Origin of the sequence: Nocardia sp. NPDC058114 (assembly GCF_042884695.1) — a bacterium.
In the GTDB taxonomy this organism is placed as follows: domain Bacteria; phylum Actinomycetota; class Actinomycetes; order Mycobacteriales; family Mycobacteriaceae; genus Nocardia.
The window spans coordinates 1-107,060 of sequence record NZ_JBHVTK010000015.1; the positions used below are offsets into that span (position 1 = coordinate 1).

Consider the following 107,060-nt stretch of genomic DNA (forward strand, 5'->3'; position numbering starts at 1 on the left):
GATCGGGTCGATGAGGCGTTGTCGACGAATCCGACGAAGATCGCGACGGGTTGCCCGTTCTGCCGGGTGATGCTCAACGATGGGGTGACCGCGCGTCAGGAGCAGGGTCAGGGCGAGGGTGTCGAGGTTGTCGATGTCTCGCAGTTGATGCTGGACTCGATCACCCGTATCGATTCCGCGGCACTGTCGGCGAACCTGGTCGTCGTCCAGGAGCCCGAAGACGAGCCGGGACCGTCGACCGTCCCGTAGGACCGGAATATTTCCGGTAACCGTACCGATATCTACGGTGTGGCAATGTAATTCATCATTTATGTCGAAGTGATGATGTTTTTCCGGTATCACCGCTGGTGGGTTCCACGGAATCGCCGTCGATGCGAAAATGTCCTCGGACCGAGATCCGGTCCGGCAGAGGATGTTCCGCCGGATCTGGCGGGCAGACTGGAGGGGCAGGATGCATTTCTCGTCTCGAACAACTTCGGGCGCACAACGACTCGGCGTGATCGCCGCTCTCGCGGCAGGTGCTGTCGGCCTCGCGGCCACCACCACCGCGCAGGCCGCACCATCAGCCGCGGCTCCGATCGTGCAGGGTGTCGACAGCGGCGTGGCGTTCACCGCGAGTCCGCTGGCCGATGGCTCCGGGCTCACGGTGTCCGCCCCGGACGGCACGTTCCGGGTCGTCGGCGGTGCGGTCACGCTCACGAACAGGGAGGGCAACGTGGTCGCGGCCGTGCCGACCCGCATCATCACCGGAGCAGGCGATTTCGACCTGGTCGCGGGGATCTCCGCCGACGGCAGGTCAGCGACGCTGACCCCCACCGCCGCACCGGCTGTCGTCACCGCCAACATGGCCGAATTCGTCGACGCGGCCGGTGACACCGAGGCCCGCAAGCAGCACAACGCGGGCATCGGCGCGCTCATCGGCGCCGGCATCGGCGCTGTGCTCGGCTTCTTCCTCGGCGGAGTCGGCGCGCTGGTGACCATCCCGATCGGTGCGGGCATCGGCGCCCTCATCGGCTACTCGACGCCGTAACGGGTCCCGAGTGGTGGCCGGCCTCGCGCGGTCACCACTCGGACCGTCGCCGGGTCGCCACCACAGGGTGGGCACCGGAGGACACACGAGTGTTCAACGAAACTGTCTGTGGGACAAGATAAGTTGAGCAGCGAAGCCGTAAGACCGCGCGGCGCTCAGGAGGCTCCGCTGTGTCCGACCCCGCACGCTATCCGACCGCTCATCAGGGCCGGACATTTCACCAACTCCCCGTGCGGCCGCAGCAGTCGTCGGGTGGGTGGATCGTGGCGGCGGTACTCGTGATCGTGGGCGGCCCCGGCATCACCCTAGCCGTCGGCCAAGACCTCGGCTCCGCCCTCGCAGGCCCGATCCTTCTCGGTATCGCCATTCTGATCGTCACCCTCATCCGCCGCAGCCGCGCCCAGCGACCACCGGCAAGCGGATTCAGGCCCGCGATGCCTCCATCGATCTAGACGATGCTCCCGCGCAGGGCAGATGCCTTCGCGGCAGTTCGCAGCCGGCCGCTCGTCCGATCAGCCGGCTCGGACTTCTCACCATCGCGGCTAAGGTCGGCAAGGTTGGCATAGCGGCCGAATCGAGGGAGCGATCATGAACGCGTCGAACGAGCGCACACCCAGTGGCTGGGAGGACATCGTCGCCGCGGATCCGGCGCATTCGAGCCGGTATGTGGAGCGGTTCCGGACGCTTGCCACGCAGGGGACCGACATCGTGGGTGAGGCGCGGTTGGTCGACGCGATGCTCGGACGTGGCAGCCGGGTGCTCGACGCGGGGTGCGGGCCGGGGCGGACCGGTGGATACCTGCACGATGTGGGGCACACGGTGGTGGGCGTCGATGTCGACCCGGTACTAATCGACGCGGCACGCGCGGACCATCCCGGTCCGACATGGCTGGTCGGCGACCTCGCCGAGCTGGACCTGCCCGTCGCCGACTTCGACGCCATCGTGTGCGCGGGCAATGTGATGACGTTCCTGGCCCCGTCCACCCGGTCGGCGGTGCTGGCGGGATTCGCCGGGCATCTCGCGCCGGGCGGGCGGGCGATCATCGGATTCGGTGCGGACCGCGGCTACGAGTTCGCCGAGTTCCTGACCGACGCCGGATCCGCCGGGCTCACCGTCGACCTGCTGCTGTCGACCTGGGATCTTCGGCCCTTCACCGACGACTCCGACTTCCTGGTCGCGGTGTTGTCCCGAGCACCCGGCCCTGGCACCTCGACACGGTCCGACGCATGATGGTCTCCGAGGAGCACTAGACCAGGAGGCGCAGGTGCCGGAAACGACGGTGGACGAGGTGCTGGCCGAACTGGCCGCCCTCGACAACCCGAAGATGCGCGCGGTGAACGAGAAGCACGGCGACGATCACGGCGTCAACCTCACCGAGCTGCGGGCGCTCGCCAAACGCCTGAAGACACAACCGGCGCTTGCCCGGCAACTCTGGGACACCGACGACACCGCGGCGAAACTCCTCGCCCTGCTGATCTGCCGACCGAAGATGTTCGAGCGTGACGAACTGGACGCCATGATCCGCCAGGCGCGCACACCCAAGGTCCACGACTGGCTCGTCAACTATGTCGTGAAGAAGAACCCGCACGCCGAGGAACTGCGTGTCGCCTGGTTCGACGACCCGGACCCCGTGGTCGCGAGCGCGGGCTGGGCACTGACCACCGAACGAGTCGCGAAGAAGCCCGACGGCCTCGACCTCACCGGTCTGCTCGACCTCGTCGAAGCGCAGCTGAAAACCGCACCCGATCGCCTGCAGTGGGCGATGAACCACTGCCTCGCCCAGATCGGTATCGACCACCCCGGCCATCGCGCCCGCGCCCTCGACATCGGCGAACGCCTCCAGGTCTTGAAGGACTACCCCACTCCCCCTGGCTGCACCTCCCCGTTCGCACCCACCTGGATCACCGAGATCGTGCGTCGGCAGAGCGCCTAGCGGTTCCGGTGCGGCGCGCTCACACCGCGGTGGCCGTGCTCGCGATCGTAGGTTGCCCGCGGGCGGCCGATGGCCGTTAGCGTGTCCGCATGGGTGTGGATGAGATCTGTGATCGGTTCGTCGAGGACTACGCGGCCGCTGATCCGGTCACGGCGACCATGTTCGGCATCGCGGGACACGACGATCGCCTGACCGACTATTCGCCTGCCGGGCACGATATTCGGAAGCGGATAGCGCGAAATGCGTTGCACGCCATGCTCGCCGCACAACCTACTGATGACGGCGAACGCGTAGCGAAAGCCGTGTTCACCGAGCGAGTGGGGCTCGACGTGGAGATCCACGACGCCGGGCTCCCCCTCGCCGCGCTGAATGTGATCGAAAGTCCGGTACAGCACATTCGGATGGTGTTCGACGTGATGGCCGCCGAGACTGCCGAGGACTGGGCGGTGATCGCCGAGCGTCTCGCGGGGGTGCCCGAGGCGCTGGCAGGTCTGCGGGCTTCGCTGCTGGTCGCGGCCGAGCGCGGGCAGGTCAGTGCGCTGCGCCAGATCATCAAGGTCGCCGAGCAGGCGGACACCTGGGCGGGTTCCGGCGCGAACACCGGGTTCTTCACCACTTTTGTCGCCGCCGCGGAAGGTGTCGAGGGTGCACCGCTGGCGCGGCTGCGACAGGGCGCGCACGCGGCCGAGCAGGCCTATGCCGCTCTCGCCGAGTTCCTGCGCGCCGACCTCATGGCGAGCGCGCCCGCCAAGGATGCCGTCGGCGAGCAGACCTACCGGCTCTGGTCACGCTATTTCACCGGCGCGAACCTCGACCTGCGGGAAGCCTACGACTGGGGCTGGGCGGAATTCGCCCGGCTCGAGGCCGAGATGATCGCCGTTGCCGCCCGGATCGCGCCGGGTGCCTCCCTCGCCGAGACCGCGACAGCGCTCGACGCAGACCCGAAATACCGGGTGCGCGGGCGGGCCGGACTCCGGGCGTGGCTACAGAAGATGTCCGACGAAGCCCTGACATCGTTGCGCGAGAAGCACTTCGAGATCCCCGACGAGCTCATGCGATTGGAATGCACCATCGCGCCGCCGGGCGGAGTCGTCGGTGCGTATTACATCGGCCCGACCGCCGATTTCAACCGACCCGGACGCATGACCTGGTCGGTGGAGCCGGACAAAGAGGATTTCACGACCTGGCGCGAGGTCAGCACGGTCTATCACGAGGGTGTGCCGGGCCATCATCTCCAGATCGCGACCGCGGTGTACGAGGCGGATTCGCTGAACACCTACCAGCGGTTGATGTCGTTCACTTCCGGGCACGGCGAGGGGTGGGCGCTCTATGCCGAACGCCTCATGCAGGAACTCGGCTACCTCGACGACGACGGCCACCTGTTCGGGATGCTCTCCCAGCAGCTGTTCCGCGCCGCCCGGGTGGTCGTGGACATCGGGATGCACCTCGAGTGGGAGATTCCGGCCGGCGCCGACTTCCACGAGGGCGAGCGGTGGACTCCCGATCTCGGCCTGGAGTTCCTGCTGACGCGGACCCTCGAAGACGAGACCACCGCTCGCGACGAGATCGACCGCTACCTGGGCTGGCCCGGACAGGCGCCCGCCTACAAGATCGGTGAACGCCTCTGGCTGGCGGCTCGCGAGGAAGCCCGGGCGCGCGCTGGAGCGTCGTTCGACATGCGGCGATTCCACACCCGCGCGTTGCGATTGGGCGGTATGGGACTGGACACGATGCGGGCACAACTCGCCGCCATGGAGTGAGCGGACTTCAGAACAGGCTGGTCTGCGCGGGTTCCGGCGTCGCCGTGATCGCGGAGTCGAGTTCGATGCGGCGACCGACCAGGCGGGTGTCGTTGACCAACACGAGTTCGCTCGCGCCCGCGGTGTCGCGGCAGGCGATGGTGTGGCCGTGCGCGGTGACCGCGTCGAGGACGTATTCGCCTGGCTCCCCGGCGATTTCGGTGGCGACCGGGAATCGGCCGTACGCCTGGATCGTGGCGTAGAAGTCCCGCCCACCCGACCAGGCGATGTCGGTGCGCGTGATATCGGCGGGCAGCGTGCCCGCGGCGTGCTCGGCCGCGTCGGCGACCGCGGATTCCAGCACCGCCCAGGGACGCAGCGGTTTCGTGAGGATGCGGGTCTTGGTGACCCCGGCGACCGCCTGCCCGATCCCGGCTCGCTCGGTCACCGTCCGTTCCAGATCTCGAACGTGCAGCCCGTCCGGGGAATCGGTGATGAACCGGGCGACCAGCGCACCCTGTTCGAAGAGACGGCGATTGCGCCGCGACGCCGAGGCCGTACCGACCTTGGTCATCCCGTCCCCGAAATACGCGATGTAGAGATGGTGCGGCTGCGACATATAAGCCCGGACCTGTTCGGGCAATGCCGTGAGCGGGCCCCGGTGGCTGTGCACCACCGACCACCCCTCGGTGACCCGGCACTGCTCGCACTGGCGCCCGGTCTCGACCCGTGCGCGACGAGGACACGCAACTTTCCCGCGACGTCCCGCACCGAACCCGTTGTAGCCCAAGCAGAATCGTCCCGAATCGGTGATCCGGAACGCCAGCCGCGTGCCGATTCCGGGCAGCAGCTCGGTGCTCCCGTCGTCGCCGAGCAGCTCGTAGAACCATCGACCCTGCTCGTCCCAGCGAGTGCCGCAGTACAGGGCGGTGGAGGTCATCGGTCGAACCTACACCGGCCGGTCGGTGCGGATCACAAGTCGGCAGCCGAAAGATATCTGAACCACCAGTAACCCCCGCACGATTTCCCACACCGCGAATCGGTCACCTACGTTGAGCGCACAGCAGGGGTGCGAAACCGGTAAGGGGAAAACAATGGACGATCTCGAGCTGCTACTCGACACGGCATTCACTGTGACACCGACCGTCCACATGGATTGCCTGACGCAACAGCTGATGGTCGCCGTCGAATCCTGTTCGCGCAACGGAATCCCCTTTCCCCGAATATGGGAAGAGGTCGAAGACGCACTCGACATGGTCCCGGCGGGCATCCCCTCCGAGTGGCGTTCAGAACTGAGGCTCTACCTCAGCGATCACGTGATTTCGGCATTCATGAATGTACCGTCCGACGCGAAACCGTTACCCGGCGTGTGAGCTTTTTCGGACCGGCGCCAACGCTCGATCACCGGCGTTGGACAGATTCCAACGCACCGCCGCGCGGCCTCGGCCGCTGTTAGCGTGCGGCGGTGCGTATCTGGCTGTTCCCGACGATCGTCCTGACCTTGCTCAGTGCGCTGATGGCCACGATGTATCTCGGCTACATCGTGGACCCCGAGAAGAATCTGCACGACTTCCCGATCGCGCTGGTCGACCAGGATGTGGGCGATACGCTCGGTTCACCGCCGCAGTGGCGCGATATCGGCAACGAGATCACCACAGCATTGCGCGACGGTGTCCCCGCGGACAAGATCGACCTGCGCGTACTGGGAATTGCCCAGGCCGAAAGACAGCTACGCAGCGGCGAACTCTACGGCGCGATCATCATCGCGGGCGACTTCACCAAACGACTCGGCAATCTCGGCATGGGAAGCGTGATTCCCGGCGAGATCGAACGTCCCACGATCACCGTGCGGACCAATCCACGCACCGGCGCGTTCGCCTCGGCGATCGTACAGCGATTCAGCGACCGGGCGTTGACCGAGGTGAACACGCGGATCGGTGAGCAACTACTCGATACCGTGACCGGGTCACTCGGTCCTGACTACGCACTGCCGGGTGCGACCGCAGTGACACTGCGCAACCCGGTCGAGGTGATCCACACCGAGTTCCATCCACTGCCCGACGGCAGCGGGGCTGGGCTCGGCGCGTTCTTCTACGCTCTCGTACTCCTGCTCGCGGGCACGCTCGGCGCGATGATCGTCCACACGATGGTCGACGGCGCACTGGGATTCGTGCCGACCGAGTACGGGCCGTGGTCACCGCACGTGCGACCCGCGCGGATCTCCCGATGGCGCACACTGCTGCTCAAATGGGGCGTGCTCATCGTCGCGGCGCACCTCGTGGCAGCGGTACTGCTCGTCGTCGCGCGCGTGCTGGAAATGCCGATCGCGCAGCCCCTTCCGCTGTTTCTCTACAGCGCGTTCGCGATGATCGCCGTCGGTGTCACCGGCCTGTCGGTGCTCGCCGCGCTCGGCTCGGCGGGGCTACTGGTGAACTTGATCGTGTTCGTCATTCTCGGGCTGCCGTCCTCGGCCGGTTCGGTGCCGATCGAGGCCACCCCTCGCTACTTCGGCGTGCTGGCCTCGTTCGAACCGCTGCATCAGGTGTACACGGCGGTCCGCGCGATCCTGTACTTCGACGCCGATCTGGGGTCCGGGCTCGCGAGGGGTTTCTGGATGACCGCGCTGGGCCTGGCGGTCGGACTGGTACTCGGCGCGGCGAGCACGTCGGTCTATGACCGCGTCGGCCTGCACCGCAACCGTGCAGCGAACGGTGACCCCACGCGCTTGTGAGTCCGCACAACCCCGGCTGTGAGGCCGTCGTGATCCCACCAGGCCATTCCATGGGACCGGCGACTACGACCTCCGATGTGGCTATGTTGCGATTCACACAAGTCCCACGACCAGCCCCATTCGCTGTCTGCCACACCGGAGTGCACTCGATGAATTCTCAAGCCATGGACCGGATACCCAATCCGCTCACCATCGCGGGCGGCCGGGCCGCGTCGAGTTTTCTGGGAAACGCCGACGAGCTGGTTTCGCAGCTGGTCTCCTATTTCGCCGAGAACGTGATGCCCTGCCAAGCACTGCCGAGCGAGGCGATGCGCGGTGACGTCACCGAGTTCACCCGCCGCTGCCTGGCGCTGGCGATGGAGATGCTGGACAAGCGCACCACGCCGTCCGAGCAGCAACTGGTGGCGCTGCGCGCGGCATCCGCCCAGCACGCGCGGGAAGGCGTGCCCGTCGGCACCTTGTTGCGCGCCTACGCGGAGGGGTTCCGGATCGGCTTCGAGCTCGTCGTCGGGCAGGTGACCGCAGCCGACCTCGCCGAGGTCGTCGCGGGTACCCGCCTGCTGCTGCGCACGCTCGAGGTCATCAACGCGACGGTGACGAGCGCCTATCTCGACGAACAGCGCCAGGTCGCCAAGGAACACCAGACCGGTGCGCAGACGATGGTGTCGGCGCTGCTGAGCGGCCACGGCGTCGGCGCGCTCACCCGGCAGACCGGGATCAGAGTCGCCGATTCCTATCAGGTGGTGGCGCTGATGATTCCGGAGCTGGCCGAGGAGCACGACCCGCGCGTGGACGCGCAGGTGGTGGCGCGCCGCAAACTGCGGCGGGTGCAAGCGGCGCTGGCCGATGCCTTCGCCTCACGATCACTGGCCCTGCTGAGCACCAACGGTGGCACCCTGCTGATCCCGAGCGATGAACCCGAGCTGGTGCGCATGACCGGCGATGTCCTCGCCACGATCAGCGCGACCTCGGGAGTCGAGCTCACCGCGACCCTGGTACCCGCCCCGACCGAGCAGATCCCGCAGGCCACCGAGGAGGCACACGAGCTGCTCGAGCTGGTGCGTGGCATCGCCAAACCCGCTGGACTGTACGAGCTCTCGGATGTGGCGATCGAATATCAGCTCACCCGCCCCGGTCCGGCGCGCGAGCATCTGGCCGGTGTCATCGCCCCACTCGCCACCCATCCCGAGCTGCTGGAAACGCTGCGGACCTATATGGCCACGGGCCTCAATCGCAAAGCCACCGGCCGGCGGCTGCATGTGCACCCCAACACCATCGACTACCGGCTGCGTCGAGTGAGCGGGCTGACCGACCTCGACCTGACCACCGCGGAGGGCATTCTGCGGGCCCGTATCGCACTGCTCGCCGACGATATGGTGCACACCCGGGGCGCCGCGTGATCTCGCGTGGCGCCCCGGACCTGGCTCACGCGATCAATGCCCGGGCCGCGGCGATGCCGGATCGGTAGCAGGCCTCCAACTGGGCGCCCAGCAGGTAGTCACCCGCAAGCTGGAGTCCCGCAACGGATTCGGTCTGTTCGCGCACCACTGTGCGGAAACCGGCGTGATCGGGGAGGTAGGCGCAATGCGCCGCGGCCCAGCTGCGCGTTTCGGTCCGCACCCGCTCGATCGCCGGGCCGCCGAGATGACCGCGCACCTTCGCCTCGGCGTCGTCGATCCACGTCGCCAAGAGCTGCGCATCCGGACTCGGCCGGGCATCGCGCCCGCTGAAGGTGTAGCGGACGATATCGAGATCGTTCACCCCGTAGACCCCCGCGGCACTGCACGGCCCCGAGTCGAACGCGATCGAGCGAACGGTGCTGCCGAAGAAGGGCCGCTCGTACTGCACCACCGCGACCGTGGACGGGTAGTAGGCCACCTCGCTCAATGCCTTGCTCAGCGCGGGAACCACGGGTTCCAGCAGGCCGGCCGCGGCGTGCGCCGGGGTTGCCAGGACAACACCGTCGTAGGCGGAAAAGGTAGTGGCACCACCGTTTTCCACGGTATCGAGCCCGATCACCCGGCCGTCGCGCACCACGAGGCGATCCACGCGGGTGCCGAGCCGGACCGGCACCTGTCCGGCGAACCAGTCCAGGACCGGCTGCATGCCGTCGACGAGCTGGTCGTAGCGATCCTGCACCATGCCGAGGCTCACCCCGAACGCGCCGAGGTACACCTCGTCCGGCTCGGCGGCGTTGAGCCGAACTGTCAACGGTCGCAACACAGTACGTCCGAACTCGGCGCCGAAATGCGCGCCGAGCGCGACGCTGTCGTTGGCGGTGCCCGCGCGCCCGAACCAGTCCGACCCCAGGTAGCGATTGCGTTCGTCGAATCGAACGCGCGCACCGTAGTAGAGCATGCGCGCCGCGTCGATCGGCGAACCCATCCGCAGCAGATGGCGAAGGAATCCGGCGATGCCGGGGTTGTCGAGTGTCACCAGTTCGCCGTTGATGATCTGCGAGCTGTTGATCCCGAAGGGCTCGTACGCCCGTCCCCCGGACGCGGCGACGAACCCACGCAGCTCGTGGTAACGGCGGCCGATGTTCTTGCCGCCCATCATGATCGGCCGACCGCCGAGGGAATCGAAGCCGCAGCGGCCGCCGAGCACCGCGTCCTGCTCGAGCAGTTCGACGGTGTGGCCTGCCCGGTGCAGCGCGAACGCGGCGCCGATGCCGGACAAGCCGCCGCCGATGACCGCGTACCGTTTCGCCGATGCTGTCGTCATGATCCGAGCTCCTGTCGTTGCGTGGACACGGGATAGTGCGCCAACTCGACGTGGGCGAGGGCGATGCGGTTGCCGTACTGGTGCAGCGCCACCTCGACCGTGATCTCGTCCAGGTCGAGATCGCCGACGGCGGCGGTGGTGCAGGTGATGGGGGCGTCCAGTTCGGCGAAGTCGGTGAACTGGGCTTCGAGGTCGATCACCGCGGCGACCGGTGAGCCGAGCAGTCCCGCCGAGGTCGCGGACAGCACCGCTGCCTGCCGGAACGCCTCGAGCAGCAACGGGCCGGGGACATGGTCGTATTGATGGTCGAAGAAGCTCGGATGGCCGCGGTCCACCACCACGACGAGGTCCTGCGCCGTGGTGCGGGCCAGCACGACATTGCGTGGGTCGCGCCTGCCGACGAGTTCGGGTGGCAATCGCCGCACCGAGTCGGGACCGACCGCGGCGAGGGTGGAGCGCTTGCCCTGCTGGAGTTCGCGGAACTCGTCGTAAGCGTCACGGGGAAAGGTGATTCCGCTGCCGCGCAGCGTCATGGCCAGCGCCCCGTGGACGGACAGCGTGGCGTCGAAGGATACGTCGTGGTAGTACCCGCGCCCGGTGCCCGCCGCGCCGGGACGCAGGCGCACCACCCCCTCGAGCGGGTCCCGTTCACTGTCGCGGAACAGGCTCAGGTCTTCCACCGCGAACGCCATCCGCTGCAGGCTGGCCGGCGCGTCGGCGGGCACACCGAGGTGTCGCTGACCGACGACGAGCAGTGCCTGGCGGACGGCCTCGACGGCGGAGAACGGATCGTGGTAGGCGACGAGCCGATCGAACCACAGCGAGTGCGCCCGCGGCACCTGCACGGCGGCGAGGTATTCCGAGCTGCCGACGACGGCGGTGTCGGCGACGTAGACCTCGGCGAGTCCGCGCCGGTGAGCCAGCGCGGCGGGCACCAATTGTTCGAACCCGAGGGTGCCGCGTACCGGCGACAGTCCCCCGCTCATGCGAGCACCGCCTCGTGGGTCGGCGCGTCGCTCCAGATCCTGGTGGCGAGTACGGCACCCAGTGCCCGTGGCGTCGGGTGGGTGAACAGATCCTCCAGCGAGAGCTGGGTGCCCGCGGCGGCATTGATCCTTCCGCGCAGTTCGAGAGCGGACAGCGAGGTGAGCCCGATCGCGAGAACGGTGGCGTCGAGGTCGATCTCGTCCGCGGTGAGGTCGATGAGGATCTCGCGGATCTGATCGACCACCAGGCCAACCGCGACATCGCGGCGCCGGTCCTCGGGAACGGTCAGCAGGTCCGAACGCGTGGACGCTGCCTCCCCTGCCGGTGCGTCGTGCCGACCGGCGATCCGGTCACCGGCGAGTTCGGCGCCGGCTACGCCGATCATGCTTTCGAGGACGGCGCTGTCGGTGTCGACCCAGTAGCGGCGATGCTGGAACGCATAGGTCGGCAGATCCACGGCTCTGGCGGTGTCGCCGGAACACAGTGCCGACCAACCGACTTCGGCACCGGCCACCCAGGCTCCCGCCATGGCTTTGATCGCCGAACCGGCTTCGTCGGTGCCGGGTCGCAGCACCGGAACGGCTGTGCTGCCGGTATCGGCGAGTGTCTCGTAGACCAGGCCGGACAGGGTGTCTCCCGCGCCGAGTTCGAGATAGGTGACGACGCCGGATTCGTGCAGCCGCAGCACACTCTCGTGGAAACGCACCGGCTCGCGGGCCTGACGTACCCAGTAGTCGATCGAAGTGAGCTGTCCCGGTGTGGATTCCGTGCCGGTCACGGTGGAGAGGAAAGGGATGCGCGGTTCCTGGAGGCGAACGGTCGCGACGACCGAGCGGAATTCGTCGACGATCGCATCCACGTGCGGCGAGTGGAAGCCCCGGTCTACGCCCAGCCTGGCTACTCGTCGGCCGCGTTCGCGCCAGTGCCGGGCGAGCTCACCCACCGCGGCGACATCGCCGGCGATCACGGTGGCGTTCGGCCCGTTGGCCGCGGCGACCGATACCTCGGCCTCGCGACCGGCGATGGAGGCCGCGACCTCGGCCATGGATGCCCGTACGGACACCATCGCTCCCGGGTCCATCCGCTGCATCAGCCGACCACGCGCGGCGACCACAGCCATGGCGTCGTCCAGGGACAGCACACCCGCGACGTGCGCGGCGCAGAGTTCACCGATCGAGTGACCGACAACGAAATCCGGTACCACTCCCCAGGATTCGAGCAGCCGGAACAGAGCCACCTGCAGGGCGAACACGGCGGGCTGGGTGTAGTCGGTTCGCACGAGCAACTCACCCGTCCCGAACATCTCGGTACGCAACGGATGCTCGAGATAGGCGTCGAAACCCACGCAGATCGTGTCGAGCGCCTCGGCGAACACCGGGTACGTGTCAGAGAGCCCGCGGCCGATGCCCGCGAGTTGCCCACCCTGGCCGGGGAACATCATCGCCAGTCTGCCGCCGGTGCCACGGCGTGACAGGACTGCCGAGGGGGCGGTGCGTTCCTCGGCGATGGCCGTGAGTCCGTCCAGGAACTCGCCGCGGGTGTTCGCCACGACGACGGCGCGATGGTCGAATCTCGTTCTCGTGGTTGCCAAGGAGTGCGCGATGTCGGCGAGATCGTCCGGGGAATTCGCGACTGCCGTGCGTAGGCGGGCCGCCTGGTCACACAGTGCGGCGGCGGTGCGTGCCGAGAGCAGCCACGGAGTCGGCGAGGGCGTGGGCCTCGCCTGCGCCGGGGCGACAGTCTGCGGGGAGGCGACCGTGGGCGACACAGCGTGGCGGGTGTCGGCCGAAATCACCGCGGGAGCTTCGGATTCCGGTGCTTGCTCGATGATCAGGTGGGCGTTGGTGCCGCTGATGCCGAAGGACGACACCGCGGCCCGGCGTGGGTGTTCGGTGGTCGGCCATGGCTGTGGCCGCAGCGCCAGCCGGATTCGATCTCCGGTCCAGTCGGCGTGCGAGGTCGGCGCGTCCACGTGCAGCGTGGGCGGAACCATGCCGTGCCGGATCGCCTGTACCGCTTTGATCAGTCCGGCCACGCCCGCGGCCGACTGCGTGTGTCCCATATTCGATTTCACCGATCCCAGCAGCAGTGGTGGCGCACCGTCGCGCTGCCCGTAGGTGGCCAGCAGGGCCTGCGCCTCCACCGGGTCACCGAGTACGGTGCCGGTGCCGTGGCCCTCCACCATGTCGATGTCGGACGCGCGCAGACCAGCGTTGGCCAGCGCGGACCCGATCACCCGCTGCTGTGCCGGTCCGCGCGGTGCGGTGAGCCCGTTGGAGGCGCCGTCACTGTTCACCGCCGAACCGCGCAGTACCGCGAGCACTCGGTGCCCGTGTCGCTGCGCTTCCGACAGACGTTCCAGGAGAACGACACCGACGCCCTCACCCCAGGCGGTGCCGTCCGCGCCCGCGGCATAAGACTTGCATCGACCGTTCGGCGCCAGCGCACGCTGACGCGAGAACAGCGCGAACGGCATCGGGGTGGACATCACCGTCACGCCGCCGGCGAGCGCCATGCCGCATTCGCGCAGCCGGAGCGACTGCATCGCCTGATGAATCGCGACCAGCGACGAAGAGCAGGCGGTGTCGACGGTGACCGCCGGTCCTTCCAGACCCAGCAGGTACGCGACCCGACCCGCCGCCATCGAGGCATGGTTGCCGGTGAAGTAGTACGTCTCCGCCCCATCCCAGGCCTGCGTGGCGCCGAATCCGTAACCCTGATCGCTGAATCCCACGAACACACCGGTATCGGTGCCGCGCAATGTCGTCGGGTCGACGCGGGCCTGTTCGATCGATTCCCAGGCGAGCTCGAGCAGCAGGCGCTGCTGCGGGTCCATCGCCTCGGCCTCGCGCGGGCTGATCCCGAAGAATCCGGCGTCGAACTCGCCCGCACCTTCGAGAAAACCGCCCTCTCGCACATAGGATTTGGCGAACTTGTCCGGGTCGGGATCGTAGAACCCGTCCACGTCCCAGCCGCGATCCGCCGGGAACTCCGAGATCAGGTCGCGCCCCTCGATCAGCGCCTCCCACAGGTGCTCGGGCGATTCGATCCCGCCGGGGAACCGGCACGACATCCCCACGATCGCGATCGGTTCCCGTGCGCGTGCCTGCTCGTCCTCGAGCTGCTGTCTGGTCTCCTGTAACTGCCGGGTGGCGCGTTTGAGATACGTGCGAAGTTCCGCTTCGGTGGCCATCGGCCTCTCGCTTTCTGTCTCGGCTCAGACCGAACGGACCTGGTCGATGAGATCGAACAGGGCGTCGTCGTCGGCACCGTCGATGTTGTCGACCAGATCGCGCGCCGAGTCGCCGCGCAGGGTGCGCACCAGGTCGTTGATCCGCAGCAGCAGTTCCTCGACTCGCTCCGGTGGCAGCTCGACACCGGCACATCCCGCCGCCACTGCGTCGAGCTGTCCGGCGATGCGGGCGCCCGGGTCGTCCACGGGCGCGATCTCGGTGCGCAGGTAGCTCGCCAGCGCGGTGGCGTTGGGGTAGTCGAAGACGATCGTCGTGCGCAGCTTCGCGCCGGTGGCCGCCTCGAGCCGGTTGCGGAATTCCACGGCGCCCAACGAGTCGAAACCCAGGTCGGTGAACGCGGTATCGGCGGGCACCGCCTCCGCCGACGCGTGACCGAGGACGGCCGCCGCGTGCGACCGGATGACGCCGAGGATGATCCGCTCCTGTTCGGCGGGCTCCTGACCGGTGAGGCTCGACAGCAGCTTCGCCGACTCGTCGGAGCCACCGCCGGCCGCCCGGCGCGGGCCGCGCAGCAGCGACCGCAGCATCGCGGGCATCTCGTCGACATCGCCGAGCGAGCCCAGTGCCGTGAGGTCGAGGCGTGCGGGTACGGCCAGTGCTCTGCCGGTCGACAGGGCGTTGTCGAACAGGGCCATCCCGTCGTCGTCGGTGAGCGGGACCAGCCCTTCGCGGCGCATTCGCCGCAGGTCGCGTTCGGTCAGGTGCCCCGTGATGCCGGTCCCGCGCTCCCACAGCCCCCACGCCATCGCGGTGGCGGTCAGGCCACGGTGTCTGCGGTGCTGGGCCAGCGCGTCGAGGAACCCGTTGGCCGCGGCGTAGTTCGCCTGGCCCGGGTTGCCGAGCAGGCCCGCGATCGAGGAGTACATCACGAACATCGCCAGCGGGTGCCCGCCGGTCACCTCGTGCAGGTGCCAGGCGGCATCGGCCTTGGGGCGCAACACTGTGGCGATGTGTTCGGGAGTGTGCTCGCTGAACAGCGCGTCCTCGACGACGCCCGCGGTGTGGACGACGCCGGTGAGCGGATGCGCGGCGGGGATCGCCGCCACCAGTGCGGTGAGAGCGTCGCGGTCGCCGACATCGCAGGCGGCGATGCCGACCTGGGCGCCGAGCGCGGTCAGCTCGGCGGCGAGTTCGCTCGCGCCGTCCGCGTCGGGTCCGCGACGACTGGTGAGCAGCAGGTGCCGAACTCCGTGTGTGGCCACCAGATGCCGGGCGGCCAGTGCGCCGAGGCCGCCGGTGCCGCCGGTCACCAGAACGGTGCCGTCGCGGTCGAGTGGGATCGGCACGGTCAGGACGTATTTGCCGATGTGGCGTGCCTGGCTCAGCTGACGGAATGCCTCGGGCGCACGCCGCACGTCCCACCGGGTCACCGGAAGTGGTTGCAGGTCACCGAATTCGAACAGCTTGCGCAGTTCGGTCAGGATCTCGTGCAGCCGGTCCGGGCCTGCCTCCATCAGGATGAAGTTCTGGTACCGGACGCCCGGGTGGGTTGCCGCGATCTCGTCGGCGTCACGCAGATCGGTCAGGCCCATCTCGATGAACCGACCGCCGCGCGGCAACAGGTCCAGCGACGCGTCGACCTTGTCGCCCGCGAGGGAGTCGAGCACGACATCGACACCGCGTCCGCCGGTCGCTTCGAGGAACTTCGCCTTGAACTCGGTGGTTCGCGTATTGCCGATCCGTTCGTCGTCGAAGCCGTTCGCGCGCAGCACATCCCACTTGCCGGGGCTGGCCGTGACGTAGAGGTCCAACCCGAGATGGCGGGCCAACTGGACCGCGGCCATGCCGACACCGCCGGTGGCGGCGTGGATCAGCAGCGACTCCCCCGACCGCACCCGCGCCAGGTCGACCAGCGAGTAATAGGCCGTCGCGAACACGATCGGTGCGGCCGCCGCCTCGTCGAACGACCAGCCTTCCGGAATCTTGATCACCGTGCGCCGGTCGGCCACCACCGTCGCGCTGACGCCGGTGAAGATGCCCATCACCCGATCGCCCAGCGCGAAGTCCACCACATCGGGAGCGACCTCGACGATCACCCCCGCACCCTCACCACCGATGGCGGTGTTCGGGATCGGGTACATCCCGAGCACGATCAGCACATCGCGGAAGTTGACACCCGCCGCCCGCACCGCGATCCGCACCTGTCCGGGTGCGAGCGGCTCGATCTCGGCCGGCGCCAGAATCATGTTGTCGCCGTTGAGGGTTCCGCGCCCGTGGTCGACCAATCGCCAGTCGTGCGCACCGAGCAGCTCAGCCGACCCGACCGTGTCCGCACCCGCGCGCACCAGGCGCGGCGCGTGCGTCTCCCCGTGCCGGATCGCCAGTTGCGGCTCGGTGGTGAGTGCGGCACAGCTGCGCACCGCCTCGCGGTAGTCGCTGCGATCATCGAGATCGAGCAGCGCGATGCGGCCGGGGTTCTCGTTCTGCGCGGACCGCAGCAGACCCCACACCGCCGCGCCGGCCAGGTCACCGACATCCTCGGCGCCGTGGATCGCCACCGCGCCGCTGGTCACGAAAACCACCAGCGCCTCGGCGAATTCGTCGTCGGTGAGCAATCGCTGCACCACCGTCTGCACGGCGATCACCTGCTCGCGCACGGCGGCGGGAACGGATGCGGTGACATCGCTGTGCACGCGCACGACAACGAGATCGCGATCAGCGCGTGCGCAGCGCTCTACAGCTACCCTGCCGTCCACAGAGTCCAGCTCGGACCATTCGCCCGGTCCCGCAGTGGGTTCGGGCGAGGGTACGGTCACCCAGTTCATCTCGTACAGTCCGCCGTCCGAGGACGCCGGGCGCTGACCCAGCGCTTCGAGGGAGATCTCGCGCAGCGCCAGTGATCGCGCACTGGCCACCGGCCTACCTGCCGAATCGGTGAGTTCGAGACCGATGCGGTCGGTGCCGACCGGTGTGAGGCGAACCCGCAGCGACGACGCGCCGACCGCATGCAGCGAGACGCCTTCCCAGGCGAACGGGAGCCGGATCTTGCCGGATTCGGTCGGGCCGACCGTGCCGGTCGCGATCATCGCGTGCAGTGCGGCGTCGAGCAGCGCGGGGTGCAGACCGAACTCGGCGGCCTCCCCGATGGCTGATTCGGGCAGTGCCACCTCGGCAAAGACCTCGTCGCCGTGGCGCCAGATCTGGCGCAGACCTCGAAAAACAGAGCCGTAGTCGTAACCGACCGCGGCCATCGCCTCGTACGGGTCGCCGACGGCCACCGCCACCGCACCCACCGGCGGCCAGGCACCCCCGGCCGGCACCGCGATCTCGTCCGACGGTTGCACGGTGCCGGTGGCGTGTCCGGTCCACGGCAGTTCCTCCACCGACGCTGTCTGTAGGCGCGAGTACACCCCGACTGTCCGATGCCCGGATTCCCCGGCCGGTCCGACCAGCACCTGTAGTTCCACCGCGCCGGTCTCGGGAATCACGAGCGGGGCTTCGAGCACGAGTTCGCCGACGGTCGGGCACTGAACGAATTGACCTGCATGCCAAGCGAGTTCGATGAACGCGGTACCGGGGAGCAGTACCGCGCCACCGATCCGGTGTCCGGCCAGCCACGGGTGCGAGTGCAGCGACAGTCGCCCGGTCAGCAGCAGTCCACCGTCCTGAGCGAGACCGATCTTCGCACCGAGCAGCGGATGGTCGTCGGCGTCGAGCCCGGCGCCACGCACATTGCTGCCCTCGCTCACCTCGAGCCAGTACCGATCGCGCTGGAAGGCATAGGTCGGCAGGTCTACCGGGCGGGCGTCGGCGCCTTCGAAGAGCGAGCCCGGATCCAGCGCTGCTCCGTGGGAATACAGAGTGGACAGTCCTGCGACGAACGCGAGGTCGCCCGCGAGGCCCGGCCGCTGCAACGCGACGGCGGCCATCGCCGCACCGTCGTCGACGATCTCGTGCACCATCGCCGTCAGCGCGGCCCCCGGCCCCAGCTCGGCAAAGCAGTTGACCCCGCCCTGTTCACGGGCCCACCGCACCGCGTCCAGGTAGCGAACCGGCTCGCGCAGGTGGCTCACCCAGTATTCCGGCGAGCACAACTGCGCGGCCTCGGCCACCTTGCCGGTGAGCGCCGAGATCACCGGCACGGTCGGCGGGCGATAGGTCAGACCCCGGCAGACTTCACCGAATTCGGCCAGCACCACGTCCATCTGGGGCGAATGGAACGCATGGCTCACCCGCAATCGGTGGGTACGCACGCCGTCGGCCGCCAACTGCTCGGCGATGGCCGTCACGGACGCGTGCGCACCCGAAACAACCACGGACGCGGGCCCGTTCACCGCGGCGATGCTCACGTCGTCGTATCGACGCACGAGTTCGGCGACGGTCTCGGAGTCCGCGGCGACCGCGACCATCGCCCCACCCGGCGGCGCGGACTGCATGAGCCGACCACGGGCGGCGACCAGGGTGCAGGCATCCGGCAGCGACCAGACCCCGGCCACATAGGCCGCCACGATCTCACCGATCGAGTGACCGAGCACGAATGCCGGTCGCAATCCCCAGGATTCGGCCAGCCGGTACATCGCCACCTCGGTAGCGAAGAGCGCGATCTGGGCGATCTCGGTTCGGTCGAGCGAGGTCGCGTTCGCCCGATCGTCGAAAATCATCTCGCGCAGCGGCGTTTCGCGATGCTGATCGAATTCCGCACAGATCTCGTCGAAAGCGGCGCGATAGACCGGGTAACCCTCGTACAGCTCGTGCCCCATCCCGGCGCGTTGCGCGCCCTGACCGGGGAACATCGCCGCAGTGACGGCCGCGATGGCGCTGCCACGCACCACATTCGGTGCGCCCTGCCCGTCCGCGAGTGCTCGCAGCCCGGCCGTCAGCTCCTGGGCATCGTGGCCGACGATCACGGCGCGATGCTCGAACCGGGCGCGGGTGTCGAGCAGCGCGACACCGATATCGACCGGGTCGGCGCCGTGTTCTGCCTCGACCCGACCGAGCAGCGCGCCTGCCTGCGCGGCCACCGCCGCGTCGGACCGCGCGGTGAGGACCCACGCAATCACCGGCGGTGCGACGATTGCGGCCGATCGCTCGATCTCCGGCGAGGACTCGCCCCGCTCGATGACGACGTGCGCATTGGTGCCGCTGATCCCGAACGACGACACCGCGGCGCGCGGCGTCCGCCCGGTCGCGGGCCATGCCCGCGCCTCGGTGACCAACCGGACCGAGCCCGACGACCAGTCCACATGCGGCGTCGGCTCGTCGACGTTCAGTGTCGGCGGCACCACCCCGTGCCGCATCGCCATCACCATTTTGATCAGCCCACCGACCCCGGCGGCGGCTTGCGTGTGCCCCATATTCGACTTGAGCGACCCGAGCAGCAGCGCCTCCCCGCCCTCGCGCTCAGCGCCGTAGGTCGCGAGCAAGGCTTCCGCTTCGATGGGGTCACCCAGGCGGGTACCGGTGCCGTGCGCCTCGACGACGTCCACCTCGGTCGTGCTCAACCCGGCATCGGCCAGCGCGGATCGGATCACCCGCTGCTGGGACCGCCCGTTCGGGGCGGTCAGACCGTTGGACGCGCCGTCGGAATTCACCGCGGTGCCACGCACCAGGCCCAGGATCTTGTGCCCGAGGCGCCTGGCCTCGGAGACGCGCTCGAGCAGCAGCATGCCGACGCCCTCGCCCCACGCGGTGCCGTCGGCGCCCGCGGCGAACGACTTGCATCGGCCGTCGGCCGCCAGCGCACGCTGGGTGGAGAACGCGACGAACGCGGCGGGCGTCGCCATCACGGTGACACCGCCGGCCAGCGCCATCGTCGACTCGCCGGAGCGCAACGATCGCACCGCCTGATGAATCGCGACCAGCGAGGACGAGCACGCCGTGTCCACAGTGACCGACGGACCTTCCAGCCCCAGCACATACGACACCCGGCCCGAGGCGATACTCGACGCCTGACCGGTCATCAGGAACTGTTCGATCGTCGCGCGCACCCGATCGTCGATATCGCGCGACGACGGGCCCTCGGTGTCGGGCATCAAGCCGACGAAGACCCCCGTGGCGCTACCGCGAACAGTCGTCGGGTCGATGCCCGCCCGCTCGAAGGCCTCCCAGGCCGTCTCGAGCACGAGTCGCTGCTGCGCATCCATAGCCTGCGCCTCACGCGGGCTGATCCCGAAGAAGTTCGCGTCGAATCCGGTAGCGCCGTCGAGGAATCCGCCCGTGCGCACATACGACTTGCCCGGCACACCCGGCTCGGGATCGAACAGGCCCTCCACATCCCAGCCGCGATCGGCCGGCCACTGCGACACCAGACTGCGCCCCTCGACCGCCGCCTGCCACAACTCCTCCGGCGAGGTGACCCCACCCGGATAACGGCACGCCATGCCGACGATGGCGATCGGCTCGGTCGCCCGCGCTTCCACATCATCGAGGCGCGCGCGGGTGGTCTGCAGTTCCCGGATCGCCTTCTTCATGTAAGTGCGTAGTTCGTCTTCGCGAGCCATAGGGCAAACATCTCCTGCATCAGAGGTATCGACAGGGAATCGAGCAGTGCGGCGGGATCGGGTATTCGCCCGGCAATCCACTCGACAACACTGACCGGCGCCACGCTACGACAGCGGGCAACCGAATTCCTCGCGCGCCGGGCCTCTTTGGGAAACGACCAACGGTCCTCGCGTCGTCCCTGACATTTTCCAAACGCATTGCCACCCGGTGACCACGATTCGTAAGGTCATGCGCCATGGCAAGGACTCCCGATCCGATACCGGATCAGCACGGCCGACGATTCGTGATCACCGGAGCCAACGGCGGCCTCGGTGAGGTGGTAACCCGCACGTTGGCAGCCCGTGGCGCCACGGTGATCATGGCGTGCCGTGATACCGAACGGGGTCGCGCCATCGCTGATCGGCTGGCCGGCGATATCTCCGTGGCAGCCCTGGATCTTGCCGATCTGTCCGACGTACGGCGCTTCGCGCAAGAGTGCGGCGAATTCGATGTGCTGATCAACAATGCCGGATTGATGAATGTGCCGTTCGCCCGTACCGCCGACGGATTCGAAACACAATTCGGCGTCAACCATCTCGGTCACTTCGCGTTGACCGGCCTGCTGCTGGATCGGATCCAGGACCGCGTCATCTCCTTGTCGAGCATTTCCCACGGGTGGACCAAGGCACTGCCGCTCGACGATCTGCGCTTCGAACACCGCCGATACAGTCGACACGCGGCCTATCCGGAATCGAAGCTGGCCACCCTGATATTCGGCCGCGAACTACAGCGCAGGCTCAGCGAATCCGGGTCGACGCTGCGTTCCTACGCCGTGCACCCCGGCGTCGCACCGACCGGCCTCGTCGCCAAGACGCAGACGCCACTCGACTACGTCGCCGAACCGTTCATCCGCCTGGTAGGCCAATCACGGACCGCGGCAGCACAATCGATGCTCTACGCCGCCACCGCACCGGATGCGGATCCCGATATCTATTGGGGCCCGACCAAGCTGTTCAACACCCGGGGACCGGTCAGCGCCTGCCCGTCGAGCGCGCTGTCGCAGGATCGGGCTCTCTGGCAGCAGTTGTGGACGGCATCCGAACGCGCCACCGGTGTTCGCTACCCCACGTCGGCGGTGATCCGTGAGAATTAGCCTGCGCACCCTGGCTTGCGCCGTCATGGTCGGGCTTCTCACCGCCGCCGGCCCACCGGCGGCCACCGGGGCACCGCCGGTGTATCCGGCTCCCGACCCCGACCCCTTCTACGCCGCGCCCGCCGACATCGCGAGCAAGGAACCCGGGGCTGTACTGGCGGTCCGGGTCCAGGAACCACTGCCCTACTTCCCCACCGCCACAGTCACTTTGGTGAAGTTCCGGTCCAACGACTCCCAGGGCAGGCCGATCGCCGCGACCACCACGATCCTCACCCCGAAAGACCATCGCCCCGGCGCGCCGTTGCTGTCCTACCAGCACATCATCAACGGCCTCGGTACCCAGTGCGCGGTCTCGCGGGCCCTCTACGCCTACGATCCGAATCTGCTCTATCGCGCTGTGCCGCTGCTGAACACGATGCTGCTGCGCGGCTGGAGCATCGCGCTGCCCGACCATCTCGGCCCCAACGCCGCCTACGGCGCGGCCAGACTCGGCGGACAGATCACCCTCGACGGCATCCGCGCCGCGACCAGGGTCGCGGAACTGGGTCTCGCCGACAGCCCGGCGGCCATGCTCGGGTACTCCGGCGGCGGCATGGCGACCGGCTGGGCGGCCGCGCTCGCACCGCAGTACGCGCCCGAACTACGCCTGGTCGGCGCCGCGCAGGGTGGGGTGCCGATGAACATCACCACGATGGCGCGCGCCCTCGGCTTCGCCCCTCATCCCATGTTCGGTCTCGCGATGGCCGCGGCACTCGGCCTCGAACGCGAGTACCCCGACCGCCTCCCGATCAGCGGGCAGCTCAACGACACCGGCTTGGCGGTACGCGATGCCATGGCCAACGGGTGCACGGTCGAACTCATCGCCGCCGGAGCCATGCACAGCGCCTCCGACCTCGCCTCGACCGTCTCACTGATCGACGACCCCCGGGCGTGGGAAGTGGGCGACGCCAACAGCCTGGAACTGTTCGAGCCCGTGCCGGCGATCCCGATCTTCGAGTGGCACACCCCCATCGACCCACTCATCCCCGTCGACGCGGTCGATCGCACGAACCAGCGCTACTGCGAGGCCGGGACACCGGTGCACTCGGAGCTCTATCCGAGCCCCGACCACCTGGCCACCGCGGTCATGGGTTTCCCGTCTGCCGTCGCGTGGCTCGACGCCCGCTTCCGCGGCGAGCCCGCGCCGAGCAACTGCTGACCTCCCGAGAGATAAGGATCCACCATGCGCCGGATTTTGACGGCCGCACTCACGGTGCTGTTCTACGGCCTCACCGTCGCCATCTTCGCTCCCGCGGCGACGCCGGAGCCGCGTTACCCCACCCCCAATCCCGATCCCTTCTTCACCGCACCGGCCGATATCGGCGACTTCGCGCCCGGTGATGTGGTGCGGCAACGGAAGTTCGACCTCGGCCCCTACCAGGGCACCGATATCTGGCACGTCGCCTTCCGCTCGACCAACTCCGCGGGTGACCCGATCATGGGCGTCACCACGGTCCTGATCCCCGCCGGTGTCACGAACCCGCCGCTGGTGTCCTACCAGGCGCTGATCAATTCCCTCGGCACCAAATGCAACCCTTCCACCTCGCTGATCAACGACGAGACCCCCGACGCGTTCGGCGCGGCTCTGCCGCTGGGCCGCGGTTGGGCGGTCGCCTTGCCGGACTACCTCGGGCCGAATGTCGCCTACGGCGCCGCCCGGCTCAGCGGCATGGTCACCCTCGACAGTGTGCGAGCGCTCCAGCGCGCGCCCGAACTCGGCCTCGGCCAGTCCCCCATCGCACTCGCCGGGTACTCCGGCGGCGGGCTGGCGACCGCGTGGGCGGCCGCGCTGCAACCGACCTACGCACCGGAATTGACGCTCGCGGGCGTCGCCGCCGGCGGCATCCCGGCCGACCTCGAACAGATGGCCCTCGGGATCGGCTTCGGGCACCATCCCGGTTTCGGCCTCGCCTGGGCGGCGGCGATGGGTCTGGAGCGCGAATACCCCCAGCGTCTGCCCATTTCCGACCAGCTCAACGGCGAGGGCCTGTGGTTCCGTGATTTCACCGCTGACGAATGCCGACGCTTCCTGCTGTTCCACGGTATAGCCCGCAGCGCCGAACAGCTGGCAGCGACCAAGTCCCTGATGGACAGCCCCGAGGCACGAGCGGTGTTGCGGGAGAACAGTTTGCGCTACGACCCCGAGGTGCCCGAGACGCCGATGTTGATCTGGCAGGGCGTCTTCGACGAACTGACACCCTTCGACGCCGTCGAGGCCGTAGCCACCCGCTACTGCGCGGCAGGCGCGCCGGTCACGTTCTCCCGCTATCAGATCGCCGAGCACATGACGACCGCGGTAGCGGGTCTGCCCGAGGCCTGGAACTTCATCGAAGCCAGGTTCCGCGGCGAACCCGCGCCGACCCGCTGCTGATCAGAGCGCGCCGAGCAGGTCTTCGAGGCGAATGGGGACGCGGCGAACGCGCACTCCGGTGGCGTGGTAGATCGCGTTGCCGACCGCGGCCGCCGAGCCGACGATGCCGATCTCGCCGATTCCCTTGCTGCCCATCGGGTTCAGATGCGGATCGTGTTCGTCGATCCAGCTGACGTCGATCTCGCCGATATCGGCGTTGACCGGGATGTGGTACCCGGCGAGATCGTGGTTGACCACGGCGCCGAGGCGCGGATCGAACTCGCTCTCTTCCCACAGCGCCATCGACAGACCCATGGTGACAGCGCCGATGAACTGGGAACGGGCCATCCGTGGATTGATGATGCGGCCCGCCCCGAAAACGCTGACCACGCGCGGAACCCGGATCTCGGCGGTGTCGGTGTGCACGCGGACCTCGACGAAGTGCGCGCCGAACGCATGGGTCGAAAAGTTCTCTCTCCCTGGATATTCGGGCGCCTCGACCGTGATCTCGGCGCCGTCGGCGGGTTCCGGCCCGAAGCGGTCACGGAACGCTCGCGCGGCGGCCACCACGGCCGAACCCCACGACGCCATCCCGGTCGAACCGCCCGCGACCGTGCCCTGGGGGAGGTCGGAATCGCCGATGCGCAGATCGATGCGATCCGTGTCGACCCCGAGGGCGTCGGCGGCGATCTGGCCGAGGGAGGTCCAGGTGCCGGTACCGATATCGACGGCGTCGATGGCGACTTCGTAGCGGTCGCCGGTGTGGCGCACGCGGGCGCTGTTGCCCCCGGCGGTGTCGGCCGGGTAGGTCGCCGCAGCGACCCCGGATCCGATCAGCCATCGGCCATCGCGGCGCGACTTCGGCGCCGGGTCACGCTCTGCCCAGCCGAAGCGCTGCGCCCCGGCACCCAGGCATTCGACCAGCCCACGGGTGGAGAACGGGCGCCCTGATTCCGGGTCGACCTGGGGTTCGTTGTGGATGCGCAAGGCGATCGGGTCCATACCGAGGGCAACCGCGAGTTCGTCCATCGCCGTCTCCGCGGCGAACATGCCCGGACAGTGCCCGGGCGCCCGCATCCATGACGAGACGGGAACATTCAGTGCCGCGAAACGATGCGAGGTCGATCGGCTGGCCGCCGAGTACATCACGCGGGTCGCCACGGCGGTCTGCTCGGCGAACTCCTTCACCGTGGAGACCTGCGCGATCGCGTCATGGGCGATGGCGGTCAAGGTGCCGTCGGGGTGCGCGCCGAGCCGGACCCGCTGGCGGGTCGGCGTCCGATAACCGGCGAGAGAGAACAGCTGTTGCCTGGTCAGCGGCAGTTTCACGGGTCGCCCGTCGCAGAGTTTCGCGGCCATCGCCGCGAGCACGATATTGGCGTGCGGCTCACCTTTGGATCCGAAGCCACCGCCGACGAAGGGCGCGATCACCCGCACCCGCTCGGGCGCCAGACCGAACAGGGCCGCGACCTCGGCGCGCACCACGTGCGGGCCCTGGGTGGAGTCGAACAGCGTCAAGGTGTCGTCGGTCCAGTGCGCGATGGTGGCATGCGGTTCCATCGGGTTGTTGTGGACCATCGCGGTCGTATAGGTGTGGTCGACGGTGACCGGGGCGATCGCCATGGCGGCGTCGACGTCACCGATCGTGGTGTCGGTGGGAAAGCCGCCGCTCACCTCCTGCGGGGTGTAGAGGTCGGCGTCGAGGGTGACGGCGGCGGGCTGCTCGTCATAGGTCACGCGCACCTGAGCGGCGGCTTCGCAGGCGACTTCCAGGCTCGTCGCGATGACGGCGCCGATCACTTGCCCACGGAACGCGACCTCGCCGTTTTGCAGGATGAACAGTTCGTTGTCGTCGTCGACGGCCAGCCGGGGAGCATTGTGGTGGGTGAGCACGGTGACGACGCCGTCCATCCGTGCGGCCACGGAAGTGTCCATCTCGCGAATGCGCCCGCGGACGATCGTCGACTGAATCACGAAGCCGTACAACGGATCCCGCTGCGGATGCTCCATCGCGTAGGGCGCGACACCGCGGAGTTTGGCCGGTCCGTCGACACGGGTGGGTGAGCTGCCGATCGCCGGTGGGTTCATCGCACCTCGCTCAGCTCGCGCAGGGTCGCGACCAGCACATTGCGCGCCAAAGGGATCTTGAAACCGTTCTGACGCTGTGCGCGCGCGTCGGCGAGTTCGGCATCGGCCGCGGCGGCGAAGTTCTCCTCGGTGGCGGCCCGGCCACGCAGTCGAGCCTCGGCGGCGAATGCCCGCCATGGTTTGGCAGCGACACCGCCGAACGCGATCCGCACATCTCGCACGAGGCCGTCGGCGATGTCGACGGCGGCGGCCACCGACACCAGGGCGAACGCGAACGACGCACGATCGCGGACCTTGCGGTAGGTGGAGGTGCTCGCCCACTCGAGCGCGGGCAGGTCGACGGCGGTGATCAGGTCACCGTGGTCGAGGATCGTGTCCCGGTCGGGTTCGTCGCCGGGCAGCCGGTAGAAGTCGGCCAGTGGGATCTCGCGCTCACCGACGGCGCCGAGCACCCGCACGACCGCACCCAGCCCGGCCATCGCCACCGCCATGTCGGAGGGATGGGTGGCGATGCACTGATCGGACGCGCCGAGGATGGCCTGGTCGCGATCGAACCCGCCGATCGCCGAGCATCCGCTGCCCGGTTCGCGCTTGTTGCACGGCACAGTCGAATCCTGGAAGTAGGGACATCTGGTGCGCTGCAACAGATTTCCGCCGGTGGTGGCGAGATTGCGCAGCTGGGCCGACGCGCCCGCCAACAGTGCCGCCGACAGCATCGGGTACCGCGCCCGGATGGCCGGATGCGCGGCGAGATCGGCATTGCGCACCGCCGACCCGATGCGGACACCGCCGTCGGGCAGCGGGGTCACCTGATCGAACGGCAGTCCGCTGACATCGACGAGCTTGCCCGGCGCGATGATCCCGAGTTTGAGGTGATCGACGAGATTGGTTCCCGCACCGAGGAATACGGCGTCGGGGTCGGCGACTACCGCCGCTACCGCTTGCCCCGCATCAGTGGCGCGTTCGTAGGCGAACTCCCTCATCGAGCGACCTCCTGAATCGCCGCGACGATGTTCGGATACGCCCCGCAGCGACACAGATTGCCGCTCATTCGTTCCCGGATCTCGTCGGCGCTCAGCACGATCTCGCCCGTGGGGTCCGCCGTCACGTGACTCGGGGCGCCCGCCCGCACCTCGTCGAGCATGCCGACCGCCGAACAGATCTGGCCCGGCGTGCAGTAGCCGCACTGGAAGCCGTCGTGTTCGAGGAATGCTCGCTGGACCGGATGCAGGTCGTCACCGTCGGCCAGTCCGTCGGCGGTGACGATTGTCGCCCCGTCGTGTGCGACGGCCAGCGCGAGGCACGACGTCGCCCTTCGGCCGTCCAGCAGGACAGTGCACGACCCGCATTGCCCGCGATCGCAGCCCTTCTTCGGGCTGGTGACGCCCAGCTGTTCACGCAGGGCATCCAACAGGGTGGTGCGGGTGTCGATGTCCACCACCCGCGTCCGCCCATCGACAGTCACCTTGATCCGAGCTCGCATCGAACGGCCTCTCGTCGTGGGACACCGACTCCGCACAGACCCTCCGGGCCCGCTACCAGCACGTACGCAACCACTGCGCGTACCTCGGCCACGCTACCAATCCGGCCGTGGGCCATCGTGGACCTCGACCACATCCGCCGTGGTTTCACCGGACATCACGACCGGCGGGATCACCGGGACGTGCGCGCTGTGAGTCAGCGGGCGAAGCGGGCGTTCACCCAGGCGAGGGCGTCGTCGTTGCTCGCGCCGAGGATGGCGCGGTGATCGACGCCGGGGTAGGTGCGGTATTCCACGGGTTGGCCGGTCAGCTGCTGCTGAGCGACCATGGCGTCGGTGCCGGCGGGCAGAACGACGGTGTCGGCCTTGCCCTGCAACACCAGCATCGGGGTGGTCAGGGCCAGCCCGCTGGGGTCGTTGCCGTCGAGAACTCGCACCAGCGCACTGGGATCGGCGTCGGCGGAGAACGTGTCACCCACGCCGAGCCCGCCCCAGGAATCCCGCTCACGCAGCTGTCCGATGCAACGGTCATCGGCCTGGCCCACCATCGAATCAGCTTCGGCGGTAAGAAATGCCGACGGATCGATGTCGGCGACGGTCTGGGCGCCACGGATGAACAACGGAATGAACGACACCGAGCCCGCCGGTGCGTCGATCTTCGCCGCGATGCCGGTTCGCTGGGCGAGGGCGAAAGCCTGCACGACCGGCCCCAGATGCGAGGCGGGTGCCATTGCCACCGCACCGAGCAAGCGCAGCTGCGGCGCCCACTGCTGCGAGCGCGCGTTGGCGAAGACGGCGGCCTGACCACCCTGCGAATGTCCCATCGCCACCCAGCGAGTCCCGATCTCGGGCGCGATCACCCGCGCCGCCAGCGCCATGTCCGCGACCGCACGCTGCTCGGCCTCCCCGATCAGATACCCGTGCGGGCCCGGCGTACCCAAACCCTGATAGTCGGTCTGCGCCACCGCGTATCCGGCGGCGATCCATCGTGCCAAGGTCGCGCGCGTCAACGAGGTGTAGTCGTGAGCGGGGAACCCCGTACCGGTGTCCCGCGACGGTGCGCACACATCGGCGGTGCCGGTGGTGCCGTGTGCCCAGGAGATCAGCGGCCAACCGCCGGGCGGCGGCGTTCCCTCGGGAACAGCGACCGTACCGGAGACGGCGACCGGCTGACCGTGCACATCCACCGACCGGTAGAGCACAAGGAAATTGCGCGCCCCAGGCAGTCCCGGCTCCCCGGCAATCGGCTGTGACGAGATCACCGATCCGTGCTCGCCGGCCACCGAATCCGGTGCCGGAGAATAGAATTCGAGACCGGCCGACGCGGGGTCGGCGGAGGCGGCTGGGACCGCCGAAGCGCAGACGGCCAGCACCACCGCGACCGCCCGTGCGCATCGACGCACGACGATCGACGCCGACTCCGTGCCTGATCCCATCACCACTGAATCCTCCTGATTCGTCGCGTCGAACACGTTCCCGGTCGGGCCGCGGCGCAATATACCGCTCCGCCGGGCCGGGCTCCCGTGGCGCACCGATGAGTTTGCGGGGGCGACATCGTCGTAGTGGTAGACAGTGGATCGATCGGGATCCGCGCGCGCCGGGCACCGAAAGGAACGAGCTATGAGGATCGCTACGTCGAAAGATGGCACCGAACTCGCCTACGACGTGTCCGGTGACGGGCCCGCGCTGGTGTACATCACCGGCGCGACGTGTTTCCGGCGGTTTCGGCCGATCGCCGGCGACGTGCGGGTGTTCGCCACGCGCTTCACCGTCTACAACTACGACCGGCGCGGGCGCGGGGACAGCGGGGACCTACAGCCGTATGCGATCGAGCGGGAAGTCGACGACATCGAGGCGATGGTGGACGCCGCCGGTGGGCGCGCGATTCTCTACGGACATTCCTCGGGTGCCGCGCTGGCGCTCGAAGCGGCGGTACGGATGCCGGACAAGATCGACAGGGTCGTGATCTACGACGCCCCCTATGTGCACGACGAGACCGAACGGGCGTCCTACGCCGAGCTGGCCGCCACGGTGCGGGCGCTGCTCGACCAGGCGAAGAACGCGCGAGCGCTGAAGGCGTTTCTGCGCGGGATCGGGATGCCGGGCGCGTTCGTCGCGCTGCTGCCGCTGTTTCCCGGGTGGACAACGATGAAGGCCCTCGCCCCCACCCTGATGTACGACATCGCGATCACCGAAACGCTACCTCCGGTGCAACGGTTCGAGGAGATCCGGGTTCCCGTGAAAGTCGTTGTCGGGGAGAAGAACCCGACCGGGATGCATCAGGTGTCCCGGGAGCTCGCCGCGGCGATTCCCCAGGCGTCGCACCGGGTGCTCGCCGGGCAGGACCACATGGTCAGCGCCAAGGCGTTGCTGCCGATTCTCACCGACTCCGTTGCGAACGATTGAACCCGGACCTGGTTACCTGCCCAGGTCTACGTCGTCGTCCACGACGCCGGGGGAATCGTTCGGGTGGGCTGCGCGGGCGCGGCGGCCAGAGCCTCGGTTCGGCTCGGGTAGACGGGTAGCCACTCGGTGAGACCGGCCGCGACGATGATCCGGTTGGTGACCGACGGCACGGGATTGACCACACTCATCCGCAGCCGGCTCTGCTGGGCGCGGGTCGCCATGTCGAGGATCGCCCGGCAGGACATGAACGTCACGTCCCTGATGTCGATCACCAGGTGGCCCGACTCGCCCTCCGCCGTGATGGCTGCGTCGAGAATGATGCGCCATCGAGGCAGGTTGCACGCGTCGATCTCGCCGTGCACATGCAGAACAGTGGCCGTGTGATGGAGGGTGACCTCCGCACGCAGTGCCGAGTCGGATTCATCGATCCGCGACGGTTGGTCGCCATGGCCGGAATGGGTGTTCACGAGTGCCCGATCCCTCGACACCGGCAGGCATACACACACACTGCCCCAGCCGGTCCTGGTGGCTCAAAATCGGCTGGTGATCCCATTTGAGCACGCCGAATCGATGGTGTCTGCGAATGTGATGGATCTGATGCGCGCGGCCTAACGATCAGCGGCAGCCCTCGAGGGTGGCGTCGGCGAGTTCACCGATCACATCGGCGATCTCGCGTCGCCTGTTCATCGCCGCCAACTGCCGGCGCGCGCCGTTTCCGCGCTCACTGAGGGCCCTGACCGCATCGGTGACGAAGTCGTGGTCACCACAACGATGCAATGCCGACGCGATGTCCTCGACCAGCCCGGCCAGCAGGTCCTGGTGGGGAACGACGCGACCCGCGACGAGGTCGAGGCCGTTGCCGTCGAGCCCGGATCGCGCGGCGTTCCAATAGGCGGCGCGCAGGACTTCGCCGGGCACCGTGGGAGCGGGAATGTCCTGCGCGATCGCGTCGAGCGCGGTAGTGACGATTCCGCGGATGAGGGCGGCCAGCAAGGCGGATTCCTCGGCTGTCGCCGGGACATCGCTCACGCGGATCTCGACAGTAGGAAAGGATTCCGACGGGCGGACATCCCAATAGACCATCTTGTTGTCCAGGATGCTGCCGCTGGATCGCATCATCGCGACCATCGATTCGTAGTCACGCAGCGACGCGAAATACGGCGGCGGACCGGCGCTGGGCCACCGGCGCCACAAAATACTGCGCCAACTCGCGTAGCCGGTCTCGCTGCCGCGGTAGATCGCCGAATTCGCGGTCAAGGCGAGCAGTACCGGCAATCGTGGCCGGACATGATTGCTCACCAGCACCGCGGTTTCGCGGTCGGGCACCGCCACGTGCACGTGGCACCCGCACAGCCCCTGCTCGTGGGCGATCATGCCGAAAGAGTGCGCGATCCGCTGATAGCGCGGCGTATCGGTAACCGGGTATCCCTCGGGGACGGTCGGTGGAACCGCGACCGCCAGCAACCGGGTGCCGTGCTCGGCCGCGCATTCGGCCACCCGGCGCCGTGCGGTCCGCAATTCCGCCAGCAAGGCGCCGATCTCGGAGTGCACCGCGCTACTCGTCTCGACCTGACAGCTCGTCAGCTCCAGCTGCAGATCGATCCCGGCCTTCTTCGCCGTCTCGGCGACCAGCGTGTTCTTCGGCGCGGGCGCGCCGGACGCGGGATCGGTCAGCAGGAACTCTTCCTCGACGCCGACCGTCGGTACATGCGCGGACACTTGCTCACCTCCAGCACCTGCGGAGCGGGCCCGGGTCATCGGCCCGGTGAAGGACCGATGACCCCGGCGGCGTGGCCGGTCAGTCGCGGAAAGCGTCCTTGACCTTCTCGCCTGCGTCCTTCAGGTTCGACTTGGCCTGCTCGCCGCGACCCTCGTTCTCGAGATCGCGATCGTCGGTGGCGCGGCCGGTGGCTTCCTTGGCCTTGCCTGCCAGCTCTTCGGCCTTGTTCTTCGCCTTGTCAGCGATACCCATGACATTCCTTTCAGGCTGTTTCTCGGCCACTCGGTGGCCGTGGGCCGTCCTGGGGACCCATCGACGGCCTACCCGGGTCTGTCAGGTGCAAACAGGCTCGGCGTCCAGGGTGAATAATCAACGCATGACCGAACTGGACAACGCATCCACCGCAGAGCGCGCGCTTGTCGAACGCGTGGTCGGGGTCGGCGACTCGTTGACGGTCGGCCGATTCCGGTTTCGATTCGCCACCCGGCAATGGGAATGGTCCGATGAGGTCGCGCGGATGCACGGTTACCAGCCCGGCACCGTGCCGACGACCGAAATGCTGCTCTCGCACAAGCATCCCGACGATCGTGATCGGGTCGCGGCCATGATCACCTCGGTCGAGGACAGCGGCGCGTTCTCCAGCCACCACCGCATCATCGATACGCACGGCCGGGTGCGCGATGTGCTGGTCGTGTCGGAGCCGCTCGCCGACGTGGACGGGACGGTGATCGGCACCGAGGGCTATTACATCGACCTGTCCGACACCGCGGCCGAATACCGGCGCGAGGCGCTCGACAGCACCCTGCCGGTGCTGCTGGAGGCGCGCATGGTGATCGAACAGGCCAAAGGCGCGTTGATGCTCGCCTACAGCGTCAGCGCCGACCAGGCGTTCCGGGTACTCCAGTGGCGCTCGCAGGAGACCAACGTGAAGCTGCGCGCCATCGCCGAACGCGTGGTCGCCGCGCTGCCGACGGTGGCCGGTGACGAGGTGCGGTTGCGCACCCGGCTCGACCACGTCCTGCTGACCGCGCACGAAGGCGCCCAGGTGGACCGCAACGGTTAGTGGCGACACCCAGCGGGGCCGGGCGGTGGTCCAGAGAACCGACCTCCCTGATTCCCTATGGCCGCGCCGCGAGTTCGAGGCGCGGTGACACCGAGGACGCGGTCAGAGCCGAGCCGAGATCTAGTGCCGCGCTGAGACCTCGAAGGATCGGCGGCGGGGGAACGTCGGGGCCCGGCGGCTCCGGCGGAACGGGCACCGGGTCACCGGGACCGGGCGGAGTCGGCGGGGCGGGCACCGGATCGGGACCGGGCGGGCTCGGCGGCGGGGGCACCGGATCCGGGCCGGGCGGGCTCGGCGGGCGCGGAATCGGATCCGGGCCGGGCGGGCTCGGCGGGCTGGGTGGAGCGGGCACCGGATCGCCCGGGTTCGGCAGGAACGGGTCCGGCGGCGGGCCTGGTGGTGTGGGTTCCGGCGGCGTCGGCACCGGGTTCGACTCGGTGCGCTCGATCGCGAACATCATCGCCTCCTGTCGTCGGTGTTGCGGCGGGCGCACGCCGTTGGGCACCCGCGAAAGGCCGCGACGCAGGTCGAGCGCGCACCGCGATGACGTCGTTGGCATCGTGATGGTGCGCTCGACCTGCCCCGAGGTAACTCCGGTGTCGACACCGTCCTACGAAAGCGTGGCTGAGCCGTTTCTTCGGCGCCCGTTCCACATTCGGCTGATCGCCACACTCGTGGGATGCCCGCGCATTCGCACTCGAAACGACGGACGCGCGCAGTGTCGGTGTGGGTCAGGAGCCGGCTTCGATGCGCGCCCACGCACGATGCTCGGCCAGATCGGTGAGCAGCGCGCTCGTCGCTGCCACCGCGTCGGCGACGGTGATTCCCGGTGCATCGGGTTCGATGTCGTTGCGCTGCAGCACCGAGGCCGCGGTGCCGACCGCGGCGATCGCCTTGCCGTGCCGCCACATCTCCTCGACCAGCAGGTTCACGCGGGAGTCCGCCGGCGCGGCCAGCAACAGCGCGCCGTCGAATTCGACCGATCGCATCGTGGCGAAAGTCCGCGCCACCGGCACACCGTCGATGACACCGCCGCGCGCCGCGACAACCATCGGCCGGACCCTGGCCTCTTCCAGCGCGGTCGAGACCTCCCGTATCGCGTCGCCCGAGGTGGTGTCATCGACCAGCAGCGCCACCGTCCGCCCGTCCACCGGGAAACTGCCGTGTCGCTGCGACAACGCGGGACTCGGCGCGAGGTCGACATGGTCGCTGTTCGGGGCGGGCTTGTCGAGACCGAGTTGACCGGCGACGTAGTCGGCCAGCCCGTCGTCGACATTGACCAGCATCTGCAGAGCGCGCCGCTGAATCGTCTCGGACTGGCATTTCCCGAGTTCGAAGGAGAACGCATCGGCGAGATGCTGCTGTTCGCCGGTTGTCAGGCTGCGATAGAACATGCGCGGCTGCGAGTAATGGTCGGCGAACGACACCGATCCCGCACTGTTGGCGGAGGTCCGCAGTTTCGCGGTCGGCGGCGGAATGGGTGTCGGCGATTCGACGAAGGCTTCGCCGGCGAAACTCGCCGCGTAGGGGCACCCGCCGCCGAGCGAATTGGGTTTGTAGGCAGCGACTCCGGGGTGCACGGCACCCTGGTGCATCCCGTCCCGAAAGAGGTCGTTGACGTCGGCGTGCGGCGTATTGATCGGCAACTGGGTGAAATTCGGGCCGCCGAGCCGACTGATCTGGGTGTCGAGATAGGAGAACAGCCTGCCCTGCAGCAGCGGGTCGTCGGTGACCTCGATGCCCGGAACCAGATGTGTGGGGCAGAAGGCCACCTGTTCGGTTTCGGCGAAGAAATTCTCCGGATTCGCGGTGAGCCGCAGGGTGCCGATGGTCCGCACCGGCGCGAGTTCCTCGGGGACGATCTTGGTCGGGTCGAGCAGATCGATGCCCTCGAAGAGGTGATCGGGAGTGTCGGGAAATACCTGCACACCGAAATCCCATTCCGGTGCGTAGCCCGCCGCGATCGTGTCGGCCAGATCCCGGCGATGGAAATCCGGGTCGAAACCGGCCGTGAGCTGTGTTTCCTCCCATAACATCGAATGCACGCCCAGGCGCGGCTTCCAGTGGAATTTCACCAGACTCGTCGTGCCGTCCTCGGCAACGAGGCGATAGGTGTGGACGCCGAATCCCTCCATCATCCGCAACGACCGTGGCAGCGCCCGGTCCGACATGTTCCAGAAGGTATGGGCGGTCGCCTCGGTGTGCAGCGTGACGAAATCCCAGAAAGTGTCGTGGGCGGATTGCGCTTGCGGGATCTCCCGATCCGGCTCGGGCTTTCCTGCGTGGATCACATCGGGGAATTTGATCGCTTCCTGGATGAAGAACACCGGAATGTTGTTACCGACCAGGTCGTAGACCCCTTCGCCGGTATAGAACTTCACCGCGAAACCGCGGGTGTCACGCACCGTGTCGGCCGACCCGCGTGAGCCGAGCACCGTCGAGAACCGTACGAAGACCGGGGTGCGCGCGTCGGCGGCCAGGAATTTCGCGCGGGTCAGCGACGCGGCGGCGCCGTTGGCGACGAACACACCGTGAGCGGCGGTGCCCCGAGCGTGCACGACCCGCTCGGGGATGCGTTCGTGATCGAAGTGGGTGATCTTCTCGCGCAGGTGGAAGTCCTGCAGCAGCGTCGGGCCGCGCGGTCCCGCCTTGAGCGCGTGATCGGTGTCGGCCACCCCCGCGCCCTGCGGGGTGGTCAGCCGAGGCCCCTGCTGGGCCCGCACGCTCGCGTCACCGGGAATCGGCGCACCCGTGGGGCTGCGCAGCGCGGGCCCCTGCTGGTCGGCTGCCGGACCCGCCTGCTCACACGGTGTCGCGGCGTCCTCGTCGGGCGGAGTCGGCGGATGGGTGAATTCGGACGGAATATCGCGGTCGGTCATGGTATTTCGTCGTCCCTTCGTCACGCGCGGGGAATTCGGAGAACGGCCTGCCACTTCTTCGACGGACTACCGCGTTATCGGCGGGGCAAACAGCGGTTCGGACTCGGCTCGTGGGGTAAGCGGCGCCTATGGAGATAATTGCGATCGTGGCTTTGGTTGCCCTCGTCGCGGTGGTGCTGGTGATGCGCAAGACCAGGGGCAGGCGGCCGGGAGAACCGGAGTCGACGGGCAACGACCCGAAATGAGCTCGAGGCGTGACCCGGCGGTTACGGGGTAACCTCCGACAAACGGTAGTGGATGAGGGAGGTGGCGTGCGGGCTCGAGATCGCGACACCGCTCCCCGCTCGAGAACTGTCGGGTTCCAGGTGCCCGCCGAACTGGACCAGCTGAGCATGGTGCACGCCCTCGCCGAGACAGTGCTGCTCGTCGGTGGTTTCGCGCTCGACGAGGTCACCGACCTGCTGCTGGCTCTCGACGAGGTCGCCACCGCGTTGATGCTGGTCGCGACGCCGGACTCCCTGCTCGACTGTGCGTTCACCGGTGGGGACGGAGCGCTCGGCGCCCGGGTGAGCGCAGTGGCACGAGAGCCCGCCGCCCTCGATGAGCAGTCCTTCGGCTGGCATGTCGTCGCGACGCTGACCGACGCGCTGCGCACCGACTACGCCGGGTTCGACGCGGCCCGCGGCGGCTACCCCACCACGGTCGAATTCGGCTGGATCCGGCGATTGCACGGACCTGCCAAGTCGTGACCATTGCGCGCTAGCCTCGTGGGTAGGGCATAGCCCCGGGTCCCGGTGGGTACCCCATGAACACATCTGCAACCGCCTGGAAGTGAGGCAAGTAGCGATGACATGGGAATCAACGACAGTTTCGGCCGACCGTTCGACCGCCCGGCGATCGCATTCGCACGGCGACAGCTACGACAACATCGAACCGTGGTTCGAGAAGCTGCGGGCGCTCGAGCCCGGCGACGAACACCACGACACCGTGCGCGCGCAGGTGATCGAACTGTGCTTGCCGCTCGCCGATCACATCGCGCGCAAGTTCAACGGCCGCGGCGAGCAGTTCGACGACCTCGAGCAGACCGCCAGGGTGGGCCTGGTGCTCGCCGTAGATCGCTATGACGTCACCCGCGGCTCCTCATTCCTGTCCTTCGCGATCCCGACGATCATGGGTGAGGTGCGCAGGCACTTCCGCGATCGCACGTGGGCGGTCCGGGTGCCGCGCCGGCTCAAGGAGATCCAGCTCAGGATCGGGCCCGCCACCGAGGAACTCTCGCAGCGGCTCGGCCGGTTCCCCACCGCGCACGAACTCGCCGACGAACTCGATGTCGACCTGGTCGAGGTGACCCGCACGCTGGTCGCGGGCAACGGCTATCAGACCAACTCCATCGACGGCGTCACCCACGACGGCCGAGACAACTCCACCCAGCCGATCACCGACACGCTCGGCAGCGACGAGCCCTGCTACCAACTCACCGAGGACGCGATGGCGGTACGCCCGCTGATCGCCGCGCTGCCCGCCGAGGAACGGCAGGTGCTGATCATGCGTTTCTACGAGTCCCAGACGCAGGGCCAGATCGCCGAGCACCTGGGTGTCTCGCAGATGCAGGTCTCGCGGATCCTGTCGCGGACCTTGACCTTTCTGCGTGAGCAAGCGCTCGCTGAGCCGACGTCGACCCAGTGACAGCGGCGCCGACACGTGCCAGAATTGTTCCAGGTTGAGACCTCCAGCCGACCCCGGTCCTCGTCTACCGCTCCCCCGAGCCGGTAGACGCCTGTCGGCAGCGATGACCGGTCATTCCTGTCGCACAGGAGGTTTCATGTCTGTCGTCACGGATCGTCGGCATTCGAGTCGGCTGCGCTGGTACCGCGGCTGCTCCGCGGATACCGCGGCCGAGCCGGCCTTGCGCGACCCGGGACGACCTGGCTGCTGGGTACTCCAGGGCGGCATCGAGCTCGACGCGGCGCGCATGCCGCGATTCCGTTCGCTCCTCGATCGCTCCGTGCGTTCGGGCGCACGCGTCGTCGTCATCGACCTGCGCGACACCGAATTCCTGAGTATCCGCGTCGCGGCGATGCTGCGCGACGCCAAGGTCGAGGCGTGGACGCACCGGGTCGACATTCGCCTGCTCACCGGAACCCGTGAGGTGGAGCGAGCGCTGGATCTGGTCGGTGTGCGGCCGCTGTTCCGGTGTTACCTGTCGATCGACGAAGCCTCCCGATCGGAACCAGGTCACTGACAGACCGTTTCGATCACCCTGATCCTGGGTATGCGCTCGATGAAGCCACTCCGGCGCACGCTCGGGAGGAGGACATCGTGGATTCGAGCGACCGGATCATCACCGACTCGACCCGTGCGACATCGACCCGCGTCCAGATCGACGCCGATCTGAGCCAGGTTGTGATGCTCCGGGCGGTCGCCGAAACTGTCGCCTTGATCGCCGGTTTCACGGTCGACGAGGTAGCCGATATCCGCGTCGCGCTCGACGAGGCGGCCACGTGCCTGATCCTGGACGCGGTACCCGAGTCCGAGATCCACTGCGAGGTCACCGCCGACGGATTCCGGATCCGGGTCGCGGTTTCCGCGGTCTGCGACAGCGACCACCCGGTCGACACGACCGGTTTCGGCTGGCACGTGATGCACTCGATCACCGACCATCTCACCGCAGACCACGAGGCCTACGACCGGGAACAGGGCGGTTACCCCGTCGGGATCGCCTTCACGCAGGTGCGGCGGGTGCACTGAGTGCCTCGCGCAACGAGCTGCGGTCCGCGTTCCAGCACGTCAGGACGTGATCGGCGAAGCGATCCTCGAGCAGGTTCGTCGCCTGGATGCCGAACACGACCGAGGCAGCTCGGCCGGGTTCGGTGGCCAGCAAACCGGCGATGACGTCGCGCCGCATCACCTGTTCGTGCACGGCGTCGGCTTCGACGTGTTCGGTGTAGAAGTGCGCGCACGCGGGATGCGGGAGCAGCGTGCGGGCGAGCTCGGCCAATCGGCGCGACGCAGGCGGCGAGGTGATCTCGGCGGTCGCGAAATGGCCGATCAGCGCGCCGCGCAGGCCACGGTGCAGGCCGAACAACGTCATCATGTCCACCAGCGCCAGCATCGGCGCGGGCACGGTGTCGAGGTAGTGCAGGTAGCCCGGCTCGAGGTCGGCGCCGGACAGGAGATCGGCGAAGAGTCGCGCGTGCACGCGTTCGCCGCGGCCGGCGCCGAACTCGTCGAACTCGACCGCCACCAGCGACGCTTTCACCTGTCCGCGCAGGCGCGGGATCACCCAGGCGTACGGGTCGGCTTCGATGTGGTGATAGATCGAGCGGTGGACGAAGTATTCGCGCAACCGATCGGCCGTCCCCCGCTCGGCGAGGAATCCCGCGATGCCGTCGGTGTCACGGGTCGGTTCGAGGAGACGGTCGAGTTCTGCCTCGACGTCCTCGCCGCCGGGGACATCGGCATGCAGGGCTGTGAGCAGCTGGTTCTCCAGGTCGCGGCGCAGCCGCAGCAGGTCGGGATCCCACTCCCAGTTCTCGTCGACACCGGCGAATCCCTGATAGTGCAGTTCGTAACAGGTGTGCAGGGTCAGCAGGAGATCCTCGCCGTAGGGGTCGAGTCCACCGACTTCGGGAACCGCTAAACCTGGTGTCCGCGTGAGCAATTCGGTGACCGCGGCAGACAACTCGCCACGCGGGCGGGGCAGTGATCGCAGAGCCGTCATTCGGCACTCCTCGGATGACGCCGGCGCCGGTGGCTCGTATCGCACAGCGGGTAGGTGCTCGACCGGCGACACAGACACAGCGCCACCACGAAACGGTCGCAGTGCAGGACCGTCCCGTCGGGGGTGACCACGTCGACGGGACCGTCGATGAGCGCGGGCCCGCCGTCGGTGAGCACGACCCGCCGCGCCTCAGGCGAGGTCGGCGACGGGAGACGATGTTCGGTCGACACGGATCACCACCAGTTCCTCCTCGCGCTGGCCGGGCCGGATGAAGCCGTTGGCGGCCAACCATCCGGCGCGAGACCGCATGACCGGTCCGAACGGCACCGTTCCGGTCGCCGCGACCTGGGCGTTCGCGCCGAGTCCACGCAGTTGGCACAGGCTGCGCTCGGGGTCGCTGATCGCCGAATGCACGATCAACCCGACGCCACGCTCGGTGAGCAGGTCCGGCAGCATCGCGCACAACCGGTCGAGCACACTTCGGCCGTCGGCGCCCGCGTCCCAGGCCAGCGCCGCACCGCGACCGGTCGCCCGGCCCGCGGGAACATAGGGCGGATTCGCGACCACCACGTCGAAGCGGGGCAGCCGCAGCGCGGATCCGAAATCGCCGTGCAGCAGCTCCACCGCGATGCCGCGCAACCGGCAGTTCATCCATGTCGACATCAGCGCCGACCAGGACAGGTCGACGGCGGTCAGACTGCTCGCGCCCGCCGCGGCGGCGGCCATGGTGAGCGCGCCGGTCCCCGAGCAGACGTCGAGCACCCGCCCGCCGGACAGCGACGGCACTTCACGCATCGCACGACTGAGCAGCCAGGTATCGGCCTGCGGCCGGTAGACCCGCGGCGCCCGCAGGACGACCATCTCAGTGTCCCCGTGGCTCGCCCAAGGCGAGACCCTCCTGCGCCTTCACCCGTCGGTGCTCGGCGACCACGAGCCCGATCCCCACCACCAGACACACCGCGCACGCCACACCCGCCAGCACGGCCCAGCCGCCGAAGCCGTACCCGGCCGCGGTGAGCGTGAGACCGAGCAGCACCAGCCCGATAGCGGCAAGAATCAATCCGGGCCAATTCCTGGTGTCCCTGATCGACTCGCCCGCGTGGGTTCGAGTGGTCCGAGCGTCATCGGGAAACTGTTTCTCTGACTGATTCATCGCGCAGCTCCTTTTCGAGGACGAGACCGCCCTGTGGTGGACATGCCCGCAATCCATCGAAGCAATCAGCCGCCCTCGCGCCGACGCCGTCGAAACACCGATCGACCAGGTGATTCAGTTCGTTTCGATGACCTCGGTCACCGGGCGGCGCGGGGTGGATTCCAAGGGTGCCGCGGCGTGCGGCATGACGCCGACTCGGATCATGACGTGCGGATAGGCGCATTCCTGCAGGACCGTGGTGCGGATCTGGTCGCGGAGATCCAGCATGCCGAGAGGTTCGGATTGCAGGCTCGTCGCCAGGCCGAGGTAGGTGGCCTGCAGCAGGATCGCGCTCGTTGCCTGACCCGCGCGCAGCTGGGCGAGGCGGTTGTCGTGCGGGGTGCACACGACCAGCCAGTGGGCGGAGTCGGGCTCGTCGGTGTACTCGGACAGTTCCGCTTCGGCGAACACCCGCACCGGTAGTTCGTCCGATGAGCGTGCGACGGGTGCGTTGCGGGCGGGTACGCCGTTGGGCTCGCCGTGGCAGCCGCTCCACTGCTCCAGTTCCGCCAGGTAATTCGTGTCGGTCGCGTGCCGGGCGGCGGCTCGGCGCATGGGGGCGGCCAGCTGCGAGAGCATGCTGTCGGGGACGTGCCGGGCCGCGGCCCCGAACGGGGCCGCGCATCGCGACACCGCACGCAGGTCGGGCGCGGGCACCGGCCCGCCAGGATAGCGGCGCCGATCGGATTGGCGCAGGTGGATGGCGGCGGCCAGCCGGATATCGCGATCCGACGGCGGACGCGGGGTGAACCGCACCGTCGCGAGGTGGTCGGGTCGATCCGGGTCGGGCAGCCGATCGATCTCGGCCTGCCAGCCCAGCATGGCGAACGCCACCTCGAGATGATGCAGCGCGGCGCCGCAACTCACCACGAGAGCGCGTGCCAAGGGGTCGGTCGCGGTGACCTGACGCCCGAAGTCGGCGAACAGATCGACGCGGCCGCGCTGGATCCGCCAGCGCCACGGTTGGGTGTTGTGCACCGAGGGAGCACGCACCGCCAATTCGAGTGCGTCTCGGCACGTTGTGATGCTCGGCATGTCTCGCCAGTCTTCCTTCCTGTGCAGGTCGGCGTACTGCGGCTGGACTCGACCCTAGGTGGCGAATCTGAGAAATTACACAGCCGGAGAGACCTCGGTCGGGACGCTGGTGGCCGCTGCCCAGTGCAGCAGGCAGTCGCGGGTATCGAAGTGCCGCACGTCGCCCGCACCGAGGTCGACGGTGATCCATCGGTGGTTGACGTCGTGATCGATGCGCTGCCAGCTATCGCAACCATCGCGGTCGCAGTGTCGAGCCAAGGCCATCGGAACGCTCCTACTCGTGATGCGAAGAGACCAGGATATAGGGGCATTCGATGTGGTCAGGACCACTCCTACGACTTCGGGGTCACAGCGAGTTGATGAATCCGCCGCACGCGTCCGTCGCCGGCGACGCTGCCGATCATGATCCATTCGATCCGTAGGTGCCCGAGCTTGCGATGTTCGGCGTCGAGGCGGCACCGCGCGGCGAATCGGTGGCCGTCGACGAGCAGATCGTCGATCGTGACATCGACGGCGGTGACGTTCTTGCGGGCGGGCGACGCGTGCGCGATCAACCGGTCGCGGTCGAGCTCGGTGCCGTCGGTCTGCCAGATCACGTCCTCGGTCAGGGTGCGATCCACGATCGCGGCGGGGTCCTCGTCGGACAGGGCCATGTCGCGGGTGTAGTCGAGCACGAGTCGACGGGCTGCGCGTTCAGTTATCTCTGACATACCTGACAATTTTAAGTGGGCTGTTATCGTTGTCAATCGTGTCAGAGATAAGGCGGCGCCGTCAGCGCGTAGAGGTAGGGCGCAACCGGTCGGCGCTGGTCGCCGCCGCGATCCGGGTCCTGGGCGAGCATCCCGAGGCGAGCATGGCCGAGATCGCCGCCGCGGCGGGGGTCACCCGCCAGACCGCGTACGCGCACTTCGGTACCAGGGCGATGCTGCTCGCGTCGGTGCGCGACGAACAGAGCCGACGCGCGCTCGATGTGCTGGAAGCCGCCGACCTCGACACCGGCACCGCCACGGCGGCTCTCGACCGGCTCCTCGCCGCCGTCGCCACGATGCTGGCCGAACAGACGCGATTCGACTTCTCCGACAGCGACTCCGCGGCCGACGCCGCACGCCACGTACCGGTCGAGGAAAACCTCGACGCGCTGATCCGGCGCGGCCGCGAGACCGGAGAATTCACGACGGATCTGTCCACCGAATGGCTCGTCGCCGCAACGATCGCGCTCGGCCACGCGGCGGGACAGCAGCTGCGTGGCGGCCGGGTCGACGCGGCCACGGCGGCCACTCAGTTCCGATCGTCGGTTCTGCGCCTGTACGGCGCCGACTGACCGGGCTCGGTCGAATACCGAGCCCGGTCCGCCGAGTACTACGCGGGCAGTCGCGCCTCGATCGCGTCGATGATCCGCGGACGCAGATCCGCGACGCTGACGATGGCGTCCACCGAACCCACCTCGACCGCGCGCTGAATGTTGTGCACGCGGTCGAATTCCGCGGCCACATCGCCCAGCTTCTCCGCGCGCACCGAGGACCGTGTCTCGTCGAGTTCGGCACTCAGCGTCGCGCGGTCGGTGCCGACGGCATTGGCCACCCGGCTTTCCAGCTCCCGCACGCGCAGATCGGCCGCGGTCCTGGCCTTCACCTCACCGGCGAACACCACCGCGGCGGCCGGCGCGCCGCCGAGCACCGAGGCGAACGATCCTTCGAGCGCGAGCACCGTCATGTTCGGGTTCAGCGCCTTCGAGAACACCACGAACGCACCGCCGTGGTAGCGCGAGATCACGCAGAACACGATGGGGCCGTCGAAATTCACGATGGCACGGCCGATTTCGGCGCCGTACTCGAGCTGCAGCTTGCGCATCGATTCGGGCGAGCCGTCGAAGCCGGACAGGTTCGCCAGCACCACCAGCGGCCGGTTACCGCTGGCCGCGTTGATGGCCCGTGCTGCCTTCTTCGACGAACGCGGGAACAGGGTGCCCGCGGTGTAGGTGTCGGGGCCGTCGGTGGACGGGAAGCCGCGTCGCGCCACATTGCGTGACTCGATTCCCAACAGGCACACCGGGATTCCGCCGAGGTGCGCGTCGTGCACCACCGCGGTCTCGGCGTCTGCCATCCCGGCCCAGCGCTCCAGAACCGGGTGGTCCTGGTCGGCCAGTGCCCGCATCACCGTGCGAATGTCGAAGGGCTTCTTGCGATCCGGGTTGGCGTGAGCGGAGAAGATCTCGCCGACGGTGGCGAAGCTGCTGTCCGCCAGCACATGCGGGAAGCTCGAGATGTCGCGGTCGACGGGATCGCCGGTCGCGGCCCGACGCGGCGCCTGCTCCCCCGGGGCGACGTAGGTGTGGTCGTAATGGGCCATCAGCACATCGCGGGCGGCGGACAGGTTCGGCGCCCAGTACTGCGCCTGCCCGTTCGGGCCCATCACCCGGTCGTAGCCGCCGATGCCGAAGTTGTCCTCGGCCGAGACACCGCCGGAGAAGTCCAGCGACTGCTTTCCGGTGAGCACCATGGCCGAGTCGGGCGTCATGACCAGCACACCCTTGGTGTGCATGAGCATGGTGGCCTCGGCATTCCAGTACGGCTGCGCGCCGACGTTGATGCCGGCAACCACGATATTGATCTCGCGACCGTCCTGGGTGAACTCGACGATCCGCTTGAGCGCGGCCGCCACCCAGTCCATGTTCTCGGTACCCGAGGACATCGAGATCCGCGCGCCCGAGGACAGCGCGTACCACTCGAGCGGCACCTGCAGGCTCTCGGCCAGATCCAGCGCGGCGATCACCCGGCGGCATTCCGGCTCCGAGAGCGCGCCGAGGGACTTGGTGGGATCACCGAGCAGCAGCACTCGGGTCACGCCCTGCGGATGCTGCGCGGTCGCTGTGGTCACCACACCGGCGACGATCGCCGCGGTGTTGTGGCCCTTGGGCCGATCGACCGGCACCAGCGCATGGTTCGCGTCGAGATCGTATTCGGCGAAATCGCCCAGCAGCGACGTCAGTTCGTACGGGTACACGGTGTTGCGGGCCGCGGCGCGCAGCACCTTCTGCCGGTATTCGTCCAACGGCTCGACGGGTTCGTCGGTCCGTTCGCCGACCGTCACCTCGGATCCGCCGTCGGGACGGAACGAGATCCGCACGCCGACCTTGGTGAGCTCGCCGGTCTCGGGATCGCGCTGGCGGGCGATGAGCAGGATCTCCTCGAGCCCGGCGCCCGCGGCCGTCGGCAGCACGTGGCCGCCGATGGTCTCGAGCTCCGCGCGGGTGACATCCATGTGCGGCCAGATGTACATCACGATGCGGTTGGTGTTGAGCCGCTTGGCCGAGGGGAACCGCGACTGGGCCCGCCGGATCGAGTCGACGCAGGTGGCGATGGCGCTCTCGGCGGTGGGCAGGGCGACCAACCGGCCGTCGTGATCGCGCAATGCCGCGAGGTCACGGACCTGGGCGAAGGCGATCAGGCGCTCGTCGGAGGGGTTCTCCTTGGCCACACCGCGGAACAGGTAGACCTCTTCGTCCGAGGACGGCAACCGGGTGAGGTCGAACTTGCGCAACCGCTCCAGCTGCATCCGCTGCGCGATGTAGGGGTGCAGTCCGCGGATCAGCCGTTCCTCGGCCATCCCCGTCACCGACGGACGGAAGGTGAAGTGGTGGTGCATGACCGAACCGCCGCTGCCCGCGACGGTGGCGGTGATCCGGTGCACCTGATTCGGTACCGGGTGCGCGCCCAGCACCTCCTGCAGGGCCGCGGCCATCGCGTCGAAGTCCTCGGGCTGCGATTCCCAGCTGAGGTAGATGTCGGCGTCGATGGAGACGGCGCCGCTCGCCAGTTCGGCGAGCCCGTCCAGTGCGGCGTCGAGCTTGTCGAAGCCGACAGCGGTCGAGACCAGCGTCGAACCGTAGCGTTCGGCCACGACGAACGTGGTGTCGCCGACCTGTTCGGTGCGGACGCCGGTGAGGCCCTTGTTGCCGTAGTAACGCCGGGTCAGCACCTCGAGCATCGAGGTGTGGTCGGGCTTGTCGCGCTCGAGCCGCTGGCCGAGCAACCGCACCAGGGGTTCGGTGCTGCGCACCATTTCGGCGATCCGGGCGCCGCGATCGTCGGCGGCCGGGTTCGCGTCCAGGTAGCTCAGGTGCTTGCGGACGTTGGTGTACACGCGAGCGCGGTTGCGGCGCAGCAGCGGCTGGCCGTACCAGGCGTAGACCAGACCGCGGGCGAGATCGGCGATCACCGGGAAACGCACCTGCGTCGCCGCGACGAGACGCTCGAGCGCCAGGCCGACGGGTTCGCGCAGCACCTGGTCGGGCATCGGCTCGGTCAGCCATTCGCGCAGCAGCGCGGTCACGACGGTGACGGTGTCGGTGGGCCGCTGCTGAGCGAGGAAGATCCGGAAGACCGCCGCTTCGAGGTCGGGCGTGCGGTCCAGCTCGGTGACGCCGTAGTGGCGCAGCGCCGTGCCGAGTTTGGCCTGGTACGACTCGGGGAGCCCGGCCCGCTCGACATCGAGACTCTGCAGGTAGGTGTGGAAGTACTCACGGGCGCTGTGGACGTGGCCCTGGACGTGATCGTCGTCGGCCGACCGATTGTGGCTCAGCTCGGCGAGATCGGCGAACATCTGCACCAGTTCGAGCTCTTCGGCGAGCGGGCGCAGGCTGTCGGCGACGGCTTCGCGGCGGGCCGTGAGGTAGTCGTCGAGGACGCGGCGGTCGTCGTGCGGGTCCACGTCGAAGCCGAGCAGCAGGCTGCTCAGGTCCTGCAGGCCGCGGGCCACGCGCTCGTGGGCGCGCAATGGTGTTGCCGCGCTGGGCAGATCGAGTTCGACGGTGCCGGTGGTCTCGGCTTCGGCGGCTTCGTCGTCGTCGGCGAGCGGCTCGAGCCGCAGCAGCGGCGCGCCCGCTTCGACCTGGGTGCCGACCGAGACCGCGCATTCCTTCAGCCGGGCCCGGAACGGTGCGCGCAGCACCGTTTCCATCTTCATGCTCTCCAGCACCAGCACGGGCGCTCCGGCCTCGACCTCGGCGCCGACCTCGAGCGGCGTGCCGACGACCAGCGCGGGGGCGGGCGAGCGGACGACGCCGCCCTCGTCGCGGCTGATTCGGTGGGTCACGCCGTCGACGTCCACCACATGGGTGGGTCCGTGGGTGCCGGTGATCAGGCGGTAGCGGGTGCCGTTGACGACGATCTGGCCGGTGTGGTGATCGAAACGCTCCAGATCGACATCGGCGGTGCGCAATTCGCCACCGGCCTCGATGCCGACGCGGAAGCGGTGCGCGCCGATCCGGGCCACGCGCACGCGATATCCCGCGCCACGCAGCTTCAGATCCAGCGGCCGTCCGCTCTCGTGCTGTACCTGCGGACGCCCGCCGGACGCGGTCGAGAGCAGTCGATGCCGCTCGACCCGCTCGTCTTCCTCGTAGGCGTCGATCGCGGCCACCGCCAGCGCGACGGTGGAGTGCCGATGGGTCACCAGGCGGCCTTCGCCGCGCACCCGGTCGATCCAGCCGGTGTCGGCGCTGGCGTCGATGACCTCGGGCTGGTCGAGCAGGTCGAGGACGAAACTCTTGTTCGTCGCGCCGCCTTCGATGACGACGCGGGTCTGGGCCATGGCCCGGCGCAGCCGGCCGAGGGCCTCGGCGCGATCGCGGCCGTAGGCGATGATCTTGGCGATCATCGAGTCGAAGTCGGCGGGGATCGTGTCGCCCTGGCTGACGCCGGTGTCGACGCGGATGCCGGGACCCGCGGGCAGATCGAGTCGCACGATGCGGCCCGGGGCGGGCGCGAAGTCGCGGTCGGGGTCTTCGGCGTTGAGGCGGGCTTCGATGGCGTGGCCACGCTCGACGGGTGGCACACCCTCGAGCTTGATGCCCGAGGCAACCCGCAGCTGCGCGTGCACCAGGTCGAAACCGGTGGTGAGCTCGGTGATCGGGTGCTCGACCTGCAGGCGGGTGTTGACCTCGAGGAAGGCGAACAGCTGGTCACCGGGGTGGTAGAGGAACTCGACGGTCGCCGCGCCGCAGTACCCGACCGCGATCGCCAGGCGCTCGGCGGAGCCCTTGAGTTCGGCGGTCTGCTCGGCGCTCAGCACGGGAGAGGAGGATTCCTCGATCACCTTCTGATTGCGTCGCTGCACCGAGCAATCGCGCACGCCCAGCGCCCACGCGGTGCCCTGACCGTCGGCGATCACCTGGACCTCGACGTGCCGGGCGCCCGTGACCAGGCGCTCCAGGAAGACGACGCCGCTGCCGAAGGCGCGGGCGGCCTCCTGCTTGGTGCGCTCGTAGGCGTCGACGAGTTCGGCCTCGTTGGTGATCACGCGGATGCCGCGACCGCCACCGCCGGCGGTGGCCTTCAGCATCAGCGGGTAGCCGATCGCGGTGGCCGCTTCGATGGCGTCTTCGACGGTGTCGACCGCGCCCCGGCTCCACGGCGCGACCGGCACGCCGACTTCCTCGGCGATCAGCTTGGCGCCGATCTTGTCACCGAGCTTGCGCATCGCCTCGGCGCTCGGCCCGACGAAGGTGACGCCGATGTGGTCGCACAGTTCGGCGAACGCGGGATCCTCGGCGACGAAGCCCCAGCCGACCCAGGCCGCGTCGGCCTTGGTGGCCACGAGGGCATTCTCGAGGGCTTTGAGATCGAGATACGGGCGTGCCGAGGCCGGACCGAGGTCGTAGGCCATATCGGCTTCCCGGACGAAGGTGGCGTTCCGGTCCACGTCGGTGTGCAGGGCTACGGTTTCGATCGGTAGCCCGGTTGCCGCCGCCAGATCACGGACGGCATGGATGAGGCGCATAGCGGCCTCGCCCCGATTCACGATGGCGATACGGCTGAACACTCGCCGACTCCTTCCATTTACCCAGGACATCGTCCTGCGGGTGAGATTTGCAACTCCCGGTCCGTGCGCAGTCTGCACCCCCGTGCCCCATATACAAGCACCGTGCGCGGGTTACCGGCACGTAGCCAAGGCACGAGCGGCCGCCGAGCACCATACAACCTGACGAACGCGAGCGGCCGGAGGCGCTGAGATGACCGCTGGCAGGCGTCGCGATGCCCGCTGGTTGAACAAGTATCTCCCCCGAGTGAGTGGACGGCCAAGGTCTGCGGTCCCGGACCATCCACTCACTGCGAAATCCTATCAATCATGTTGACCTACAACATATTCGAGGTGGCATCCCACCCGTCCCACCAGGTGCGGGACGTGGGCGGGCCTTCGGCTGTCATCCGTGCCATAACTACGCGCCCGAGATCGTGAGTTCTGCCAGTCGGCGCGCCGAATCAGTCGCGTCGGCACGCGGGCTTCTACCGTCGGGTCCGTGTCAGCAGACTCTCCCGGCAACGCCGCCGCCCCTTCCTATGACTACGACGTCTTGATCGTCGGATCCGGGTTCGGTGGCAGCGTCACTGCCCTGCGCCTGGTGGAAAAGGGATACACCGTGGGTGTCCTCGAAGCCGGTCGCCGGTTCGCGGACGCGGACTTCGCCGCGACCAACTGGGATCTGCGCCGGTATCTGTGGGCCCCACGGTTGGGTTGCTACGGCATCCAGCGCATTCACCGCCTGCGCGACTGCTTCATCCTGGCAGGCGCCGGGGTCGGCGGTGGTTCGCTCAACTACGCCAACACCCTGTACAAACCCGGATCGGCGTTCTTCGGCGACCGGCAGTGGGCCGATATCACCGACTGGGACGCCGAGCTCAGCCCCCATTACGACCAGGCCCGCCGCATGCTCGGCGTCGTGCGCAATCCGCACATGACTCCGGCCGACACGATCATCGAGTCGGTAGCCGACGAGATGGGAGTCGGCGACACCTTCGTCCCGACCCCGGTCGGGGTGTATTTCGGCGAACCCGGCCGGACCGCCGCCGACCCCTACTTCGGCGGCGTCGGTCCCGAGCGCACCGGCTGCATCGAGTGCGGGGAATGCATGACCGGCTGCCGTCACGGCGCCAAGAACACCCTCGTCAAGAACTACCTCGGGTTGGCGGAGCGGGCCGGCGCCGTGGTCTCGCCGATGACCACGGTGACCGCGATCCGGCCCCGACCCGACGGCAGCTGGCTGGTCGACACCGAACGCACCGGGAGCTGGATCCGCAAACACCGTGCCACCCGGTCGGCGCGACATGTCGTCCTGGCCGCGGGCACCTGGGGCACCCAGCACCTGCTGTTCCGCATGCGCGACACCGCGGTGCTTCCCGGGATCTCACCGCGACTGGGCGTGCTCACGCGCACCAACTCCGAAGCCATCCTCGGCGCCGGACGCACCGAGGTCGACCCCGCCGTCGACATCACCAAGGGCGTGGCGATCACGTCCTCGTTCCACCCCACGCCGAATACCCACGTCGAACCCGTGCGCTACGGCAAGGGATCCAATGCCATGGGATTGCTCAACACCTATCTGGTCGACGGCGATCAGCGCCTGCCGCGATGGTCGCGGGTGCTGCTCATCGCCGGGCGACACCCGGTGCAGACCGTGCGACTGCTGCGCACCACCCGGTGGAGCGAGCGCACGCTGGTCCTGCTGGTGATGCAGAGCCTGGACAATTCGATCACCACCTACACCCGGCGCGGGGTGTTCGGCCGCCGGTTCACCAGCAAGCAGGGTTTCGGCGAACCCAACCCGTCGTGGATCCCGCCCGGGCACGAGGCGACCCGGCACGTCGCCGCGAAACTCGGTGCCACACCGGGCAGTACCTGGCCCGATGTGTTCAACGTCCCGATGACCGCGCACTTCATCGGCGGTTGCGTGATCGGTACCGATGCGAGCGACGGCGTCATCGACCCCTATCACCGGGTCCACGGCTACCCCGGTCTCAGCGTCGTCGACGGTTCGGCGATCTCGGCCAACCTCGGCGTCAATCCGTCACTGACGATCGCCGCCCAGGCCGAACGCGCGGCCGCGCTGTGGCCCAACAAGGGCGAACCGGATCCACGCCCCGCACCCGGCGATCCCTACCAGCGGATCGCCGCGGTGGCACCGAACGACCCCGTCGTGCCCGCCACCGCCACCGCCGCCCTTCGCCTGCCGATCTGGCCGGTCACCGCGTCCACCCACGAGGACCGCTGAGCTCGGTGTAGAGAATGCGATGAGATCGCCGGCCGAGACTTTGTGACCTCTCCCGCCTCCCCCGCTTATCGCGCTGCCACACCGTGATTCGACTACCGTCGCGCACAGCATTTGAGTTGGTTGGAAGGTGGCAGTAAGCGTGGTAAGTACCAAGGCGAAGCTCGACGGGCTGGCCGAGATTCTGGCGATCGCCGCGGAACCAGCAGGTGAGGCCGCCGTAGCGAAGCGAGCGAAGAAGGGCGTTCCGAGCGTTCGCGAGCGGATGAACATGCTGCTCGACCCTGGGACATTCATCGAAATCGGAGCGTTGGCACGTCAGCCCGGACAGCCCGATGCCCTCTACGGCGACGGACTGGTGACCGGTCGTGGGCTGATCCATGGCCGGACAGTGATCGTGATCGCTCATGATCCGACCGTGTACGGCGGGTCGGTCGGTATCACGGCGGCGCGCAAGTTCATGCAGGCGCTCAAACTCGCGTTCGACAACGGTTGCCCGGTGGTGACGATCAACGAATCCCCCGGCGCGCGGGTGCAGGACGCGGCCGGTTCACTCGCCTCGTTCGGCGATATGACCCGGGTTCTGGAGAAGCTGTCGGGCTATGTGCCGCAGGTGTCGATCATGCTCGGCAAATGCGCGGCGGGCTCGGTCTACGGACCGATCAATACCGACGTGCTCGTCGGCACGAAGGACACCTACATGTTCGTCACCGGGCCCGACGTGATCAAGGCCGTCAACGGTGAGGACATCAGCGCCGAGGCGCTCGGCGGCGCGGAGGTGCAGGCCAAACGTGGCACCCTGCATCACGTCGCGGACAACGAGCAGGAAGCCTTCGACTGGGCCCGCAACTACCTCAGCTATATGCCGTCGAGCTGCCTCGAACAGCCGCCGGTCGTCAATCCCGGCCTGGAACCCGACATCACCGCCTACGACCTGGAACTCGAGACGATCATCCCGGATTCCGATCGTGCGGGTTACGACATGCACGACGTCCTGTTGCGCCTGTTCGACGATGGTGAATTCCATGAGATCCGGGCGGCTTTCGCCCCGAACCTGATCACCGGGTTCGCCAGGGTCGACGGCTATCCGGTCGGTGTGATCGCCAATCAGCCACTGGTCCTCGGCGGGTCCGTCGACGCCGCGTGCTCCGACAAGGGCACCTACTTCATCCGGCTGTGCAACGCCTTCAACATCCCGCTGATCTTCGTCACCGATACTCCCGGCGTGCTGCCCGGCCTCGATCAGGAAGACGCGGGCGTGATCATCCGGGGCGGCCGGATGCCACGCGCGATCATCGAGGCGACAGTACCGATCATCAGCCTGGTGGTGCGCAAGTCCTATGGCGGCGCCTACGGAATGATGGGCTGCCGTCAGGTCGGTGCTGATGTCAGCTTCGCCTGGCCGACCGCCCGGATCGCCGTGATCGGCGCCGAAAGTGCGGTCGACCTCGCCGCCAAACGCCAATTGGCCGCTGTCCCCGAGGAACACCGCGCCGCGGCGCGCGATTTCATGATCAACCAGTACAACGAGACCATCGCCACCCCGTGGGTCGCCGCCGAGCGCGGCTACATCGACGCGGTGATCGAGCCCTCACGCACCCGCCTCGAGATCCGGCACGCACTGCGTCTGCTGCGCGACAAGCCGCCGGTCAAGCCGGAGTTCAACCCGCGTAAGCACCCGCTCTACCCCATGTGATCAGCCCGCGCGCGAACTGGTTTCGCTCGGAGGCCGATAGAGCTCTGTTGATCCGGACCCGCGGTGGGCCCGGATCAACAGAGCGGCGCGCAGATGACACAGACCGGACACGTCGTTGAGGTCGAACCCGGTCATCTGGCCGATCCTTTTCAATCGGTAGTCGACGGTGTTCGTGTGGATGAACATCATGCGCGCGGTCCGTGACCGCTGCATATTCGTGGACATGTACACCTCGAGCGTGCGTAGTAGTTCCGGGTGCGCTTCGAGGGAATCGACGATGGAACTCAGATAATCGCGCGCGGGGCCCGGCCGGGTCAGCTGATATTCGAAGGCCAATTCGTGCGGGCGATATACCTTGCTCGGACCACCGAACCGATGCACGATTTCGACGAGTTCATGGACTTGCTCGGCGGCGTGCGGGATTTCGGACGGCGTCGCCGACGTCGCCACCGCACGCACCGGCACCTGCGCCGCGGCGGACAGGTGCACGATCAGCTCATCCAATTCCACCTGGGTGAATTCGTGCGCGGGCAACAGTAGCGTGCCGCCGTCCACGCTCAACAGCGACAGCACCTTCCCGTCACAGCGGTCCGCCAGTTCTGCCTGCACGCGGCGCAATTTCCGTCGCGCGACGACTTTCGCGTCCAGAGTGGGATCGAATTCCTCTGCGTGCGGCGGGAGTTCGAGCGCCATCACGTGATAGCGATCGGCGACCTCGATGCCACATTCACGCGCCATCGTCGACGTGTTCTGGCCGCCGAGCAGCGCCGACGTGAGGGTGTGCACCGCGGTGTGGTGCTCACTGTCCACCGATCGCAATTCGCGGACGTAGGCCACCGAGACCGCCGAGGTGATCATCTTCTGGGCGTCCATCAGCCGCCGAGCCACCCCGACCACGGTGTCGTAGTCATGATTGGTGACGTTGGTGATGACGAGATCGAAGCCCAGTTTGAAGCCCTCGTGCACGGCGTCGTGAATGGTGTCGATCGGGATTCCCTCGCGCGCCCAATCGGCGGCGGCGGCCTGTACTCGCTCGACCCGTCCCGGGATATCGCGGCCGTCGAGCATGCTCCTGGTCAGCTCGAGACAGACGCGGGTCACCGTGGTGACGTCTCCGTCGAGTGCTTCGCCGGGCAGCGTGCCGCACGGCACGACATTCTCGATGAAATGCACCACCATCTGGCGGGATATCGTCCGTACATCCTTCAAGGGGTTCGACACCGGCCGCCCCGAAACGGTCAGGAACGGCTCGATGGACGTTGCGCCAGCCATGATGAATCCTTCCCACCCAGATCACTGGGCAAGCCCCCAAACTACCGTGAACGACAATCCCCCGTCCAACCTTCACTTGTGACAAAGAGTAAGAGAAGGCTGGATCAATGATGCTTTCCGACAAAGAAACCCGCGGGCCTGCGGGTCCACAACGGTGCGGCGGTGGCGGATCCGAACCGGAGCCGCGCACATCTTCACTCCGTGAACGGTGTCGCCACCGCCGCATTTAGCCGTGTCAGTCGGTTACAGGCAGAAGCTGACCTCGAGCACCGGGAGCGGAAGGGGAACACACACTTCCACCGAACCCGAGACGGGCGCAGGCGCCGCGGCCGTGGCGGTGCCTGCGCCGATCGCACCGGCGGACAGCGCGATCGCGGCGACGGCGAGCGGACGGGAAATTCTGGAGTTCATACGGTCATCCTTATTTGCACTCTGTGAAGCATCCCAGCTTCGGGACATCTCGATCAGATCACGGCCACCACGCGGACCGCTATCACCGTGCACAGGTTTTGACGTTCCAATTCCCTTTCCGCGGAATTGTCATGGATTTCCACAACAATTTCCATCGCGAACTTCTCGCGTTTCGGAGCGCCTTCAGGTATTGCGCGGTCGCCGGTCCCGAGCGGGATTCGGGATCGGTTGCGGCACTTGACGCATGAGCCATCTGCGCGGGCCGCCACCCGGAAGGTCGAGCACCCCGGTCGTCTCGAATCCGAGGCGTTCATAGAAGGACAGGTTGTGGGGATTCGTCGTTTCCAGGTGCACGGGAACGCCGTCCGCGGCAGCTCGGTACATTCCCGCCGCGATCAGATCCCGTCCGTGTCCGTGCCCACGCGCCGCCGCGGAGACGCCCACGGCCAGCAAGTGCCAATGCTGCTCCTGCACACCTGCCGCGTAGGTCGCGCGCGCACCGGCACTGGCACGTCCGGCATGCGAACCGTAGGTGTGGATCGATCTCAGCTGTCGGCCCAGCGTCGCTCGCGGCAGGATGTGAAAGGTGGCCAGCCATACCGCGACGCCGACGATCGCGCCGGTGCTGTCGAGCGCGAGGTCGACGCCGTCGCTGCAATCGCGGGCGTCATCGAGCGACAATCGAAACGAGCGGACGAGCCGGGTTCTGCGGCTGGATTCCTTCGGGTGCAGCCACAGGCTCGCCGGATCATTCGCCAAGGAGGCCGCCAAGAGTTCGGCGGCGACACCGAAGTCCTTCCGGTTGCCGGGGCGAACCCGCCGAGCATCTTCCTGTACCGCATCTCCCACGGGCGGAATGATAATGGCGAGCCGTCCGTCCGGCTGCTCGAGCAGGGCGATCAGACCGGAACGGCTCGGCCGCGCAGGTAGGCGATGACGTCCTCGGCGCCCGACTCGTTCGGGTCGGCTACGGATAATCGGAACTGGGTCACCGCATCGTCTAGTCGCGATCCCGGCCCGCGTTCGGCGAGCAGAACGATGATCGCCTCCAGCACGGCAGGCCGTGGATTCGGGTCCGCCAGTAGTTCGCTCAGATAGGCGTCCGGTTCGAGCAATCGCAGTGCCCGGCGCGCGTAGGCATGGACGCGCACCGGCAAATCGGCGCGCACGGCGTCGACGTCGGCCTGGAGTGCGGGGCGCTCCCGGTGGGCCGGATCGACGCGCAGCCACCACAACTCGGTCAGCTCCGCGCTCAGGCCGTGGTTGTCGATCACGCCGGGACCGGTGGCTTGCTCGAGCGCCGCCGGCGGGAGGTCGCGCACAGCGTCACGCCACGCGCAGTATTCCCACCAGGCGGTCGGCGTCGCGCTGAGCTCGAGACCGAATCCGAGCGCCTGCTGACCGTCTGTCCAGGTCCGCTGGACGCGGGTGCGGCGGATCGAGGCGACCCCGCCCTCGGTGACCTGGGTCCAGGATGCTTCCGTTCCGTGAAAGCCATATGGCCGCAACAGCTTTCCCGCCTCGCGGGTCAAGCGGCGTAGCGCAGAGTCCGGTCCGTCCATGAGAGCAGACTAACTTCGCGCACCGACAAGTTCGGTTCACCGAGCAACAGCGCCCGCTCCGCCGCATGTCGCGGCGGAGCGGGATTCACGCCCGGCGGTGGTTCGTTCGTCCTAGGAATCGACGACGCGGGCGCCCGTCGTCGCGGTGCGCACCGCGGCGGTGACCTGATCGGGCGCCTCGACCATCACCAGGTGCCCCGCACCCTCCACGACGATCGCCCGAGACGGCGCCAACGTGCGGTTCAGCGTGGCGCCGGCGCGAGCGCACAGCACTCGATTGCGGCTGCCCCAGACCGTGGTGATGGGCGGAAAGCCGGGGGGCGGCACGAACTCGTCCAGTTCGCCGAGCCGCGGGATCTCCCGGGAGATCGCGGCGGTGACCATCAGCCGGCGGGGTTCGGTCCAGCTCTCGCGTAGGTGCGCGACGATGTCCGCCGCGTGCGGCGCTTTCTCCGAGCCCAGCTGTTCTGCCACGATCAGTCCCGCCAGCGGGCCGGGAATGCGCACACGGGCAAGCAGTGCGTCGATGTGCACGCGCCGACCCAGTCGCGCCGCCCACGCGGTGCGGGTCGGCCGCAGAGTGGCCGGGGTCAGCGGGCTGCTCAGCACCAGTGACCGCACCCGGTCGGGATTGCGCTGTGTGTAGAGCAGCGACAGCGCACTGCCGAAACAGTGGCCGACCAGCGTCACATCGCGCAGATCCTGCTCCTCGAAGAACGCGGTGACCATGGCCAGATAGTTCTCGACGGTGTATCCGTTGTCGGGAGCGTCGGAATCGCCGTAGCCGATGAGGTCGATCGCGAAGACCCGATGCGTCTGCCGCAGGGCGTCGAATTGCGCACGCCAGATGTGACGATCGCCGCCGAGGTTGTGCAGGAAGACGATCGGGGGCCCCGCACCCGCCTCGTCATAGGCGATCGAAGTTCCGCGAAAGTCGAAATACCGCATCCCCGGGCTTCCTTCCGGTGGCAGCCACGTGACCACGCCGTCGTGGTCAACCCACGGTAGCCCCGACCCCCTCGTCCGCACGGCGAAACTCTCGCTTCTGGTCCTCGGCACGCCACACCACCAGGGCGATGATCAGCGCGAACGCGACCAGTGCTGTCCCGGTCCGCAGGAAGTGGAACAGATCCCACCGCGCGAGGATGTCGGCGTAGTCGGCGGGCGCGCCGTCGACAGCCCAGGCGTTGATCTTGTGGTTGATCGGCACGTTGCCGAGCCGGGTGATGAGGAACGATCCGACGACGAGCAGCGCGGCCGCCGCGGCGAGCGCCCGGTCCCTGCCCGTCTGCACGACGGCCAGGACGAGGCAGCTCAGCGCGGCGGCGGCCATGGTGAGTTGCATGCTGATGCTGTTGTTCTGCATGAGCTCGGTGTGGAATTCCAGGCGCATCTGCAGCGGGACCCGATGAAAAGTCGGGACCAGATTCGCGGCACCGTAGCCGAACGCACCGGCGAGAAGACCGGTGGTGAGCAGGGCCAGTGCGCGTATCGGAGCGTGTTTCATGAGGTCGAAGTTAGCCGCCCGCCTCTAACTCTGACAAGACTGTCAAATTTAATCGAGGCAGAACTCGTTGCCTTCGGGGTCGGTCATCACGATCCACCCGGCACTCATCGGCGGCTCGGGCTCGAAGCGCTCGCCCCGCTGCGCACCCAGCGCGACCAGTCGCGCGCACTCGATCTCCAACGCCGCCATTCGCTCGTCCCCCTGCAACCCGGGCGCCGCCCGCACATCGAGGTGAACCCGGTTCTTCGCGACCTTGCCCTCGGGTACCCGCTGGAAGAACACCCGCGGACCGTGACCCTCTGGATCCTCGATCGCCGATTTCGAGTTCCGCTCCTGCGCCGGAACCCCGATCCGCGCGAGGAACTGATCCCACACCACGAGCGGGTCCACCCCGGCGGGCACCTCGACGCCCGGCGGCCCCGGATGCACGTATCCCAGCGCATCCCGCCAGAAGGTCGACAGCGCGGCCGGATCGTGCGCGTCGAAGGTGATCTGAATATGGCGGCTCATCAGTACTCCGTTCATGGCAACCGAACACACGGCGTGACAGATCTTCGGTCACCGTATGTCAGAGGTCCGACAATCTGCCGCTGTCGTTGCCGAGGACGGTGATTCGCCCAGTCCGAATCTGGCGTGGACGGCCTTCATCCAGGTGGGAGCCCACCAGCAGTCGTCGCCGAGCAGTTTCATCGTCGCGGGGACCAGGAGCATGCGCAGCACGGTGGCGTCGATGATGAGCGCGGCGATCATGCCGTAAGCGACGTATTGCATGAGGACGAGGTCGGAGAAGGCGAAGGCGCCGGTGACGACGAGCAGGATCAGGGCGGCGGCGGTGATGATGCGGCCGGTGTGGGCGGTGCCGATGCGAACAGCCTCCGTCGTGGAGGCACCCGCGGCCCGCGCTTCGACCATCCGCGAGAGCAGGAAGACCTCGTAGTCGGTGGACAGGCCGTAGATGATGGCGATGATCATCACCAGCATGTTGGCCTGGATGGGTTGCGGGGTGAAGTTCAGCAGACTCGCGCCGTGACCGTCGATGAAGATCACGGTGAGGATGCCCAGCGTCGAGCCGAGGCCGAGCGCGCTCATGAGGGCGGCCTTGATCGGCAGGACCAGCGAACCGAAGGTCAGGAACATCAGCAAGGTGGTGACGAGCAGGACGAGGGCGATCATCCATGGGATGCGCTCGAGCAGCGCGTCGATGCTGTCCTTCTGGATGGTGGGGACACCGCCGACGAGCATCTGGACCCCGTCGGGAAGTTCGATGCCGCGCAGGTACTCGATGGTGTCACCGGCCGCATCGGAGTCTGTGAGCGTCGTTGTGGTGCGGTAGACATCGGACTGCACCGGCGAGCGCGACGGCAGTTCGAACTTCGCCGCCAGCCCGGGTGCCCGGTTGGCCAGTTTCAGGGCCGCACCGATCGCGACGCTGTCGTCGGAGACGAAGATCAGGTCGATCGGATCCGATCGGCGGCCGGGGAAGGTCGAGTCGATCTGCTCCTGCGCGACGCGTGTGCTGTTGTCCGGCGGTAGATATCGTTCGCTGAAGCCACCGAAGGCGAGGTTGCGGGCGGGCAGAATCAGCAGCACCAACACCACGCACAGCACACCCGCGACCTTCACCGGATGCCGCATCACCCACTGGGTGCTTCGACCCCAGAAACCGTTCTCCACCTCGTGCGCGGACTTCGTTCGCCGGAGCCGTCTGCTGCCCCACAGATCCACGCGCGCACCGAGGATCGCGAGCATCGCGGGCAGCAAGGTGATCGCGGTGAGCGCCGCCAGCGACACGGTCGCGATGGCGCCGTAGGCGATGGATTTCAGGAACCCCTGCGGGAACAACAGCATGCCGCCCGCGCTGGCGATGATCATCGTCGCGGAGTACACCACGGTGCGCCCCGCCGTCGTCATCGTGCGCCGCACCGCCGACGCGGTGTCGTAGCCTTCGGCGAGTTCCTCACGGAAGCGACTCACGATGAACAGCCCGTAGTCGATGGCCAATCCGGCGCCGATCATCGAAACCACCGGCGCGACGAAAGAGTTCACCTCGGTGACGTAGGTGAAGGTGCGCACGATCCCGCTCGCACCCGCCATCGTCAACCCACCCACGATCAACGGCAGCGCAGCCGCGACCACACCGCCGAAGATGAAGAACAGCAGCAGGGCGACCACCGGGAAGGCGAGGACTTCCATCCGCCGAATGTCGTCGGACAGGGTGTCGTTGAGTGTTCCCGCCACCGGCTGCAGGCCGCCCACCTGCACATCGACACCGGGAATCGTGAAGGCGTCCTTCACCTTTCTGGTGTTGCGCAGCATCTCGGTGTCGTTGTCGCCGACGATGGCCACGGCGGCGACCGCACGGGTGCGGTCAGGGGTCGCGAACAGCGAGCCACTCGCCCGGCCCGTTTCCGTCGGCCAGTAGGCCCCGTTGACGCCGGAGATCGCGCCGGGATACGCACGAGGCAGGCTGTTGAGGTTGTCGACGATCTTGCGGCTGAACTCGGGATCGTCGACGGTCCGGCCGGGCGGCGCGGTGTAGAGCACCACCACATCGAGGTCATGGTTGCGACCGAAGGCACTGTCCGCCAAGCGCCCTGCCAGCGCGGATTCCGAGCCGGGATCGTCCATGCCGCCCGAGCTCAGCTCATCGTGCAATCCCAGGCCGTACCCGCCGAGCGCCAGCAATGCGGCCACGACGACGCCGAGTACCGCGAACCGGAATCGATGGACCAGATCGCCCCAGCGCGCGAACACTAGCTCGCCGTCCGTTCATCGGCTCCGAGCGCAATCTCCAAGAGGCCGCGTCCTTTCCCGTGGTTCGCCTGATCTGCCTCCCATCAAAAGTACCGCCACTTCGCGGTTTTCCACCGAACGACTACGCGAGCAGGCTCACCGCGAGATTTCCTGACCTACGACCGCGCGCGCTGATCGACGCCGACCTCCCGTAGCGCGGCGATCAGGAAGTCGTTGACCGCGTCGGTTCGCTCGAGGTGGACGAGGTGGCCCGCCCCCGGAAGTTCCACGACCGCGCGAAGGTCGGTGACATTGGCACGCAGCGTGGCGAGGGGGTCACGACCGCTGAAGCCCTCCATATCGGGATCGTTCTCGCCGTAGAGGAAGTACGTCGGGACCTCGATCCGGGCGTCGGCGAAAGGCTCGGAGAGCTCCCAGTTGCGATCCAGGTTGCGGTACCAGTTCAAGCCTCCGGTGAAACCGGTCCGTTCGAATTCGGTGGCGAGGGTGTCGAATTCGTCCTCGGTGAGCCAGGCCCACGGCAGCGCGGGCGCCTGGGGCAGCACATCCAGGTAACCCAGACCCGGCGGGTTCTTCCAGGTGTCGAGATAGTGGTAGTCGCCGGAGAGGGAGAAGTAGACGCGGGACAGGAATTCCCGCGGCCGTGCGGCGAGTTCGACATCGGCGACGCCGGGTTGCTGGAAATAGGACAGGTGCAGGAAGTGACGCTGGGCGGCCTTGGTCCAGAACGCCGACGGCGGGCGCGGCGGGCGCGGCGAGTACGGATTGTTCAGCACCACAACGGCTTCGACCCGCTCGGGAGCGCGGAGCGACAGTTCCCACACCAGCTGGGCACCGAAATCGAGGCCGACGAACACGGCCTTCTCGGCGCCGATGTCGTCGAGGAGCGCCAGCAGGTCGCCGATCACGGCCGCATTGGTATAGGCGGCGACATCAGCGGGCGCCTCGGTTCGGCCGTACCCGCGCAGGTCGGGCGCGATGGCCCGGTATCCCGCCTCCGCCACGGCTTCGATCTGCCGGTGCCAGATGAACCCGGTGTGTGGAAAGCCGTGACAGAACACGACCGGGTAGCCCTGCCCCTGCTCGGTGACATGCATCCGGATTCCGCCCGTGTCGAGGAATCTCTGTTCCACTACCGCCTCCAATTTCTAGAACGTGTTCTGATTTGACGGTAGTGTCCGGAGGTCATGAGCGGAACACCCAAGATTCTGGCCGGGCGCGTCGCGGTCGTCACCGGGGCAAGTCGTGGCATCGGCAAAGGCATCGCCCTCGAACTGGGCGCGGCCGGCGCGACCGTGTACGTCACCGGGCGCACCACCGAGCCGGGCAGACTGCCCGGCACCGTGCAGGAGACCGCCGCGATGGTCACCGAGTTCGGCGGGCACGGTGTCGCGGCGGTCTGCGATCACCGCGACGACGATGCGGTCGAAAAGCTCTTCGCCCGGGTCCGCGAGGAACAGGGCCGTCTCGACGTGCTGGTCAACAACGTCTACAACTCCCCCGCCGCCGCCCGCTGGCTGGGCCGCAAGTTCTGGGACGTGCCGCCCAAGGCTTGGGACGAGACCTTCGAAATCGGCGTGCGATCGCACTACGTGGCCAGCGTTTTCGCCGCGCCACTGCTGATCGAGTCGGCCGGGCTCATCGTCAATGTCTCCTCCCCCGGCGCGCGGCGGTACATGCACAATGCCGTCTACGGCGTCGGCAAGACCGCGCTGGATCGCCTCACCGCCGACCTCGCCCACGACCTGAACGGCACCGGTGCGACCGCCGTCTCGATCTGGCCGGGAATCGTGGATACCGAACTGCTGCAACTGGTCCCGGCCGACGAACACGGTCACCGCCGGGTAACCCTGCCCGGCGAGGGCTCCTTCGATCTCGATGCCGCCGAGACCCCGCGGTTCCCCGGGCGCGCCGTGGTGGCACTGGCCGCCGACCCGGGCCGGTCGACTCGCTCCGGGAAGTCATGGAAAGTCGCCGACCTCGCCGAGGACTACGGATTCACCGACGTCGACGGACGCATCCCGCGCGCCGACTGACTCCCCCTAGAATTACCTGCGACAGTGCGTTACATTTACATTGAGGATCAGCCGCTCGATGGCTGTCCAGGTGACAACGGAGAGAAACAATGACGTTCTCGAAAACCGCGGCTGCCGAGTACGCCGAAACCCTGCACACACTGTCGGAAGGGTCGGTCCATCGCCGGTTCGACCCCTACCTCGACATCGACTGGGACGCACCGGAGCTCGCGATCGATCGCGACGATCCTCGCTGGGAGCTCTCCGGCGAGCTCGACCCGCTCGGCGCCACGAGCTGGTATCAGAACCTGCCGCTGGAGCGCCGGATCGAGATAGGGCGGTGGCGACAAGCCAACGCGGCCAAGGTCGGGCTGGCATTCGAATCCATCCTGATCCGCGGGATGATGCAGTACGCCATGACCTTGCCCAACGGCTCTCCCGAATTCCGGTACTGCCTCCACGAGATGACCGAGGAGTGCAACCACATCCAGATGTTCCAGGAGCTGGTCAATCGCATCGGCGACGATGTGCCGGGCATGCGGCCGATGTTCCGGGTGATGTCACCGTTCATCGGTGTCGCGGGCGGCTACTTCTGGGCCATTCTGTTCATCGGCATCCTCGGCGGTGAGGAGCCGATCGATCACTATCAGAAGGCGCTGATCCGCTCCGACAAAGAGACCCAGCCCGCCCTCCTGCGGATCATGCAGATCCATATCGCCGAGGAGGCGCGCCACATCTCGTTCGCCAACGAGTTCCTGCGCACCCACATCGCCCGCATGGGCCCGGTGCGCACCGCGGTCTGCGCGGTGGCGTTCCCGATCGCGATGCGCTGGCTGGCCGACGAACTGGTCAAGCCGTCGAAATCCTTCGCCACCAAGTTCGACATCCCCGACGAGGTATTCGACGACGCGTTCTGGCGCAGCCCCACCTCCCGTCAGATCCTCAGCGGATTCTTCGGCGACATCCGAACGCTGGTCGACGAACTCGGCATGATGAACCCGGTGACCCGACAGCTGTGGAAGCTACTGAAAGTCGACGGCGGCTACACCCGCTACCGCGGTGAGCCGCAACGCCGGGCGAGCTGATCGCCACTGATGCCGAGCGAATAACCCGCGTCGTCGTCAACTAAGATCAACGACGGTAATTCTCGGCACCCGAACGAACAGGACTCCCATGGCGCGCAAAGTCGTTGTCACACTTGTCGATGATTTCGATGGCACGTCCGCTGCCGATGCGACTGTCACATTCGGAATCGATGGGGCGGCCTACGAAATCGACCTGTCGGATGCCAACGCGGCACAGTTGCGTGAGGTGTTCGAACAGTGGGTTCCGTACGCGCGTCGCACCGGCCGCGCGAAGGCAGGCGCCGCACGTCGTCTCGGCGCGGCACCGGCGGCAGAATCCACCCGTCGCAACGATCTCACCGAGATCCGGGCGTGGGCTTCGCAGAACGGACACACGGTGTCCAGCCGCGGCAGGATCTCGGCGGACGTCATCTCGGCCTATGAGCAGGCCTCGGCGTAAAGTTTCGGTTCGTCGACAGCACGGCGCGCATTCCCTCCGCGCGCCGTGCTGTTTTCGTTTCAGTTGGGCAGCGGGATATCGGCTTTGAATCGCTCGCCCGGCGGGAGACCGCGCAGCACCGCACTGGTCCAGGCGACCGCGGGCGGCCAGCCCGCGACGGCATTGACGATGTGTTCCGGCAGCGGCATCGTGTAGAACCGCAGATCCGCGCCCCGGTTCCAGTAGTCGTGCACCGTCGGTAGTACCGCCGACGTCGGGATCAGTTCGTCCCAGATTCCGTGCCACCAGAAGATCGGGCTGTCCGGAATATGGTGTCCCAGACTCTGGTCCGCGAGAACCTCCATCACCCCCGGTGCCGTTTCGAGTGACTTCCCCGGCTGGAAATAGGCACTGATCGGCCGGTACGCGCCGGCAGCGGCGATCGTGTAAACGCAACGACTGCGCATATCCGCCACGATCGCCTGCCCTTCCGGGGTCAGCAATTCCTTCGCGTCGAACTGATCGGGAAATTCCCGCGACAACGCGGCGAACCCGAGCCACATCGTGAAATTACCGGCGCCGGTAAGGCCCGGCCGCTGGGCGATCGCGTACTGGGCCTGGGCTCGCAGATCGGCGGGGAATCCACCCACCGCGGTGCCGAGCAACCGCACATCGGGGGCGTAGCTCTCGCGGAGTTCAGCCGCCCGGATCGAACCGGAGCCGCCGCCGGAGTACCCGTAGAGCGCGATCCCGGAGTCCGTCAGGCCCAATGCCGAGTTCTTCATGGCACGCAGGCTGTCGAGCACCATTTTGCCTTCGTCGTAGGTGTTGAAGGTGTTGAACTTGCCGTCGAAGTCGGCGACATTGATCGCGAACCCCTGCGCGAGCCAATACACCGCCAGCGCAGCCTCTTTCATCGTGCCTGTCTGCAATGTGTAGGACGGGTTGCACGACGAATCGGTCGCGTCGATGGCTTCCTGGAAGGACACCACCGGCCGCGGACTGCCCGACCACGGGATACCGGGGACGATCACCGAGGTCGCGGTCGCGATCGGGTTGTCGTGCACGTCGTTGCTCCGGAACAGCAGCTGTTCGGTATGCACCGGGAAGGGTAGGCCGAGCAGGCGTGTCTGCACCGTTCGGGAACGGATGATCTGTCCGGGCGCATAGGAATCGAGGTCCGCCGGGTCGTCGTACCAGGGATCCTCGGCGGGCACCGGGATCGGCAGCATGTCGTAGAGCTGGGGTTCGGCGGGCAGCTGTGGGAGCTGGTTCTGATCCGGCGGGAAACTCGGATACGGGTCACCGGCGGCGGTGCCGACGCTCGATATCGCCAGGCACACCGCCGCCAAGGGCACCGCCGCCCACCTCGTTCCGAGCCTGCGTCCCCACCCCGGGCGAACGGTGGCTGCCGTGCTGCGCTGCATGGCGTCTCCTCTGTCTAGGTGACGCTGATTACAGCACGGTGACTTGTTTCTAACAAGACTTCTTGTTCATATGTTCACCACTCGCCGTTGACAAGCGATCAATCGTGCCCATATTCTCTTCCTATACGCAGATACTTCTTTCAGGCAGAGTTAATCGAGAGGCGCCCCCATGACCACCATCGCCACCATCCGCCCCACCAAATCCCGACGGCGCACCATCGGGCGAGCGCTCGGTGCCACCACCCTCGTGCTCGGCCTTGCCGGCGCCGCCGGCTACCTGTGGCTGGGCTACACCTCCGAGGTGCGCAACATCGGCGTCACCGAGTGCGCGAGCCTCGTCCCCGACGGCGGCACCGAATCCGATCTGCGTGCGGTGTGCGCCACGCTCAGCGCGATGACCGCCGCCTGGGACCGCAACGACGCCGATGCCTTCGGCGCCACGTTCACCGAAAATGCTACCTACACAACGTTTATCGGCACCCACTACCAGGGCCGCGCGGATCTGACCGAGGCGCATCGCGCACTGTTCAACGGCTTCCTGAAAGGCTCCAAGCTCGCGGACTCCTTCCTCGATGCCCGCTTCTACGGCGCCGACGTCGCCATCGTCACCAGCCGCGGCGACCGCTACGACGACGACAAGCCCGCCGAACTGTCCAAGACCCAGACCTACACCCTGGTGCGCGAACCCGACGACCAGTGGCGCATCGCGGCCTTCCACAACACCCAGCGTCAGCCCAGGATGGAGCGGATCTCGTTCCTCTTCGACCCGGCAACCAAACCGACAGCCGAACGATGAACACCGATCACCTTGTGCGAGTGGACAACCGGCGCGGGGTAGAGTGCGCGTGAACGTTACAGGGGTGTCGGCGCTCGATTCGGGGGAATACGGTGGACGAAGTCTTGGCCTTGATCGGGGTGGGTGGTCTGATCCCCACGATGATCGCCGCGGTGTCTGCGTGGTTCTCCGCGACATTCAGTCGCCGCGTCAGCAAGCGGGCCATCGAAGTCACCATGACCGGCGACACCGCTGCCCCGGTCGTCTCGGAACCGGCGGATCCGGCCACCGGCGACACCGGGACGCCGCGTCGTCGAACAGAGGAATACCTTCGCCAGGTACGCAGCGCGATGGCGCAGAGCACGGCGTTCTTCTGGGCGTACATGATCAGCGGTTGCTGCGGCGTGGTGGTGGTTCTCGCCGCGGCGTCGATGGTGGCGTTCGGCAATCGCGACGCCGCCGCCGCGACCTCGATCATGGGCGCGGTGCCGGTCGGGATCACCGCGCTGTTCTACAAGCGTTCCACCGACCTCGACAAGATCGTGGGCGAGAACCTCACCCGCTTGAGCAAAGCCGACGAGATCGCCGAGGCCAACCGTGCCGCCCACGATGTGGTGTCGCGGATGGGCGTCGGTGCCGATCAGGATCGGCTCCTGGCGATGATCGGTGTGCGGCAGCTCTTTCCCTCCGCCACACCCACCGAGGTGGCCGAACTCCTTCGCACGGTGCCCGTCGAAGCCGGGACGGTGACCTCGCGGGTGTGACGTGCGCACGGCGTTCAGTTGCCGTACTGCGCGGTCTCCGGGCGCTCGATCAAGAGTACGTGCGCGACTTCGTCGGCGACCGGCCGGTGCCGAATTCCCTTGGGCACCACGAACAATTCGCCGGGTCGCAGGATCACGGGTGCGCGGTCTGCCAGTTCGACGCGGAACGTGCCGTCCCAGCAGAGGAAGAGTTCGTCTTCGTCGTGGTGGTGCCAGGGAAACTCACCCGCCAGCCGGGCGACGCGGACGACGGTGTCGTTGACCGTTGCCAGCTCGTGCTGCTGGAACGGGCCGGGCAGGGCTGCGATGGCCGCGGGGATCGAGACGGAACCGGTGGTGCTCGAGGCTGTCATGGTGATCATCGTCGGGCCGCGCGGGGCGACGATCCAGCGCCAATCGAGCATAATTGGTCTGCCTATGGAACCAATTGACGTGACAGATCGGCTCGGCCGCTGGTCGGCGGGGCGTGGGCCGCTGTATGCCCTGCTCGCGGCGGGGTTGCGCGCGCTGATCGAGGACGGCGAACTGGCGCCGGGGGTGCTGCTGCCGCCGGATCGGACACTCGCCGTCGCCTTGTCGGTCGGGCGGAGCACCGTGGTAGCGGCCTACGACCTGCTGCAGGACGAAGGCCGGATCGTGCGGCGGCAGGGCAGCGGCACCCGGGTCGCGGGGACCCCACGGATCGACCCGCCGGCGACCACGAGTGAGCCGATGTTTCTCGACCTGCTCGAGCCGCGATCCGACGTGATCTCGCTGGCCTGCGCGGCACCGGACCGGCCGCCGGTCGAGCTGGCCGAGTCCTACGCGGCGATGCTGCCCGCGTTGGCCGCGACGACCGACGACATCGGCTACTACCCGTCGGGCCATCCGACGCTTCGGGAGGCCGTCGCCGAGTACTACCGGGGGCGCGGGCTGCCGACCGAGGCCGGGCAGATCCTCGTCACCGCCGGCGGGCAACAAGCGCTGTCGTTGCTCGCCCGGGCTTACCTTCGGCCCGGCGATCACGTCCTCGTGGAAGCCCCGACCTACCCGGGGGCGTTGGAAGCCTTTCGCGCGGAGGCAGCGGTCGTCTCCGGACTGCCGCCCGGACTGCACGGTTTCGCGGGCGCGATCCGAGACCGTCGGCCCGCACTCGCCTACGTGATCCCCACCTTTCAGAACCCGACAGGGTCGGTGCTTTCCACGCTCGTGCGCCGCGGTCTCGCGGAAAAATCAGCAGCAGAAGGGATTCCGCTGATCGATGACGAGGTGCTCGCCGAACTCGGTTTCCCGGGCCAGGAGACTCCGCCGCCCCTTGCCGTGTTCGCCGACACCGTGATCACCGTCGGTTCGCTGAGCAAGAGCGTCTGGGGCGGACTACGTATCGGCTGGATACGCGCGGCGACCCCCGTCGTGGCCAAGCTCGCCAGACTGCGCGCGGTGCACGATCTCGGCGGCAATCTTCCTGCCCAGCTGGCCGCGGCCGAGCTACTCCCCCGCCGCGACGGCATGCTGCGCACCCAGGCCGCCGAACGCGAGCGCCGCCACGACCACCTGTGTGCCGAGCTCGCGCGCCGGATTCCCGAATGGGAAGTGGCGCGGGTCCGGGGCGGACAGACGCTCTGGATCCGGCTACCGCACGGTGATGGCGCCTCCTTCGCACAAGCCGCACTGCGACACCGTATTTCGATCCTGGCCGGCGGCGGGCTCGATCCGACCGGCGGCAGCGACCGTTATCTGCGGATCCACTTCCTGCATCCGCTGGAGACCCTCACCACCGCAGTCGATCGCCTCGCGCAAGCGTGGCGTACCTACCGCCCGCCGACCACACTCACTGCCGCCGCGCCGCCGCTCGCGCTGTAGCCGACGCAGAGGTTGACCTTGACGCAGCGTCAGGGTTGCACCCTTGTCGCATGACGAACAACGACATCTCCTCGACGAAGCCCGCACCGCCGGTCGGCGGGTTCACCGAGATCGACGGCAATCGCCTTTTCGTCCATCGGTCGGGCAGTGGTGGACCGGCGGTGGTCTTCCTGCCCGGCGCGAGTGCGGTCGGCCTCGACTATTTCGGTGTGCAGCAGCAGGTTTCGCAGTTCACCAGCGCCGTGGTGTACGACCGCGGCGGCACCGGCTACAGCGATCCCCTGCCCCTGCCCCGCACCGCCACCGCGGTCGCCACAGAATTGCACCAGCTGCTGGGCACTCTCGACGAACTCTCTGGTCCTTATGTTCTCGCTGCCCACTCACTCGGATGCCTCTACGCGCACCGGTTCGCGCAGCTGTACCCGCAACACGTGGCCGGACTGGTCTGGATGGACGGCTTGCACCGAGACTGGGACCAGTTCATGCCACCGGCGATGGGACTGGCCGCGGCCGCGACGCCTGCACCCGATGCCGAGCAGCTCGAACGCCTGCGTACAACCCTTCGCGAAATGGCCGCCGGGCTGCTCGCGGACTACCCGGAACCGGTGCGGCGAGCATTGACGGAGGCGAAGGCGAGCGACGAGTGGATCCGGGCGGGCTTCGCCGAGCGCAATGGGTTGCCGGAACTGGCCGCCGAATTGCACGCCGGGCCCAACATTCCCGATATTCCGCTGGTGGCGCTCAGTGTGCTGGGCCCGGACCCGCACCAGCCGCCCGAGGCGCTGGCCGAGATCCACGACGGCAGGCGGCGAATGGACGCGGCGATGGTGCGCGGGGTTTCCCAGGGGCAACAGCGCATTCTCTCCGACACCGTGCACCACCGGCTCTGCTTCGATCGCCCCGATGCCGTGGTCGAGGCGATCCGCGATGTCATCGACCAGGTTCGTCGCCGCTAGGATCGGCGCGGTGCTCACCATCGGCCAACTCGCGGCGACCGCCGGCGTGACCGTGCGCACCGTACGCCACTACCACCAGGTCGGCCTGTTGCCCGAGCCCGAGCGCGACGCCTCCGGCTATCGCCGCTACCCCGCGCAGGCGGCGGTCGATCTCATCCGGATCAGAACCCTCGCCGACGCGGGCGTTCCGCTGTCCCGGATCGACGCGCTGCTCCACGCCCAACCGGCCGAATTCGCCACGGCCATCAGCGAGATCGACACCGCGCTCGGGCGCAAGATCGATCAGCTCGCCGAGTACCGCCACCGAATCGCCGAACTGGCAAGCGGCGAAAGCCTTTTCCTCCCCGGCGAGGTGGTCGCCCTGCTGAACCGGATGCGCGGTCTCGGCATCAGCGACCAACGGATACGCCTCGAGCGTGACGCCTGGATCTTGTTGCACGCGTTGGACGCCGACGCGATCCCGCACCGGGTCCGGGAGAAGAACGCCGAATTCGACGACCCGGAAACCATCCGCCTGTACCGCGCGGTCGATGAATCGGTCGACTGGCACCCCCACGACCCACGCCTCGACCGCCTCATCGACGACCTCGACGCCTGGGAAATCGCCCACACCCGCGGCCCCACCCGCTCCACCGAACTGGTCGCTTCCCGCATCGCGGAGTCCACCCCCGCCTGGCAACGCATCGTCGACGCACTCACCCACCGCGCCGAACACCGCGCCTCCGGAACCTGACCCGATTGCGCGGTCGGTATCACGCTGGCCCGGTCCGCGTCGGATCACTGCGCCGCGCTGCGACGCGGCACGTAGCGCACGCTCAGCACGGCGATCGCGACGAAACACACGGCTGTCAGAATGATCCCGATGCGCGCACCGATGATCGGATCCGGAGCAGCCAGGCACCCACCCAACAGTGCGATCCCGATCGCCATTCCGACCTGACGCGAGGTGTTGAGGACTCCAGATGCGAGACCGGCACAGCGCGGCTCCGCGGAGGCCATCGCCGCACCGTTGCAGCTGGGCCCGAACAGTCCGCAGCCGAATCCGACGACCGCGGAGCCGAACAGCACGGCGGGCCACCTGTCCGGCTCTCCCACCGCCGAACACATGACAGCCCCGACCCCAGCGGTGAGGGACCCCGTGATCAGCAACCACCTCATCCCACGGTCCGCCCACCGGCGGTTGAGTACCAGGGTCGCGAACGTCCACAGAACAGCGAACGGCAGGAAGAACAATCCAGTGGTGCGGGCGTCGTAGCCCCACTGTGTCTGCAGGAACACCGCGAGCATGAATTGCAGGCCGTAGGCGCCGAATTGGAAAGCGAACCCGTTCGCGATCGAAGCGGAGAAGGGTGCGCTGCGCAACATCGTCAACGGCAGGACCGGCGACGGAACCCGCGATTCGGCTCCGACGAACCCCACCAGGAAGAGCACGGACGCGGCAAGAAGTACCAGCGTCAACGGCGACGACCAGCCACGTTCACCCCCTTCGATCAGACCGCCGACGAGTGCCCCCAGACCCGCGATCGCCAGGAGTTGGCCTGTCCAGTCGAAGGATCCGTCGTCACGGCGTGCGGTTTCGGCGATGTGCCGCCAGGTCAGCCACAGCGCCGTCGCTCCGATCGGCACGTTGAGCAAGAAGATGGATCGCCAGCCCAGTACCTCGGTGAGCAGTCCGCCACCGATCGGCCCGGCAACCAGTGCGACACCGCCGGTCGCGCCCCACACGGTGATCGCGCGTGCGCGCTGCGTCGCGTCCGGATACATCCGGGCGATGATCGCCAGCGTGGTGGGCAGGACTCCGGCGGCGAAGATCCCTTGAACGCACCGCGCGACGAGGAGCACCGGCAAGGTCGCACTCACAGCGCAGATCAGCGACGCGACGGTGAATCCGCCCAGCGCCCAGGCGAACACCCGGCGCGCGCCGAGCCGATCAGCCAGCGTTCCCGCGCTGAGCAGCAGCGCGGCCAGCGGAATTGTGTAGACGTTCACCAACCACTGCACGGCCACCATCGACCCGCCTGTCTCGGCCCGAATCGACGGCAACGCGATATTCAGCGCGCTGCCGTCCAGCAGAATCATGAAGAACCCCAGGCAGAGTGCGGCCAGGGCGGCGGTTGTGTTCGGCGACCGCTCGCGACTCCTGCCCGACTGCGCGGACTCGTCCGCTGTCACAGACGCCCGTTCCGAACCCGCTGCCCCCATCGCGCCGCCTTTCGTCAATCCTGTACCTATGAGTACAAATCGCCACTGTACCTACTAATAGGTACAGTTGGGCGATGACCGCGTCCGAGCGATTGATCGAGAGCATGCACACCCTGCTGTGGGAACGCGGCTACTCGGGCACGAGTCCGCGAGCGGTCCAAGAGCTCGCCGGTGCCGGACAAGGCAGCATGTACCACCATTTTCGCAGCAAGGCGGCCCTGGCCGTCGCTGCCGAGCTGCAGATGAGCGACGAGCTGAAACACCAGATCACCGCCCGGCTGGACAGCGGGTCCACCACCCGCGAGAAAGTCTCGGCATTCTTGACCCTCGACGAAAATGTGCTGCGCGGTTGCCGACTCGGGCGGCTCGTCCAAGACGCGGCAGTGGTGGACGACGATTCGCTACGAGAGCCGATAGCCACGACGTTCGACTGGATCCAGGATCAGATCCGGCAAGTCCTCGCCGAGGGCAGACGAAACGGGGAACTCGACCCGAACCTGGATGTCGACGACCTCGCCGCCACGATTCTCGCTGTCCGACAGGGCGCCTATGTCCTTGCTCGCGGCGCACAGTCGAGCGAACCGTTTCGCCGGGCCACCCGGGGCATCCTCCAACTTCTGCCGCGATAGCCGAGGCCACACGCCGTCCCGCACGGTGCCCTGGATGCCACGCCCGGCCAGTTCGGCGTTGATCACGCCCGGCGAACAGTTGATCATGGATCCGTCTACGAAATATGTTCAGAGAGGCCGGTTTCGACATGGCGGTAGTGACCGTCCCACATATCAGGCACAGGGTCGTCGAGGTCGACGGGGTGCGGGTCTTCTATCGAGAGACCGGACCCGCGAACGCACCGACACTGCTTCTCCTGCACGGCTTTCCGTCGGCCTCGCACCAGTTCCGACGGCTCATGGACGCCCTCGGTGGCCGATTCCGGCTGATCGCCCCCGACTATCCCGGTTTCGGGCACACCGAGGTCCCCGACGGTTTCGTCTACTCCTTCGAACGGCTGGCCGACATCGTCGAAGGCTTCGTCGACGCGATCGGCCTGGACCGATTCGTGCTGTACGCCTTCGATTTCGGCGGACCGGTCGGCCTGCGCCTGGCCACCCGCCGCCCCGCGCGGATCGCGGGTCTGATCGTGCAGAACGCGAACACCTACGACGAAGGCCTGTCCGACATGGCACGCGCGATGACCGCGAACAAGCCGGGACAGCCGGGCGCGCAGGACAACGTTCGCCAGATCCTCGAACTGCCCGTCACCCGCGGCCAATACGAGGGCGGCACCACCGATCTCGAACTCGTCGCACCCGACGGCTGGACCCTGGACCAGCATTTTCTCGACCTCCCCGGCCGCAAGGACGCGCAGGTACACCTGGCCCTCGACTACCACACCAATGTGGCGCTCTACCCGGTGTGGCAGCAGTGGTTGCGCGAGCACCGGCCGCCGACGCTGGTGCTGTGGGGTCGCAATGACGCCTTCTTCCCCGAGGCGGGCGCCAACGCCTACCTCCGCGATCTCCCCGACGCCACCATCCACCTCTTCGAGACCGGCCATTTCGCGCTCGAGGAGAACCTTCCCGAAATCGCCCCGCTCATCAGTGATTTCGTGGACGGTCTGCGCCGGCGCCAGCCGATGAGGATCGCTGTCATCGGCGCCACGGGCAATCTCGGCGGTGCGGTTGTCCGCGCGGCGACCGCTCGCGGTATGCAGGTCACCGCGCTCGGCCGGGACACGGTGGATGTCACCGACGCGGCCTCGGTCAAGAATGCCGTCGCGGGACACGACGCCGTCGTCGCGGCGGTCAAGGGCGATGACCGACTGGTGCCGCGTGGCGCCGAGACCCTCCTGGCTGCCCTGCCCCTCGCCGGGGTCGACCGCCTGGTGTTCCTCGGCGGTGGCGGCAGCCTCGAATACGCACCGGGACAGCGTTTCCTCGATTCTGCCGAGTTCCCCGCCCAGTACCTGGAGACGGCCCGTGACCAGAGCGAGGCGCTGGAAATTCTGCGTGCCGCCGACTCCCCGGTCCGGTGGTCCTACGTCAGCCCGCCGCCGGTGCACCTGGTCCCCGGCGAGGCGACCGGCGTCTATCGGGCCGAGGCTCGCGACACCCCGATCGTGGACGCCGCTGGTGAAAGCCGGATCAACGTGGGCGATTACGCGAGCGCGATCGTCGACGCGCTGGAAGACAACACTTTCGTCGGCCTGCGCTTCACCGTCTCGTACTGAGCGGTGCCGCGCCGACCTCAGCGCCGGAGAAGCTCGCGCAGGGCGGCGGTGACGGTCCGGGGGTCCTCCTCGGCCATGAAGTGACCCGCGTCGACGGTGCGGTGGTCGAGGTCGGGCGCCCAGCTCGACCACAGTGCCGCCGCTTCGTATCCGAGCGCGGCACCCCAGTCCTGCTGCATGACCGTGACGGGCATGGACAGTCTGGCGCCTGCCGCGCGGTCGGCGCGGTCGTGGTCGATATCGATGGTTGCCGAGGCACGATAGTCGGCCACGATCGAGGGGACAGCGTCGCGACAGGCGTCGAGGTACGCGGCGCGCACGGGCGCGGGGATCGCGTCCGGAGTCTTCGCCCACTGGTCGAGGAAGTAGGCGAAGAACGCGTCGGCGCCGGCGGCGATCATCTGTTCTGGCAGTCCGGGCGGCTGCGCCATCAGGTACAGGTGGAATCCGACGGCGGCGGTCGAGCCGTGCAGCACGTCCCACATGTCGAGTGTGGGCAGCACGTCCAAGCAGGCGAGATGGGTGACCGCGTCGGGGTGGTCGAGCCCGGCGCGGAAGGCCACCAAGGCGCCGCGGTCGTGACCGGCGAGCGCGAAGCGGTCGTGACCGAAGACAGCGGCGGCGGCGACGATGTCGGCGGCCATACTCCGCTTGGAGTAGGTGCCGGTGGCGGCTGCTGCGGGTTTGTCGCTGTCGCCGTAGCCGCGCAGGTCGGGGACTATCACTGTGTGGTCGGCCGCCAGGTCGGCGGCGACGTGACGCCACATCAGGTGGGTCTGTGGGAAGCCGTGCAGCAGCACGATCGGGGTTCCCGCACCGGCGACGGCGACGTTGAGGGCGACATCGTCGGCGACCGGGACGCGGTGGTAGTCGAAACCGGGAATGGTGCGGGTCATCGCGTGGGCTCTCGCTTCGTTCGAAGGGTGTTCCGCGGGGTCTGCGCGGATCGAGTTCGAGCGTGCGGTGTCGTGATGAGCAGCCGATGAACGCGCACTACATTGGCCTGATGCGGTTTCAGGTGCTCGGACCGGTCATCGCGCACGACGACCGCGGTGCGCCGGTCGCGCTGCGCGGTCCGCGCTACCGCGAGGTGCTGGCACGGCTGATCCTCGCGCACCGGCGGGTCGTTCCGGTCGGTCGCCTGGTCGAGGATCTGTGGGACGAGCCGCCCCCGAACGCGGTGGGTGCGGTCCGTACCTTCGTCGCCGGATTGCGGCGAGCACTGGAACCGGATCGTCCGCCCCGCACCCCGCCACGACTGCTCGTCACCGAGGGGCTCGGTTACGCACTGCGACCCGAACCGGCGGATGTCGACGCGTGGCGATTCGACGATGCGGTGCGTTCGGCGGCAACCCTGCCGCCGGAAGCGTCGTTCTCGCTGCTCACCGCCGCACTGAGCTGGTGGCAAGGGCCTGCCTATACCGACTTCGCCGACGCCGGATGGGCGCAGGCCGAACGGTCGCGGCTCACCGAGCAGCGGTTGCTGGCCGTCGAGCGTCGTGGGGCGGCGCAATTGGCACTGGGTGCCGCCGCCGCCGCGGTTCCCGACCTCGACGCGCACGTCGCCGAACATCCCTGGCGTGAAGACGCGTGGGGGCTGCTGGCCACGGCCCTCTACCGTTCGGGCCGCCAGGCCGACGCGCTCGCGGTCCTCGCCAGGGCGCGGCGGATGCTGGCCGAGGATCTGGGCATCGACCCCGGACCGGCGTTGCGCCGCCTCGAACACGACCTGCTCCGCCAGGCCGACTACCTCGACCCGGTCGCGACCGACCCCACGGTACGGGTGTGGGAACAGGCGCGTGCCGCCTACGACAGCGCGGTCCCACCGCGTACGAGGACGCGGCTGGAATCGACCGCGGGCCTGATGCGCGATCTCGCGGTCACGGGTGGCGGCGGCCTGGCGGCCGCACGCGCCCACCGAATTTCGGCGGTGGTCGCCGCCGACGACCTCGGTGACGCCGAGCTGACCGCGCGGGTGATCGGCATCTACGACGTCCCCGCGATCTGGACCCGCTCCGACGACCCGGCGCAGGATCGACGCCTCGTGGGTATCGCCGAGAAGACACTCCTGCGCCTGCCCGCCCACGATGATGCCGATCGAGCCAGGCTGCTGGCGACCATCGCTGTCGAATCGCGCGGCGCTCTGCCGGTGGACGATCCGACCGAGGCGGGACTGCGCCCGCTGCGTGCCGCCCGCCAGGCCGAGGAGATCGCCCGGCGTCTGCACGACCCCGCCCTGCTGGCCTTCGCACTCAACGGTGTGTTCATGCAGAGCTTCCAGCGAGCGGGACTGGCGCACCGGCGCGACGCGGTCGGCACCGAGATCATCGCGGTGGCGGCCACCAGCAAACTCGCGACCTACGAGGTTCTCGGCCACCTCATCCTCATCCAAACACGATGCGCCTCAGCGGATTACACGGGCGCCGACCGACACGCCGATGCCGCGGACGCGCTCGCGCGGCGTTATGAATTGCCGCTGGTGGAGGTGTTCACCACCTGGTACCGCGCCTTACGGACCAGTGCGACAACAGACCTCGCGGTTGCGGAAGCCGCGTACGCAACGGCGGCCGCCTCACTCACCGGAGCAGGCATGCCGGGACTCGACCGTGGCCTGTTGCCACTGGCGCAGCTCAGCCTGGCTCTGCGGCGGCGCGAGACCGGCAGGATCGCCACAATCGACCCCGAGACGGACTGGGGTCCCTATAAAACCTGGGTCGAACCCATCCTCCTCGTCACGCGGGGCGAGCTCGACGGTGCGCGAGAGGCCTTGCGCACCATGACATCCCCGCCGCGCGACCTGCTGTTCGAAGCACTGTGGGCCATCGTGGCACACGCGGCCACCGCCGTCGGCGATCGCGAGACCATGCGCCGAGCCCGGACCCAGCTGGCCCCCGCGGCGGCCGAAACAACAGCGCAGAGTGGACTTCTCAGCGTAGGCCCGGTTCGCACCTACCTCGACGAGATCGATGCGGCGCTGCTGCGATCGCCGGCCGGATGAGGCCGAACTGCGCGCCGCCCGAGCCGGCCGATGCGATCAGGAGAAGACATAGTCGGTGAGTGGGAAATGACTACTGCGCCAAGCAGATTCGATGGTGGAGGTGGGCCGTAGGGGGACGTCGCCGTGTTTGTCGAAATAGTAACTGTTGGCGGTGACGCAGCTTTCGTCCCAGAACACCTGGCCGCCGCGGCGGGCGAGCATCTCACGGAAGTAGCGGTCGTTGGCTTCCTCGGTGACCTCGATGCGGTCCGCGTCGTTGGCCCTGGCGTGGTGCAGGCAGCGCAAAATGTGGCGGGTCTGGTTCTCGATCAGGGTGAAATAGGAGGCCCCGTTGTAGCCGTAGGGGCCGATGATGGAGAAGAAGTTCGGGAAGCCGGGGACGCTCACACCCTCGTAGGCTTGCAGCCGGTTCTCGTCCCACCAGGTCTCCAGATCGCGGCCACCGACGCCGTGCAGGTCATAGGTCGGCATATTGCCCGATTCCATGACCTTGAAGCCGGTGGCGAGGATCAGCACGTCGGCGCGATGTTCGGCACCCGTGGCGGTGCGCACGCCGGTGGCGGTGATCTCGTTGATCGCCGCGGTTTCCAGGGTCACGTTCGCTCGGTTGAAGGTCGACAGATAGTCGTTGGAGAAGCTCGGCCGTTTGCACCCGAGGGCGTATCGCGGGGTCAGCGCGTCCCGGACGACGGGGTCTTTCACTTGACGCCGCAGGTGGGCCAGGCCCGCGCGTTCGCCGATGGCGGCGGTGGGCAGCGAGCGGTGATAGTGGGCGGCGAGCGGGAAGGTGACCTCCACGTAGGTCTGACTCACCAGGCGGGTCACGGTCCGTCCGCCGGGGACCTTCAGCGCCAGCCGGGCGGCGAGCGGCAGCGGCAGGTCCGGGCGCGGCAGGCACCAGATCGGCGTGCGCTGGAACACCGTCAGATGTTGCACCTGCGAGGCGATCTCCGGGATCACCTGGACCGCCGAGGCGCCGGTGCCGATGATCGCCACCCGCTTGCCCCGCAGGTCCTGGCGATGATCCCAGCGCGAGGTGTGCATGGTCGCGCCCGCGAAGCCTTCGATGCCGGGGATATCGGGCAGTTTGGGGCGGGTGAGCACACCGGTCGCGCTGATCACGAACCGTGCGGTCAGATCGTCGCCGTCGGTGGTGTGCAGCACCCAGCGGTCGGCCCGCTCGTCGAAATCCGCGCCGACCACGGTGGTACCGAAGCGGATGTGCGGGCGGAGTTCGTACTTGTCCACGCACGATTCGGCATAGGCCTTGAGTTCGCGACCGGGCGCGTAGACCCGTGACCAATCGGTGCGCTGTTCGAAGGAGAACTGGTAGCTGAACGACGGGATATCCACGGCGACACCGGGATAGGTGTTCCAGTGCCAGGTGCCGCCCACGCCGTCGGCCTCGTCGATGATCACGAAGTCGTCGAACCCGGCCTTGCGCAACTCGATCGCCACGCCGATGCCGGAGAAGCCGGCGCCCACGATGACGATCTCGTGGTCGATTCCCTTGGTGCTCATGCGATCTCCTTCACGAGTGCGGCCGACGGATGCAGGCGGCGGGGCCGGGCGACGGTGCGCACGACACAACCCGCGTCCTCGGCGTAGACGATGCTGTCCACCTGATGCTCGATGCCGTCGACGGTGCGCACGCCCAGCGGCACCAACCGTGCGATCGGCCAGGTCACCAGGGTGCAGTGCGGTTGCCGCAGGGTGCGGTAGTAGCTGTTGTGCACCGCGACGCCCGCGGTGTCGTCCGGTGTCAGGCGGTGGCGCAACCACGAATCACGCACCTGGACACGCAGATTGACACCGGCGATGAGTCGCAGGAGTCTTTGCGGCATCGCCGCGGCAGGCAGCGGAACGCGCGGGAGCACCCACACCGCCTCGGTCTGGAACACCGTCACCCGTGCGGCCTCGGCGGCGATACCGGGCAGCAGGCGCGCGGCGGCCGCCCCGCTACCGATGATCGCGACCCGCTGACCGGTGAACTCGTGCCGGGGCGCGAAGGCTGTGCGGTGCACCTGGGAACCGGTGAAGGTGTCGGCGAAACGCAGCGTCGTCATTTCGCCACCGGTTCGTAGGTGAGCTCGTCGGACCAGGACGGCCTGCGGCCGAGCACCCGGATCGGGAACCGATCGATGCAGGCGTTGGACACATCGGCCAGTAACTGGAACGGCTGACGACGGTGAATCGTGGCCTTCCCGTGCATCTTCACCACGTGGTAGAGCGGGAGCTTGCGGATGGCCGGGCTGCGCTGCCCCACGTTCTCGAACCGGCGCACCGCCAGCCACAGCTTCTCCTCGTCGAGGCCCAGCGCCATGATGTTGGTCGACATCCGTGACAGCAGTGGCGCGTACAGCAACGCGCCGAGCACGAACGAGGGGCGCACCGCGAAACCGGCTGTCTCGATGACGGTTCGGCGCAGCGGTCCCGCGCCGAGTTGTTCGAGAACCTGGAAACCTACTGCGAGGTGACGGGATTCGTCGCTGTTGATGTGCCGGAACACCTCGTGGCACACCGGGTCGTCGACCTCGTCGAGCAGGAACTTCACCAGCGCGCCGTCGAGGGCGGTCTCCAGTGACGGGATGACGGTGCCGAGCACGGGCAGGGTCAGCTGGTCGGCGTAGCGGTCGAGCCAGCTGATGACGAGGCGAATGTTCTTGTTGGGCAACGGCATCGCCTCGCCGTCGGGGAGCATGCCCCAGCGGCGCATCAGCGCCAGTTCCGCGTTGGCGTGCTTTTGTTCCTCGGCGTGGAAGTACCGGTAGATCTCCCGCAGTGGGCCGGGTGGCGCCTGGCGGGTCAGGGCGGCGAAGCCGCGCGCGCCGACGTGTTCGATCCACACCAGGTCGGCCATGAAGGTGGCCAATCGCGGGCGTTGCTCGTCGGTGATGGTGTCGGCGCCCGGTGCGTCCCAGTCGATATCGGCCAGCGCCCACTGCTTGGCGCGAATCGTGGCGAGCATGTCGGGGTAGGCGAACGTCATTGTTCGATCTCCTTCGGTGTGGATCAGCGCACGACCCGCTCCAGCAGGCCCGCCGAACGGGTGTAGGTCGCGGGTAGCCAGCGTTTGGCCTGCCACAGCACCTTGGCCTCGAGCTGCGGCACCACATACAGCTCGCCGCGGTCCACCGCGTCCAGCGTGGTGCGGGCGATGGCGGCGGGCGCGCGGCCGGTCCAGCGCAGCAGCAGCCCGCCGAGCCGCTCGGCGGTGTCGTCCATCGGCGAATCCGCGGTCATGATATTGGTTTTCACGCCGGTCGGGCACAGCACCGTGACGCCGACGCCGGTGCCGGCCAACTCGGCCGACATCGTCTCCGACAGCGCCAGCACACCCGCCTTGCTGACGTTGTAGGCGGCCATCCGCGGTGCCGCGCCGAACGCGGCCGCCGAGGCGACGTTCACCAGCGACCCGTGCCCAGCCGCACGCAGGATCGGCGCGAAGACATGGCAGCCGTGGATCACGCCCCAGAGATTCACCCCGAGCGTGCGGTGCCAGTCGTCGAGGGCGAACTCGCCGACCACCGGTCCGCCCGCGCCGATGCCCGCGTTGTTGACGACAACGGTGGGCGGGCCGCCGAACCAATCCTGCGCGGTGGCCGCCAGCTGTTCGACCTCGTCGATCACGGTGACATCGCAACGGGTACCGATCGCCTCGGCGCCCGCCGCCTCCACCAGTTCAGCGGTTTCGGCCGCACGGTCGGGGTCGATATCGGAGCACACGACGCGCCCGCCTCGACGACCAAGTTCGACGGCGAACGCACGTCCGATTCCGCTGCCCGCGCCGGTCACCACAGCATCGGCGGCAGCGGTTCGGCGGTGTCCGCCGAAGGGGAACAATCGCATGGCAACTCCCGGGTCGACCCAGCGAGGCTCTAATTGGTGGCATCTGCCACCATTGGCCGCACCTGACACCAATTAGGCGCGCGGAGGAGTACTTTGTCAACCATGGATGTGCGCGCACCGGCACGGACCTGGGGCGGGCGGACCGCCGAGGAGCGCAGGGCGCAGCGGCGGATCGGCCTGGTCGAGGCCGCCCTCGATATCTGGCTCGACCACGGCTGGGCCGCGGTGACCATGCGCGGTGTCTGCCAGCGGGCCTCGCTCAACGATCGCTACTTCTACGAGCACTTCGCCGACCGCGACGAACTACTGGCCGAGGTCTGGGACGAGGTGTGCGCCGGGGTGTTCGCCGAACTGGCGAGCGTCGTCGCCGAGAACGCCGACCGGACCCCCCTCGAGATCACCCGCGCGGCCATCGCCTGCGCCGTCGGATTGCAGACCGATCTGCGCGGTCGTGCCCGGATTCTGCTGGCCGATCACGCGGGCAGCGCCGTGCTCGAACAGCGCCGCAAGACCATGCTCACCGACGCGACCGATCTGCTCATCGCCGCCGCGTGGCCCTACCTGCGCCCCGACGTCGACGAAACCGCCATGCGGATGAGCACATTGGCCGGCATCGGCGGCTTCATCGAGCTACTGTCCGCATGGCGTTCCGGTGTGCTCGACGTGGACGCCGAGCGCATCGTCGATCACACCAGCGCGATCGCGGCGCAACTCGGCGCGATGTTCCTGCCCCCGGAGATCATCGGATGATTCGCGCCGCCCGCCGGGCAGCGTTCGGCGCGACCGCGCGGCGGTATTACGCGGATCCTTTCAGCGCGCGCAAGCCGGCCGCCATGAACTCCGGGGTGGCCTCGGCGGCCCGGTCGGCGGCGGAACCGGTGTCGGAACCCTGATGGGCGCGATGGGTGATGCCCTCGCCGATGATGCCGAGTTTGAAGTTGGCCAGCGCGAGGTAGAAGCCCCAGTTGTCGAGCTCGCGCCCGGACGCGGTGGCGTAGGCCTGGGCGAGAGTGTCGGCGCTCGGTAGGCGCGGGCTGGTCCACGCCGCACGGGTCCCGAGGATCACGTCGAAGATCGGCGACCGGTAGACGCACATCAGGGCGACATCGGTGAGCGGGTCACCGAGGGTGGACAGCTCCCAATCGACCACGGCACGAACCTTTTCCGGTTCGGCGCTGTCGAGGATCGTATTGTCGATGCGGAAGTCCCCGTGCACGATCGAGGCCGATGTCTCCGGCGGGATCGCGGCGGCCAGTGCGGCATGCAGGGCTGCCACATCCGCGAGCTCGCGGGTTTTGACCCGCTCCCACTGGGATGCCCAGAGCTTGACCTGCCGGGCCACGAAACCGGTCGGCCTGCCGAATGATTCGAGACCGACAGCGCCCGGGTCCACCGCGTGCAGATCGGCGAGGACGCGGACCAGCGCGCGCACACTCGAATCCACCTGTTCATCGGTGAGCGCGGCCAGGTCGTCCTGGTCGCGAAACACCGTCCCGTCGACGAACTCGACGACGGTCATCGGCGCGCCCAGCGCGGATCCGGTCGCGTCGAAGGCGAGCGTTCTCGCCACGGGCACAGCCGATGTCTGCAACGCGCTGGTGACGGTGTACTCGCGGGCCATATCGTGCGCGGACGGGGTGAGCCCGGCGACCGGCGGGCGGCGCACCACCCAGCGCGAGACGTCATCGGCGGCGGCGAAGGTCAGATTCGACCGGCCCCCACTGATCAGTTCGACGCGCAGCTCGCCTTCCACCTCGACGCCGTTGGCGCGCAGGAACTGTTCCAGTGCGGCGATGTCCATGCCCGGCAGTGTCATTCGGAGTCCCGCTTCGTCCGCTTGGCGGCGCTCACCGCGCGTTTGGCGATGGCCCAGCGATGCACCTCGGAGGGACCGTCGTAGATCCGGAACGGGCGCACCTCGCGCGAGAGTCGCGCCAGCGGCAGATCGGCGGAGACGCCGAGCCCGCCACACATCTGCATACTCCGGTCGACGATGCGGAAGATCGCCTCGGCGGCATAGGTTTTCGCGATCGAGGTGGCATTCGCGGCGGGCTCGCCACGGTCGAGTTCCCAGCAGGCACGGGTCAGCAGTGCGCGGGTGGCGGCGATGTCGATCTCGTTGTCGGCGATCATCTTCTGGACCATGCCGAGGTCGCCGAGGCGCGAACCGAAGCCCTCGCGGTGCGCCACGTGCGCGACCGCGACGTCATGACCGCGACGCGCGGCGCCGAGCCAGCGCATCACATGGGTCATGCGGGCGGGGCCGAGCCGCACCTGGGCGTATTCGAAGCCTCGGTCGACTTCGCCCAGTACCGCGGACTCCGGGACGAGAAGGTCGTCGAAGAAGACCTCGCAGTGGCCACCGATCATCGACTTGTCGAGGGTGTCCAGATGGCGGCCGACCCGAATGCCCGGGCTGTCGGCGGGTGCCAGGAACATCGTGGCGCCACCGCGCCGGCCCGGCTCGCCCGAAGTGCGGGCCATGATGATGAAGAACCCCGCCCCGTCGGCGCCGGTGATGAACCATTTGTGGCCGGTGATGCGCCAACCGCCGTCGGCACGGACCGCGCGGGTGCTCAGCGCGGAGGGGTCCGAGCCCGCACCCGGCGCCGGCTCGGTCATGGCGAAGGCCGAGCGCACCTCGCCGCGAGCGAGCGGGGCGAGGAACTGCTGTTTCTGCTCCGGGTCGGCGATATGGGCGAGCATGTGCACATTGCCCTCGTCGGGGGCGGCGATATTGAGGGCCGTCGGGCCGAACAGCGAGTAGCCCGCCTCCTCGAACACCGGGGCACGGTTCGACATGTCCAGACCGTGGCCACCGTATTCGAGCGGCGCGTGCGGGGCGAAGACACCGGCGTCACGGGCGGCCTGCTGGAGTTCGAGGCGCAGCTTCTCGCCACCGGCCGCGGCGATGTCGCCGTCGTGCGCGTCTTCGACCGGGAGCACGTGGTCGCGGACGAAGGTACGGGTGCGGTCGGCCAGCCGCTGCACCTCGGACGGATAGGACAGGTCGATCGGCACGGGTCCGCTCCTCGGCTCGGTTGCCGAACGATCGCTCGGCAAATATCTGTTACGACAGTCGCACGCGCGTATTCATGCTGTCAACAAGCCCGGTAAAGCCAAGATGCATGTTCAGCTATTCTGAACATCATGGATTCGACGGCAGCCGAACAGCAGGCGGTGGGAGCGCGGGTGCGTCAGACGAGGACCGCGGCGGGGTTGTCACTCCGGGCGACCGCCCAGCGAATCGGGGTCAGCGCGGCCACGCTGAGCGCCATCGAGACAGGCAAGACCGGCGCGTCGGTTCCGCGCCTGCGATCCCTCGCCGCCGAACTGGGCACGACGGTGGCCTGGCTGATCGGCGACCGGCGCACCACCGGCGCTGCTCCCCCCGAACCGCGCGCGACCGATTCGCGCCCCACCCACCTCGCCGGGAGCCCCGCCCACGGCGAAACCGGATCGCCCGACTCCGGCGCACCGGACTCCTGGCGTGAGTTCCCGCCCCTGGATCTCGACCCGGTGCTCGCCGCCGCCATCGATTCCTTCGTCGAGACCGGCTATCACGGCGCCACGATGCGCTCGATCGCCGCGCGGGCCGGCATGAGCGTGCCCGGTGTCTACCACCACTACCGCGACAAACAAGACCTGCTGGTCCGCGCACTCGACCTGACCATGGACGAATTGCACCGGCGGGTGCGCGCGGCACGCCTCGACGGCACGAACGGCCGCGAACGAGTGAGCCGTGTCGTCGAAGCGCTCGCCCTGTTCCACACGCACCACCGCGAACTCGCCTTCATCGGCGCCAGCGAGATGCGCAGCCTGAACTCCGCCGATCGCGACCGGATCACCTCCTCCCGCAACGAGATCCAATACCTTCTCGATGCCGACATCGACGCCGCGCTGACCGAGGCGAACCGATCGACCGCCCAGGCCCGCCACGCGGGACGTGCCATCGCGACGATGTGTACCGCACTGCCCCAGTGGTTCCGGCTCGACGGCCCGTCCTCTCCCGAACAGATCGCCGCCGCCTACGCGGACTTCGCCCTCGGCCTGCTCGGCGTGGTCGGCCGGCACCGATAGCGGAACCGTGGGACGGGCTTCAGCTCTCCGCCTTGCTGGTGATGTCGTCGAGGGACTCACCCATGGTCTCGGGCACCCGGCGATAGCAGAACACCAGCGACAGCGCGGAAACGACCGCGAAGAGGAAGAACATCGTCGACGCTCCCCAGAGTTCGCCCAGCGGCGGGAACACCAGGGAGACAGTGAAATTGCCCATCCAGATGAGGAAGGTGCAGATACTCATCGCGGTGGCGCGGATCGGGGCGGGGAAGATCTCCGAGATCAGCAACCAGGTGGGCACCCCGACGCCGAGCTGGAAGGCACAGACGTACACGATCATCAATGTCACCAGCACATAGCCGGTGGCAGTGCTCTGCGTGAGACGTTCCATCAGACCCATACCGACCAACGCGACGACCATGATCGCCAGACCGAGGAACATCGGTGGGCGCCTGCCGATCTTGTCGACCAGGCTCATGCCGAGCATCACGCCGATCACCGCGCCGACACCGATGCCGATCGACGAGGTGATCGCCGCATTGTCACCCATCCCCGCCTGAGCGAGAGTGGACGGTGCGTAGTAGATGACGGTATTGACGCCGACGAATTGCTGAATCAACGCCAATCCGATTCCGGTGTAGAACAGCGCACGCACCTTCGGTTTCCGCAACTGGTCGCTCAAACTGTCCTTGACCGCCGCATCGGCAGCCTCGGACTGTTCGATCTCGGCGATCGTCGGCTCGACATTCTCCGGGTAATAAGACCGTTCGAGCACTTTCTTCGCATCGGCGGTACGACCCTGTTTCAGATACCACCGTGGTGAATCGGGCATGAAATACATGCCGATCACGAGCGCCGCCGCCGGAATCGCCGCCATCGCGAGCATGAGCCGCCAGTTCCCGGTCGGGGCGAGCAGCGCGTTGACGATGTAGGCGAGCAGCTGCCCGCTGGCGATCATCAGCGAGTTCATCGACACCAGGCGCCCGCGATAGGTCGGCGGGGAGATCTCGGAAACGTACATGGGGACCACCAGCGAGGCCGTACCGACAGCGACGCCGAGGACAAGGCGGGTGATGATCATGACCGTGGCATCGGGCGCCAGCGCCTGGGCGAGCGCGCCGAGGAAGAACAGGGCGCCCGCGAACAGCAGCGTCGTCCGCCTGCCCCACCGGTCGGCCATCCAGCCGCCGGTGATCGAGCCGATCGCGGCGCCGATGAGCAGCGAACTCGTGATGACGCCGACCTGGGTCTGGCTCAGTGCGAAATCAGGCGTGAGGTAGACGAGCACGCCGGAGATGACGCCGGTGTCGTAGCCGAACAGCGCGCCGCCGAGCGCGGCGATGACGACGACAGTGAGCACGAACTTCTTGATCCTGGCCCGCATCGCCGCCCGCTCCGGGGAATCGGGTGGCGTCTCGACCGCTGATTCGGTGGCAGGGGACACCATCACCGTCTCCGGTCCGTCCTGGACGGTGTGCGGTACCCGGACCGAGGTATCGGTATCCGGCCCGATCAGGCGTCCGCCGGAAACCTGCGCCACAGGCACGGTGGAGTTCAAGACGGCGCCGCGCCGCTCCGGCTCCTTATCGGTGGATCCACAAGGGGAATCGGGCATGTCCACACCTCCGCCGGATGGAGTAGGTCGATTCCTGCACCTTAATCGAGCGCGGAAGGGTTCGCGATAGCTCGAAATCCACGGATATTGCGTCCACAAATCAGAGGTAAGGGCGATCGGGGAATGTATCCCACCCCCTGCGTGGGATACATTCCCCGATCAACACACTCTTATCGGAATCGCCGCCGACCGAAATACTCACCGTTTGCCCGGATCGGAGAAAGTGTCGCGTAGCTGTCCGACACCATCCATCCGTCAAACCGCAATCACCGGATGCCGCTTTTGCCGGGTTGTCACGAATCTCGTCGACACTCGGCTATCGACGATGCAGCGACCGGACGGTGGCCGCACCCCAGAGCATCAGGCTCGCGGCCGCGGCCATATAGAGGAAGTAGGCCAGCACAACCAGGACGGACCCGTAGTTGCCTACCCAGTCACTCAGTCGCAGCAGGCCGACCACACCGAGGCCGAGCAGGATCAGCCCGAGGATCAGCCCCGGCATCGCCAGCGGCGCGATGGGCGATTCGATCGCGGAGGTAGAGGAGACGCGGCGGCCTCGCTCGGTAACTGACAGATTGCTGTTCGATTCGAAGTAGATGCTGCTCATAACAACACGTCCCCTTCCGGACAGCCGCCCCGACACGGCCGATAAGTGATCTATACCGGATCTTTCGATGACCGCCACGCCGCAGCGGAAGTGCGGGTCGTCCGCGACCCCGGATCCCTGTCGACCCGGTCCCTGATCACGAACGGTTAACGTTCAGCAATTACAAGCTTGCCAGCCGGGCCAAACAGAGAAAAGATGGTGTGATCTGCATCACATCGAACTCCTGTGCGACACGATCTGATAACGTGCGTTACATTTCGTCGGAATACGGGCCGGAACTGGCGAAAACCTCACGCAACTGGGCATCTGTTCAATAAGCCGACACTGCTGTCATTTATCGAACCGTTACGGCCCTGACGTGGGAAAACACACACTCCCGCCTCCCGCGATCCAGTTGGTACCTCCCCGAGCCACCGACACGGCACCGTGACGGAAACCGCTCAGCGAACGCGCTCCTTCACCCGAAATCACCACGCCCCGAACAACTTCGGTGTCGACGCCACACAGAAACCGTGCCGAGACGCGGAAGTTCTCCTACCATGGGCCACGTCCCGCACCGCAGCACCGTACGAGGGGTCGTCGAGGATGAGCGACAACGCGCATGTGATCGACCAATCCAAGCCGAGCATCGCCCGTGTCTACGACTATCTACTCGGCGGCAAGGACAACTACGAGGTCGACCGCGCCGTCGGTGACCACTTCAAGGTGAACCTGCCCGGCTCGGTCGACATCGCGTCCACCAACCGCCGAGCCCTCACCCGTGCGGTGCGGGCCATGGCCGAGGCCGGGCTGACCCAGTTCCTCGACTTCGGCAGCGGGCTGCCCACCGCCGACAACGTGCACCAGGTCGCCCAGTCGATCGATCCCGACACCCGCGTGGTCTACATCGACAACGACCCGATCGTGCTCGCCCATGGTCGCGCACTGCTGGCGACCAACGACCACACCACCGTGATCCACGCCGACGTCCGCGATTCCGCGGCGATCAGGGCCGATCCCGAGGTCGCCCGGCTGATCGACTTCGACAAGCCGGTCGGGCTCATCTTCAGCGCGATCCTGCACCACCTCAACGACGAGGAGGACCCGCAGTCGGTGGTCGCGTACTGGGCGGAACAGATTCCCGTCGGCTCGCGCGTGTTCATCTCTCACTTCCGCTCCGGCGACAACGCCGAGACCATCGAGGCCGAGTCCAAGCTGCAGTCGACCTTCGGGCGCGGCCGGTGGCGCACCGACGCGGAGATCACCGCGCTGTTCGGTGATCTGCGCGTGCAGGCCCCCGGCGTGGTCGCCGCGGCCCGCTGGCATCAGGTGAACGAGGATTCCGCACATATCGGCGCACCCGATCGGGACCTGTCGGTCTGGGAGGAACTGATCGTCTCGGCGATCGCCGAGAAGCGGTAGGACCGATCGCCGAGGCTCGAAACTTTCCGGCCGCGACTTCTGCGTGGGTTCGAACGAGGGAACGCGTCACGTCGGCTATCTTGATCTAGTTTTTCGATGCTGCTGGATCGTTCGTGTCGCTTCGCCGAAATCGCGTGCCGCGTGAGATCCACGCCTCGCGCTGTCGGCGACCCTCTCAGACGAAGGGACGCCGGTCACCATGCCCGCACCCGTTATCCTCCACGGCCGCATCGCACGGCTGGAGCCGCTCGCACCTCACCACGTTCCCGGACTGAGCGCCGCGGCCGCGGCGCTCGACGGACCGGCCGGGTTCACCGTCGTCCCGCACGGTGACCAGGAGGCGCGCACCTATGTCTTCCAGGCCGAAGCGGCGCAGCTGGCAGGCACAGCGCTGGCCTTCGCGATCGTCACCGTCACCGACGAGTGTGTGGTCGGGGCGACTCGATTCGCCCGGCTCGACTACTGGCAGGGACCACTGACCTGGCCGTTGTCCGCCGAACCGGTCACCTCGGTGCCCGGCGGGGCGATCCCCGACGCCGTCGAGATCGGCAATACCTGGCTCACCCCCGCGGTGCGGGGCGGTCAGGTGAATCTCGACTCCAAGCTGCTGCTGCTCACCCACGCCTTCGACAGCTGGGGCGTGCGGCGGGTGACCCTGCGCGCCGACGCCCGCAACCTGCGCTCCCGGGCTGCGATCGAACGCCTCGGCGCGGTGAGTGACGGTGTGCGCCGGGCACATTCGCGTGGGCTCGACGGCGCGGTGCGCGACACCGCGTTCTATTCGATCCTGCACGACGAATGGCCGGGGGTGCGCGGACGGATCATCGAACAACTGGCCGCCCGCGCTGCCCTGCGGGGCGCGCCGTTGATCCCGGCGACCGCGGCGGCGTTGCGGCCGTTGGCTTCTTCGCCGATCGGTTGAGGTCTCAGCCCGGCAGCGACTCGATGCGGTCGACGATCAGGTCGGCGAGTTCGTCCGGACGCTCCTCGGGCAGCCAGTGCGAGCCGTCGAGCACCGCAAAGCGATAGTCACCGGTGACGAATCCGCGGGTCAGCTCGGCACCACGGCGGGTCAGCGCCGCGTCGCCGGTGCTCCACACGTGCGTCACCGGCACGGTGACGCGTGCCGTCACCGCGCGCGGTGTGATCAGCGCCAATGCGCGATACCAGTTCAACGCGGTGGTGAGAGCTCCGGTGTCGATGATCTCGGTGTGCACGCGGTCGATCGCGTCGGCGGACATGCCCGATTTGGCCAGGATCTGGTCGAAGACGCCGGGCCGCGCGCGAATCAGGCGCTCCGGGAGCACCGGCAGCTGGAACAGCGCCATGTAGGACGAGCGAAGGAGCTGATCGCTGCTGATCATCGAGCGGGCGAAGGCGCCGGGATGCGGCACCGACACGGTCACCAGCGTGCGGACGAGTTCGGGGCGGGCCGCGGCCACCGACCAGGCGACCATCGCGCCCCAGTCGTGCCCGACCAGATGCACCGGACCTCGGTCGATGTCCTCGATCAACGCGACCACGTCGTCGACGAGTTCGGGCACGCGGTAGGCGAGGCGGCCGGACGGCCGAGCACCGGGTGAGTACCCGCGCTGGTTCGGGGCGATGGTGCGGTAGCCGCGCGCGTTGAGCAACGCGGTGAGTGGCTGCAACGAGGTCGCGGTCTGCGGGAAGCCGTGCAGCGCAACGACGACGGGGCCGTCGGGCGGTCCGGAGTCGACGACGTCGAACTCGAGTCCAGCCCTGGTGAAAGTGGTCAACTGGGTGCTCAACGAACCCTCCGATCCAGTAACTTACTTATCGGTAAATTACTCGGGGCCCGTGCCTGGCGTCAACAGCGCTCACCGTCCTGTTCCCCCGTGCACGACGGCGACTTCCGCACCACCGAGGTCGAAGGCCCGGTGCAGGATACGCACGGCTTCGTCGAGGTCGGTGTCGCGGACGAGCACGGAGATGCGGATCTCCGAGGTGGCGATCAGGTCGAGGTTGATGTTCGCCGCGGCCAGTGCCTCACAGAAGCTCGCGGTGACGCCCGGATTGTTGCGCATGCCCGCGCCGATCAACGAGACCTTGCCGACGCGATCGTCGTAGCGAACATCGGCGAAGCCGATCTCGGCACGGCGGTCGCGCAGCAAGGCGACCGCCCGCGCGCCGTCGGCGGCGGGCAGGGTGAAGGTGATGTCGGTGCGGCCGGTCCCGGTGTTCTGCACGACCATGTCGATGCCGATCTCGGCGTCGGCGACCGCGCGGAACACCTCGGCCGCGTAGCCGGGCTCGTCGGGCAGACCGACAACGGTCACCTTGGCCTCGTTGCGGTCGTGCGCGACGCCGGTGAGCACGGCCTGGTCGGCGGGGATATCGGCCATCGAGCCGAAGACGGTGGTGCCGATCGCGTCGGTGTAGGACGAGCGCACATGCACCGGCACCTGGTAGCGGCGCGCGTATTCGACGCAGCGCAGCATGAGGACCTTCGACCCGCAGGCGGCCATTTCCAGCATCTCCTCGTAGGAGATCTGGTCGAGTTTCTGAGCGTCGGCCACGATGCGCGGGTCGGCGGTGAAGACTCCGTCGACGTCGGTGTAGATCTCGCAGACATCGGCTTTCAACGCCGCGGCCAGCGCGACCGCGGTGGTGTCGGAACCGCCACGGCCCAGCGTGGTGACATCGTCGCTGTCCTGGCTCACACCTTGGAACCCGGCCACGAGCACCACCTCGCCGTCGTCGAGTGCGCGGCGCACCCGGCCCGGGTCGACTTCGATGATCTTGGCGCGGCCGTGGGCGCCGGTGGTGATCACGCCGGCCTGCGAGCCCGTCAACGATCGCGCTTCCGCACCAAGTGCATGAATCGCCATGGCCACCAAGGCATTCGAGATCCTCTCACCGGCGGTGAGCAACATGTCCAACTCGCGCGGTTCCGGCGCGGAGGCGATCCGGCCCGCCAATTCGAGGAGCTCATCGGTGGTATCGCCCATTGCCGAGCAGACCACCACCACATCGTGCCCCTGCTTCTTCGTCTCCACGATCCGCTCGGCGACCCGCCGGATCCGCTCCGCGGTGGCTACCGACGAACCGCCGAATTTCTGCACAACCAGGGCCATCCCGAGTCCTCTCCCCTGCTCCCCCGCACGCGATCCGCGGGTGACCCCTTCGAGTATCCAGGCAATCCGGGCACGGCCGTACCAATTCGGCAACGAAAACGACTGCCGCCGAATGGTTTCGGCGGCAGTCCTCGATCACGTGAGCACCGCAACCGTCATGGCGGCCGCGAAAATGACGCGCTGCTCGTCTCGTTCTAAGACAACTGGATCACCGCGGTGGCGGCGACGATCACGAACGTGGTGTGAGCCGCGGTGCTGTTCGGTACCCGACTGGTCCGCCGCCCGGTGGCAGCGGACCGCTACCACCGGGCATTTCCAGGTTTCTGGCGTATTCGGGTCGCCCTCGGGGTGGCGGACCGTTGGCCATCCTCGGAGCACCGATCCCGGGCTGCGGATCAGATCGTGCGCGGATTCCAAGTCGTGACGGCCCAGATGACCACCACATCGAGCACGATGATCAGGATCGACCACGCCGGATAGTAGGGCAGCCACAGGAAATTCGCGATGATCGACAGTGACGCGATGACGACCGCGACGATCCGCGCCCAGGTCGCGCCGCCCATCAGCCCCAGCGCGCTCAGCGCGAGTACGATCCCGCCGATGATGTGGATCCAGCCCCATGTCGTGGTGTCGAATTCATAGACGTAGTCGATGCCGACGACGAACAGGTCGTCCTTGGCCACCGCGGCGATGCCCTGCAGAACGGACAACACGGCGACGACCAGGAGCAGGATCGCGGCGCCGATGGAAGTGCCTGCGGCGAAACCCTGCTGGACCGGATGCTCGGTTTCCGATAAGTGAGCCATCATGAATCCTTCCGTAGAAGACCGACGACCAACGTTTCCCGATGGCAGCCGCGAGGGCCTCACCCGAAACGGATGAACCGGATCGCCACACGGGCCTGCCCGTCGACGCCGCGCCCGCGAGCTCGCCGGCGCGCTGACCCCTCGGCAGCGCCACCTCGACTACAGGCTGAAGGCGATCGCTCGCAGGATCAGGACGGCGATGAACACGGCGGTGAAGGCCAGGTCCAGGGAGAAGTCACCGATCCGGATCGGCTTGAGCACCTTGCGTACCGGGGCGATCACCGGTTCGGTCGCGGCGTGGGTCACCTCCCTGGCTTTGCGTGCCCACTGGGGACCGTTGCCCAGCGCATCGATCCAGTCCACCACCATCCGGGCGATCAGCAGCACCAGAAAGACTGTCAGCGCGTAGCCGACCAGGGTTCCCACAAGACTCATGACGCACTCCCTCGCGGAGGCCTCAGAGGACCTCTTACCGCTCTCAACGTGCCCGACATTGCCAAGGTGTCCACCACCCGGTTGTTCTCAGTCGATTATCAGGCCCGCGGCCACGTTCTTCGTGGTGATCGCGGGCGCGGCGTGGTGCGTCCGAGCGGTAATGGCGAGCGGCGACGCCTATTCTCCGTGGCGGGCGTCCGTCGGCTCGTAGCGACTGGTGAAGTCGAGAATGCGGGCAGTCACCGGCTTCGGGATCTCGTGGAACAGGCCGTGCCCGGCCCCGCGGAAGATCTCGACTTCACAGGTGGGCACGTTGTCGCGCAGGCGTTGTTCGGCAAGTTGCGAGTCGACCACCAACGACTCCGACCCGAGCAGTACCAGCGTCGGCATGGTGATCGTGGCCAGCCGCTCGTCGGTGAACATCTTCGGGTAGCCGATCGAGGGTGCGTATCCCAGCGCTGCCTTCACCCCGTCGAATTCCGCGTCGGTCAAGGTGACGCCGGGGTTGAGCCGCGCGTTCATCGCACGCAGGTTCTTGTCCGTGGGCCGGGCACCGACCCGGATCATCGTCCACAGCAGGCTCCACTTGATCTTCGTCAGCGTGCCGCCCGGCTCGAGCACGGTCAGGCTCGCCAGGCGGCGCTGCGTAGTGGTGGCGATCGCCATCGCCTGCCAGCCGCCCTGCGAGTAACCGACCAGGTGGACCTGGTCGACGCCGAGCCCGTCGAGAACCTCGCCGAACCAGGTACCGAAGCCGTTTTCGTCGATCGGTGCGGTCTGCACGCTCAGCCCGGGAGCGCCGATCATTTCGGGCATGTAGACGACGCGGTCACGAGCGAAATCCTCGATGACGTGGTTCCAGGACAGGCTGTTGGCGCCGAGTGAGTGCATGAGCACGATCGGGACACCCTCTCCCGCACCAGATTTACGGACACGAGTGGAACCGAAAGAAGTGGAGACCTCGAGCAGGGTCGACGGCACCGTCCACTGCTTTTCCAGTTCTCGATAGGTCCGCAGGTACTCCTCGCGCGCCTTGTCGTTCTTGAATCGCCCGATCTTGGCCATGACCACCCCTGTTTCGCGTTGGTGATATCACCGTACCACATAGATGGTATGGGCGTACCATGAAAATCCGCCAGGACAGTAGGAGGAGCGATGCCACGTTTGGCCGACCACGAAGAACGGCGCAGATCGATCACCGGTGCTGCTCGACGGGTCATCGCCCGGGGCGGACTGGAAGCCGCGACCTTCCAGTCCGTGGCCGCCGAAGCCGGGGTCTCGGTGCGGTCGGTGCAGTACTACTTCGGCACCAAACGGGAGTTCCTGCTCGCCACGCACCGTGCTGTCGTCGAGGATTCCGGCGCCCGGATGGCACAGGGATTCGCGGCTCTCGGGCCGGACGCCGGTCCCCGCGATATCGTGCGCACGATCCTGATCTCGGTCCTGCCCCTCGACGAGGCAAGTCGGCGCGACGCCGTCATTCTCGGCATCTTCCACGCCGCGACACTCACCGGCCCCGACGTCGAATCCGCCGATACCGCGGGCGCCCCGAACTACATCATCGACGCGGTCGCGGGACAACTACGGCAGCTGCGCGGTCCTGACGCCGACGAGAAGACGCTCATCGCCGATGCCGAGGTGATCCTGCTCGCCGTCGGCGGGCTGACGCAAGGAATGCTCACCGACGACCACTATGCCGCGCGCGCGACACACTTGGTCGACCATCTGCTCGACCGCGTACTCGACGCCTGAAAAACGAAGAGCCCCGGCGATATTCGCCGGGGCTCACTCGTCTGACACTCGAACTACTTCTTACGTTCCTTCTTCTCGCGCACACGCACCGAAATGCGCACCGGCGAACCGTCGAATCCGAACTCCTCACGCAGGCGGCGCTCCAGGAAGCGGCGGTAGCCTGCCTCGAGGAACCCGGTGGTGAACAGCACGAACGTCGGCGGGCGGGTGCTCGCCTGGGTGGCGAACATGACGCGGGGCTGACGACCGCCACGCATCGGCGGCGGGGTGGCCGCGATGACTTCCTTGAGCCAGGTGTTGAGGCGGCCGGTGGAGATGCGCTTGTCCCAGGACTCGAGCGCGGTCTCCATCTGCGGTACCAGCTTCGCCACGGCGCGGCCGGTGTGAGCCGAGATGTTGACCCGCTGCGCCCACGGCACGCGCACCAGATCGCGATCGATCTCGCGCTCGAGCATGTAGCGGCGGTCCTCGTCGACCAGGTCCCACTTGTTGAACGCCAGCACCAGCGCACGACCGGACTCGGCGACCAGGCTGATCACGCGCAGGTCCTGTTCGGTGATCGGCACCGAGGCGTCGATCAGCATGATCGCGACCTCGGAGGCTTCCAGCGCCGACTTCGTCCGCAGCGAGGCGTAGAACTCGGTGCCGGTGGCATTGGAGACCTTGCGGCGCAGACCGGCGGTGTCGACGAACTTCCACGTCTTGCCGCCCAGCTCGACCAGCGAGTCGACCGGGTCGACGGTGGTGCCCGCGACATCGTGGACCACCGAACGCTCGTCGCCTGCCAGTTTGTTGAGCAGGCTGGACTTGCCGACGTTCGGCTTGCCGACCAGTGCCACGCGACGCGGTCCCGCGACGGCGGTACCTTCGCGCGGGGTCTCGGGCAGCGCGCCGAGCACGTCGTCGAGCAGGTCACCGGTGCCACGGCCGTGCGCGGCCGAGACCATGCGCGGTTCGCCCAGACCCAGCGACCACAGCGAGGCCGCCTCGATTTCGACCTTCTGATCGTCGACCTTGTTGGCCACCAGGATCACCGGGATCTTGGAGCGGCGCAGCTTGCGCACCGCGGCCTCGTCGGTCGTGGTAGCTCCGACGGTGGCGTCGACGACGAGCAGGATGGCGTCGGCGGTTTCCATCGCCACCTCGGCCTGGCGCGCGACGTGCTGCTGCAGACCCTTGGCGTCGGGTTCCCAACCGCCGGTGTCCTGCACCATGAAGCGGCGCCCGGCCCAGTTGGCCTCGTACGAAATGCGGTCACGGGTGACACCGGGAACGTCTTCGACCACTGCTTCGCGGCGGCCGAGAATGCGGTTGACCAGGGTCGACTTGCCCACATTCGGGCGTCCGACCACGGCCAGCGTGGGCATGGCGACGTGCTGTTCGCCTTCGCCGTCCCCATCGATGTCGAGGACTTCCCATTCGGACTCGTCGGTCCAGGTTCCGTCGCCTACGAGAATCTCTTCGATCATCGCGGACCTCCTGTCGTGGCCGAAAGCTGCTGAGCCACCACGCGATACAGCTCCTCGATGGTCTGTGCCATCGTCAGGTCGCTGGTGTCGACGAGCACCGCGTCGGCGGCGGGGCGCAACGGCGACACTGTGCGGGTGGAGTCGAGGGTGTCGCGGCGCTGCACGTCGGCCAGCACGGCCGCGTAATCGTCGCCGCGGCCCTCGCGGATGTTCTGTGCGTTGCGCCGCTCGGCGCGTGCCTCCGCGGAGGCGGTGAGATAGATCTTGGCGTCGGCGCCGGTGAGTACGACGGTGCCGATATCGCGGCCTTCGACCACGATGCGTCCGGCCATCGCCGTGATCTCGCGTTGCATGGCGACGAGCTGCTCGCGCACCTGCGCCACCGCGGAAACAGCGGAGACGGCCTTGGTGACAGCGTCGCCGCGGATCTCCGCCGAGACGTCCTCACCGTCGAGTTCGATCACCTCGTGGCTGGGGTCGGTACCGATCGAAAGCGGCAGTGCCGCAACGGTTTCCGCGATCGCAGCCGAATCGGTCAGCTCGACACCCGCACGCAGCACGCGCAGGGTCGCGACCCGGTACATGGCACCGGTGTCGAGGTAGCGGGCGCCGAGGCGCGCGGCGAGCCGACGCGACACGCTGGACTTACCGGTGCCGGAAGGACCGTCCATCGCGACGACGAGCGTCGCGTCACCGGTCATCCGGTCGCCGGTGAATTCCAGGGGAAAGTCCACACCGTTCACAGCTGCACCGCCTCGTAGAGTTTGCCGATCTCGTCGCGGCCGAGCACCCGCAGCGTGCCGGGACGCTGGTCGCCCAGTGCCACCGGGCCGAGGTGGGTGCGCACCAGCCGGATCACCGGGTGGCCGACCTCGTCGAGCAGCCTACGCACGATGTGCTTGCGGCCCTCGTGCAGCACGAGCTTCACCAGCGACCGGCCCTGGTATGCCTCGAGCACCATGAACTTGTCGACCTTGGCGGGTCCGTCCTCGAGCTCGACGCCTTCGCGCAAGCGCTTGCCGACCAGGCGGTAGTTCACCTCGCCGTCGACGGTGGCCAAGTAGGTCTTGGGAACTTCGAACGAGGGGTGCATCAGTCGATGCGCCATCTCGCCGTCATTGGTGACCAGCAGCAGGCCCTCGGTGTCGGCATCGAGACGGCCGACGTGGAACAAGCGCTGACCAGCGGCGATCCGCTCGGCGATGATATCGCCGACGCAGGGGCGCCCCAGGTCGTCGGACATGGTGGACTGCCAGCCCCTCGGCTTGTTCAGCACCAGGTGCACCAGCTCGTCGCGGACCACGACACGGGTGCCGTCGACGCGCACGACCGCGTTCTCGGCGTCGATGCGCAGACCCTGCTCACGCACGATCTTGCCGTCGACCTCGACGCGACCGGCCGCGATCATCTCCTCGGCGGCGCGACGCGAGGCCACACCCGCCTTGGCGAGAACCTTCTGCAACCGTTCGCCTTCGCCCCAGGGAAGCTTCTTGGGCCCCTCGGTGACGTCGGCGTGCTGGTGCCGCGCGGGCTTGGCGTTGTTCAGGATCGTCGGAGCGACGACCTTCTTCTGCGGCTTCGTGGACTTCTTGCGAGCCGCGAAGGCTTGAGTGCCTGCCGAAGCGCCGCTGCGCTGACCAGCTGTGCCTCCACGCTGTCCGCGGTCGGCGTCACCACGCGGGTAGCCGCCACCGCTGGAGGCACCGGTGCTGCGACGGTCATCACGCTGACCTGCGCCTGCGGGGCCACCTCGACGGTCGTCACGCTGGTACCCACCGGCGGACGCGCCGCGACCGGCCGGGGCGCCGCGTCGATCGTCGCGCTGATATCCACCGGTCGAACTGCCGCGACGGTCACCACCGGTGGACGCGCCGCGACGGTCATCACGCTGGTACCCACCGCCGGTGGATCCACGACGACCGCCGGACTCGGCGTCACGCTGGAAACTGCCTGCGGACCGGGCTGCTGTCTGATTGCCGCGCTGGAAGCCACCCGCGCCGGTGCCGCGCCGGCCCGGAGCCGCTGCGCGGGAGCCACCCTGCCCGGTGCGCGCACTGTCGCCGCGGTTGCCCGCGGTTCGATTCGCGCCACTGCGGGGCTGGTCGCTGCGATTTCTTCGATCCGGTGTGCCATCTCGGCGAGCGGAATTATTCATCTGTCCTGTCAATCGTCGGTGCCGAGGTCCATGTCGGACTCGGCGGGTTTTTTCAGCCTGGTGAACCGGGGATCGGTTTCCAGGCTCTCGCTGATCTCGTCGATCAGATCGACGCCGGGAAGCAGCGGCGCCAGCAGTGGCAGGTCGCCGAGAGAGGCGAGCCCGATCCGTTCGAGGAACAACTCGGTGGTGCGGTACAGCGTGCCGTTGGTTTCGGGGTCCTGACCCGCTTCCGCGATCAAGCCTCTGGCCAACAGCGTGCGCATCACTCCGTCGACGTTCACCCCTCGGACCGCGCTGACCCGCATGCGGGTCACCGGCTGGCGATAGGCCACTACCGCCAAGGTTTCCAAGGCGGCCCGGGTCAGTTTCGTCCGGGCCCCGTCGAGCAGTACCCGCTCGACATAGGGCGCGTACTCCTGTCGAGTATAGAAGCGCCATCCGTCACCGACGAAACGCAGGTCGATGCCGCTGCCGCGCGCGCTCAGTTCCGCCGACATCGCGCGCAGGACGGTTTCGATCCGCTCGCTGGTGTCGTCCAAGGCCGCTGCCAGCTGTTCTGTGGGTGCCGGGGCGTCGACAACGAGCAGCATCGCCTCCAGTGCCGACCGCAATTCGAGGTCGTCGAGTGGCTCGGAGGTGAATTCCGCCACTGCCTCTGTCATCCGTAATCCTCCTCGAAGGTCAACGCCGCTGCTTCCGCGTCAGGGTCGAGCTCGCCGAGCCAGCTGACAGCCAACGGCCCGAGCGGATCGGGTTGGTCGAAGGCGATGGTCTTACCGCGGTACAGCTCCAGCAACGCCAGAAACCGCGCCACGATTTCCACCGGGACTGTGCAGTCGACCACCAATTCGGCGAAGGTGGTCCAGCCGCCCGGCCCGCGTTCCTTCAACAGGGCCAGCACCAGCTCGGCCTGCTCGGCGACCGAGATGGTGTGCATGTGCAGATGCCCGAGCCCGACCTCGGCGACCGGACGTGGCCGGAAGGCCGCCGCCGCGATCTCGGCGAACGCGGCGATATCCACCCCGAGGGTGACCTCGGGCAGCAGTCCTTCGAACTGTTCCTCGAGCGCCACCGAGCGCGGATACCGGCGCAGGGCCGCGGCTTCCAGCTCGGCGAGCAGTTCGGCCACCTGCTTGAACGCACGATATTGCAGCAATCGCGCGAACAGCAGGTCGCGCGCGTCGAGGAGTTCGAGATCGTCGGCGTCGGTCATCTCACCCGAGGGCAGCAGCCGGGCGGCCTTGAGGTCGAGCAAAGTGGCGGCGACGACGAGGAATTCGGTGGTCTGATCGAGAATCTTGTCCGCGCGCAGCTTGGTGTTCTCGGCCAGCTCGGCGGTCAGGGCCTTGGTGTAGGCGATGAATTCGTCGGTGACCTGGTGCAGCGCGACTTCGGTGACATCGAGTTTGCGCGAGCTGATCAACGTCAGCAGCAGATCGAACGGCCCCTCGAAATTGGTGAGCCGCAGATGAAAACCGGATTTGTCCGCGGCCGGCACCGCGTCTTCGGGTACTGCTTGCACCGCAGGTGTAGCTCCGATCACCGGCCAGACCGGTGGATGACTTCACGGGCCATCGCTCGATACGACTCGGCGCCGCCCGATTTCGGCGACCAGGTGGTGATCGGCTCCCCGGCGACGCTGGCGTCGGGGAAGCGCACGGTGCGTGAGATGGCGGTGTCGTAGACCAGGTCACCGAACACCTCGACCACCCGCGACATCACCTGACGCGAATGCAGCAGGCGCGCATCGAACATGGTGACCACGATGCCGTAGAGGCTCAGTCGCGGATTCAGACGGTCGCGCACCTTCTCGACGGTGTCGTTGAGCAATGCGAGCCCGCGCAGCGAGAAGTACTCGCATTCCATCGGAATGATCACGCCGTCGGAGCAGGCCAGCGCGTTGACCGTGAGCAGACCGAGCGAGGGCTGGCAGTCGATGAGGATGTAGTCGTAGCGATCGCGCACGCTGTGCAGGGCGCGGCCGAGCGACTGTTCGCGGCCGACCTCGTTCACCAACTGGATCTCGGCGGCGGAGAGGTCGATGTTGCTGGGTAACAGGTCCATGCCGTCGACCTTGGTGGTCTGCAGCACGTCGTCGACCTTGGCCTTGCCGCCGATCAGCAGGTCGTGCACGGTGAGTTCGAGGTCGTGGTGTGCCACCCCGAGCCCGGCCGAGAGCGCACCCTGGGGGTCGAGATCTACGAGCAGCACCCGGCGACCGTACTCGGCCAGTGCCGCACCGAGATTGATGGTCGAGGTGGTCTTTCCGACCCCGCCCTTCTGGTTGCACATGGCGACGACGAGTGCGTCGCCGTGTCGCTGGACCTGGGGTGGATCGGGCACCAGTCGCAGCGGGCGCCCTGTCGGGCCCATCTCGACGGCCTCGGCGACCTCTTCCGGTCCACCGTCCCACGGTGTTTCCGCTGTCGTCACGATCCGCTGCTCCTTATACGTTTTCCTTGCCGGTAACCCCTGTCGAGGGTAGCGAGGCCGATCCGGGACCGGCTCGCTTTCGTACGGTCCAACTCTGGGTAGACGCTACCGCTCGGACCGGTGAGGTACAGCATGGCAACGCCGGGCGTGTTCGCACGATACCTGCTCAGCGGGTATCGGAGGTGCCGGTTCACGTCGCACGGGGATGGGCAGTGGCCCACACTTCACGCAGGGTGCTCACCGTCACGAGCGTGTAGATCTGGGTCGTGGTCACCGAGGCGTGGCCGAGCAGTTCCTGCACCACCCGCACATCGGCGCCGCCGTCGAGCAGATGGGTCGCGAAGGAGTGACGCAGGGTGTGCGGCGAGACCGTCGCCCCGATTCCGGCGCGTTCGGCGGCGGTCTGCAAGACCTGCCACGCGCTCTGCCGCGACAGTCTGCCGCCGCGGGCGTTGAGGAAAAGAGCTCCGCCGGAACCCTTTCCGCTCGCGGCGAGAGCGGGTCGACCGCGCACCAGGTACGCGTCGACAGCCGCGAGCGCCGGGCGGCCGATCGGGACGAGGCGCTGCTTTCCGCCCTTGCCGTGCAGCACCACACAGCGTTGCTCGGCGTCGATGTCGTCGACGTCGAGTCCCACCATCTCCGAAATCCGCGCGCCCGTGGAGTAGAGCAGCTCCAGCAGCGCCCGGTCACGCAGTCCGCGCGGGCCACCGTCGGAACCGTCCGGTTCGCCACCCGCCGATTCGAGAAGTCGCAGAACCTGGTCGTAGGGCAGTGCTTTGGGCAGCCGGCGACCCGGCGCGGGTGGTTTCACCGCATGCGCCACATCGGTATCGGTGAGTCCCTCGGCGGCGGCGAACCGGTGCAGTCCGCGGACCGCGATCAACGCCCTCGCCACCGAACCCGCTGCCAGCGCGGGATAGTCCGCTCCGCCGGCGCGCAACGCCATGGTGAATTCGGCGACATCGCCCTGGGCCACCGCGCCCAACGATTCGACACCGCGCCCGGTCAAGAAAGCCCGATAGCGGGCGAGGTCACGACGGTAGGCACCGAGGGTGTTGCGCGCGGCTCCTCGCTCGACCGCGAGATGGTCGAGATAGGCGGCTATCTCCCGCTCGAGCACGCCCTCGCCTGTCTAGTCCCCGCCGACCGCTGCGGTGTTCACGCGTGATTGCCGTGCGTCGATGCCGCCTCGGCGGCCTTGCGCCGCAGGAACGTGATCGGCTGACCGGGCCACGGTGCGTCGGGTGCGCGCAACGGAACCCCGCTCGCCTCGGCCGCGGCGTAGGCGAGCACTCCCGCGACCGCGGTCGCGTTGACGATCTCCCCCGCCAGCGCGGCCCGCACCGCCTCGGCGAGTGGCATCCGCACCAGCTCGAGATCAGCTTCCTCGTGCTCGGGATCGGGCCGGTCGGTGGCGCTGAGACCGGTCGCGAAGAACACCCGCAGCGCCTCGTCGGTGAAGCCCGGCGACAACGCCACATCCACCAGCACCGACCACTGCGCGGCGGCGAGGCCCGTCTCCTCGGCCAGCTCACGCTTGGCCGCGGTGAGCGGGTCCTCACCGTCGATATCGAGCAGCCCGGCGGGCAGTTCCAGCAGCCTGGTGCCGATCGGATGCCGGTACTGACGGATCAGCACCACGTTGCCGTCGTCGTCGAGCGCGAGCACCGCGACAGCACCGTGATGCTCGATCACCTCACGCTCGGCGACCCGCCCGTCCGGCATCCTGACCTGATCCTGGCGCAGAGCCAGGATCGCGCCGCTGTAGAGCACCCGGCTCGACACCGTCTCGAAGTCGTGACTACCGGGCTCGCTCATGCGTTCCTATCGCCGATCTTCCTAGGCTTCCGCGGTGGCCTGCTCCGCGAGCTCTTCCTCCGGGAAGTCTACGGGAAGCCGTTCGGCCAGTTTGTATTTCAACGCGGCGTTGATCAGCGCCGCGAACAGCGGATGCGGCCGGGTCGGACGGCTCTTGAGCTCCGGATGCGCCTGGGTGGCGACGAAGAACGGATGCACCGAAGCCGGGTACTCGACGAACTCCACCAGGTGCCCGTCGGGCGAGGTGCCGGAGAAGACCAGCCCGCTCTTGGCGATGGCATCGCGGTAGGAGTTGTTCACCTCGAACCGGTGCCGGTGCCGCTCGGACACGTTCTCGGTGCCGTACGCCTGCGCGACGACCGAGCCCTTCTTCAACGTGGCGGGGTAGGCGCCCAGTCGCATGGTGCCGCCCAGATCGGCTTCGCCGGCGACAACGTCTTCCTGGTCGGCCATGGTCGAGATGACCGGGTTCTTGGTGTCGGGCTCGAATTCGGCCGAGTTCGCGTCGGCGATACCGACCGACCGCGCCGCCTCGATGACCACGCACTGCAAACCGAGGCACAGGCCGAGCAGCGGGATACCGCGACGGCGGGCGTAGCCGATCGCGCCGAGTTTGCCCTCGATACCGCGGATGCCGAACCCACCGGGGATCAGCACCGCGTCGACGTCACGCAGCGCCGCCTGCGCGCCGACCTCGGTCTCGCACTCGTCGGACGGCACCCAGCGGATGTTCACCTTGGCGCGATGGGCGAAACCACCCGCACGCAACGCCTCGGTCACCGACAGGTAGGCATCGGGCAGATCGACGTACTTGCCGACCAGCGCCACCTCGACAGTCTCCCGCGGCGAATGCACGCGATCGAGCAGATCGCCCCACACCGCCCAGTCCACATCGCGGAACGGCAGCCCCAGCTTGCGCACCACATAGGCATCGAGGCCCTCGCTGTGCAGCACCTTGGGGATGTCGTAGATCGACGGCGCGTCCGGCGTGGAGATGCACGCCTCCACATCGACGTCGCACATCAGCGCGATCTTGTTCTTGAGACCCTGCGGGACCTCGCGGTCGCAACGCAGGATCAGCGCGTCGGGCTGGATACCGATATTGCGCAGCGCGGCCACCGAGTGCTGCGTCGGCTTGGTCTTGAGCTCACCCGAGGGCGCCAGATACGGCACCAGCGACACATGCAGGAAGAACACATTGTCGCGACCCACATCGTGACGGATCTGGCGGGCCGCCTCCAGGAACGGCTGCGACTCGATGTCACCGACGGTGCCACCGATCTCGGTGATCACCACGTCCGGCACATGCCCCTCGAGATCGGGACCCTGCATCGCCAGGATGCGGCTCTTGATCTCGTCGGTGATATGCGGAATGACCTGCACCGTATCGCCCAGATACTCACCGCGGCGTTCCTTGGCGATCACCGTCGAATAGATCTGGCCGGTGGTCACGTTCGCGTCCATCGTGAGATCGCGATCGAGGAAACGCTCGTAGTGCCCCACGTCCAGGTCGGTCTCGGCGCCGTCTTCGGTGACGAACACCTCGCCGTGCTGGAACGGGTTCATGGTGCCCGGATCGACATTGAGATACGGGTCGAGCTTCTGCATCGTCACCCGCATGCCGCGCGCGGTCAGGAGCTGACCGAGGCTGGAGGCGGTGAGACCCTTACCCAATGAGGAGGCGACGCCACCGCTCACGAAGATGTGCTTGGTGGCACTTTTAGCCTGATTCCGTTGATGACCCACGGACCACCACTGTACCGCTAGTCCGCCTCTCCGCGTATTTTGCCGGTCGTTAGCGGGCGGCGTGTTGGGTTCGCGGTGGTGAGGTTCTCACTCAGCGGGGCATGGCTACCAGTGTCAGCGATGTCGCTGTCGGGCCTGTTCCGTAGCGGCCCGCGCCGCCGGTCAGTTGTTCTGTCAGGGCGAGTGTTGTTGTCACCCGGCCGATTTCGCGGTCGATGTTGTCGACGGTGGTAACCGTGGTCGCGAGGGGGGCCTGGGCTCGGACGGTGGCTATCGGGGCGTTGCCCTCGGCGGCTCCTTGGCGACCTGCGAGGACAGTGCCCGCGGCTCTTGCTCGGAGGGCTGCGGTGAAGCGGGCGATAGTCGCGCCCTGGCCGGTGTCGGGTTCGACACCGTTGCCGGTGATGACCACGGCCAGTTGCGCGGGTCTCGTCGGCGGGTCGGTGTAGGTGAGGAAGTCGCCGCCCCGGAGGGTTTCGAGGATCAGAGACAGTTCCTCGGGGGTGCTGCGGGGGTGGTTGGACACGGGGTCTTGAAGCAGGGCAAGGCCGAGGAGGTCGCCCGCGAGGCTGCCCTGGTCTACGGCGCCGGTGTTCAGTTGGGCCCCCGCGGGGACGATATTGGTCAGGGTGGAGCGCATGCGGTCGCCCTCCCCCGCGTCGACGAAGGACTCCGTCAAGGCGATGCGGCCGGTCACTGTGGCGCCCGCGGTGCGCAGGGAGTTGCTCACGCCGTCGATGTCGGCGGGATCGGCGTCGGGGGTGGTGAGGACGACGACGGTGCGATCGGCCAGGGTGCCGTCCAGGATGCGCCCCGCCGAGCCCGTGATGAACTGGTCGGCGGACTCGAGGCGGGCGGTGAGCTGGGCGTTCTGCGCGGTCAGTTCGTCTACCTGGGTGTTCAGGTCGGTTTTGTCCGACCGGAGGCCCGAGATCATGGTGCCCGCGAGGGTGTGTGAACCGAGCACCACACCGACCGCGAGCGCGAGGAAGATCGCCGCGATCGAGATGGCGTGTTGACGCAGCGAGATCACAGCAGACCACGCACCCACAGGACGAAGCTGTTCCAGTACTCGATCGCCCAGTCCAGCACCTCGGAACCGTTGTGCGAAGCCAAGATCACCACCACGATCGCCACCAGGGCGGCCAGCACCACCAGCGCCACCGCGGCGCCCGCGGAACGATGCCGGTACAGGGTGGACACCGCGTTCGCGTCGACCAGCTTCGCGCCGACCTTCAATCGGGTCAGGAAGGTAGCCGGATTGCTGTCACGCCGGCCACGGTCGAAGAAGTCCTCGAGCGAAGCGGGCGCGCCCGCCAGCACGATCAGCGACGCGCCGTGATGGTCGGCCAGCATCAACGCGAGATCGGTCGGCGAACCCGACGACGGGAACGTCGTGGCGCCGATCCCCAGGTCCTGGATGCGCTCGAGGCCCTTGGCATGGCCGTCGGTATCGGCGGGCAAAATCATCTCGGCGCCGGATTTCAACGTCTCCGTGCTGATTTCGTCGGGGTCACCGACGATCAGGTCGGGCGTGTACTTGAGCTTGCGCAAGGTATCGGCGCCACTGCCCACACCGATCAGAATCGGCGCGTACTCCTTGATGAACGGCTTGAGCCGCTGTAATTCCGCGAGATGGCCCGAACCGTCGGCGATGACGACCACGTGCCGGTTACGCATGTCCAGCTCGATATCGGGCACGCCCACACCATCGATCAGCAGCGCGCTCTCGGTACGCACGAATTCGGTGGTGTTGCCCGCGAACGCGTCGAGGTGATCGGCGAGTCCGTTGCGCGCCTCGATCATCCGGTCTGCGATGGCCGTCTCGTCGAACTCGATGCCCTCGACCAGGACCTCGGGTTCCTTCTTGGTGAGCCTGTCGGCGTAGACGATGCCGCCGTCGATGCGGACCTTCGACCCGTCCTTGATCCTGCCGAACGCGTCGGAGGACACCGTGTCCATCAGCACGATCCCGTTGGCCACCAACACCTCTGGCCCCAGGTTGGGATACCGCCCGGAAATCGAGGGCGAGGTGTTGATCACCGCGAGCACCCCCGCCTCGACCAGCCGATCGGCGGTGTGGCGGTCCAGGTCGGTCGCGTCGAGGACGACCACGTCCCCGGGACCGACCCGCCGCAGCAGTCGTCCGGTATCGCGATCCACCCGGGCGATCCCGGCGACACCGGGCAGCGTTTCCGTGTTCCGTGACAACAGCGCCGGCATCTTCATGAGGCCGATGATGAAGCCAAACCCTCAACCTTTGGTGGAGGCGCGCCGGTCGGAGCACGGGTGCCGACTACCCGTATGCTCCGGGTCACAGACATTTCGGACAGGAGACACATCCATGCCACGTAGCACCGTCGAAACGGTCTTCGACGCACCTCGCGACATCGTCTACCGCCTCTTCACCGAGCGTGAGGCCGTCAGCCCGTACCTGCCGATCCAGGTCAAGCTCATCAAAGCGGGCGATCCGGCCACCGGCGTCGGCGCCCAGCACCTGCTGGGTTTCGGCAAGGTCGGCGTCACCGAGGAGATCACCGCCCTCACCCCCGGTGAGCGGATGGAATACAAGATCGTCAAGGGCGCCCCGGTCAAGCGCCACGTCGGCACCATCACCTTCGCCGATACGAGTGAGGGCGGTACTCGGGTGGTCTACACGATGGAGTCGGAGCCGTCGCTGCCGGTGCCTGCGCCGGCGCTGGAGTTCGGATTGCGTCAGCTGACCAATCAGCTGATCGGCGGGGTGCGTAAAGCACTGCGCTGAGGTTGGTGGGGCTCGGGACTCGGTGATCGGTAGTCCTGGAGGCACTGGCTGTATTTTTGGCGCGCTGGCGCGCGCGTGTCCGCGGCCCTGATTGGCCCGCCGGTCAGGCACCGGGGCTTGCTCCTTCGTCGCCTACGCCCCGGCGC

General features: G+C 67.7%; 97 protein-coding genes. 38 read left to right on the forward strand and 59 right to left on the reverse strand.

Translation table 11 applies throughout. The features are described 5' to 3' along the window. The 6 genes from ACFVVI_RS32970 to ACFVVI_RS32995 form a co-directional block, all read left to right on the forward strand. A partial coding sequence (locus ACFVVI_RS32970; protein WP_387448525.1) for a hypothetical protein occupies positions 1–249 on the forward strand: 249 nt, incomplete at its 5' end. 202 nt (positions 250–451) lie between these two features. Further along, entirely contained in the window at positions 452–1,030 is a 579-nt protein-coding gene (locus tag ACFVVI_RS32975) for a hypothetical protein (RefSeq protein ID WP_387448528.1), read from the forward strand. A 170-nt stretch (positions 1,031–1,200) separates the two neighbouring features. Continuing rightward, positions 1,201–1,482, forward strand: a complete 282-nt coding sequence (locus ACFVVI_RS32980) for a hypothetical protein (RefSeq protein WP_387448531.1) — start codon at positions 1,201–1,203, stop codon at positions 1,480–1,482. A 136-nt stretch (positions 1,483–1,618) separates the two neighbouring features. After that, positions 1,619–2,260: a class I SAM-dependent methyltransferase gene (locus ACFVVI_RS32985; protein WP_387448534.1), complete on the forward strand. Its 642-nt coding sequence runs from the start codon at positions 1,619–1,621 to the stop codon at positions 2,258–2,260. A 34-nt stretch (positions 2,261–2,294) separates the two neighbouring features. Then, entirely contained in the window at positions 2,295–2,963 is a 669-nt protein-coding gene (locus ACFVVI_RS32990) for a DNA alkylation repair protein (protein WP_387448537.1), read from the forward strand. A gap of 89 nt (positions 2,964–3,052) precedes the next feature. Next, the gene (locus ACFVVI_RS32995) at positions 3,053–4,723 is read left to right on the forward strand and encodes a DUF885 domain-containing protein (RefSeq protein ID WP_387448540.1); all 1,671 of its coding nucleotides are present in this window, start codon (positions 3,053–3,055) and stop codon (positions 4,721–4,723) included. A gap of 7 nt (positions 4,724–4,730) precedes the next feature. Here ACFVVI_RS32995 and ACFVVI_RS33000 read toward each other — a convergent pair whose 3' ends face one another. Then, a complete protein-coding gene (locus ACFVVI_RS33000) occupies positions 4,731–5,642 on the reverse strand; it encodes a hypothetical protein (RefSeq protein WP_387448543.1) in 912 nt (303 codons plus the stop codon). 154 nt (positions 5,643–5,796) lie between these two features. On the opposite strand from ACFVVI_RS33000, the gene ACFVVI_RS33005 reads away from it, so the two are divergent. The 3 genes from ACFVVI_RS33005 (at position 5,797) to ACFVVI_RS33015 (ending at position 8,833) form a co-directional block, all read left to right on the forward strand. Beyond that, positions 5,797–6,075 carry a hypothetical protein gene (locus tag ACFVVI_RS33005; protein ID WP_387448546.1) on the forward strand — a complete coding sequence of 93 codons (279 nt, stop codon included), beginning with the start codon at positions 5,797–5,799 and terminating at the stop codon, positions 6,073–6,075. Positions 6,076–6,167: 92 nt separating this feature from the next. Further along, on the forward strand, positions 6,168–7,433 hold the full coding sequence (locus tag ACFVVI_RS33010) for a YhgE/Pip domain-containing protein (RefSeq protein WP_378995014.1): 1,266 nt from the start codon (positions 6,168–6,170) through the stop codon (positions 7,431–7,433). 149 nt (positions 7,434–7,582) lie between these two features. Then, on the forward strand, positions 7,583–8,833 hold the full coding sequence (locus tag ACFVVI_RS33015) for a PucR family transcriptional regulator (RefSeq protein ID WP_378995016.1): 1,251 nt from the start codon (positions 7,583–7,585) through the stop codon (positions 8,831–8,833). 25 nt (positions 8,834–8,858) lie between these two features. On the opposite strand, the gene ACFVVI_RS33020 is transcribed toward ACFVVI_RS33015, so the two are convergent. From ACFVVI_RS33020 to ACFVVI_RS33035, 4 genes are read right to left on the reverse strand one after another with little or no spacing between them, the layout of a single operon-like run. Continuing rightward, complete coding sequence (locus tag ACFVVI_RS33020) at positions 8,859–10,157, reverse strand: protoporphyrinogen/coproporphyrinogen oxidase (protein ID WP_387448551.1); 1,299 nt, start codon at positions 10,155–10,157, stop codon at positions 8,859–8,861. Further along, a complete protein-coding gene (locus tag ACFVVI_RS33025; RefSeq protein WP_378995021.1) occupies positions 10,154–11,143 on the reverse strand; it encodes an AfsA-related hotdog domain-containing protein in 990 nt (329 codons plus the stop codon). Before ACFVVI_RS33025 ends, ACFVVI_RS33020 begins: the two co-directional genes overlap by 4 nt. Beyond that, entirely contained in the window at positions 11,140–14,337 is a 3,198-nt protein-coding gene (locus ACFVVI_RS33030; RefSeq protein ID WP_387448554.1) for a type I polyketide synthase, read from the reverse strand. The genes ACFVVI_RS33025 and ACFVVI_RS33030 overlap by 4 nt, the downstream gene beginning before the upstream one ends. 24 nt (positions 14,338–14,361) lie before the next feature. Then, complete coding sequence (locus ACFVVI_RS33035; RefSeq protein WP_387448557.1) at positions 14,362–20,838, reverse strand: type I polyketide synthase; 6,477 nt, start codon at positions 20,836–20,838, stop codon at positions 14,362–14,364. A gap of 236 nt (positions 20,839–21,074) precedes the next feature. On the opposite strand from ACFVVI_RS33035, the gene ACFVVI_RS33040 reads away from it, so the two are divergent. From ACFVVI_RS33040 to ACFVVI_RS33050, 3 genes are read left to right on the forward strand one after another with little or no spacing between them, the layout of a single operon-like run. Continuing rightward, positions 21,075–21,971 carry an oxidoreductase gene (locus ACFVVI_RS33040; RefSeq protein WP_387448560.1) on the forward strand — a complete coding sequence of 299 codons (897 nt, stop codon included), beginning with the start codon at positions 21,075–21,077 and terminating at the stop codon, positions 21,969–21,971. Positions 21,972–21,996: 25 nt separating this feature from the next. Further along, positions 21,997–23,169, forward strand: a complete 1,173-nt coding sequence (locus ACFVVI_RS33045) for a lipase family protein (RefSeq protein ID WP_387448711.1) — start codon at positions 21,997–21,999, stop codon at positions 23,167–23,169. A 24-nt stretch (positions 23,170–23,193) separates the two neighbouring features. Then, entirely contained in the window at positions 23,194–24,381 is a 1,188-nt protein-coding gene (locus ACFVVI_RS33050; RefSeq protein ID WP_387448563.1) for a lipase family protein, read from the forward strand. Here the strand turns inward: ACFVVI_RS33050 and ACFVVI_RS33055 are convergent, their stop codons facing one another. From ACFVVI_RS33055 to ACFVVI_RS33070, 4 genes are all read right to left on the reverse strand, one after another. Beyond that, entirely contained in the window at positions 24,382–26,448 is a 2,067-nt protein-coding gene (locus ACFVVI_RS33055) for a xanthine dehydrogenase family protein molybdopterin-binding subunit (RefSeq protein WP_387448566.1), read from the reverse strand. After that, positions 26,445–27,431 (reverse strand): FAD binding domain-containing protein, encoded by a 987-nt coding sequence (locus tag ACFVVI_RS33060; RefSeq protein WP_387448569.1) that lies wholly within the window; start codon positions 27,429–27,431, stop codon positions 26,445–26,447. Before ACFVVI_RS33060 ends, ACFVVI_RS33055 begins: the two co-directional genes overlap by 4 nt. Then, positions 27,428–27,931 carry a 2Fe-2S iron-sulfur cluster-binding protein gene (locus ACFVVI_RS33065; protein ID WP_379315121.1) on the reverse strand — a complete coding sequence of 168 codons (504 nt, stop codon included), beginning with the start codon at positions 27,929–27,931 and terminating at the stop codon, positions 27,428–27,430. Before ACFVVI_RS33065 ends, ACFVVI_RS33060 begins: the two co-directional genes overlap by 4 nt. A gap of 194 nt (positions 27,932–28,125) precedes the next feature. After that, the gene (locus tag ACFVVI_RS33070; protein ID WP_387448572.1) at positions 28,126–29,364 is read right to left on the reverse strand and encodes an alpha/beta hydrolase family protein; all 1,239 of its coding nucleotides are present in this window, start codon (positions 29,362–29,364) and stop codon (positions 28,126–28,128) included. 184 nt (positions 29,365–29,548) lie between these two features. Between ACFVVI_RS33070 and ACFVVI_RS33075 the strand changes: the two genes are divergently transcribed. Then, complete coding sequence (locus ACFVVI_RS33075) at positions 29,549–30,334, forward strand: alpha/beta fold hydrolase (protein WP_379315119.1); 786 nt, start codon at positions 29,549–29,551, stop codon at positions 30,332–30,334. A gap of 26 nt (positions 30,335–30,360) precedes the next feature. Here the strand turns inward: ACFVVI_RS33075 and ACFVVI_RS33080 are convergent, their stop codons facing one another. From ACFVVI_RS33080 to ACFVVI_RS33090, 3 genes are all read right to left on the reverse strand, one after another. Further along, positions 30,361–30,801, reverse strand: a complete 441-nt coding sequence (locus ACFVVI_RS33080) for an anti-sigma factor antagonist (protein ID WP_387448575.1) — start codon at positions 30,799–30,801, stop codon at positions 30,361–30,363. Positions 30,802–30,949: 148 nt separating this feature from the next. Next, complete coding sequence (locus tag ACFVVI_RS33085; RefSeq protein WP_387448578.1) at positions 30,950–32,053, reverse strand: glutamate--cysteine ligase; 1,104 nt, start codon at positions 32,051–32,053, stop codon at positions 30,950–30,952. A gap of 79 nt (positions 32,054–32,132) precedes the next feature. Then, positions 32,133–32,306, reverse strand: a complete 174-nt coding sequence (locus ACFVVI_RS33090) for a CsbD family protein (RefSeq protein ID WP_378995042.1) — start codon at positions 32,304–32,306, stop codon at positions 32,133–32,135. Between the two features lie 124 nt (positions 32,307–32,430). Between ACFVVI_RS33090 and ACFVVI_RS33095 the strand changes: the two genes are divergently transcribed. After that, positions 32,431–33,117 carry a PAS and ANTAR domain-containing protein gene (locus ACFVVI_RS33095; protein ID WP_378995044.1) on the forward strand — a complete coding sequence of 229 codons (687 nt, stop codon included), beginning with the start codon at positions 32,431–32,433 and terminating at the stop codon, positions 33,115–33,117. Positions 33,118–33,172: 55 nt separating this feature from the next. Here ACFVVI_RS33095 and ACFVVI_RS33100 read toward each other — a convergent pair whose 3' ends face one another. Then, entirely contained in the window at positions 33,173–33,676 is a 504-nt protein-coding gene (locus ACFVVI_RS33100) for a hypothetical protein (protein ID WP_387448582.1), read from the reverse strand. 172 nt (positions 33,677–33,848) lie between these two features. Then, positions 33,849–35,996, reverse strand: a complete 2,148-nt coding sequence (locus tag ACFVVI_RS33105; protein ID WP_387448585.1) for a catalase — start codon at positions 35,994–35,996, stop codon at positions 33,849–33,851. A 311-nt stretch (positions 35,997–36,307) separates the two neighbouring features. Between ACFVVI_RS33105 and ACFVVI_RS33110 the strand changes: the two genes are divergently transcribed. The 4 genes from ACFVVI_RS33110 to ACFVVI_RS33125 all read left to right on the forward strand — a co-directional run bounded on the left by ACFVVI_RS33110 (position 36,308) and on the right by ACFVVI_RS33125 (position 38,744). After that, positions 36,308–36,745, forward strand: a complete 438-nt coding sequence (locus ACFVVI_RS33110; protein WP_379313981.1) for an anti-sigma factor — start codon at positions 36,308–36,310, stop codon at positions 36,743–36,745. Between the two features lie 97 nt (positions 36,746–36,842). Further along, positions 36,843–37,682 (forward strand): RNA polymerase sigma factor SigF, encoded by an 840-nt coding sequence (locus ACFVVI_RS33115; RefSeq protein WP_379313982.1) that lies wholly within the window; start codon positions 36,843–36,845, stop codon positions 37,680–37,682. Between the two features lie 136 nt (positions 37,683–37,818). Continuing rightward, positions 37,819–38,238, forward strand: a complete 420-nt coding sequence (locus tag ACFVVI_RS33120) for an STAS domain-containing protein (protein WP_378995053.1) — start codon at positions 37,819–37,821, stop codon at positions 38,236–38,238. Positions 38,239–38,315: 77 nt separating this feature from the next. Next, a complete protein-coding gene (locus ACFVVI_RS33125) occupies positions 38,316–38,744 on the forward strand; it encodes an ATP-binding protein (RefSeq protein WP_387448589.1) in 429 nt (142 codons plus the stop codon). Here the strand turns inward: ACFVVI_RS33125 and ACFVVI_RS33130 are convergent. From ACFVVI_RS33130 to ACFVVI_RS33160, 7 genes are all read right to left on the reverse strand, one after another. After that, a complete protein-coding gene (locus ACFVVI_RS33130; RefSeq protein ID WP_387448592.1) occupies positions 38,719–39,717 on the reverse strand; it encodes an iron-containing redox enzyme family protein in 999 nt (332 codons plus the stop codon). The genes ACFVVI_RS33125 and ACFVVI_RS33130 overlap by 26 nt on opposite strands. After that, entirely contained in the window at positions 39,714–39,893 is a 180-nt protein-coding gene (locus ACFVVI_RS33135) for a CDGSH iron-sulfur domain-containing protein (RefSeq protein ID WP_387448595.1), read from the reverse strand. Before ACFVVI_RS33135 ends, ACFVVI_RS33130 begins: the two co-directional genes overlap by 4 nt. Positions 39,894–39,906: 13 nt before the next feature. Next, on the reverse strand, positions 39,907–40,578 hold the full coding sequence (locus ACFVVI_RS33140) for a HemK2/MTQ2 family protein methyltransferase (protein ID WP_387448598.1): 672 nt from the start codon (positions 40,576–40,578) through the stop codon (positions 39,907–39,909). A 1-nt stretch (position 40,579) separates the two neighbouring features. Continuing rightward, on the reverse strand, positions 40,580–40,870 hold the full coding sequence (locus tag ACFVVI_RS33145; RefSeq protein WP_379313986.1) for a hypothetical protein: 291 nt from the start codon (positions 40,868–40,870) through the stop codon (positions 40,580–40,582). Between the two features lie 114 nt (positions 40,871–40,984). Further along, a complete protein-coding gene (locus ACFVVI_RS33150; protein WP_387448600.1) occupies positions 40,985–41,944 on the reverse strand; it encodes an Acg family FMN-binding oxidoreductase in 960 nt (319 codons plus the stop codon). Between the two features lie 75 nt (positions 41,945–42,019). After that, complete coding sequence (locus tag ACFVVI_RS33155; protein ID WP_378995072.1) at positions 42,020–42,208, reverse strand: hypothetical protein; 189 nt, start codon at positions 42,206–42,208, stop codon at positions 42,020–42,022. A gap of 68 nt (positions 42,209–42,276) precedes the next feature. Then, positions 42,277–42,654, reverse strand: a complete 378-nt coding sequence (locus ACFVVI_RS33160) for a nuclear transport factor 2 family protein (RefSeq protein ID WP_379313988.1) — start codon at positions 42,652–42,654, stop codon at positions 42,277–42,279. Between the two features lie 38 nt (positions 42,655–42,692). On the opposite strand from ACFVVI_RS33160, the gene ACFVVI_RS33165 reads away from it, so the two are divergent. Continuing rightward, positions 42,693–43,265, forward strand: coding sequence for a TetR family transcriptional regulator (locus tag ACFVVI_RS33165; protein WP_387448604.1), 573 nt, complete (start codon positions 42,693–42,695; stop codon positions 43,263–43,265). Positions 43,266–43,303: 38 nt separating this feature from the next. On the opposite strand, the gene ACFVVI_RS33170 is transcribed toward ACFVVI_RS33165, so the two are convergent. After that, the gene (locus ACFVVI_RS33170) at positions 43,304–48,766 is read right to left on the reverse strand and encodes a carboxyl transferase domain-containing protein (RefSeq protein WP_387448606.1); all 5,463 of its coding nucleotides are present in this window, start codon (positions 48,764–48,766) and stop codon (positions 43,304–43,306) included. Between the two features lie 478 nt (positions 48,767–49,244). Here ACFVVI_RS33170 and ACFVVI_RS33175 point away from each other — a divergent pair, with 478 nt between their 5' ends. Together ACFVVI_RS33175 and ACFVVI_RS33180 are read left to right on the forward strand one after the other, a co-directional pair. Then, the gene (locus tag ACFVVI_RS33175) at positions 49,245–50,993 is read left to right on the forward strand and encodes an FAD-dependent oxidoreductase (RefSeq protein ID WP_387448609.1); all 1,749 of its coding nucleotides are present in this window, start codon (positions 49,245–49,247) and stop codon (positions 50,991–50,993) included. A gap of 139 nt (positions 50,994–51,132) precedes the next feature. Beyond that, a complete protein-coding gene (locus ACFVVI_RS33180; RefSeq protein ID WP_378630165.1) occupies positions 51,133–52,686 on the forward strand; it encodes an acyl-CoA carboxylase subunit beta in 1,554 nt (517 codons plus the stop codon). Here ACFVVI_RS33180 and ACFVVI_RS33185 read toward each other — a convergent pair whose 3' ends face one another. The 9 genes from ACFVVI_RS33185 to ACFVVI_RS33225 form a co-directional block, all read right to left on the reverse strand. After that, positions 52,687–53,958, reverse strand: a complete 1,272-nt coding sequence (locus ACFVVI_RS33185) for a PucR family transcriptional regulator (RefSeq protein WP_378995082.1) — start codon at positions 53,956–53,958, stop codon at positions 52,687–52,689. It abuts the gene before it with no gap. Positions 53,959–54,201: 243 nt separating this feature from the next. Further along, complete coding sequence (locus tag ACFVVI_RS33190; protein WP_378995084.1) at positions 54,202–54,369, reverse strand: hypothetical protein; 168 nt, start codon at positions 54,367–54,369, stop codon at positions 54,202–54,204. A gap of 183 nt (positions 54,370–54,552) precedes the next feature. After that, positions 54,553–55,218 (reverse strand): GNAT family N-acetyltransferase, encoded by a 666-nt coding sequence (locus tag ACFVVI_RS33195; RefSeq protein ID WP_387448614.1) that lies wholly within the window; start codon positions 55,216–55,218, stop codon positions 54,553–54,555. Positions 55,219–55,268: 50 nt separating this feature from the next. After that, positions 55,269–55,931 (reverse strand): hypothetical protein, encoded by a 663-nt coding sequence (locus ACFVVI_RS33200; RefSeq protein WP_387448616.1) that lies wholly within the window; start codon positions 55,929–55,931, stop codon positions 55,269–55,271. A gap of 111 nt (positions 55,932–56,042) precedes the next feature. Then, on the reverse strand, positions 56,043–56,879 hold the full coding sequence (locus tag ACFVVI_RS33205; RefSeq protein WP_387448619.1) for an alpha/beta fold hydrolase: 837 nt from the start codon (positions 56,877–56,879) through the stop codon (positions 56,043–56,045). A gap of 46 nt (positions 56,880–56,925) precedes the next feature. Continuing rightward, entirely contained in the window at positions 56,926–57,438 is a 513-nt protein-coding gene (locus ACFVVI_RS33210) for an anthrone oxygenase family protein (protein WP_387448622.1), read from the reverse strand. 48 nt (positions 57,439–57,486) lie between these two features. Then, on the reverse strand, positions 57,487–57,948 hold the full coding sequence (locus tag ACFVVI_RS33215) for a VOC family protein (protein WP_387448625.1): 462 nt from the start codon (positions 57,946–57,948) through the stop codon (positions 57,487–57,489). Between the two features lie 48 nt (positions 57,949–57,996). After that, entirely contained in the window at positions 57,997–60,192 is a 2,196-nt protein-coding gene (locus ACFVVI_RS33220) for an MMPL family transporter (RefSeq protein ID WP_387448628.1), read from the reverse strand. A gap of 155 nt (positions 60,193–60,347) precedes the next feature. Then, positions 60,348–61,289: an alpha/beta fold hydrolase gene (locus ACFVVI_RS33225; protein ID WP_387448714.1), complete on the reverse strand. Its 942-nt coding sequence runs from the start codon at positions 61,287–61,289 to the stop codon at positions 60,348–60,350. Positions 61,290–61,379: 90 nt separating this feature from the next. Between ACFVVI_RS33225 and ACFVVI_RS33230 the strand changes: the two genes are divergently transcribed. The 3 genes from ACFVVI_RS33230 to ACFVVI_RS33240 all read left to right on the forward strand — a co-directional run bounded on the left by ACFVVI_RS33230 (position 61,380) and on the right by ACFVVI_RS33240 (position 63,731). After that, positions 61,380–62,228, forward strand: a complete 849-nt coding sequence (locus tag ACFVVI_RS33230) for an SDR family NAD(P)-dependent oxidoreductase (protein WP_378995100.1) — start codon at positions 61,380–61,382, stop codon at positions 62,226–62,228. A gap of 89 nt (positions 62,229–62,317) precedes the next feature. Beyond that, the gene (locus ACFVVI_RS33235; protein WP_378995102.1) at positions 62,318–63,292 is read left to right on the forward strand and encodes a diiron oxygenase; all 975 of its coding nucleotides are present in this window, start codon (positions 62,318–62,320) and stop codon (positions 63,290–63,292) included. A gap of 88 nt (positions 63,293–63,380) precedes the next feature. Next, positions 63,381–63,731 (forward strand): Lsr2 family protein, encoded by a 351-nt coding sequence (locus tag ACFVVI_RS33240; RefSeq protein WP_378630144.1) that lies wholly within the window; start codon positions 63,381–63,383, stop codon positions 63,729–63,731. A gap of 59 nt (positions 63,732–63,790) precedes the next feature. Here ACFVVI_RS33240 and ACFVVI_RS33245 read toward each other — a convergent pair whose 3' ends face one another. Then, entirely contained in the window at positions 63,791–65,137 is a 1,347-nt protein-coding gene (locus ACFVVI_RS33245; RefSeq protein WP_387448633.1) for a lipase family protein, read from the reverse strand. A gap of 169 nt (positions 65,138–65,306) precedes the next feature. Here ACFVVI_RS33245 and ACFVVI_RS33250 point away from each other — a divergent pair, with 169 nt between their 5' ends. Continuing rightward, positions 65,307–65,933: an SgcJ/EcaC family oxidoreductase gene (locus tag ACFVVI_RS33250; protein ID WP_387448636.1), complete on the forward strand. Its 627-nt coding sequence runs from the start codon at positions 65,307–65,309 to the stop codon at positions 65,931–65,933. A gap of 92 nt (positions 65,934–66,025) precedes the next feature. After that, entirely contained in the window at positions 66,026–66,676 is a 651-nt protein-coding gene (locus ACFVVI_RS33255) for a hypothetical protein (RefSeq protein WP_379313710.1), read from the forward strand. A gap of 14 nt (positions 66,677–66,690) precedes the next feature. Here ACFVVI_RS33255 and ACFVVI_RS33260 read toward each other — a convergent pair whose 3' ends face one another. Then, on the reverse strand, positions 66,691–67,029 hold the full coding sequence (locus tag ACFVVI_RS33260) for a cupin domain-containing protein (RefSeq protein ID WP_387448639.1): 339 nt from the start codon (positions 67,027–67,029) through the stop codon (positions 66,691–66,693). A 79-nt stretch (positions 67,030–67,108) separates the two neighbouring features. Between ACFVVI_RS33260 and ACFVVI_RS33265 the strand changes: the two genes are divergently transcribed. From ACFVVI_RS33265 to ACFVVI_RS33275, 3 genes are read left to right on the forward strand one after another with little or no spacing between them, the layout of a single operon-like run. After that, the gene (locus tag ACFVVI_RS33265) at positions 67,109–68,518 is read left to right on the forward strand and encodes a PLP-dependent aminotransferase family protein (protein WP_387448642.1); all 1,410 of its coding nucleotides are present in this window, start codon (positions 67,109–67,111) and stop codon (positions 68,516–68,518) included. A 50-nt stretch (positions 68,519–68,568) separates the two neighbouring features. After that, the gene (locus ACFVVI_RS33270; protein WP_387448645.1) at positions 68,569–69,474 is read left to right on the forward strand and encodes an alpha/beta hydrolase; all 906 of its coding nucleotides are present in this window, start codon (positions 68,569–68,571) and stop codon (positions 69,472–69,474) included. Beyond that, positions 69,446–70,207, forward strand: a complete 762-nt coding sequence (locus tag ACFVVI_RS33275; protein ID WP_387448648.1) for a MerR family DNA-binding transcriptional regulator — start codon at positions 69,446–69,448, stop codon at positions 70,205–70,207. Before ACFVVI_RS33270 ends, ACFVVI_RS33275 begins: the two co-directional genes overlap by 29 nt. Positions 70,208–70,251: 44 nt before the next feature. Here the strand turns inward: ACFVVI_RS33275 and ACFVVI_RS33280 are convergent, their stop codons facing one another. Further along, entirely contained in the window at positions 70,252–71,646 is a 1,395-nt protein-coding gene (locus tag ACFVVI_RS33280) for an MFS transporter (protein WP_387448651.1), read from the reverse strand. Positions 71,647–71,750: 104 nt separating this feature from the next. On the opposite strand from ACFVVI_RS33280, the gene ACFVVI_RS33285 reads away from it, so the two are divergent. After that, a complete protein-coding gene (locus ACFVVI_RS33285) occupies positions 71,751–72,305 on the forward strand; it encodes a TetR/AcrR family transcriptional regulator (RefSeq protein ID WP_378995120.1) in 555 nt (184 codons plus the stop codon). A gap of 128 nt (positions 72,306–72,433) precedes the next feature. Beyond that, the gene (locus tag ACFVVI_RS33290; protein ID WP_387448655.1) at positions 72,434–73,903 is read left to right on the forward strand and encodes an alpha/beta fold hydrolase; all 1,470 of its coding nucleotides are present in this window, start codon (positions 72,434–72,436) and stop codon (positions 73,901–73,903) included. 17 nt (positions 73,904–73,920) lie between these two features. On the opposite strand, the gene ACFVVI_RS33295 is transcribed toward ACFVVI_RS33290, so the two are convergent. Continuing rightward, positions 73,921–74,799, reverse strand: coding sequence for an alpha/beta fold hydrolase (locus ACFVVI_RS33295; protein WP_387448658.1), 879 nt, complete (start codon positions 74,797–74,799; stop codon positions 73,921–73,923). Positions 74,800–74,909: 110 nt separating this feature from the next. On the opposite strand from ACFVVI_RS33295, the gene ACFVVI_RS33300 reads away from it, so the two are divergent. Beyond that, positions 74,910–76,901, forward strand: a complete 1,992-nt coding sequence (locus ACFVVI_RS33300) for a BTAD domain-containing putative transcriptional regulator (RefSeq protein WP_387448661.1) — start codon at positions 74,910–74,912, stop codon at positions 76,899–76,901. A 36-nt stretch (positions 76,902–76,937) separates the two neighbouring features. On the opposite strand, the gene ACFVVI_RS33305 is transcribed toward ACFVVI_RS33300, so the two are convergent. Genes ACFVVI_RS33305 through ACFVVI_RS33320 form a run of 4 tightly spaced genes read right to left on the reverse strand, consistent with a single transcriptional unit; the run spans position 76,938 to position 80,750 of the window. After that, the gene (locus ACFVVI_RS33305) at positions 76,938–78,422 is read right to left on the reverse strand and encodes a flavin-containing monooxygenase (protein ID WP_387448664.1); all 1,485 of its coding nucleotides are present in this window, start codon (positions 78,420–78,422) and stop codon (positions 76,938–76,940) included. Then, positions 78,419–78,967 carry an NAD(P)/FAD-dependent oxidoreductase gene (locus tag ACFVVI_RS33310; protein WP_387448667.1) on the reverse strand — a complete coding sequence of 183 codons (549 nt, stop codon included), beginning with the start codon at positions 78,965–78,967 and terminating at the stop codon, positions 78,419–78,421. The genes ACFVVI_RS33305 and ACFVVI_RS33310 overlap by 4 nt, the downstream gene beginning before the upstream one ends. Continuing rightward, positions 78,964–79,890, reverse strand: coding sequence for a ferritin-like domain-containing protein (locus ACFVVI_RS33315; RefSeq protein ID WP_387448670.1), 927 nt, complete (start codon positions 79,888–79,890; stop codon positions 78,964–78,966). Before ACFVVI_RS33315 ends, ACFVVI_RS33310 begins: the two co-directional genes overlap by 4 nt. Positions 79,891–79,913: 23 nt before the next feature. Beyond that, positions 79,914–80,750, reverse strand: coding sequence for an SDR family NAD(P)-dependent oxidoreductase (locus ACFVVI_RS33320; protein WP_379313059.1), 837 nt, complete (start codon positions 80,748–80,750; stop codon positions 79,914–79,916). A gap of 102 nt (positions 80,751–80,852) precedes the next feature. On the opposite strand from ACFVVI_RS33320, the gene ACFVVI_RS33325 reads away from it, so the two are divergent. Then, positions 80,853–81,500 (forward strand): TetR/AcrR family transcriptional regulator, encoded by a 648-nt coding sequence (locus ACFVVI_RS33325; RefSeq protein ID WP_378995136.1) that lies wholly within the window; start codon positions 80,853–80,855, stop codon positions 81,498–81,500. 46 nt (positions 81,501–81,546) lie between these two features. On the opposite strand, the gene ACFVVI_RS33330 is transcribed toward ACFVVI_RS33325, so the two are convergent. After that, entirely contained in the window at positions 81,547–82,551 is a 1,005-nt protein-coding gene (locus ACFVVI_RS33330; RefSeq protein ID WP_387448674.1) for a phosphotransferase family protein, read from the reverse strand. 11 nt (positions 82,552–82,562) lie between these two features. Beyond that, positions 82,563–83,771, reverse strand: coding sequence for an acyl-CoA dehydrogenase family protein (locus ACFVVI_RS33335; RefSeq protein WP_378995140.1), 1,209 nt, complete (start codon positions 83,769–83,771; stop codon positions 82,563–82,565). 129 nt (positions 83,772–83,900) lie between these two features. Between ACFVVI_RS33335 and ACFVVI_RS33340 the strand changes: the two genes are divergently transcribed. Next, positions 83,901–84,830 carry a TetR family transcriptional regulator gene (locus ACFVVI_RS33340; protein WP_387448677.1) on the forward strand — a complete coding sequence of 310 codons (930 nt, stop codon included), beginning with the start codon at positions 83,901–83,903 and terminating at the stop codon, positions 84,828–84,830. 19 nt (positions 84,831–84,849) lie between these two features. Here the strand turns inward: ACFVVI_RS33340 and ACFVVI_RS33345 are convergent, their stop codons facing one another. Continuing rightward, positions 84,850–86,424 (reverse strand): sugar porter family MFS transporter, encoded by a 1,575-nt coding sequence (locus ACFVVI_RS33345; RefSeq protein WP_387448680.1) that lies wholly within the window; start codon positions 86,422–86,424, stop codon positions 84,850–84,852. Between the two features lie 316 nt (positions 86,425–86,740). Beyond that, the gene (locus tag ACFVVI_RS33350; protein WP_387448683.1) at positions 86,741–87,031 is read right to left on the reverse strand and encodes a hypothetical protein; all 291 of its coding nucleotides are present in this window, start codon (positions 87,029–87,031) and stop codon (positions 86,741–86,743) included. 585 nt (positions 87,032–87,616) lie between these two features. Here ACFVVI_RS33350 and ACFVVI_RS33355 point away from each other — a divergent pair. Together ACFVVI_RS33355 and ACFVVI_RS33360 are read left to right on the forward strand one after the other, a co-directional pair. Continuing rightward, positions 87,617–88,432 carry an SAM-dependent methyltransferase gene (locus ACFVVI_RS33355; RefSeq protein ID WP_387448686.1) on the forward strand — a complete coding sequence of 272 codons (816 nt, stop codon included), beginning with the start codon at positions 87,617–87,619 and terminating at the stop codon, positions 88,430–88,432. Between the two features lie 199 nt (positions 88,433–88,631). Continuing rightward, the gene (locus tag ACFVVI_RS33360; RefSeq protein ID WP_387448689.1) at positions 88,632–89,354 is read left to right on the forward strand and encodes a GNAT family N-acetyltransferase; all 723 of its coding nucleotides are present in this window, start codon (positions 88,632–88,634) and stop codon (positions 89,352–89,354) included. 4 nt (positions 89,355–89,358) lie between these two features. On the opposite strand, the gene ACFVVI_RS33365 is transcribed toward ACFVVI_RS33360, so the two are convergent. The 5 genes from ACFVVI_RS33365 to ACFVVI_RS33385 form a co-directional block, all read right to left on the reverse strand. Continuing rightward, on the reverse strand, positions 89,359–90,204 hold the full coding sequence (locus ACFVVI_RS33365; protein ID WP_379315787.1) for an alpha/beta fold hydrolase: 846 nt from the start codon (positions 90,202–90,204) through the stop codon (positions 89,359–89,361). Between the two features lie 69 nt (positions 90,205–90,273). Next, positions 90,274–91,530, reverse strand: coding sequence for an aspartate kinase (locus ACFVVI_RS33370; RefSeq protein WP_378630092.1), 1,257 nt, complete (start codon positions 91,528–91,530; stop codon positions 90,274–90,276). Positions 91,531–91,925: 395 nt separating this feature from the next. After that, the gene (locus ACFVVI_RS33375; protein ID WP_387448694.1) at positions 91,926–92,336 is read right to left on the reverse strand and encodes a hypothetical protein; all 411 of its coding nucleotides are present in this window, start codon (positions 92,334–92,336) and stop codon (positions 91,926–91,928) included. A gap of 159 nt (positions 92,337–92,495) precedes the next feature. Beyond that, the gene (locus ACFVVI_RS33380; RefSeq protein ID WP_378995159.1) at positions 92,496–92,771 is read right to left on the reverse strand and encodes a YggT family protein; all 276 of its coding nucleotides are present in this window, start codon (positions 92,769–92,771) and stop codon (positions 92,496–92,498) included. A gap of 177 nt (positions 92,772–92,948) precedes the next feature. Next, the gene (locus tag ACFVVI_RS33385; RefSeq protein WP_378995161.1) at positions 92,949–93,836 is read right to left on the reverse strand and encodes an alpha/beta fold hydrolase; all 888 of its coding nucleotides are present in this window, start codon (positions 93,834–93,836) and stop codon (positions 92,949–92,951) included. A gap of 90 nt (positions 93,837–93,926) precedes the next feature. Here ACFVVI_RS33385 and ACFVVI_RS33390 point away from each other — a divergent pair, with 90 nt between their 5' ends. After that, the gene (locus ACFVVI_RS33390) at positions 93,927–94,523 is read left to right on the forward strand and encodes a TetR/AcrR family transcriptional regulator (RefSeq protein WP_378995163.1); all 597 of its coding nucleotides are present in this window, start codon (positions 93,927–93,929) and stop codon (positions 94,521–94,523) included. A gap of 53 nt (positions 94,524–94,576) precedes the next feature. On the opposite strand, the gene der is transcribed toward ACFVVI_RS33390, so the two are convergent. The 11 genes from der to steA all read right to left on the reverse strand — a co-directional run bounded on the left by der (position 94,577) and on the right by steA (position 106,379). Continuing rightward, a complete protein-coding gene (gene der, locus ACFVVI_RS33395; RefSeq protein ID WP_378995165.1) occupies positions 94,577–95,992 on the reverse strand; it encodes a ribosome biogenesis GTPase Der in 1,416 nt (471 codons plus the stop codon). Then, on the reverse strand, positions 95,989–96,693 hold the full coding sequence (gene cmk / locus ACFVVI_RS33400) for a (d)CMP kinase (RefSeq protein WP_387448717.1): 705 nt from the start codon (positions 96,691–96,693) through the stop codon (positions 95,989–95,991). Before cmk ends, der begins: the two co-directional genes overlap by 4 nt. A gap of 38 nt (positions 96,694–96,731) precedes the next feature. Next, a complete protein-coding gene (locus tag ACFVVI_RS33405; protein ID WP_387448699.1) occupies positions 96,732–98,147 on the reverse strand; it encodes a pseudouridine synthase in 1,416 nt (471 codons plus the stop codon). A gap of 8 nt (positions 98,148–98,155) precedes the next feature. Continuing rightward, a complete protein-coding gene (gene scpB / locus ACFVVI_RS33410; protein WP_387448703.1) occupies positions 98,156–98,812 on the reverse strand; it encodes an SMC-Scp complex subunit ScpB in 657 nt (218 codons plus the stop codon). Beyond that, positions 98,809–99,672 (reverse strand): segregation and condensation protein A, encoded by an 864-nt coding sequence (locus ACFVVI_RS33415; RefSeq protein ID WP_378995169.1) that lies wholly within the window; start codon positions 99,670–99,672, stop codon positions 98,809–98,811. Before ACFVVI_RS33415 ends, scpB begins: the two co-directional genes overlap by 4 nt. A 17-nt stretch (positions 99,673–99,689) precedes the next feature. After that, entirely contained in the window at positions 99,690–100,523 is an 834-nt protein-coding gene (locus ACFVVI_RS33420; protein ID WP_101463778.1) for a ParA family protein, read from the reverse strand. 250 nt (positions 100,524–100,773) lie between these two features. Continuing rightward, complete coding sequence (gene xerD / locus ACFVVI_RS33425) at positions 100,774–101,706, reverse strand: site-specific tyrosine recombinase XerD (RefSeq protein WP_378995171.1); 933 nt, start codon at positions 101,704–101,706, stop codon at positions 100,774–100,776. A 38-nt stretch (positions 101,707–101,744) separates the two neighbouring features. After that, a complete protein-coding gene (locus ACFVVI_RS33430) occupies positions 101,745–102,404 on the reverse strand; it encodes an NUDIX domain-containing protein (RefSeq protein WP_387448707.1) in 660 nt (219 codons plus the stop codon). A gap of 21 nt (positions 102,405–102,425) precedes the next feature. Continuing rightward, positions 102,426–104,150, reverse strand: a complete 1,725-nt coding sequence (locus tag ACFVVI_RS33435; RefSeq protein ID WP_378630070.1) for a CTP synthase — start codon at positions 104,148–104,150, stop codon at positions 102,426–102,428. A gap of 91 nt (positions 104,151–104,241) precedes the next feature. Further along, a complete protein-coding gene (locus tag ACFVVI_RS33440) occupies positions 104,242–105,183 on the reverse strand; it encodes a copper transporter (RefSeq protein ID WP_387448721.1) in 942 nt (313 codons plus the stop codon). Further along, on the reverse strand, positions 105,180–106,379 hold the full coding sequence (gene steA / locus ACFVVI_RS33445; RefSeq protein WP_378995175.1) for a putative cytokinetic ring protein SteA: 1,200 nt from the start codon (positions 106,377–106,379) through the stop codon (positions 105,180–105,182). The genes ACFVVI_RS33440 and steA overlap by 4 nt, the downstream gene beginning before the upstream one ends. Positions 106,380–106,494: 115 nt before the next feature. Here steA and ACFVVI_RS33450 point away from each other — a divergent pair, with 115 nt between their 5' ends. Continuing rightward, entirely contained in the window at positions 106,495–106,914 is a 420-nt protein-coding gene (locus ACFVVI_RS33450; RefSeq protein ID WP_379314046.1) for an SRPBCC family protein, read from the forward strand. Positions 106,915–107,060: the final 146 nt, after the last annotated feature.

What these genes read in the sequence shown, in the direction of transcription:
- ACFVVI_RS33140 (WP_387448598.1), bottom strand. Translation starts at nt 40,578, where the DNA reads ATGGTCGTCCTGCGGGCGCCGCGGGTCTACCGGCCGCAGGCCGATACC.
- ACFVVI_RS33390 (WP_378995163.1), top strand. Translation starts at nt 93,927, where the DNA reads ATGCCACGTTTGGCCGACCACGAAGAACGGCGCAGATCGATCACCGGT.
- ACFVVI_RS33050 (WP_387448563.1), top strand. Translation starts at nt 23,194, where the DNA reads ATGCGCCGGATTTTGACGGCCGCACTCACGGTGCTGTTCTACGGCCTC.
- ACFVVI_RS33245 (WP_387448633.1), bottom strand. Translation starts at nt 65,137, where the DNA reads ATGCAGCGCAGCACGGCAGCCACCGTTCGCCCGGGGTGGGGACGCAGG.
- ACFVVI_RS33185 (WP_378995082.1), bottom strand. Translation starts at nt 53,958, where the DNA reads ATGGCTGGCGCAACGTCCATCGAGCCGTTCCTGACCGTTTCGGGGCGG.
- ACFVVI_RS33325 (WP_378995136.1), top strand. Translation starts at nt 80,853, where the DNA reads ATGGATGTGCGCGCACCGGCACGGACCTGGGGCGGGCGGACCGCCGAG.
- steA (WP_378995175.1), bottom strand. Translation starts at nt 106,379, where the DNA reads ATGAAGATGCCGGCGCTGTTGTCACGGAACACGGAAACGCTGCCCGGT.
- ACFVVI_RS33315 (WP_387448670.1), bottom strand. Translation starts at nt 79,890, where the DNA reads ATGACGTTCGCCTACCCCGACATGCTCGCCACGATTCGCGCCAAGCAG.
- ACFVVI_RS33145 (WP_379313986.1), bottom strand. Translation starts at nt 40,870, where the DNA reads ATGAATCAGTCAGAGAAACAGTTTCCCGATGACGCTCGGACCACTCGA.
- ACFVVI_RS33150 (WP_387448600.1), bottom strand. Translation starts at nt 41,944, where the DNA reads ATGCCGAGCATCACAACGTGCCGAGACGCACTCGAATTGGCGGTGCGT.
- ACFVVI_RS33025 (WP_378995021.1), bottom strand. Translation starts at nt 11,143, where the DNA reads ATGAGCGGGGGACTGTCGCCGGTACGCGGCACCCTCGGGTTCGAACAA.
- ACFVVI_RS33450 (WP_379314046.1), top strand. Translation starts at nt 106,495, where the DNA reads ATGCCACGTAGCACCGTCGAAACGGTCTTCGACGCACCTCGCGACATC.
- ACFVVI_RS33105 (WP_387448585.1), bottom strand. Translation starts at nt 35,996, where the DNA reads ATGACCGACCGCGATATTCCGTCCGAATTCACCCATCCGCCGACTCCG.
- ACFVVI_RS33225 (WP_387448714.1), bottom strand. Translation starts at nt 61,289, where the DNA reads ATGCATGTCACCGAGCAGGGGCAGGGCTACCCGGTCGTGTTCTGTCAC.
- ACFVVI_RS33290 (WP_387448655.1), top strand. Translation starts at nt 72,434, where the DNA reads ATGGCGGTAGTGACCGTCCCACATATCAGGCACAGGGTCGTCGAGGTC.
- ACFVVI_RS33310 (WP_387448667.1), bottom strand. Translation starts at nt 78,967, where the DNA reads ATGACGACGCTGCGTTTCGCCGACACCTTCACCGGTTCCCAGGTGCAC.
- der (WP_378995165.1), bottom strand. Translation starts at nt 95,992, where the DNA reads ATGATCGAAGAGATTCTCGTAGGCGACGGAACCTGGACCGACGAGTCC.
- ACFVVI_RS33100 (WP_387448582.1), bottom strand. Translation starts at nt 33,676, where the DNA reads ATGCCAACGACGTCATCGCGGTGCGCGCTCGACCTGCGTCGCGGCCTT.
- ACFVVI_RS33070 (WP_387448572.1), bottom strand. Translation starts at nt 29,364, where the DNA reads ATGGGATCAGGCACGGAGTCGGCGTCGATCGTCGTGCGTCGATGCGCA.
- ACFVVI_RS33270 (WP_387448645.1), top strand. Translation starts at nt 68,569, where the DNA reads ATGACGAACAACGACATCTCCTCGACGAAGCCCGCACCGCCGGTCGGC.
- ACFVVI_RS33200 (WP_387448616.1), bottom strand. Translation starts at nt 55,931, where the DNA reads ATGGACGGACCGGACTCTGCGCTACGCCGCTTGACCCGCGAGGCGGGA.
- ACFVVI_RS33005 (WP_387448546.1), top strand. Translation starts at nt 5,797, where the DNA reads ATGGACGATCTCGAGCTGCTACTCGACACGGCATTCACTGTGACACCG.
- ACFVVI_RS33155 (WP_378995072.1), bottom strand. Translation starts at nt 42,208, where the DNA reads ATGGCCTTGGCTCGACACTGCGACCGCGATGGTTGCGATAGCTGGCAG.
- ACFVVI_RS33065 (WP_379315121.1), bottom strand. Translation starts at nt 27,931, where the DNA reads ATGCGAGCTCGGATCAAGGTGACTGTCGATGGGCGGACGCGGGTGGTG.
- ACFVVI_RS33360 (WP_387448689.1), top strand. Translation starts at nt 88,632, where the DNA reads ATGCCCGCACCCGTTATCCTCCACGGCCGCATCGCACGGCTGGAGCCG.
- ACFVVI_RS33350 (WP_387448683.1), bottom strand. Translation starts at nt 87,031, where the DNA reads ATGAGCAGCATCTACTTCGAATCGAACAGCAATCTGTCAGTTACCGAG.
- ACFVVI_RS33120 (WP_378995053.1), top strand. Translation starts at nt 37,819, where the DNA reads ATGTCTGTCGTCACGGATCGTCGGCATTCGAGTCGGCTGCGCTGGTAC.
- ACFVVI_RS33055 (WP_387448566.1), bottom strand. Translation starts at nt 26,448, where the DNA reads ATGAACCCACCGGCGATCGGCAGCTCACCCACCCGTGTCGACGGACCG.
- ACFVVI_RS33235 (WP_378995102.1), top strand. Translation starts at nt 62,318, where the DNA reads ATGACGTTCTCGAAAACCGCGGCTGCCGAGTACGCCGAAACCCTGCAC.
- ACFVVI_RS33240 (WP_378630144.1), top strand. Translation starts at nt 63,381, where the DNA reads ATGGCGCGCAAAGTCGTTGTCACACTTGTCGATGATTTCGATGGCACG.
- ACFVVI_RS33260 (WP_387448639.1), bottom strand. Translation starts at nt 67,029, where the DNA reads ATGACAGCCTCGAGCACCACCGGTTCCGTCTCGATCCCCGCGGCCATC.
- ACFVVI_RS33250 (WP_387448636.1), top strand. Translation starts at nt 65,307, where the DNA reads ATGACCACCATCGCCACCATCCGCCCCACCAAATCCCGACGGCGCACC.
- ACFVVI_RS33420 (WP_101463778.1), bottom strand. Translation starts at nt 100,523, where the DNA reads ATGGGCCCGACAGGGCGCCCGCTGCGACTGGTGCCCGATCCACCCCAG.
- ACFVVI_RS33075 (WP_379315119.1), top strand. Translation starts at nt 29,549, where the DNA reads ATGAGGATCGCTACGTCGAAAGATGGCACCGAACTCGCCTACGACGTG.
- ACFVVI_RS33430 (WP_387448707.1), bottom strand. Translation starts at nt 102,404, where the DNA reads ATGAGCGAGCCCGGTAGTCACGACTTCGAGACGGTGTCGAGCCGGGTG.
- ACFVVI_RS32985 (WP_387448534.1), top strand. Translation starts at nt 1,619, where the DNA reads ATGAACGCGTCGAACGAGCGCACACCCAGTGGCTGGGAGGACATCGTC.
- ACFVVI_RS33045 (WP_387448711.1), top strand. Translation starts at nt 21,997, where the DNA reads ATGGTCGGGCTTCTCACCGCCGCCGGCCCACCGGCGGCCACCGGGGCA.
- ACFVVI_RS33300 (WP_387448661.1), top strand. Translation starts at nt 74,910, where the DNA reads ATGCGGTTTCAGGTGCTCGGACCGGTCATCGCGCACGACGACCGCGGT.
- cmk (WP_387448717.1), bottom strand. Translation starts at nt 96,693, where the DNA reads ATGACCGGTGACGCGACGCTCGTCGTCGCGATGGACGGTCCTTCCGGC.
- ACFVVI_RS33285 (WP_378995120.1), top strand. Translation starts at nt 71,751, where the DNA reads ATGACCGCGTCCGAGCGATTGATCGAGAGCATGCACACCCTGCTGTGG.
- ACFVVI_RS33305 (WP_387448664.1), bottom strand. Translation starts at nt 78,422, where the DNA reads ATGAGCACCAAGGGAATCGACCACGAGATCGTCATCGTGGGCGCCGGC.
- ACFVVI_RS33095 (WP_378995044.1), top strand. Translation starts at nt 32,431, where the DNA reads ATGACCGAACTGGACAACGCATCCACCGCAGAGCGCGCGCTTGTCGAA.
- ACFVVI_RS33355 (WP_387448686.1), top strand. Translation starts at nt 87,617, where the DNA reads ATGAGCGACAACGCGCATGTGATCGACCAATCCAAGCCGAGCATCGCC.
- ACFVVI_RS33000 (WP_387448543.1), bottom strand. Translation starts at nt 5,642, where the DNA reads ATGACCTCCACCGCCCTGTACTGCGGCACTCGCTGGGACGAGCAGGGT.
- ACFVVI_RS33090 (WP_378995042.1), bottom strand. Translation starts at nt 32,306, where the DNA reads ATGGGTATCGCTGACAAGGCGAAGAACAAGGCCGAAGAGCTGGCAGGC.
- ACFVVI_RS33160 (WP_379313988.1), bottom strand. Translation starts at nt 42,654, where the DNA reads ATGTCAGAGATAACTGAACGCGCAGCCCGTCGACTCGTGCTCGACTAC.
- ACFVVI_RS33115 (WP_379313982.1), top strand. Translation starts at nt 36,843, where the DNA reads ATGACATGGGAATCAACGACAGTTTCGGCCGACCGTTCGACCGCCCGG.
- ACFVVI_RS33340 (WP_387448677.1), top strand. Translation starts at nt 83,901, where the DNA reads ATGGATTCGACGGCAGCCGAACAGCAGGCGGTGGGAGCGCGGGTGCGT.
- ACFVVI_RS33190 (WP_378995084.1), bottom strand. Translation starts at nt 54,369, where the DNA reads ATGAACTCCAGAATTTCCCGTCCGCTCGCCGTCGCCGCGATCGCGCTG.
- ACFVVI_RS33295 (WP_387448658.1), bottom strand. Translation starts at nt 74,799, where the DNA reads ATGACCCGCACCATTCCCGGTTTCGACTACCACCGCGTCCCGGTCGCC.
- ACFVVI_RS33385 (WP_378995161.1), bottom strand. Translation starts at nt 93,836, where the DNA reads ATGGCCAAGATCGGGCGATTCAAGAACGACAAGGCGCGCGAGGAGTAC.
- ACFVVI_RS33020 (WP_387448551.1), bottom strand. Translation starts at nt 10,157, where the DNA reads ATGACGACAGCATCGGCGAAACGGTACGCGGTCATCGGCGGCGGCTTG.
- ACFVVI_RS33330 (WP_387448674.1), bottom strand. Translation starts at nt 82,551, where the DNA reads ATGGACATCGCCGCACTGGAACAGTTCCTGCGCGCCAACGGCGTCGAG.
- ACFVVI_RS33210 (WP_387448622.1), bottom strand. Translation starts at nt 57,438, where the DNA reads ATGAAACACGCTCCGATACGCGCACTGGCCCTGCTCACCACCGGTCTT.
- ACFVVI_RS33275 (WP_387448648.1), top strand. Translation starts at nt 69,446, where the DNA reads ATGTCATCGACCAGGTTCGTCGCCGCTAGGATCGGCGCGGTGCTCACC.
- ACFVVI_RS33040 (WP_387448560.1), top strand. Translation starts at nt 21,075, where the DNA reads ATGGCAAGGACTCCCGATCCGATACCGGATCAGCACGGCCGACGATTC.
- ACFVVI_RS33320 (WP_379313059.1), bottom strand. Translation starts at nt 80,750, where the DNA reads ATGCGATTGTTCCCCTTCGGCGGACACCGCCGAACCGCTGCCGCCGAT.
- ACFVVI_RS33405 (WP_387448699.1), bottom strand. Translation starts at nt 98,147, where the DNA reads ATGAATAATTCCGCTCGCCGAGATGGCACACCGGATCGAAGAAATCGC.
- ACFVVI_RS33205 (WP_387448619.1), bottom strand. Translation starts at nt 56,879, where the DNA reads ATGCGGTATTTCGACTTTCGCGGAACTTCGATCGCCTATGACGAGGCG.
- ACFVVI_RS33345 (WP_387448680.1), bottom strand. Translation starts at nt 86,424, where the DNA reads ATGCCCGATTCCCCTTGTGGATCCACCGATAAGGAGCCGGAGCGGCGC.
- scpB (WP_387448703.1), bottom strand. Translation starts at nt 98,812, where the DNA reads ATGACAGAGGCAGTGGCGGAATTCACCTCCGAGCCACTCGACGACCTC.
- ACFVVI_RS33375 (WP_387448694.1), bottom strand. Translation starts at nt 92,336, where the DNA reads ATGGCTCACTTATCGGAAACCGAGCATCCGGTCCAGCAGGGTTTCGCC.
- ACFVVI_RS33015 (WP_378995016.1), top strand. Translation starts at nt 7,583, where the DNA reads ATGAATTCTCAAGCCATGGACCGGATACCCAATCCGCTCACCATCGCG.
- ACFVVI_RS33060 (WP_387448569.1), bottom strand. Translation starts at nt 27,431, where the DNA reads ATGAGGGAGTTCGCCTACGAACGCGCCACTGATGCGGGGCAAGCGGTA.
- ACFVVI_RS33230 (WP_378995100.1), top strand. Translation starts at nt 61,380, where the DNA reads ATGAGCGGAACACCCAAGATTCTGGCCGGGCGCGTCGCGGTCGTCACC.
- ACFVVI_RS33215 (WP_387448625.1), bottom strand. Translation starts at nt 57,948, where the DNA reads ATGAGCCGCCATATTCAGATCACCTTCGACGCGCACGATCCGGCCGCG.
- ACFVVI_RS32995 (WP_387448540.1), top strand. Translation starts at nt 3,053, where the DNA reads ATGGGTGTGGATGAGATCTGTGATCGGTTCGTCGAGGACTACGCGGCC.
- ACFVVI_RS33380 (WP_378995159.1), bottom strand. Translation starts at nt 92,771, where the DNA reads ATGAGTCTTGTGGGAACCCTGGTCGGCTACGCGCTGACAGTCTTTCTG.
- ACFVVI_RS33035 (WP_387448557.1), bottom strand. Translation starts at nt 20,838, where the DNA reads ATGGCTCGCGAAGACGAACTACGCACTTACATGAAGAAGGCGATCCGG.
- ACFVVI_RS33030 (WP_387448554.1), bottom strand. Translation starts at nt 14,337, where the DNA reads ATGGCCACCGAAGCGGAACTTCGCACGTATCTCAAACGCGCCACCCGG.
- ACFVVI_RS33370 (WP_378630092.1), bottom strand. Translation starts at nt 91,530, where the DNA reads ATGGCCCTGGTTGTGCAGAAATTCGGCGGTTCGTCGGTAGCCACCGCG.
- ACFVVI_RS32975 (WP_387448528.1), top strand. Translation starts at nt 452, where the DNA reads ATGCATTTCTCGTCTCGAACAACTTCGGGCGCACAACGACTCGGCGTG.
- ACFVVI_RS33130 (WP_387448592.1), bottom strand. Translation starts at nt 39,717, where the DNA reads ATGACGGCTCTGCGATCACTGCCCCGCCCGCGTGGCGAGTTGTCTGCC.